General features: G+C 47.5%; 78 protein-coding genes. 35 read left to right on the top strand and 43 right to left on the bottom strand.

Annotated features, from left to right (window positions below; translation table 11 throughout):
- The first annotated feature begins 65 nt into the window (after window positions 1-65).
- The 11 genes from JKP77_RS05210 (at window position 66) to JKP77_RS05160 (ending at window position 12,355) form a co-directional block, all read left to right on the top strand.
- Window positions 66-761 carry a GNAT family N-acetyltransferase gene (locus JKP77_RS05210; protein ID WP_220100068.1) on the top strand — a complete coding sequence of 232 codons (696 nt, stop codon included), beginning with the start codon at window positions 66-68 and terminating at the stop codon, window positions 759-761.
- Window positions 762-779: 18 nt separating this feature from the next.
- Window positions 780-1,799, top strand: coding sequence for an acyltransferase family protein (locus tag JKP77_RS05205; protein WP_218310138.1), 1,020 nt, complete (start codon window positions 780-782; stop codon window positions 1,797-1,799).
- Window positions 1,799-3,700: an asparagine synthase (glutamine-hydrolyzing) gene (gene asnB, locus JKP77_RS05200; RefSeq protein WP_218310137.1), complete on the top strand. Its 1,902-nt coding sequence runs from the start codon at window positions 1,799-1,801 to the stop codon at window positions 3,698-3,700. The genes JKP77_RS05205 and asnB overlap by 1 nt, the downstream gene beginning before the upstream one ends.
- A gap of 72 nt (window positions 3,701-3,772) precedes the next feature.
- On the top strand, window positions 3,773-4,705 hold the full coding sequence (locus JKP77_RS05195) for a glycosyltransferase family 2 protein (protein WP_218310136.1): 933 nt from the start codon (window positions 3,773-3,775) through the stop codon (window positions 4,703-4,705).
- A gap of 1 nt (window position 4,706) precedes the next feature.
- Window positions 4,707-5,345, top strand: a complete 639-nt coding sequence (locus JKP77_RS05190; protein ID WP_218310135.1) for a sulfotransferase family 2 domain-containing protein — start codon at window positions 4,707-4,709, stop codon at window positions 5,343-5,345.
- Between the two features lie 102 nt (window positions 5,346-5,447).
- On the top strand, window positions 5,448-6,575 hold the full coding sequence (locus JKP77_RS05185; protein ID WP_218310134.1) for a glycosyltransferase: 1,128 nt from the start codon (window positions 5,448-5,450) through the stop codon (window positions 6,573-6,575).
- Complete coding sequence (locus JKP77_RS05180; protein WP_218310133.1) at window positions 6,572-7,612, top strand: sulfotransferase; 1,041 nt, start codon at window positions 6,572-6,574, stop codon at window positions 7,610-7,612. The genes JKP77_RS05185 and JKP77_RS05180 overlap by 4 nt, the downstream gene beginning before the upstream one ends.
- Entirely contained in the window at window positions 7,602-8,606 is a 1,005-nt protein-coding gene (locus JKP77_RS05175; RefSeq protein ID WP_218310132.1) for a glycosyltransferase family 2 protein, read from the top strand. Before JKP77_RS05180 ends, JKP77_RS05175 begins: the two co-directional genes overlap by 11 nt.
- 60 nt (window positions 8,607-8,666) lie before the next feature.
- Complete coding sequence (locus JKP77_RS05170; RefSeq protein WP_218310131.1) at window positions 8,667-10,148, top strand: lipopolysaccharide biosynthesis protein; 1,482 nt, start codon at window positions 8,667-8,669, stop codon at window positions 10,146-10,148.
- Window positions 10,149-11,021: a sulfotransferase family protein gene (locus JKP77_RS05165; RefSeq protein WP_218310130.1), complete on the top strand. Its 873-nt coding sequence runs from the start codon at window positions 10,149-10,151 to the stop codon at window positions 11,019-11,021.
- 14 nt (window positions 11,022-11,035) lie between these two features.
- Window positions 11,036-12,355, top strand: a complete 1,320-nt coding sequence (locus JKP77_RS05160) for an O-antigen ligase family protein (protein ID WP_218310129.1) — start codon at window positions 11,036-11,038, stop codon at window positions 12,353-12,355.
- Here JKP77_RS05160 and JKP77_RS05155 read toward each other — a convergent pair.
- A complete protein-coding gene (locus tag JKP77_RS05155) occupies window positions 12,352-13,818 on the bottom strand; it encodes a hypothetical protein (protein WP_218310128.1) in 1,467 nt (488 codons plus the stop codon). The genes JKP77_RS05160 and JKP77_RS05155 overlap by 4 nt on opposite strands.
- A gap of 73 nt (window positions 13,819-13,891) precedes the next feature.
- Window positions 13,892-14,902, bottom strand: a complete 1,011-nt coding sequence (locus tag JKP77_RS05150) for a right-handed parallel beta-helix repeat-containing protein (RefSeq protein ID WP_218310127.1) — start codon at window positions 14,900-14,902, stop codon at window positions 13,892-13,894.
- 129 nt (window positions 14,903-15,031) lie between these two features.
- On the opposite strand from JKP77_RS05150, the gene JKP77_RS05145 reads away from it, so the two are divergent.
- Together JKP77_RS05145 and JKP77_RS05140 are read left to right on the top strand one after the other, a co-directional pair.
- Entirely contained in the window at window positions 15,032-15,841 is an 810-nt protein-coding gene (locus JKP77_RS05145; RefSeq protein ID WP_218310126.1) for a hypothetical protein, read from the top strand.
- Window positions 15,842-15,844: 3 nt separating this feature from the next.
- Window positions 15,845-16,669 (top strand): sulfotransferase family protein, encoded by an 825-nt coding sequence (locus JKP77_RS05140; protein ID WP_218310125.1) that lies wholly within the window; start codon window positions 15,845-15,847, stop codon window positions 16,667-16,669.
- 85 nt (window positions 16,670-16,754) lie between these two features.
- Here the strand turns inward: JKP77_RS05140 and JKP77_RS05135 are convergent, their stop codons facing one another.
- Genes JKP77_RS05135 through JKP77_RS05115 form a run of 5 tightly spaced genes read right to left on the bottom strand, consistent with a single transcriptional unit; the run spans window position 16,755 to window position 23,149 of the window.
- Entirely contained in the window at window positions 16,755-18,248 is a 1,494-nt protein-coding gene (locus JKP77_RS05135) for an oligosaccharide flippase family protein (protein WP_218310124.1), read from the bottom strand.
- Window positions 18,245-19,393 (bottom strand): glycosyltransferase family 4 protein, encoded by a 1,149-nt coding sequence (locus JKP77_RS05130; protein ID WP_218310123.1) that lies wholly within the window; start codon window positions 19,391-19,393, stop codon window positions 18,245-18,247. Before JKP77_RS05130 ends, JKP77_RS05135 begins: the two co-directional genes overlap by 4 nt.
- 41 nt (window positions 19,394-19,434) lie before the next feature.
- Entirely contained in the window at window positions 19,435-20,865 is a 1,431-nt protein-coding gene (xrtA, locus tag JKP77_RS05125) for an exosortase A (protein WP_218310122.1), read from the bottom strand.
- A gap of 28 nt (window positions 20,866-20,893) precedes the next feature.
- Window positions 20,894-21,733: an XrtA system polysaccharide deacetylase gene (locus JKP77_RS05120; RefSeq protein WP_218310121.1), complete on the bottom strand. Its 840-nt coding sequence runs from the start codon at window positions 21,731-21,733 to the stop codon at window positions 20,894-20,896.
- Between the two features lie 3 nt (window positions 21,734-21,736).
- Window positions 21,737-23,149: a TIGR03013 family XrtA/PEP-CTERM system glycosyltransferase gene (locus JKP77_RS05115; protein WP_218310120.1), complete on the bottom strand. Its 1,413-nt coding sequence runs from the start codon at window positions 23,147-23,149 to the stop codon at window positions 21,737-21,739.
- Between the two features lie 152 nt (window positions 23,150-23,301).
- Between JKP77_RS05115 and JKP77_RS05110 the strand changes: the two genes are divergently transcribed.
- From JKP77_RS05110 to JKP77_RS05095, 4 genes are read left to right on the top strand one after another with little or no spacing between them, the layout of a single operon-like run.
- The gene (locus JKP77_RS05110; protein WP_218310119.1) at window positions 23,302-23,934 is read left to right on the top strand and encodes an XrtA/PEP-CTERM system exopolysaccharide export protein; all 633 of its coding nucleotides are present in this window, start codon (window positions 23,302-23,304) and stop codon (window positions 23,932-23,934) included.
- A 21-nt stretch (window positions 23,935-23,955) separates the two neighbouring features.
- Complete coding sequence (locus JKP77_RS05105) at window positions 23,956-25,524, top strand: XrtA system polysaccharide chain length determinant (RefSeq protein WP_218310118.1); 1,569 nt, start codon at window positions 23,956-23,958, stop codon at window positions 25,522-25,524.
- Entirely contained in the window at window positions 25,525-26,466 is a 942-nt protein-coding gene (locus tag JKP77_RS05100) for an XrtA-associated tyrosine autokinase (protein ID WP_218310117.1), read from the top strand. It abuts the gene before it with no gap.
- A 4-nt stretch (window positions 26,467-26,470) separates the two neighbouring features.
- Complete coding sequence (locus JKP77_RS05095) at window positions 26,471-28,120, top strand: porin family protein (protein WP_246601077.1); 1,650 nt, start codon at window positions 26,471-26,473, stop codon at window positions 28,118-28,120.
- A 112-nt stretch (window positions 28,121-28,232) separates the two neighbouring features.
- On the opposite strand, the gene JKP77_RS05090 is transcribed toward JKP77_RS05095, so the two are convergent.
- Window positions 28,233-29,333 (bottom strand): XrtA/PEP-CTERM system-associated ATPase, encoded by a 1,101-nt coding sequence (locus tag JKP77_RS05090; protein WP_218310116.1) that lies wholly within the window; start codon window positions 29,331-29,333, stop codon window positions 28,233-28,235.
- 132 nt (window positions 29,334-29,465) lie between these two features.
- Window positions 29,466-30,902, bottom strand: coding sequence for a bifunctional D-glycero-beta-D-manno-heptose-7-phosphate kinase/D-glycero-beta-D-manno-heptose 1-phosphate adenylyltransferase HldE (gene hldE / locus JKP77_RS05085; RefSeq protein ID WP_218310115.1), 1,437 nt, complete (start codon window positions 30,900-30,902; stop codon window positions 29,466-29,468).
- 31 nt (window positions 30,903-30,933) lie between these two features.
- Between hldE and JKP77_RS05080 the strand changes: the two genes are divergently transcribed.
- Entirely contained in the window at window positions 30,934-31,284 is a 351-nt protein-coding gene (locus JKP77_RS05080) for a GIY-YIG nuclease family protein (protein ID WP_218310114.1), read from the top strand.
- A 160-nt stretch (window positions 31,285-31,444) separates the two neighbouring features.
- Here JKP77_RS05080 and JKP77_RS05075 read toward each other — a convergent pair whose 3' ends face one another.
- Window positions 31,445-32,350, bottom strand: a complete 906-nt coding sequence (locus JKP77_RS05075; RefSeq protein ID WP_218310113.1) for a DUF350 domain-containing protein — start codon at window positions 32,348-32,350, stop codon at window positions 31,445-31,447.
- 98 nt (window positions 32,351-32,448) lie between these two features.
- On the opposite strand from JKP77_RS05075, the gene glnE reads away from it, so the two are divergent.
- The gene (glnE, locus tag JKP77_RS05070; RefSeq protein WP_218310112.1) at window positions 32,449-35,331 is read left to right on the top strand and encodes a bifunctional [glutamate--ammonia ligase]-adenylyl-L-tyrosine phosphorylase/[glutamate--ammonia-ligase] adenylyltransferase; all 2,883 of its coding nucleotides are present in this window, start codon (window positions 32,449-32,451) and stop codon (window positions 35,329-35,331) included.
- A gap of 293 nt (window positions 35,332-35,624) precedes the next feature.
- Here the strand turns inward: glnE and JKP77_RS05065 are convergent, their stop codons facing one another.
- The 7 genes from JKP77_RS05065 to JKP77_RS05035 all read right to left on the bottom strand — a co-directional run bounded on the left by JKP77_RS05065 (window position 35,625) and on the right by JKP77_RS05035 (window position 43,410).
- Window positions 35,625-36,245: a TcpQ domain-containing protein gene (locus JKP77_RS05065; protein ID WP_218310111.1), complete on the bottom strand. Its 621-nt coding sequence runs from the start codon at window positions 36,243-36,245 to the stop codon at window positions 35,625-35,627.
- 455 nt (window positions 36,246-36,700) lie between these two features.
- Window positions 36,701-37,630, bottom strand: a complete 930-nt coding sequence (lpxL, locus tag JKP77_RS05060; protein WP_218310110.1) for an LpxL/LpxP family Kdo(2)-lipid IV(A) lauroyl/palmitoleoyl acyltransferase — start codon at window positions 37,628-37,630, stop codon at window positions 36,701-36,703.
- Window positions 37,631-37,963: 333 nt separating this feature from the next.
- Window positions 37,964-38,221 (bottom strand): DUF3081 family protein, encoded by a 258-nt coding sequence (locus JKP77_RS05055; protein WP_218310109.1) that lies wholly within the window; start codon window positions 38,219-38,221, stop codon window positions 37,964-37,966.
- 279 nt (window positions 38,222-38,500) lie between these two features.
- Window positions 38,501-39,061 carry an outer membrane beta-barrel protein gene (locus tag JKP77_RS05050; protein WP_218310108.1) on the bottom strand — a complete coding sequence of 187 codons (561 nt, stop codon included), beginning with the start codon at window positions 39,059-39,061 and terminating at the stop codon, window positions 38,501-38,503.
- 46 nt (window positions 39,062-39,107) lie between these two features.
- Complete coding sequence (locus JKP77_RS05045) at window positions 39,108-40,301, bottom strand: hypothetical protein (protein ID WP_338024835.1); 1,194 nt, start codon at window positions 40,299-40,301, stop codon at window positions 39,108-39,110.
- 3 nt (window positions 40,302-40,304) lie between these two features.
- A complete protein-coding gene (locus tag JKP77_RS05040) occupies window positions 40,305-41,105 on the bottom strand; it encodes an outer membrane lipoprotein-sorting protein (RefSeq protein ID WP_218310107.1) in 801 nt (266 codons plus the stop codon).
- Window positions 41,098-43,410: an efflux RND transporter permease subunit gene (locus tag JKP77_RS05035; RefSeq protein WP_218310106.1), complete on the bottom strand. Its 2,313-nt coding sequence runs from the start codon at window positions 43,408-43,410 to the stop codon at window positions 41,098-41,100. Before JKP77_RS05035 ends, JKP77_RS05040 begins: the two co-directional genes overlap by 8 nt.
- A 237-nt stretch (window positions 43,411-43,647) precedes the next feature.
- Here JKP77_RS05035 and JKP77_RS05030 point away from each other — a divergent pair, with 237 nt between their 5' ends.
- The 9 genes from JKP77_RS05030 to JKP77_RS04990 all read left to right on the top strand — a co-directional run bounded on the left by JKP77_RS05030 (window position 43,648) and on the right by JKP77_RS04990 (window position 58,694).
- Window positions 43,648-45,900 carry an acyl-CoA dehydrogenase gene (locus tag JKP77_RS05030; RefSeq protein ID WP_218310105.1) on the top strand — a complete coding sequence of 751 codons (2,253 nt, stop codon included), beginning with the start codon at window positions 43,648-43,650 and terminating at the stop codon, window positions 45,898-45,900.
- A 420-nt stretch (window positions 45,901-46,320) separates the two neighbouring features.
- Window positions 46,321-48,354 carry a putative bifunctional diguanylate cyclase/phosphodiesterase gene (locus JKP77_RS05025; RefSeq protein ID WP_338024834.1) on the top strand — a complete coding sequence of 678 codons (2,034 nt, stop codon included), beginning with the start codon at window positions 46,321-46,323 and terminating at the stop codon, window positions 48,352-48,354.
- Window positions 48,355-48,360: 6 nt separating this feature from the next.
- Window positions 48,361-48,942, top strand: a complete 582-nt coding sequence (locus JKP77_RS05020) for a thymidine kinase (protein ID WP_218310104.1) — start codon at window positions 48,361-48,363, stop codon at window positions 48,940-48,942.
- Window positions 48,942-49,688 carry an SDR family oxidoreductase gene (locus JKP77_RS05015; RefSeq protein ID WP_218310148.1) on the top strand — a complete coding sequence of 249 codons (747 nt, stop codon included), beginning with the start codon at window positions 48,942-48,944 and terminating at the stop codon, window positions 49,686-49,688. The genes JKP77_RS05020 and JKP77_RS05015 overlap by 1 nt, the downstream gene beginning before the upstream one ends.
- A gap of 48 nt (window positions 49,689-49,736) precedes the next feature.
- The gene (locus tag JKP77_RS05010; protein ID WP_218310103.1) at window positions 49,737-51,383 is read left to right on the top strand and encodes a serine hydrolase; all 1,647 of its coding nucleotides are present in this window, start codon (window positions 49,737-49,739) and stop codon (window positions 51,381-51,383) included.
- A gap of 408 nt (window positions 51,384-51,791) precedes the next feature.
- Window positions 51,792-52,292 carry a GAF domain-containing protein gene (locus JKP77_RS05005; protein WP_218310102.1) on the top strand — a complete coding sequence of 167 codons (501 nt, stop codon included), beginning with the start codon at window positions 51,792-51,794 and terminating at the stop codon, window positions 52,290-52,292.
- A 319-nt stretch (window positions 52,293-52,611) separates the two neighbouring features.
- Entirely contained in the window at window positions 52,612-55,524 is a 2,913-nt protein-coding gene (locus tag JKP77_RS05000; protein ID WP_218310101.1) for a TonB-dependent receptor, read from the top strand.
- A 181-nt stretch (window positions 55,525-55,705) separates the two neighbouring features.
- Window positions 55,706-57,199, top strand: coding sequence for a tryptophan halogenase family protein (locus tag JKP77_RS04995; RefSeq protein ID WP_218310100.1), 1,494 nt, complete (start codon window positions 55,706-55,708; stop codon window positions 57,197-57,199).
- Between the two features lies 1 nt (window position 57,200).
- Entirely contained in the window at window positions 57,201-58,694 is a 1,494-nt protein-coding gene (locus JKP77_RS04990) for a tryptophan halogenase family protein (protein ID WP_218310099.1), read from the top strand.
- Between the two features lie 199 nt (window positions 58,695-58,893).
- On the opposite strand, the gene JKP77_RS04985 is transcribed toward JKP77_RS04990, so the two are convergent.
- The 3 genes from JKP77_RS04985 to JKP77_RS04975 form a co-directional block, all read right to left on the bottom strand.
- Window positions 58,894-59,919, bottom strand: a complete 1,026-nt coding sequence (locus JKP77_RS04985) for a LacI family DNA-binding transcriptional regulator (protein ID WP_218310098.1) — start codon at window positions 59,917-59,919, stop codon at window positions 58,894-58,896.
- A 336-nt stretch (window positions 59,920-60,255) separates the two neighbouring features.
- Window positions 60,256-60,885 carry a uracil phosphoribosyltransferase gene (upp, locus tag JKP77_RS04980; protein WP_218310097.1) on the bottom strand — a complete coding sequence of 210 codons (630 nt, stop codon included), beginning with the start codon at window positions 60,883-60,885 and terminating at the stop codon, window positions 60,256-60,258.
- A 151-nt stretch (window positions 60,886-61,036) separates the two neighbouring features.
- Complete coding sequence (locus tag JKP77_RS04975; RefSeq protein ID WP_218310096.1) at window positions 61,037-61,765, bottom strand: class I SAM-dependent methyltransferase; 729 nt, start codon at window positions 61,763-61,765, stop codon at window positions 61,037-61,039.
- 290 nt (window positions 61,766-62,055) lie between these two features.
- Between JKP77_RS04975 and JKP77_RS04970 the strand changes: the two genes are divergently transcribed.
- Window positions 62,056-63,345 (top strand): pectin acetylesterase-family hydrolase, encoded by a 1,290-nt coding sequence (locus tag JKP77_RS04970; RefSeq protein WP_218310095.1) that lies wholly within the window; start codon window positions 62,056-62,058, stop codon window positions 63,343-63,345.
- Between the two features lie 108 nt (window positions 63,346-63,453).
- Here JKP77_RS04970 and JKP77_RS04965 read toward each other — a convergent pair whose 3' ends face one another.
- The gene (locus JKP77_RS04965) at window positions 63,454-63,672 is read right to left on the bottom strand and encodes a helix-turn-helix domain-containing protein (RefSeq protein WP_218310094.1); all 219 of its coding nucleotides are present in this window, start codon (window positions 63,670-63,672) and stop codon (window positions 63,454-63,456) included.
- 297 nt (window positions 63,673-63,969) lie between these two features.
- Window positions 63,970-64,728 carry a substrate-binding periplasmic protein gene (locus tag JKP77_RS04960; RefSeq protein WP_218310093.1) on the bottom strand — a complete coding sequence of 253 codons (759 nt, stop codon included), beginning with the start codon at window positions 64,726-64,728 and terminating at the stop codon, window positions 63,970-63,972.
- Between the two features lie 527 nt (window positions 64,729-65,255).
- On the opposite strand from JKP77_RS04960, the gene JKP77_RS04955 reads away from it, so the two are divergent.
- Complete coding sequence (locus JKP77_RS04955) at window positions 65,256-66,845, top strand: phosphoethanolamine transferase (protein ID WP_246601076.1); 1,590 nt, start codon at window positions 65,256-65,258, stop codon at window positions 66,843-66,845.
- The gene (locus JKP77_RS04950; protein WP_218310091.1) at window positions 66,833-67,246 is read left to right on the top strand and encodes a diacylglycerol kinase; all 414 of its coding nucleotides are present in this window, start codon (window positions 66,833-66,835) and stop codon (window positions 67,244-67,246) included. Before JKP77_RS04955 ends, JKP77_RS04950 begins: the two co-directional genes overlap by 13 nt.
- Window positions 67,247-67,303: 57 nt before the next feature.
- Here JKP77_RS04950 and mobA read toward each other — a convergent pair whose 3' ends face one another.
- The 11 genes from mobA to JKP77_RS04895 form a co-directional block, all read right to left on the bottom strand.
- Window positions 67,304-67,864 (bottom strand): molybdenum cofactor guanylyltransferase, encoded by a 561-nt coding sequence (mobA, locus tag JKP77_RS04945; RefSeq protein WP_218310090.1) that lies wholly within the window; start codon window positions 67,862-67,864, stop codon window positions 67,304-67,306.
- Between the two features lie 20 nt (window positions 67,865-67,884).
- Window positions 67,885-69,099 (bottom strand): alginate export family protein, encoded by a 1,215-nt coding sequence (locus JKP77_RS04940; protein WP_218310089.1) that lies wholly within the window; start codon window positions 69,097-69,099, stop codon window positions 67,885-67,887.
- Between the two features lie 76 nt (window positions 69,100-69,175).
- Window positions 69,176-70,024, bottom strand: a complete 849-nt coding sequence (locus tag JKP77_RS04935) for an ABC transporter ATP-binding protein (RefSeq protein ID WP_218310088.1) — start codon at window positions 70,022-70,024, stop codon at window positions 69,176-69,178.
- A 26-nt stretch (window positions 70,025-70,050) separates the two neighbouring features.
- Window positions 70,051-71,013, bottom strand: a complete 963-nt coding sequence (locus JKP77_RS04930) for an ABC transporter permease (protein ID WP_420840046.1) — start codon at window positions 71,011-71,013, stop codon at window positions 70,051-70,053.
- A gap of 56 nt (window positions 71,014-71,069) precedes the next feature.
- Window positions 71,070-72,398 carry a CmpA/NrtA family ABC transporter substrate-binding protein gene (locus JKP77_RS04925; RefSeq protein ID WP_246601084.1) on the bottom strand — a complete coding sequence of 443 codons (1,329 nt, stop codon included), beginning with the start codon at window positions 72,396-72,398 and terminating at the stop codon, window positions 71,070-71,072.
- A gap of 377 nt (window positions 72,399-72,775) precedes the next feature.
- Window positions 72,776-73,681, bottom strand: a complete 906-nt coding sequence (gene cobA, locus JKP77_RS04920) for a uroporphyrinogen-III C-methyltransferase (protein WP_246601075.1) — start codon at window positions 73,679-73,681, stop codon at window positions 72,776-72,778.
- 11 nt (window positions 73,682-73,692) lie between these two features.
- Window positions 73,693-76,401 carry a nitrate reductase gene (locus tag JKP77_RS04915; protein WP_218310085.1) on the bottom strand — a complete coding sequence of 903 codons (2,709 nt, stop codon included), beginning with the start codon at window positions 76,399-76,401 and terminating at the stop codon, window positions 73,693-73,695.
- Between the two features lie 12 nt (window positions 76,402-76,413).
- Window positions 76,414-76,767 carry a nitrite reductase small subunit NirD gene (gene nirD, locus JKP77_RS04910; protein ID WP_218310084.1) on the bottom strand — a complete coding sequence of 118 codons (354 nt, stop codon included), beginning with the start codon at window positions 76,765-76,767 and terminating at the stop codon, window positions 76,414-76,416.
- 10 nt (window positions 76,768-76,777) lie between these two features.
- Window positions 76,778-79,321 (bottom strand): nitrite reductase large subunit NirB, encoded by a 2,544-nt coding sequence (nirB, locus tag JKP77_RS04905; protein ID WP_218310083.1) that lies wholly within the window; start codon window positions 79,319-79,321, stop codon window positions 76,778-76,780.
- Window positions 79,322-79,596: 275 nt separating this feature from the next.
- Window positions 79,597-81,312, bottom strand: a complete 1,716-nt coding sequence (locus tag JKP77_RS04900; protein ID WP_218310082.1) for a bifunctional protein-serine/threonine kinase/phosphatase — start codon at window positions 81,310-81,312, stop codon at window positions 79,597-79,599.
- Between the two features lie 6 nt (window positions 81,313-81,318).
- Entirely contained in the window at window positions 81,319-82,179 is an 861-nt protein-coding gene (locus JKP77_RS04895; RefSeq protein WP_218310081.1) for a formate/nitrite transporter family protein, read from the bottom strand.
- Between the two features lie 442 nt (window positions 82,180-82,621).
- Here JKP77_RS04895 and JKP77_RS04890 point away from each other — a divergent pair, with 442 nt between their 5' ends.
- Complete coding sequence (locus JKP77_RS04890) at window positions 82,622-83,908, top strand: nitrate regulatory protein (RefSeq protein ID WP_218310080.1); 1,287 nt, start codon at window positions 82,622-82,624, stop codon at window positions 83,906-83,908.
- A gap of 156 nt (window positions 83,909-84,064) precedes the next feature.
- On the opposite strand, the gene JKP77_RS04885 is transcribed toward JKP77_RS04890, so the two are convergent.
- The 7 genes from JKP77_RS04885 to JKP77_RS04855 all read right to left on the bottom strand — a co-directional run bounded on the left by JKP77_RS04885 (window position 84,065) and on the right by JKP77_RS04855 (window position 91,254).
- Window positions 84,065-84,259: a hypothetical protein gene (locus JKP77_RS04885; protein WP_218310079.1), complete on the bottom strand. Its 195-nt coding sequence runs from the start codon at window positions 84,257-84,259 to the stop codon at window positions 84,065-84,067.
- A gap of 87 nt (window positions 84,260-84,346) precedes the next feature.
- Window positions 84,347-84,517, bottom strand: coding sequence for a hypothetical protein (locus tag JKP77_RS04880; RefSeq protein WP_218310078.1), 171 nt, complete (start codon window positions 84,515-84,517; stop codon window positions 84,347-84,349).
- A 114-nt stretch (window positions 84,518-84,631) separates the two neighbouring features.
- Window positions 84,632-85,882: a hypothetical protein gene (locus JKP77_RS04875; RefSeq protein ID WP_218310077.1), complete on the bottom strand. Its 1,251-nt coding sequence runs from the start codon at window positions 85,880-85,882 to the stop codon at window positions 84,632-84,634.
- A 338-nt stretch (window positions 85,883-86,220) separates the two neighbouring features.
- Window positions 86,221-89,106, bottom strand: coding sequence for a prolyl oligopeptidase family serine peptidase (locus JKP77_RS04870; protein ID WP_218310076.1), 2,886 nt, complete (start codon window positions 89,104-89,106; stop codon window positions 86,221-86,223).
- Window positions 89,099-89,659 (bottom strand): hypothetical protein, encoded by a 561-nt coding sequence (locus tag JKP77_RS04865; RefSeq protein ID WP_218310075.1) that lies wholly within the window; start codon window positions 89,657-89,659, stop codon window positions 89,099-89,101. Before JKP77_RS04865 ends, JKP77_RS04870 begins: the two co-directional genes overlap by 8 nt.
- 320 nt (window positions 89,660-89,979) lie before the next feature.
- Entirely contained in the window at window positions 89,980-90,453 is a 474-nt protein-coding gene (locus tag JKP77_RS04860) for a hypothetical protein (RefSeq protein WP_218310074.1), read from the bottom strand.
- 249 nt (window positions 90,454-90,702) lie between these two features.
- Window positions 90,703-91,254 (bottom strand): hypothetical protein, encoded by a 552-nt coding sequence (locus JKP77_RS04855; RefSeq protein ID WP_218310073.1) that lies wholly within the window; start codon window positions 91,252-91,254, stop codon window positions 90,703-90,705.
- Window positions 91,255-91,955: 701 nt separating this feature from the next.
- Here JKP77_RS04855 and JKP77_RS04850 point away from each other — a divergent pair.
- Window positions 91,956-93,602, top strand: a complete 1,647-nt coding sequence (locus tag JKP77_RS04850; RefSeq protein WP_218310072.1) for an HAD family acid phosphatase — start codon at window positions 91,956-91,958, stop codon at window positions 93,600-93,602.
- Between the two features lie 227 nt (window positions 93,603-93,829).
- Here JKP77_RS04850 and JKP77_RS04845 read toward each other — a convergent pair whose 3' ends face one another.
- Window positions 93,830-95,368: a BamA/TamA family outer membrane protein gene (locus JKP77_RS04845; protein ID WP_218310071.1), complete on the bottom strand. Its 1,539-nt coding sequence runs from the start codon at window positions 95,366-95,368 to the stop codon at window positions 93,830-93,832.
- A 413-nt stretch (window positions 95,369-95,781) separates the two neighbouring features.
- Between JKP77_RS04845 and JKP77_RS04840 the strand changes: the two genes are divergently transcribed.
- Window positions 95,782-96,669, top strand: coding sequence for an alpha/beta fold hydrolase (locus JKP77_RS04840; protein WP_218310070.1), 888 nt, complete (start codon window positions 95,782-95,784; stop codon window positions 96,667-96,669).
- Window positions 96,670-96,671: 2 nt separating this feature from the next.
- The gene (locus JKP77_RS04835) at window positions 96,672-97,775 is read left to right on the top strand and encodes an RNA polymerase sigma factor (protein ID WP_218310069.1); all 1,104 of its coding nucleotides are present in this window, start codon (window positions 96,672-96,674) and stop codon (window positions 97,773-97,775) included.
- Window positions 97,776-97,931: 156 nt separating this feature from the next.
- On the opposite strand, the gene JKP77_RS04830 is transcribed toward JKP77_RS04835, so the two are convergent.
- Both JKP77_RS04830 and JKP77_RS04825 read right to left on the bottom strand, forming a co-directional pair.
- Window positions 97,932-101,051 carry an efflux RND transporter permease subunit gene (locus JKP77_RS04830; RefSeq protein WP_218310068.1) on the bottom strand — a complete coding sequence of 1,040 codons (3,120 nt, stop codon included), beginning with the start codon at window positions 101,049-101,051 and terminating at the stop codon, window positions 97,932-97,934.
- 3 nt (window positions 101,052-101,054) lie between these two features.
- The gene (locus JKP77_RS04825; RefSeq protein WP_218310067.1) at window positions 101,055-102,350 is read right to left on the bottom strand and encodes an efflux RND transporter periplasmic adaptor subunit; all 1,296 of its coding nucleotides are present in this window, start codon (window positions 102,348-102,350) and stop codon (window positions 101,055-101,057) included.
- Between the last annotated feature and the right edge of the window lie 252 nt (window positions 102,351-102,602).

Genomic DNA, 102,602 nt, shown 5'->3' with positions numbered 1-102,602 from the left:
GATATAGAACGCATCTCCTTAAACGAAGATAGCCTCAAACACTAAACGAATCACAACGGTCTATATTGATCGCTTACGACACATCCTCGCTGACGGGACAAAAAGTCAGAATGGTGTTGCCATTGCCTGAATCTGGTGAGCTTTTACTTAAGTCGTTTAAATCAAAGCTACGCAGTCAGATAAAAAAAGCGGAAAAAAATGGTCTGACTGTGCAACTGGGAGACACTCGGGAATTTATCAACGGTTTTTACGATGTGTACACTCAAAACATGCGCGACCTTGGGTCTCCTGTTCATGCAAAACGTTGGTTTGAAGACATCATCAGTGCCTACGGCAAGAATGCCGTAATTAGCGTTGTTTATCATGAAAACACGCCGATAGGCGCTGGTATTGTGATTAAAAACGCACAAACCGCAAGCATTCCGTGGGCATCAACGCTGCGCGAATTTAACCGGCTGGCACCCAATATGTTGCTTTACTGGTCACTATTAGAGCATTGTGCCGACAATGGCATTGAAACCTTTGATTTTGGCCGCTCGACATTCGAAGAAGGCACGTACCGCTTTAAGAAACAATGGGGCGCCGAGCCACAGTTGTTGTTCTGGCAGAAGTTTGGACAATCTGGTGAAGAACTGCCTCAGGTTCAGGGCGTGGGCTCGCAGAGCAAGCTTCGAAACACCATTGAAAATACCTGGCGAAAATTGCCGCTGGGACTAACTATAAAATTAGGGTCGACGATTCGGCCTTATATCAGCTTGTAGCTGCAGTTGGAGCAAGGAATGCTGGGTATATACCGATTTATATTAGCTCTGAACGTTGCAATCTTTCATTTATTGGGAGTTAACGCTATCGGCCCCTATGCAGTTTTCTCATTCTTTATTCTTAGCGGCTTTTTAATGACATTGATTATGCATGAGTCTTACGGATACAGCGTATCGGGTATAAAGAAATATGCATTAAACAGAGTATTGCGGCTATTTCCTGTTTACTGGGCGCTGCTCATTGTCACCCTGCTAATTATTTTGTGGGTAGGGGAGGATAAGAGTACTAACTTCCACGCCGCTATGGCAATACCAGATACAACACGAGAGTGGTTATCTAACATATTTCTTATGTTTATAGCTGAAAGGCCAATTGAAGTAACCCCGCGCTTAGCACCTGCAACTTGGGCACTTACGATAGAGTTATTCTTTTATTTCTTGATTGGATTAGGAATTTCCAGAACTAAAACAGTAACAATTATATGGTTATTGGTAAGTTTACTATATACAATTTACTTTAATGTAACGCATCATTTAGGAATCGGTTACGGCACAGTCATGTCAGCATCTCTGCCTTTTGCATTAGGTGCTTGTGCTTATCATTTTAAAGATGCCATTTTCAGATTTGTTGAAAACTACCGACTAGCGTTTCCACTCTTTGTTTGTTTTCTTTTGAACCTTATAGTTGCAGCTAGTTCGAAATTGATCCTACCTGAGGATATTGCATGGAAAGCTGGTGTTATTTGCGTTTTCTCAAACCTAGCTTTGAGCGTTTTTATGACGGTTGTACTATTTAAAAATGACAAAATTTTCAGAAATTCAACAACGAAAATGCTCGGCGATTTGTCCTATCCACTCTACATTTTTCACTGGTCCGGCGCTCTTCTAGCGGCATACTTGTTGAATGATATTTCGCGAGAAAACTCCCCTTTCACTGTCTTTCTAATTGGGCTAGTAATGACCTTAATACTTTCTGCGATCATTGAGCGTACACTAGCTTCCAAGGTTGAATTAATAAGAAGAAGGATTAAATTTTAATGTGCGGCATAGCAGGATTCAGCCAGTTTCATTACCAGGAAGGAACAGAAGCCAAACTGGAGGCTATGGGCCAGGCCATATTCCATCGCGGGCCCGACGCCGGTGGTACGTATCTGGATGAACATATTGGCCTGTGCCATCGCAGGCTCAGTATTCTCGACTTATCAGAAGCTGGTAATCAGCCCATGTTTTCCGCAGATGGGAATCTGGTTATCGTCTTTAACGGTGAAATCTATAACTTCCTAGAGTTAAGAGAAGATCTCGAAAAACAAGGCGTTACATTTAAAAGCCATACCGATACCGAAGTAATTCTGGAGCTTTATGCCCGCGAAGGAGTCAGTTGCCTTGAAAAACTAAACGGCATGTTTGCGTTTGCATTGTGGGACAAGAATAAACAAGAGTTGTTCATCGCCAGAGACCGTCTGGGGAAAAAACCACTTTACTATTATTCGCAAGACGGACGCTTCGCTTTCGGTTCTGAAATTAAAGCCATACTGGCACTAAACGACATTCCAAGAGAAATTCGTCTGGATGCCGTGTATGACTTCTTTGCTTACCAGTATATCCCTGATCCCAAAAGCATCTTTAAGCACATTCACAAGTTGCCGCCGGCGCACTACATGGTGCTGAATAACGATGGATTCAGTATTCATGAGTATTGGGACGTTAGCTTTAAAAATATCTCTTCAGAAAGTGAAGAGTCGCACAAAGCACAGTTAAAAGCCCTGCTGGAAAAAGTGACAAAGCAGCGCATGATAAGTGACGTTCCACTTGGCGCATTTTTAAGTGGTGGCGTAGACAGTTCCGGCGTGGTTGCCATGATGGCACAAGCCAGCGATACACCAGTGAAAACCTGCACTATCGGCTTTGATGATGAAAAGTTCAATGAAGCCGACTTTGCCAGGGAAATTGCTGAGAAGTATCAGACCGAGCATCATGAGTACACAGTGCATCAGAATGTGGCTGATCGTCTTGAGCATATCGCCAGCTTTTTTGACGAACCTTTTGCTGACCCCTCGTTAGTGCCAACGTTTTTTGTGTCTGAACTTGCCCGTAAAGCCGTGACTGTGGCACTAGCCGGAGACGGCGGCGACGAAATGTTTGCCGGTTACGAGAAGTACACGACTGATGACATCGAAAACAAGCTGCGCAATAAGTTTCCGGAAAGCGTCAGAAAGCATGTATTCCCAAGCCTGGCCAAAGCCGCAGGTATCGTTCCGGGCTCAGTAGGCAAAAAGGCAAAATCACTCCTTACCAGCCTGTCATGCGACCCGGCAATGGGTTTTTATATCACCAACAGCATGATGACCGATGAAACCTGGAATAAGCTGGCAAAGCCCGAAGTAAAAAAGCAGCTTGAAGGCTACCATCCCAGTCAGTACACGCTGGACATGTACAATAAAGCCGATGGTCCCGACCACCTCAGCAAAATTCTTTATACTGACATCAAAACCTACATGACAGGTGATATTCTGGTGAAAGTAGACAGAATGAGCATGGCCAACTCGCTGGAAGTACGTGCCCCTATTCTGGATTATCAGGTTGCAGAATTTGCCGCTACCCTACCAGCCAGAGAAAAGTACCGGGATGGTGAGAAAAAGTATTTGCTGAAAGAGGTGTTTAAGGCTTTTATTCCGGATTCTCTGTTGTACAGAAAGAAAATGGGATTTAGTACCCCTTTGGATGAATGGTTCAGAGGTGAGTTGAAAGATATGGGTGAAGAGTTGCTGCTTCGAGATAAAGAGGGTTTAGCCTCTGTTTTTGAGCCCGTAGAAATACAGAAAATATGGAGTGAGCATCAACGACGTGTCAAAGATCACGGGATTGAGTTGTGGAGTATGTTGATGTTTCAGATGTGGTACGAGCGGTTTGCCGCTAGAGACCAAACAAGCATGTCATGAAGTTGATAACAACACGCGTGATGTTCTCTTAGGCTGCACCTAGATTGAAATTACATTTATGAGTAACCTTTAATGATTAAAATCGACATTATCATTCCTCATTTTGGTGATGTGCTGCCTCTAAAAAACGCAATTAATGCACTCACCCAATTGCCATCAATTAGCTTTATCAACAAAATAATTGTAGTTGAAAATGGTCCTTTATCCGGTGCAAAGGAAGTATGTGAACACAACGACAAAGCAACTATTGAACATATTTACACCCCGGTACCTGGACTGAGTAATGCAAGAAATTTAGGTATAAAGCACTCAGATGCAGACTACTTAATTTTTTTCGATAATGACCTAGGATTTGCAGATAGTACATTGGAGGGTTACTTCAATGCGTTTTCCGATTGTGGACAAGAGTATTTCTATGGTGGACCGGTTGAGCCCGTTTATGAAACAGATCCGCCTGAGTGGAAATTAAAATTCGTTCCTCCTTCTGTTAAAGGTTTTTCACAAGGCGATACCAACTTCATATCGGATTCTGCTGAATTTTTGGGTGGAAATCATGCGCTTTCTCGCAAGTCTATTTGTGAATTACAAGAACACTTTGGGTCTGTATACGAAGGTGAGTCAGCCACAGGAAAAGATGGCGGCGGAGTCGGTGAGGAACATCGTTTACAAAGAAAATTACTCACACTTGGGTTTAAATCATGCTATGTAGCAGACGCTAAGGTCTACCATCCAGTTCCTCAATCATGCCTGACACACGAATGGATTTGTAATCGCCGCTTTAGGCGTGGAATTACCGATGCGTCTAATCAAAAAATGTTTGAATCTAGGTTTAAAATTAAAGGAATTCCTTTTTGGGTTTGGAGAAAGTTTATAGTGAGTCGGTTAATAGAAAAGGTACTTATAAAGGTTAATCCTCATATTGCTTTAAAATGGGGAGTTCAAAGAGCTTGGTCTGCTGGAGTAAAGGCTGCCCACGTTCCTAAAACCGAGAAAGGAAGTCAATAGCATGTTTTCAGCGCTTGAACTTTTCTGGCTAAAACGAAAGAAACCAAAAGGCTGGATTGACGGTTTTTCCGAGACAAATTCATTATTTATACATATTCCTAAGACGGCCGGAACCAGTATATCTAAGGTGCTTTACGGGGAAGATCCCTGGCATCACACACTTGATGAGTATAGCTATGTTTCTCATAAAACACTTAAAAAGCTATATAAATTTGCCATTGTACGGAACCCGTATGATCGATTAGCTTCAACATACAAATACAGTTTTGAGCAAGCAAAATCTCACCCGAATACCTCTGTAAAATTTATTACCCGCTATCCCACCTTTGAAGAATTTGTGACTGATTGGGTTAATGAAATAAACGTACGCTCTCACTACTTCCTATACCCGCAGTGTATGTATTTAGGCGAAGAGCGGGAAAAAATAAAGATTGATTTTATCGGGAAGTTCGAAGACTTAACCAATGCATATGAAGTTATAGCTAAAAAGTTGGACATCAAAAGCGAACTACCTGTAACTAATAAGAGCCAAAATACTATTGATGCCCGATATACAGATAAAACTGCAGAGATAGTTTACGATGCCTATCAGGAAGATTTTACAAAGCTAAGTTATAGTAAGGACTCATTCAGAAAATAATAAAAACACTCAGCTTTATACAGTAATAGTTTAATAAGCCAATTAACTTGCGGAATTTTGCATGCTTCATCCTTCTATGGTGCACTCAGGAATATAATAGGAATGGTATCTTCATCTAACGGGCCAATAAAAATACTACATCTCACCTACGATATGCGAATCGGTGGAACCGAAATGGTGATAAAGAATATTATTTACGGACTCCATTCCTCTGAATGTTCAATGTCTATCTATTGTATTGAGGCGCCGCTCGGCCCTTGGGGAGAGGCTCTGAAGCAAAGCGGTGTATCGATTGAAACAACCTCTCGTCTTGCCGGCTTTGATCGTAATCTGATTATGCAGGTTCGAAATCATATTAAGCAGCATCAAATCGATATTATTCATTGCCATCAATACACCCCGTGGGTTTACGGTACACTCGCGGCAGCAGGAACTCGGACTAAAGTGATTTTTACTGAGCATGGTCGGTTTTACCCTGACTCCTCATCTTGGAAGCGTCGTATCGTCAACCCGATTCTTCTGAAACTCACAGACTCTGTAACAACAATCTCTAAAGCAACTAAACACGCCTTGGAAGAGTTTGAATATATACCTGAATCCTCCACCAAGGTTATTTATAATGGCATCAACCCACTTCATGTTGACAATAAATCTGTTGAATCGCTGAAACAGGGATTGGTTGATAACACTGACACAAAAGTTATTGGCACAATAGCCAGGCTCGACCCCATAAAAAACCAAACAATGATGCTACACGCATTTTCCAGAGTGCTGAATCACCATTCAAATACAAAGCTGCTAATTGTCGGCGACGGTGAGGAAAGGGCGCGGCTTGAGTCAACTGTTAAAGAGTTGAAAATAAGCACCAATGTAATCTTCACCGGATACATTACCGATCCAAGTGAGTATCTCGCGATAATGGATATTTTTCTGTTGTCATCGTTAAGTGAAGGCACTTCAATGACTCTTCTGGAAGCCATGTCATTGTCTAAACCATGTGTTGTAACAGACGCCGGGGGTAATGCTGAAATCATCGAACACGGTGTAAACGGTCTGGTTACGCCAAACAATGATATAGAAGCATTTGCTAAGGCTATATCCTCATTTTTAAGTACAGACTTATCTGCGATGAAAAAAGCCGCAAAGGAGCGCTTTGAGCAGCTATTTACTGCGGATAAAATGGCTGATAGCTACCAAGCAATTTATAAACAAGTTCTGAGCCAAAAATGACATCTAAAATAAAAAGTGCAATGTTGTCTTTGTTTATAAAAGCACTCAACCACGAAAAAACACAAGAGCCTCTGTTTGATAAGATAAATCAGGTTAAACAAAAGCTTGCACCGATGGTCAATACGCCTTCTCCATACGATGCAGATAAAAAAGACGATGCAGTGACACCAACTGAGAAAAATATCGTTTTTGTCACCAGCAGATTTCGCTCAGGATCCAGTGTCTTCTGGAATGTATTCAGGAGCCAGAGCTCCTGCACTGCTTACTATGAACCATTTAATGAACGAAAATGGTTCAATCCTCAGACAAGAGGCGCGAATGTCGATGCGACACACCTTGGTATTAGCGATTACTGGAGCGAATATAACGGTTTACAAAAGCTGGAATCTTTTTATGAAGAGTCATGGATAAGAGAAAACCTTCATATGGACGAACACACATTCGCGCCTAAAATGAAAGCTTATATTGATACACTCATAGATAATTCAAAAAGTACTGCCGTACTACAATTCAACAGAATTGATTTCCGTTTAGGATGGTTAAAGAAAAATTATCCTCACGCCAGAATAGTGCATTTGTATCGTCATCCCAGGGATCAATGGTGCTCATTTCTTACGGATAAAAAATTAATGAATGCAAATGCGGTCTGCCACACTTACAGGGACGCGTTTTACCTGGACGTATGGTGCAGGGACCTCTGTAAACACTTTCCTTTTTTATCATTGAATGAATCCCCTCATCCATACATGCGATTTTATTACTTGTGGAAGCTCTCCTATCTATATGGAATAGAATATTCTGACATATCTTTGTCTTTTGAGGAGTTGACTCAGTCTCCGCAAGAGGTTCTAAACCAACTGTTTAATTCTCTTGAATGGGAATCTCCAGACTTTGATAAAGCCTTATCTGTATTGGAAAAACCTTCTCTTAATAAGTGGCAGTCTTACGCTGAAGACGAGTGGTTCAGCACTATTGAGACTCACTGTGAAAGGGTGCTGACCGATTTTCTGACGAGTAAGCAAAATAATGAATTCTAATCCGACTGTTAGTGTTGTTGTACCTTTATACAACAGAGAAAAGTTTCTTCCTCAGCTAGCACAAACAATGGAATCTCAAACGTTTAGAGATTTTGAGCTAATACTAATCAATGACGGCAGCAGCGACGGAACAGCCGAATGGATCCAGCAAAACAAGAACAAATTTTCTGTTCCGGTCATCTATCGCGAACAGGAAAATGCTGGCCCGTATGCAGCCAGAAATCACGGGCTGAAGCTGGCTTCAGGAAATTATATTGCATTTCAGGATAGTGATGATGAGTGGCCTGACTATCATCTTCAAGAATTCGTACAGACGTTAGAAGAAAATCCTGATATTGACTGGCTTTTTGGAAGTCTTACACGAATTGACCACGACACCCGTGAAGTTGTTGAAGCAACAAATTTTGTCAGAGAAGATAATTCTAAACATCCGTTTGTAATGCTTAGCTCTGACCCTGTGAAAGGTTCTGAAATGACAAAAATTGTTAACGACCCCAAAGCAGGTGAAACTGCCATTGTCCACAGTGTGCCCGGCAGCACACAGTGTGCTCTAATTCGAAGGGAAGTCTTTAAGTCACATTTATTCGATGAAAGTTTCAGAACCGCCTATGATCGCTTTTATGCGATTAAACTGGTCTTGCTAGGTTACAACTTCGCCTTTACAGAAAGGACACATCAAATTTATCACATTCACGATAGCCATATTTCGCTGGTTACAGCGGGGTCCACACAGAAACGGGAGCGCTCAGCACTCACCATGATCAAAGGCTATCAAGGACTTTCTGATTTTGTCTCTACACCTGCACAAAAAAAAGCAATATCTCAGCGTCTTGCAAAAGTCTATGCGTGGGAATTATCCATGGCTTGTCAGGAGATGGGCGAATACAAAAATGCAATGCGAGCAATGATGAAGGCAGTGTATTTATCACCTGGTACCTGGTTATACTGGCGCTCCCTATCTGCCAGCTTAATTAGATTTTTTCTTCGCAGGTAATGTAGAGACACAGGTAAAATATATAGAGCTATCAAGTAACGTAAAATTAAGGACTAAGTCTTGCCACCAACTAATTCATTAACGGCAAAAACAACAAAAACAGTGTCATTGTTTGGTGTTATGAAGGCCCTGGTCACAATGCTTTCCATGCTAAGCGTTTTCATTCTCGCTAAAATATTAACGCCAGAAGATTTTGGTCTTGTTGCAATGGCAAGCGTAATTGCAGTTGCGCTGCAAGCCGCATTACAAATTCCAGTCAACCAGGCTTTAATTGTAATGCAGACGCCAGTAAGAGATGACTTCAACACCGCATTTACTATCAATGTAATCCGTGGTGTGTTGATGTTCCTAGTACTCGCACTCTCCGCATACCCACTCTCAGTCTTTTATGGGGAATCAAGTGTCACACTAATAGCGCTTGCTTTTTCAGCGTCACTGCTGGTAAGTGGTTTTGAAAATCCAGCTTTGATTACGCTTGAGAAAGATTTAAACGTCAGTAAGATACTTTATCTCAATACGTTTTCTCAGCTTATCGGTGTTGTTATGGCGATAGGTCTGGCATGGATGACTAAATCCTATTGGGCAATGGTGGTCGGCCACATCGCAAACCAATGTTTCAGAATAGCTTTTTCTTATTACTTAAGACCTTATAAACCAAACTTCTCGCTTAAGAAGTGGCGGGCTTTAATCTCATTTTCTGTCTGGCTCACGCTGAGTAAAATCATACTGACATTGGCAGCGAAATTTGATCAGTTGCTGATAGGTAAGTTCCTGGGGGCTGGGGTATTAGGCCAGTTTAATATTGGCAATGAGCTGGCCCGAAAACCTACTCAAGAATTTTCAGCGGTGCTGAATCGGGGCCTATATCCCGCATTTAGTCAAATTAAAGCTGATAGCGAGCGTACTTCTTCGGCATTCAGATTGTCACTAGCAATTTCCACTTCAGTTATGTTACCCATTGGCGTTGGGCTTTCCCTGCTGGCTGAGCCAATTATTCTTCTTGTGCTGGGCAAGGAGTGGGAAGGCGCTATTATTGTCGTACAAATGCTGGCATCTATTACTGCGCTTTCTGCAATCAACGGCGTCACAAAAGCGGCATTAATGGCAAAGGGGGAAACTAAACTTTTGTTTCAAAGAGACCTCTTTTTCGCGTTTATCAAAATCGCGGCTGTATCCATAGGCTTGTACTTGGAGGGGCTAAGCGGTTTACTCCTTGGTGTCATTTCAAGTCAGCTATTACTGATAATTATTAATATTCAGCTTGTTTCCGCACAGATCCGCATTTCGGCTTTTTCTCAGATAGCATTAATGATTAGACCAATGTTAAGCGCTGTAGTGATGGCCTCAGGATTGTATTACTTCTATCCCACTATAGATGTATTAGATCACAGCTGGTATTACAGTATTCTGCTGATTGCCGGATATGCAATATCGGGGTTAATCCTGTATGTTATTAGCCATTCTAGCTTATGGTTTTTAATGTCTAAACCTTTGGGTATAGAGCAAAAGTTACTTAGTCTGATGAAAAGAGTGAAAGCATAAATGGATCCTACTGGTATTAGTCATCCACATGTAATTCTGTTGGGAACACAACGATCTGGTACAACATTACTCACCAGGATCCTTGATACACATAGTAAGCTTTTTATACAAAATGAAATCAGTGTTGCTGAGGTATTTAACTCAGAAAAAACCAATGAAATCATATCCAACTGTAATGACCAGGTTTTAAAGAGACATGGAAAATCTATTCCAGACCTTTTGACAGAGACAAACAAAACTTATTGGGGCTTTAAAGATCCTCAGTTAACTGAGCACCTGGATAAATTAAAGCCGTTTCTCAAAAAGACCAAGTTTATCACCATAATAAGAGACCCTCGTGGTGTAGTGAATAGTTATATCGACAACAAATGGGGACTGGGGACCACTGCCTATACCGGAGCCCTCCGTTGGAAAGAGGAAGTTGAACTGCAAAAAGCTTTCATGGCACTTGCTCCTGAAAACTGCCTTTACATCAGGTACGAAGACTTGGTTAGTGAACTAGAGCCTACTCTCAAACGCATTTGTACTCATTTGGACATAGAGTACGAGCCGGAAATGCTAGACTTTCACAATAAAAAAGCCAGATATAAACTGAATGCATCAAATATAAATACGATGAAAAAAACCACAACAAAGTTCAGTTCACGATGGAAAGCCTCGCTTTCTGCCAGACAAGTAGAAGATATAGAATACGTGTGCCATGCCCTGATGCAAGCCGACAACTACAAAACTGTTACAGAAGGTACACGCCCAAACTTAATGCGTCGTTTGTACTGCCAATTGCACCAGCTTATCGTTGGCGAAATGCAGATACAGTATCAATTAAAACGTGTATATCTGAAACGAAAATTTCCGAGGATTTTTAGTAACTAATGCTTAGTGTTCTTATGTTTTACGGAACCATGATAAGTGGTTTTTTGCTGTCATTCAGGCACTCATTAGCGCTTTCTTTTGTCGTTTATCAGGCAATTTATTTTTTTAACCCGGAAAAAAGATGGTGGGGGAATCTCGTACCAGACATCAGTTACTCTTTCTTTATTGTTTTTTTTATGTTTTCGCTGGTAGTGATAAACCACAGCAGAACGAAGCAAAACAGAATCTGGGCGGTCCCGCCTTTGAAGTGGGCTATTATGGTAATGGTTATTTACACAGCTGCATATTTCTATGCCATTTCACCAGACTTCCACTATATATTCATGGTGTACTTTATAAAGCTCATAATCATCATGTGTATCGCTTACAAACTGATAGGCTCGGTACGTGACTTCTCTTATGTGTTGTACGGTTATATTTTTTCAGCTTGGTATGTAAGTTTTTATGTCTACCAAATAGGCAGAAACTCGGGTAACCGGGTTGAAGGGGTTGGCCTGGTCGACTCGCCCGACGCAAATGGTCTCGCTGCGGCAATCGCTCCAGCCTTGGTGCTCTCGCTATATTACTATTGGATTTCAGCCAACAAGGTATTGAAGGTAGCCTTTGCAATTGCCGGTGTATTTATGGCTAACGCTATAGTTCTGATTAACAGCCGGGGGGCGTTCCTCGCTGTTGCTATTGGCGTCATGTTTTTCATGTATTACATGTACACTTCATCTTTTCAGCGCAAACATCAGAAGAAGATGGCGGTTTTTATCACAATCGCAGGGCTTAGCGGGGCACTCTACCTTGCTGACGATGACTTTATTGAACGAGTTACCGGAATCACATCGGAAGTAGAAGCAAAAGACGAAAAAGAAACGGGTGCTACACGTATGATTTTCTGGCAGGCGGCCTGGGATATGACCAAAGATCACCCCTTTGGCAACGGATACCGTGGCTTTAACTATTACTCTCCCTTTTATATTCCAGAAGACGTTGACACAGGCGGCAAGAGAAACAGAAGCGTACATTCTACATGGTTTGAAACGTTAACCGAAGTAGGCTACTTGGGCTTGGGAGCCTTTCTTATGATGTTATGGTCAGCCTGGAAGTACCTTAATAAAACTAAAGCCTATCTCAAGAAGAACAACCTGGTTGACGACTATTTTAAAATAGTTGCGCTTCAAGGGTCTTTACTCTCCTTCATGGTAGCGATGTCATTTTTAAACAGAATGCGCGCTGAAGTACTGTATTGGCTGATTATGTTCGCTGCCGCGGCCTACAATGTGTATGTATTGAAGAGCTATATGGGTGAAAGAAAACTAACCGACTTGGACAAAGAGAGCGCCTAAAACGGAATATAAGCCTTTATGGGGATTTCTTTTCTGTTTTTATCCGGAATAATTTTATAAGCTACCAAATACGTGTTTCGGATTGTCCCTACCGCTAACCAAAGAAGCTGCCTGCTGTCATCCCAGGTAACACTACCTAAAAGGGTCGGATCTCTGCTCCTTTCGGACCAGGGGAGATTTTCCCTAGGCCATTCATATTCTAAAAAAGTTAACGCCGTCGGAGCGAGTTCTTTGTTTGCAACATCGACCAAATCATCAGGAGAAAAAACCAGGAGTGTATTGGCGTGCATGCCTTTGTTATACGCCTGATTAAGTGTTTCACTTTGATGATCTCCCCGATTCCCACGTCCTTTATTACTGTAAAAAGTAGCGGGATCTTCCACAAGAAAGTACTTGCCCGAACCGCTATCTCCCTGAGCCCGATAATCCAAGACTCCTCTTGCAAAATTTTTGGTCGCGATTACCCCTTCGATTGCAGGACTGTTTATTATAGCCATTCCTCCTACATCTCCTGCTTGCCAGAATCCTCGGCTACCTTCAGCAGCCTTCCACATGGGAAGACGGACCTTGTCGTAGGTGTTTGGGTCTTTGTCGGGATAGGTATAATACGGGTCACGATGTGCTGGTGCATTTTTAGGGTAATAGATTAAAGAAGTAGCATCCGAACTTCCTGTCTCCCACTTTGCAAGTGCTGGTCCTAAAGGTGAGCCAAGCACATCATATCCCCCTCTGCCAATCAAAAACATAGAACGGGTACCTAGCTTTTCAGCAAATTGCTTGTCATGAATTCTGACGAAGCCAGCACCAAATGCCTGAAGCGTTTCGAAAGGACTAAGGGAGATGTTTGATACCGAAGTGATATTGTAAGGCTTAGTGATCTGGGTATTCAGATCAAAAGACAACAGCCAGTTTGCTTCGTAGCCGCTCCGGTAACTTTTTCTGCCAGAAACCAATAGTTGGTTTTCATCAACCCAATGAACTGCCGAAGGCGATATTTTTTCGTAGTCAGCCATTATAGTATAGTTCTGCTTGACTATAAGCTCTGCCTTCATGCTTTTAAAGCCATTTAAAGATACCTGCGGCTCTTCAAGAATGAAAACCTTATCTTTAGGGTGCCCAGATGCCCAAACCTTTGTCCCTGGAAGTAAGTCTAGATACCTGGAGTTGAAGCGATACTCGTCGACAATTAGAGAAGGAATTTTAAACCCACCGACAAACTCCAGAAACTTACCTTCCATGATGAGTTTTGTTTGCCCTGCGTGAATGTTCTTTGATTTATCTAGAGTCTCATCCCAAGCGAGTTCCGAAGATTGGAATGAACTTTCACTATTAAACCCAATTTCTTCGATCTCGGGCAGTAAATGATCGCTACCTTCAGTAAATAAAGCTAAAAATGCAACTGAAAAAAGAAAAGCACACCCTGCTACGAAAGCCAGTAATTTAACAGCGGAAATAAATTGCATAAATAACGCGTCCTTTCTTAAAGTCGAATTTTCTTATCGCTGTGAGGGTACATGGAAACGACAACCTTCAGACTTATCGTACAAGTTTTATATTACCTTTCAAAAGCGCAGCGCCTCCATTCCTTGCTGTTATTTTTTTGTTCACCTTATTTCCGGATATTTCAACACTATGAGTTCGTTCAAAGCGGTACTCTATGGCGTTTGGATAACGACCATAAAGAAAGACTCTGTTATTTGTAACTCTTGTATAGGGGCTACTTTCCAAAACGATGCCCACGTCAGCGAATGGATGGGCAGGGTTATCATGAACAATGAGATTTTCGGCAATAAGCCCTCCACTGTTTTGGTTTTCACGGTCTCGCATGCCAAAGCCAATTCCTCTGTCGCAATTGATAATTGTGTTTCCGACAATCTTGTTATTTGCTGAGTTATTCCAAAAGTGTATCGCGTGCTCAGCCACTTTATCTGCCGGGCTGGCTATATCTTTAAACAGGTTGTATTTAACTTTCCAGTTAACCGCCCTGTGAGCATCAATACCACCTATATAGTATTGCGGACCAATACCTTTTGAGTAGTAAAAAGTATTGTTGAGAACTGTGCCGCTATCAGAATAAAAACTCGTATTTCCAGCACTCACCTTCAGCAGTTGCTCGTAAGAGTCACGTAAAACGCTGTTTACCAATGTAAAATTATCGCTGTCTGTCTCTGCACGTAATTGAATCAGATGCCGGCGAGCATGTTGTAGAGTGACTCCTGCAATAGTTATGTCTGACCCCGAAACATCAATTAGCACATCAGCATCACTTTCCTCCAATGACGCCCCCCCTGAAATCACTGTGCTCTCGGGGTCAGAGGTTTCGCTTCGTAATGTGAAGCTATTTCTGGATAGTTTGAGCCGTTTAGAAATCGAGTATAAGCCAGGCGCAATAATTACTTCTTTGACGAGCTTTTGTTGATGAGCCTTTTTTATCGCAGAGAGCAATTCTTGCGAGTTCGTTACATAAAGAGATTCAGAAAAAGCATTGAAGCTCAGGCAGATACTGAAGACACACCAGACAGTTGTAGTAACGCTTTTCACTTTCATGTATGCCACCCAGCAGTAATAATATATGTAACGTTGTAATGAGCATCACGATAAAGATCGGTACATTCATACTAATATCTCTTGTACACTACCAGACTTTAAGATTGCAATCTCGGTGTACAAGCTTTCATGCGTTTACTATTTGGAACTCTTTCGCTTCTAGTTGGTATTAGCCTTCTGGCAATTAACCTGTATGGACTGACTCAATCATTAAGACCGGAAGGCCTGGCTCCAGATGTTCTTCGCTTTGAAGAAAACGACTTAAAGCTTTCCCACGACGATTTTCGTGAGCAGGTGAAAAAGCTACCTTCTGAAAGTAAAGAAGAATACGCAAACCGATTAACCAAGGTTATCGCTGACGGCATGGCACATGTACATTGGGAGTATTATGATCCTGACGTGTTCCACCAGCGTGTTCCTGTATGGGAAAATTATATTCTCTACCTGGCTGGAGCCCTCACCTCCATTTCAGAATTCGAGCGTTACCATTTTACGATACCGGAAAAAAGCATCGAAAGGGGTATCGGTCTCTGCGGCGATGCATCCATGTTACTTTCAGAACTGCTTAACCAGGAAGGAATAAATAATTCGATAATAAGTATTCCAGGCCACGTGATGGTTGAGGCTGATTATGGTAGCCAAAAACAACTTTTAGATCCTGACTTTGGGGTACCTTTAAAGAATGAGCTCATATTTTATGTTAATAACCCTGATACACTCGTACGCGAGTATGAGAACTTTGGCTACTTCAATAACGGCGAACTGGTCATCAAACGGGAGATGCGAGAAGGGAATTATCAGTACTGGAATGGGGCGAGCCACTTCGTAACAAAGAAATACTACTTTGAGAGAATATCTTACATCGTGAAGTGGGCATTACCTATTATACTGATTGTTATTGGACTTCTGTTGCGTAAATTTAAAAAAGGAGAGAAGTAGAAAATGGAAGGGTTATTACCTAAATTCGTTGTAATAGGGGCTCAAAGAGCTGGTACAACCTGGCTTTATGAATGCCTGAAAGAACACCCTGATGTTTTCCTGCCTGATACCAAAGAGCTTCACTTTTTTGATCATCATTTTGACAAAGGAGAGTCTTATTATCGACGTTTTTTCCCCGTTACAGTTAAAGAGAATTATGAAAGCTGGGGAGAGATCACACCGAACTATTATCAGGAACCGCAAGCTCTTGAAAGATTACAAAGCATGGTCCCAGATTGTAAGGTTATCTTTATTCTGAGAGAGCCAGTTTCCCGACTGATATCACAGTACGAGCTGTTTTCTCAATCTGACTACAAAGACTTAAGTTTTGAAGAGGTTATACAAAATAAACAGAGCGTTATCGATTTGAGTCTGCAGGGTAAACACCTCAACCGCGCGTTGAAGCTTTTCGGAAACGACAATGTTTATACCTGCTTTTACGATGATTTAAGTTCAACTCCCCTTACTTTCTTTCAGAGTATTTGCAAGTTCATCGGAGTAAACTCATCTTTCGAACCGTCTTTTATAAACAAAAGAGTGAATAGAGTAGTCCTTCCTCGAACACAGGCAGCGTTAAAAGCAATTGGCCTTGGAAAAGCTATTGATTTTGTTAAGAACTCAAGATATTCGGAGTCTATAAAAGAGATATTTCACAATCGTCCCTCTCCAAAAGGAAAGCGGTTCACGCTCCCGCAACACGTTTTAGATGAACTGGCTGAAGACGTTACTTTAATAGAATCGATAACACATAAGCGTCTTGATAACTGGAAAACGAAATACAAAAAATAAGCACTTAAAAGGGGTTCTAAAAGACTAAAGCCAGTTGCTGCGTCACAGCCTTACAACTTCATAATTCAGGACTGTACCTACAGAGCTACTGGCAATTTCTATTGTTCCTGCTGTTTCTAGCCAGGATAGGGCCTAAAATACTAAGCAATCGATTGAAATGATAATTGTTTGAAAGCTTACCCGTAAGAAGTAGCAAAATAGCGTAGGTTAAAAAGAATACCGTTCCCCATAACAAGGACTGCCAAATTTGAGCACCGCCTCCATAACCCAAGCCAATCACCTCTACTACACTGCCAGCCAGAAGGTAAGCAAGCGCACAACAAAAAAGTGATGTAACAGCGGCGAGGAAAACTTCACGAACGTAACATAAATTGGTTTTAAAGAAAAAGACTATCAACAATAAGGTCACAGAAAAACCGATTAGCACCCTCAACCATGCCAAGCCCTCAAGCGGAAACGAAAGAGTTACACCAACGGTTAACGCCACAGTAATGAGCAGTAAAGATATCACGTCTGACACAAAAATAAGCCTGACATTGCCATTTGCGATAAATGCCGTTTCGATTATCTGCATGAGCGTCCAGTAAAAGAAAAGCAACGACAATATCGGCAGAACTGTAGCGGCTATTCCCCAATTCTCCCCTAACAATATAAACACTATTGTCTCTGCGTAATTCCATATAAACACGCAAAGTGGAATGGATATGATCATGGCGACAATAAGCGAAAACGCTACGTTATTCATTAGCGCATTTTTGTCATCCTTATCATTTTTAAACGCACTCAGAAGCGGCTCTATAGCAGGCCCCAACAAGAAATGAGCGGGCATCATCGCTAACTCTCTGGCCATATGATAATTCCCCAACACACCACCGGAAAACGCCTTCGAGACGACGATGGTGTCAATTTGAGACCGCATATAGCCAACCACGCTTTTGGCCATCATCCATTTGGAGAATGTCCATTGAACCGCGACACCTGAAAGAGTGAATCTGGGTAACTTTCTCGCGATAAAATACGAGATCACCACAGCTAAAAGTTTTGCAGCGATATCAGTCAGAATAAAAGCCCAAAAGCTCTCCAGAGCGAAGGCCAGCGTAATAACAAGAGGAACTGCCAATAAACGTTCAGCTAAAGAGCTCCAGAATAAAGGCGCAAAGTTAAGCTGTCGTTTAAGTAGAATGTATATTGGCGATTTGAGTGCCTGTATTGGTAGTATTAATGCACTCAGACGGAACGCGTCAGTCAGCTCTGGTCGCTCGAAGAAAATAGCTATCCACGGGGCGAGTAAAACGATAACCAGCGCGATGGCTAATTTTAATAACAGGTTAGCCGTCCAGGCTGTATGCAGCTCCCGCCGGCTCACTGTCGTTTTCTGAATAATGTATTGCTCGCTGGCTGCGTGCGAAAGAATATCAAAGAAATAAAGCGCTATGCTGACGATAGCGATATAACCAAATTCTTCGGGGGCCAGTATACGTGCCAGTACCATTGTACTGATAACACCGAGAAGCTTACTGATCAGCTTCGCGGAAGCTGCAAACATCGCGCTATTTACAACTTTACTGGTAACGCTCACAACGCAAAGAGCTCTCGCGCTTTGTCAACATGTGCTTGCCAGTCAAGTTCCTGTTGCACATGACTCAGCCCGCTATCTCCATAGCTTTCAAAGTCTGGATTTATCAGCACTTTACTAAGTTCACTAGCAAGCTTCTGAGGTGATGAGCAATCGATAATTTCACCGGTTTTTCCGATAATCATGGTTTCCGCGGTTCCACCTGAATCGCCGGCAATAACCGGCTTCGCGCACGCCTGTGCCTCCACAAGCACCATGCCAAAGCCTTCAATATCATTGCCTATGGTCCGGTTTGGCAGAATAAAAACATCGCATTGCTGATAGCACTGAATTAGCGCCTCATCATCTAGATCGGTGTATATCCCCACGTGAGCTTCAAGCTTATTGTAGATAACCGACTGTTTTAGCTCTTGCTCGCACTCCCCTCTGCCTACCACTGCGTAGTACAGATCCGGGAACTGCGTAATTAACTCAGGCATGGCTTTAATTAAAAAGTCTTGTCCTTTTCTTCTTTGCAACCTTCCAACCGTGAGCAACACACGCTTACCACTCCAGCCCATATGTTGCCTGAAGTCATTATTGACCGGGGCGGGAACAAATCGCGTAGTATCTACGCCAGGGTGTAACACCACGCATTTATTGCTGTTAGAGAACCCCAGGTTCACAACCAGCTTCTCTGAGTTTTTGCTGTTACAAATCAGCATTTTTGAAGAGGCACACACGCGTTTGACTAATAACGCCTGTTCCCGGCTTGTGGCCGCAGTTTCAACGTCCTCACCATGCACGTAACACAAAAATGGTGTACCCGTTAATTTCTTAACCAGCCAGGCGATAACGCCTTCATGAATAACTCTTCCACAGTGAATTTCGTCAATGCCGTATTCTTTAACAATGTGGCGAACCTGTTTCACCATCCGCCAGTAAAACTTCAGGCCCGTCACACTTTTCAGCCCCCACTCGCTGGAGTTCATAGGTACTCTCAGGATCTGTAAATTGTGCGTCGAGTCAAACTCAGCACTACCTTTCACGTTGTGAGCCATTATCAACACGTTATCTTTGGATAGCCGGGAATACAGTTCCCAAAACCATCTTCCACTTCCCCCTTCTATGGGCGGAAAGTTCTCCGTCAGTAGTAGAATCTTTTTCATTGCTATATAAGGCTCTAAAGTAGCTATTAAATGATGTAACCTTACTGAAAATCCATAATAGCTTGGTCTATGTTTTCATGGACGGGCAGCGCTATGATAACCAGCTTTCCTGCTTCTCTGTGCCCCATCAGTGCATTCATTGTTTCGTATAGTTTTGCATCAACTTTTGAGCTAAATACGTGCTCACCTATCTCGTACCACAGTGTGTATTTGGCTTCTTTGCCATTGGGTGTAGTAACTGTGTAGACCGGTAGATTGCTATTTAAGCCTTCGCTGTAAACTGACTGAACTGAAGTTGAAACCAAGCTCCACTTTTGCTGATCGTAAGGTCTATTCAAGTCGCTGATAAGTTCATTATCAACACCAGAGAACCATGCTTCGTAAACGGTAACCATACAACCACCATTTAGTAGTCTGAATGACTTACGAGTTTCGCTTGGGTTATTAAATATTGGACCAAGTGCAATCTCTCCACTTTCACAGGACTCACCCGCTTTGTAGTAGGAGTAAGAAGCGCTTGCATGTGCTGGCGCTACATGGCGAATAGTATTCACCCACACTTTGCTAGCAACAAGCAAAGCGATAACACTTACGATAGGAAACAGGTTTACTTTCCAGACTGATGACGGTTGTTGAGGCGCAGACTCCCACTCAACCCCAGACTCTCTCATTAGTTCACCAATGCCGAGCAAAAAGAGAATAACCAGTGCGAAGAAGAACCACCCGTATATTAAATGATCGGCGCCGGCGGCATATTCCATATCGGTCCAATAAGCGATAAGAATGATGCCGTAAACTCTGATCACGTTCGCGACAATCGGAAATATCAGAGAAATAAAAACAAAAATAATCCGTCGCTTTGCAGACCGGAAATTCAGATAAGAATACAGCGACCCAATGACCACACTGGCGATAAAGAAACTCACGCCAGAGCAGGCTTCTGCAACCAAAAAGCGCCCTTGGGGTATTTCAATATAGAGGCCACTTCTGAATAATGGAACGCCAGTCAGCTTTAACAACCACACCGAGCCGTCGGCCGCAATTTCCTGCAGGTATGGAATTAGCTGCTCGCCAACCGGAACACTAAACAGCGTAAAACAAAGAGGAAAGAATATCGTTAATGCCGCCCTGGTACCGATAAGCATCCAAACCAGCAACGGGAACAATGCAAAGGTCGCAGCGTGCATGAATAGTTGCACGTCGCCTGCCACGCCGACAACATATAACAGTACTGTGGGGACAATAAAAAACAGGGACAGCCAAGACGTTTCAAACGGTTGTGCTAATAATGCTGACCGTTTGAGGTAAATCAGATAAATCACACCGGGAAGAATAAAGAATCCGTGGTTGAAGATTTCATTTCCCCACCACACATTCACGACAGTGACAAAACCCTGCCAGCAAAAAATAATCCAGAGCAAGAAAACGAAAGCACTCAGGACCAGTCTTTTATTGCTATTTTCCTTTACCACGTCGCGTTTCCCTGCCTGCTTGTTCTTATTATGAAATGTCGTATGCTTGCTGCATCGTGCCCCAGCGAAAATCTTTCAGTAAAGCAACGAGTTTCCCCTCCATTCTGGAGAGATTCACATAATGCCGGAATTTAGATTTCCAGGGCGCATTGTCAAACCTTGGCTGGTTAGCATCAATTTCCCATGGATGGAAATAAAAGCTGTAAGGTGCTGACTCCTCAGCCATAAAGCGGGTGATGCGCTTGCGGGAGAGCCAATAGGGATACAAACGGAAATAGCCGCCGCCCCCAATTCCAGTGTTCACGTTGTTTTTGCGCACCGTGGGAATAGGAATTTCGATGATGCCTTCTTCTCGTTCATATTTAAAACGCGGCCAGTGCGGCACGCCGTAAAGGTCGTGCTCAATCGGATATGTGCTTGAGGAATAAACAAAACCCAGCTCTTTAATAACATCGTATACCCAGGTGTTGTCATCATTAACTGAAAAGCTCGGCGCACGATAACCCTTGATAGCAACGCCACCAATATCTTCCAATATTGCTTTGCTTTGCGACACATCCGCTCTGAACTCATCCCGAGACATGGTAGTAGCGCGTTGATGCGCCAAGCCATGACTCGCCAGCTCATGCCCCTCATCTACAATACGTTTGATGACATCTGGGCAGCGTTTCGCCACCCAGCCAAGGGTAAAAAAAGTCGATTTCACATCGTTTTCTGCAAACAAGTCGAGTAAACGGTGCGTATTGTCGCCAACACGAAGACTCACCGAGTCCCAGTCTTTTTTGTCAATTACCCCTTCGAAAGCAGATACCTGAAAATAATCTTCCACGTCTACCGTCATCGCATTCAGGCGATTATCGAGTTTCATTAATTAACGCCCTTTGCCAAACAACACCACTTCCACGGTGCGGATAAGAATAAGGATATCCAGAAGCAAGCTCTGGTGTTTAACGTAGTAGAGGTCAAACTTGAGCTTTTCCATTGAGTCTTCAACGCTGGCGCCATACGGGTAATTTAACTGAGCCCAACCCGCAAGGCCCGGTTTCACGTTATGACGCTGATTGTAGTAAGGCACTTCGCGAACCAATTTTTCCACAAATTCAGGCCGCTCAGGGCGAGGGCCAATAAATGCCATTTCACCTTTAAATACATTGATAAGTTGTGGAAGTTCATCTACGCGGTATTTGCGGATAAAGTTACCAATACGAGTGACCCGGCTGTCATTCTTGCTGGCCCATTTTGCACCGTCTTTTTCTGCGTCAGGCCGCATACTGCGAAACTTAATTATTTTAAACAGTTTACCGTTGAGCCCTACCCTCTCCTGCTTGTAAAAAACAGAAGCGCCGGTTCTTCGGCCATCATCCAAGTAAATAATGGTGGCGGTGATGAGCATAATCGGCCAGACAAAAAAGAAGATGAAAAGCGCCAGAATAGTATTCAGGCTGTAGTCTAATGCATCTCTCAGGTAATTATTGCTATGGAATCCGTTGGAATAGATCACCCAGCTAGGGTACATCAGGTTTACAACAATCTGCCCCGTCTCCCGTTCCATAAAGTCAAGAAGGTCGGTAACTTCTATGCCGCGCAAACGACACTCAAACAATACATCGATTGGTAGTGTGCCACGACGCTGATCGCAGGCTATCACCACCTCTTCAATATCGTTTTCTGCAATAAACTGCTGAAAGTTCTCATCCACTTTCACATGAACGATTTTCTCTTTCTTGATACCTTCCTCACGGTTATCGCCCGGGATAGGAATAAAGCCGAGTAATTCAAAACCGATTCGGTCTACATCACGGCGCATGCGTTTTTCAATAATGGACGCACGCTCACCGGCACCTAAAACCACAATTCGAACCTTGCCCAAGCCTAAAAGGCCTAGGCGATTAGTAAAGTAGCGAAAGACAACCAGCGTGATGATAATTGAGCAGACTGCGGCAGGAAGAAAGTACGAGTGCATGACCAGGTTGTCAAAAAACGCCCGGCTTAGCACTTCTACCAGAAAATAGCTTAAGCCGACACTCACAAAAATGCGGCGGATAATACCCCGGAACGTCTCTCTTAACTTAGCCTCATAGAGCCCCACTGAAAGAGAGCACAGTAGTATGGATACGGTAAGTAAGCCGACATTAACCACTAGCTTTTCAATGCTAACAGAAGATGCCATTCCTAACTGGACTAAAATAAATTGGGTTATATACCCCATGTAAGCGATGAGTAACGCTTCTGTTACTACTAATATATTTGAGCGCTTATTTTGATTTCGCTTGTTTACCGCCACCCTTGGCCCCCTAAAACTACAGCGTATTTACCCATCATAAAGGTTATTATTGTAATAGACTACAGATGATGATGGCATTATAGTGGTATTTGCCGTAGGGTAAATTACATTAAGATAAAAATTAACCCATAATGAGTGTAGGACGATCTCTTATGAACCGCTCAACAAGCCTGATTTTGTTAGCAGTAGGGGCTTCTTTGTCGCTACTGAATGGGTGCAGTAGCACCTCCACATTGCCACAAGCGACCACACGTCCATCCCTTACTACGGATGTTAATGACTACCAGTATTTAATTGGTCCGGGAGATACTTTAACCATATTTGTATGGCGGAACCCTGAAATTTCAGGGCAATTCATTGTTCGTCCAGACGGAAAAGTAACTACATCTTTGGTAGAGGATATTGATGTAGCTGGCCGAACCCCCACCATGCTGGCCCGGGAAATCGAGGAAAAACTTTCAGTTTTTATTAATAACCCCAGGGTTACAGTAAGCGTGAATGGGTTCTCTGGTCCGCTAAGTGAACAGGTTCGGGTAATTGGTGAAGCCACAAACCCCAGCGCAGTAAACTACACTGAACACATGACGCTACTCGACCTGATGATCGCCGTTGGCGGTTTAACCGAATTTGCCGATGGCAATAACGCTAAATTAGTGCGGGTTGTAAATGGCGAACAGACCACCTTTGAGATTAATATTGACGATCTTATCCGTGAGGGCGAGATAACAGAAAACGTTGATATGCTTCCCGGTGATATCGTAATTATTCCAGAAGCCTGGTACTAGACGTAAACGGATTTTAATTACATGCAGGATTTACAACAAACGCTGAACCAGATACTGGATTATATTAAAGGTATCTGGATAAAAAAGCGTTACGTTATGATTTGTTCGTGGCTTATCTGTCCTATTGGATTTGCCTATGTTGCCACTCTTCCTGACCAATTTGCGTCAAAAGCCACTGTTTTTGTTGATACTCGCTCAGTACTGCAGCCATTATTGAGAGGGCTGGCTATTCAGACCGACGCCAACCAGGAAATTCAGATGATGGCGAAGACGTTACTGAGTCGTTCCAATGTCGAAACGATTGCCAGAGAAAGTGACCTGGATATCAGCGTAACGTCGGATGCAGCTTTCGATAATTTAGTGAGAAAACTGGCCGACCAAATCGAATTGTCCTCCACCGGACGCGATAACATCTTTAACATTACCTACAATAACAGTAACCCTGTAATGGCACAGCGCGTTGTGCAGGAAACACTGGATTTGTTCGTAGAGGGCGCCTTGGGTAATAACCGTCGCGATACTGACACCGCCGGACGCTTTCTGGATGAACAGATAGCGGAATACGAGGCCCGATTAAGCGAAGCAGAACAGCGTCTGGCTGACTTTAAGCGTCAGTACAGTGACATTCTGCCTTTATCTGGCTCTTTCTACAGCTCGCTTCAGGATTTAAACAGCCAGTTAGAATTAACTCAACTTGAAATCAAGCAAACCCAGCAACAGGCCGATTCGCTTCGCTCTCAGTTGTCAGGTAATCGAGGCACCGATGGTTTTGGTGTGAGTAATGCCGATGAACCTGTTCTTCGGACGCGTTATGACGAGCGTATCCGCGGGCTGGAAGAGGAACTCGATCGGCTAAAATTACGCTTTACCGAAATGCACCCAGACGTGATTGAAACCAAAGCACTGTTGGACAGTTTGGAAACCGCCAGACAGCGTGAGATTGATGCATTCATGAATCAGGAAGACGGTGAAAGCAGCCAGCCATTGAATGAGCTTAATCGCGAGCTGAAGCTGGAAGTAAGCCGTCTGGAAAGTAATATCGCTTCACTGCGAGTAAAAGAGCAAAACCTACAGGGCAAGATTGCAGAACTGGAGTCCAAGGTCGACTTAATCCCACAAATCGAAGCCGAGTCTACCGCGTTAAACCGGGACTATGGAATCACCAAGCGCAAATATGAAGAGCTGCTGTCTCGCCGCGAATCCGCTGACTTATCACGTCGTGCTGATGTTTCAGCAGAAGAAATGCAGTTCAGAATTATTGAGCCGCCATTGCTTCCCACATCGCCGTCAGGACCGAACCGGGCTATTATGTATACCGCTGTACTAATATTAGGCTTTGGTGCAGGTATCGGTATTGCTTTTCTGATCAGTCAGTTAGGGCCAGTGCTAGTTAGACCAAAACAACTGCTGCAATTAACGGATTACCCAATCTGGGGCACTGTAACTCACCTGGATATTGTGAAAATCAGGAAAAAGAACAGAACGCGCGTAGCGGTTTTCGCGCTGTCTTGTGGCGCGATACTCGCAATGTATGGTGTGCTGATGGGTGCGGATATAATGAACATTGACTTAGTTGGAGGGTTAATTTAAATGAGCACCATCGAAAAAGCCCTTCAACGTAAGCGCGAAGCAGAAGCGCGTGCTAAAGCAGAAAAAGCATCAGATACTGCACAAGAGCAAGATGCCGGAGAAGTCAGCGAGCCTGTAGCGTCTGCCGAAACCAGCGCTGAGAAACCAGTGAAGTCAAAAAAAGTGACTACAGCGTCTCATGCTGACGGCGCTGCATCTACGCTGGTTCCATTTAATATTGATTTAGATAGACTTGTGAACAACGGCCACATTTCTTTACTGGGTGACCGACGCCAGATAAATGAAGAGTACCGCGAAATAAAGCGTAAACTTCTTGCTAACGCCTTTGGTCCCCTGGCAAAAACCCTGCACAACTCGAATATTATTATGGTAAGTAGCAGCCGGCCTTCGGAGGGCAAAACATTTACCGCCACTAACCTGGCCATGAGTATTGCTGCCGAGCAGGACAAAACGGTGTTGTTAGTTGATGCCGACGTACTTAAACCCAACGTATTAAATACACTGGGACTGGAGCGGCGTAAAGGACTGATGGAATATCTTACCGGTGAAGTCGAAGATATTTCGGATGTACTCTACCCCACCAATATAGACAAGTTAAAGATTATTCCAGCAGGGAAATCACACCATTTGTCTACCGAAATGCTGGCGAGCCAGAAAATGCACGAAACGGTGGATGAGTTTGCTAACCGCTACCCCGATCGTATTGTTATCTTCGATACGCCACCGCTTATTGGTATTAACGAGTCAGCCGTGTTGGCTAATTTTGCTGGTCAGGCTGTTGTAGTGGTAGAAGAGGGTCGTGCAAAACTGGCAGATATAAAGCTGGCCGTAGAGCGTCTGAACCCGAATATGGCGATTGGATTTGTGGTTAACAAGTCTACGCATACTGACAGTGAAAATTCAGGGTATTACGGTTACTACTATGCAGAGAGAGAAGCATAGTGGCATGAAACTTCTCAGCACAATAAAAACAAAAAAAACGAAAGTCGCTCTGCTGGTAGGTTTAATAGTTTCGACATCTGCACATGCTTCGCCACTGGATTTTACCGCTTCAGCAGACGCTGAAGCCATCTATCAGGACATTGCCTCAGAATCTCTCGGTCGCAGATCGCTCACTACGTTGCAGTTAACGCCAAGGGTGAGTGCTCTCTATCAGAGCAGAACCTTTAACGGGCTCTGGTCTGGCGCACTTACCCATATAGAGCGTGACAACAGCGATGTTACCCAAACTGAAGACTATGCAGAGTACCAATACTCTGCGCAGTGGGCAGCCATCGACAGACTGCTGTCGTTTCAGGCGAACGGGGCACTAAACTATCGTAATGCCAGTGCAGCAAACTTTCTCGTTAGTGACTTTCTGACAAATGGTGGCGATCTCGCAAAAACCCGGTCAAATCAGTTTGCGTCAACCCTGACCCTGGACCAGGGTGACTGGATCCGCGCTCGTGGTCAGGCCGCGTATTCAATAGTCGAGTCTGAACGCTCCGAAAACCTAAGTGGTGTGGCCCTTGACAGTGAAACCTACCGCACGCAAGGAACCTTGTACCAAGGCGATGAAGCCCGTGTGGTTTTCTGGTCTATTAATGGTGCTTACTCGCAAACAGATCGTGAAAACCGGGGAAACGGCGATTTTGTGACGCGAAGTGGTGAGGCCAAAGCGGACATCATGTTGTTCAATAACTGGGGATTTCGTGTAAGTGCAGAGCACGAAGCGAATCAGCTCTCAGACAGAACCGATACGTTCAGTCAGACTCGTGAATTCAACTCATATGGAGCTGGAATTACCTACCGTAAAAGTGATAACCGTTACATATCTCTAACAGCAAATACCAGTGATTCAGATATCGGTGAGGATGATAACGAAACCTATATCGGGCTGGATATGAAATGGGCATTCAGCAGCCGTACATCCGTCGCGGCAAGCTATGGCCGGCGTTTTTATGGTGAATCTGGCAGTTTTAATTTCAGTTATAACACTAAAAAAGTACGAAGCTCGATTTCGTACTCTGAAGACGTGACGAGCACAAGCCGCCTTCTGGCAAGCCCGGAGAACCTTGGTGTGTTTGTGTGCCCTGTGGGCTCCACCAGCATCGCTACCTGTTTTCAGCCTAACAGCCTGAATTACACGCCGGATGCCGGCGAACAACTTGTACAGTTTACCTCTCAAAACCTTGAGTTAGACGACAATATTATTCTTCGCAAAAGTACCAACGCGCAAATTGGTTATGACTTCTCTCGCCTGGCGGTAGCGTTATCGTGGCGCTATTCAGAGAATGATTACCTGGAAGAAGATCGCCTGCGCCGTACTTATGGCGGAGGTATCAATGCCAGTTGGGAACTGGGAAGTTATACCAGCCTGACAGCTGACGTAAACTACGCCAACATTGAACAACGTTCTGTAGAGTTTAATAACGGTGAATCAGAAAACTGGCGCTATTCTGTTGGAGTCTCCAGGGAAATTGGCCAGCATCTGAATGCGACGCTTAATTTCGCACTTGTCGATAAAAGCGGTGATGCGGGATTCGGCGGTGGTCAGTTTGGCAATGACTACACAGACCGCCGTATTTCTGTTGGTGTAACCTATAGTTACGAGTAATGCTCTAGCGATTTACGTAACTAACGCCAGAGTTAATTCCCTGAAATAAGTCCAATTCACAAAAAATGCCGCATTAAGCGGCATTTCATAAATCAAATAATTAAAATCGGATTTAAGACTCCTCCCCCTCATCCGACTTTAATCTCACATACGTCCGGTACTTCTTCTTAAGCAGCTTATCAATATACTGCGTCAGCTTGACCTTATGCCCGATTGCATCATCCAGCGCATCCACCAGTTCGGCCAGCATCGCCTTATAATACTCTGCATCCTGAATTTCGTTGCCGTTTGGCGTGAGTACTTTCTGAGCTGGCTTATAAGAGCCTGGCTCTTGACCTTCCTGACCTGCAGATGCGTCCGCAGAGCTCTGGCTGGCCTCTTCTACCTGCACTTTCTCAGGCTCAAACATTTCTTCTTTTACTTCATCAATTACCGCGTCTACGGCTTCTTCGGTCAGCTTTTCCAGCTCTTCAAGGAATCCGTACAATAGAATGCGGTCCATCAACGTATTAATTTTACGCGGCACGCCTCGGGTGAACTGATGAATACGGGAGAAGGCTTCTTCAGAGAATAATGAAGTGCCGTTCCAGCCAGCGTGATGCATACGGTATTCGATGTACGACTTGGTTTCATCTTCGGTCAGCGGTGCTAAGTGACAGGATGCCACGATACGCTGTCTGAACTGCTCCATGTTAGGCGCGCGCAATATCGGCTGCAGCTCTTCCTGACCCAACAGGAAGCTCTGTAACAGGGGCTTGCCCGCTTGCTGGAAGTTAGACAGCATTCGCAGTTCTTCGATGGTTTCCAGTGGCAGGTTTTGCGCCTCGTCCACCAGCAGTAACGCCCGTTTCCCCTGTTTGCTCAGGTCGAACAGGAACGTTTCTAGATCTTTGAGAATATCCGCTTTCGATTTGCCTGTGACATCAAGCTCGAATTTCGAGGCCACCATTTTGACTAACTCATCAGGTGTTAGCTTGGGTGTCACGATTTGCGCGGCCATAATGTCATCTTCAATGTCATTAAGCAGGCTGTTAGCGATAGTGGTTTTTCCTGTACCGATATCCCCGGTAATGACGATAAACCCTTCCGCCTGCGACAAGCCATACTGCAAATACGACATAGCCCGCTTATGCCATTTACTGGCGAAGAAAAACGCCGGGTCTGGCGTCAGCTGGAACGGTTTGGAGTTAAGTCCGTAATAACTTTCGTACATGAATTTACCGCTAATGCTAAAACTACGACAACGAGTTTTCTAGCTTAACGTAAAGCCCCCTTTCCCGCCATGGAAAAGACACAAAAAAGGGCGCTCTGCTGACACCCTTTGCTGGTTATGAAAACCGAAATATCAGGCCTTTTTCACATCCCGGTTAACGATTTTATCAATGATCCCGGTTGTGCTTACCCCATCCTCAAACGAGAGTACTTTCACTTCGCCACCGTTATCCATGACTTCTTTAGCGCCAGCGATAGCTTCCAGCTTATAGTCGCCGCCTTTTACCAGTACATCGGGCAGCAGCTGTGAAATCAGGCGCCGCGGCGTATCCTCTGAGAACGGCACCACCCAGTCAACCGAGCTTAGCCCTGCCAGCACCGCCATACGGCGTGATACATTGTTTACCGGGCGACCCGGCCCTTTGAGTTTGGTTACCGACGCATCGGTGTTCACCGCCACGATTAATCGATCGCCCAGTGCTGCGGCTTCTTCCAGGTAAGACACATGGCCAGCATGCAGAATATCGAAGCAGCCATTGGTCATCACGACTTTCTCGCCGCGCTCACGGGCAGACTGCAATGCGATAACCAGTTGATCCTCAGTCATCACACCGCCGTCCAGGTGCACAGACTGTTCGCCCAGCGCCATTGCCAGTTCGGTATTCGTTACCGTAGACGTACCCAGCTTACCAACCACAACGCTTGCCGCGAGGTTGGCCAATACGCAAGCCGCCTGAGTCGGTAGCCCACATGACATTGCCACCGCCAGTGTAGAGACCACCGTATCGCCAGCACCGGTCACGTCATAGACTTCTTTGGCTTTCGCCGGAAGGTGGAACTCATCCTGCCCTTGCTCAAAAAGCGTCATGCCGGCTTCAGAGCGGGTTAACAGCAGCGCATTCAGGTTCAATGATTCACGCAATTCATGCGCGTGTTTTACCAGTTCGGCTTCGTCTTTTGCCTCGCCGGTAATAGCAGTCAGCTCTGACATATTTGGGGTGATCAGCGTCGCGCCTTTGTACTTACCGAAGTCTGACCCTTTCGGGTCGACAATTACCGCTTTGCCTGCTTTCTTAGCTTTTTCAATTAACGTCTGAGGCGCTGATAAACAGCCCTTGTTGTAATCAGACAGGATCACCAGATCGGCGCTTTCCACCGCCTGCTCAAACGCGCTTTCTAACTCCGTTTTACTTACTTCGGCAAAGCTTTTTTCGAAGTCCATTCTCAGCAACTGCTGATTACGGCTCATCACGCGAAGCTTGGTGATGGTGTCCATTCCCTCAACCGGGAAAAAGCGGCAGTTAATATCAAAAGACTCCAGTTTCTGACGGAGAATTTGTGCGTTGTCATCTTTTCCGCAAAGGCCTATCAGACTTACCTGCGCCCCCAGAGAGGCCGCGTTAATTGCCACGTTGGCAGCACCACCAGGACGGTCTTCTGTATCGCTGATATTCACTACCGGCACCGGTGCTTCGGGCGAAATTCGCCCTGTACCGCCAGTCCAGTAACGGTCGAGCATCAAATCGCCGACAATGAGAATTTTTGCTTTGCTAAAATCTGGTAAAATCATAAAGATATCGCTATTTCAGGGGCTCTGAATTTTGTCGGCAAGTATAGCAGCCAACACCGATAATGAGGAACCAAACTCCTCTCGTTGGTATATCTACATTATTGAAAATCGCTTGGGTCAGTTTTACACGGGAATTACTTGTGATCCAATTCGCAGAATCGCTCAGCACAGGGGCGAAAAACCCGGTGGCGCAAAAGCGTTAAAAGGAAAAAGCCCACTGGTATTTCGCGGTGTGTTTGAGGTGGCAAACAAAAGTCAGGCGTTAAAAGCCGAATACAGAGTGAAACAACTCTCCCGTTTACAGAAACAGAAACTGCTTAAAGCAAAAACCATCTCAGATACTGACGCCGTATGGGTAAGCGATAAGTTCGCAGAACGCTGATTCGGCGCCGCGTGTGCGACACACAGCGCGATAGGTCAGCGTGAACCTCTGTTTTCAGTGAGCATTACCGTTCCCCGGGATATCGGGAAGTACACGAGCCACTGAATGAAGCAGTTTCAGAGATCAGTGAAGATGCGACCCCTGCGTATTCGCCTCTCCCTTAATGCCCCAGCACCCCATTCACAATCAGTGCAATACCAATGCTTAATGTCAGACCCAGACAAGCGACTCCCACATTATGCTGCTGGTCGACTTCCTGACGATAGTTCATCCCGTACAGGATAATTCGCTTACTCAGCATCACCGTAAGATGCAGTGATATCGCCAGCACGACACTGACAATTAGCCAGCCGGTGACGTTCGACACATATCCGGCAGGATGATAGGTAAGTAATTTGTTCGCGGCAGATACCACCAAAGCCGTACCCAGCAGGTTACCGGAATGTTCGATTGCCAGCGCCATCTGGCCTTTGCGAAGTGCGCCCTGGAAGGAGTCGTTCTGATTGTCACGTGCAAACCGGGCTTCGTAGATACGGGTCATTACCAGCAGGATGGTGAGTACCACCGTAAAGCCGGTACTAATGGCGATAATCGCATTCATATTGCTGCCGTTTACCCACAACATCATGCTGCGCAAAATGATTGCGCTGGCAATCAGACTGGCGGCATCTACCAGCGCGATACTCACGCTGCGGTCAGATATCATGGCAACGGTATCGACACGGTTTAACACCAGTTTATCGTGAGCAAAGCGGCCAAATTTCACCAGTATGATGCCGATAACCCCGAAGGTCAGCATACCGATAGCCGCATCCTGATACCCCTGCCCGACATGGCGGCCCACAACAGAGCTCAATACGATACACAGCGACAACATGCCACCGGCAATACTGATCCCAAACGCAAAGTTGTCTTTTACACCCAACTCTTCGGTCACGGTGTTTTTACGAAAGAGTCCCGTCAGCCACTTCATCAACACAAGAAGCAATAACGCCAGTGCCACATCAATGGCCAGATAAATCCACAGGTCGTTAGATAGCGGTACCAGTTTTAACAGTGCATCCACCTACATCACTCCTTAATCAGGACAACTGCACGCTGGAGTGGAGAATTGAAGTATGCCAGACTCTGCATGTCAGTTTATTTCATACGCATGCCTGTATTATGCCTACACCTACGGGAAATAACAGTTTGATTGAAGAGTACGCCGAACAATTCTGGCAACGTTTGTCTGAGTCCGCTAATGGCCAGTCATTTTCCAGTGACCAGGAAGATCTTATCCGCACCGTACTGGGTCGCTCAGAATATGTGGCCGAGCAACTTATCCGTCATCCACAATGGGTGCAGGATCTGCTTGATCACAGCGGTACCCCACTATCCTGCGAATTGATACAAAAAGAGGTAGTCGATGCCTGTGCAAAGGCAGAAACTGAAGAGGCGTTACTAAGCGCATTGAGGCTGTGCCGTAACCACTGGATGGTCGCCATTGCGTGGCGTGATTTAACGAACTCGCAAGCTATTGCAGACTCTCTCACACTGGTCTCTGCGCTGGCGGACAGTTTGATAGAGGCAGCATATCAGTGGCAGTACCAGGCGCTTTGCAATAAGCACGGTACACCGATGGGCGAGCATGGCCCACAACCAATGTTTATTCTGGCCATGGGTAAACTGGGCGGAAAGGAGCTGAACTTTTCTTCAGATATTGACCTGATATTCGCCTATCCCAACAAAGGCGAAACCGAGGGCGGGCGCAAACCGCTGGAGAACCAGCAGTTTTTCACGCGTCTGGCTCAGCGGGTAATTAGCGCACTTAATAAGATAACCGTGGATGGTCAGGTATTCAGGGTAGACATGCGTTTGCGGCCTTTCGGAGAAAGCGGCCCTCTTGCCATGCATTTTGCCGCACTGGAAGATTACTATCAGGAGCAGGGACGACACTGGGAGCGCTTCGCGATGGTAAAAGCCCGTGTCGTTAATGATACGCAATCGCCCTATTTTAACGACCTGCAGGATATTCTCCGCCCTTTCACGTTCCGACGTTATCTGGATTTCACAACCATTGATGCGCTGCGCAACATGAAGCAGTTAATCGCGACCGAAATCCGGCGCAGACGGTTATCTGACAACATAAAGCTTGGGGCCGGCGGGATCCGTGAGGTGGAGTTTTTCGCTCAGAGTTTTCAACTTATTCATGGCGGACGTGAGCCGGCTTTACAACAAAAAGGCCTTCAGGTGACGCTGGATGCGTTAGCGGAACTGGAGTTAGTAGACGACGCCAGCGTGACTGAAATGAAGCAGGATTATCTGTTTCTGAGAAAAGTCGAGCACACACTCCAGCAATGGCAGGATGAGCAAACGCAGACCCTGCCTGATGATGAGTGGGGCCAGGAAATTGTGGCCACCGTGTGTGACTTTGAAGACTACCCGGCTTTTTTACGACACCTGGATGCCGTGATGGCGCGCATTCATCATCAGTTTAATCAACTGGTGGAAGAAACCCATGAGGCACACACCGGTGAAGATGAACGATTTGCAGTGTGTCGGGATGCATGGAATCTGGATTTAGGCGATGACGAGTTCAGAGATTTACTTTCACCTCATCTGAGTAGCGACGACGCAGGCATTATTTTTACTACGCTAAATGAATTTCGGCAGCAGCTTCGCAGTTACCGCATGGGCCAGCGCGGTGAAGACACACTGAACAAGCTGATGCCGGAATTACTGTATATTTTGCTGGACTGCCATGTGGACAATACCCGGCTGGTGTTGTCACGGGTGCTGGGCGTAATCAATGCCATCACCGGGCGCACCACGTATCTGGACTTGTTGCTGGAAAACCCGGATGTATTGCGTCAGCTTATCCGGTTATGCGAACGCAGCGAATGGATTGCCACCGAGATACAGCGTTTCCCTTTGCTGTTAGACGAGCTCTTAACGCCGGTATATTTAGAGCAACAAAATACCGATATTCTTCGCAGCAAACAGGAGTACGAGCAGGATTTGCGACAGGCATTACTGCGTATTGATCCTGACGACGTTGAGCTGATGATGGACTGCTGGCGTCAGTTCAAGTTGTGCCAGCAGTTGCGTATCGCAGCCAGCGATATCAGCGGCTCTCTTCCCATTCCCAATGTCAGTGACAAGTTAACGGTACTGGCGGAGGTGTTGCTGGAAAGCGTGGTTAATTCCGCCTGGCAGCAGGTGAGTGACCGGTTTGGCGTGCCGTCACACCTTGAAGCCGGAACCCGGGGATTTGGCGTAATTGGCTACGGAAAGCTTGGCGGGTTCGAGCTGGGCTATGGTTCCGATCTCGATCTGGTTTTTCTGCATAACGCGCCCCGTCATGTGACAACCAATGGCAAAAAGGAAATCGAGGCCCAGCAGTTCTACATTAAACTGGCGCAGCGCATCATGCATTTGTTAAATACCACGACACTGTTCGGACAATTGTATGAAACTGACTTGCGTCTTCGCCCCTCAGGAAACGCGGGCCTGCTCTGCTGTCATGTTGATGGCTTTGCTGTGTATCAGCGTGAAGAAGCCTGGACCTGGGAGCATCAGGCTCTGGTCCGCGCACGGGGGATTTTAGGCGACGCTGACCTGTTGGCATCATTTAATTCGATAAGAGAAGAAATCCTCTCACAGCAGCGTGATATTAATGAACTTCGCACGCAGGTCTCTGACATGCGTCATAAAATGCGCGAGCATCTTTTGTCATCCTCTGCTGACGGCGTTGACCTTAAGCAGTGTGAAGGCGGGATCACCGATATCGAGTTCATTGTGCAATTCTGGGTGTTAGCACATTCCTCTGCCACACCGGCACTGACCGAATACACTGACAATCTTCGCATCATAGAAGCAACAAAGCACGCAGGCATTATTGCCGACACCAAGGCTACAGAGTTGCAAAACGCCTATCTCGAGCTGCGAAACCAGTACCATCAACTGACACTGGCCGACAGCAAGTATGCGCAGGACAACGATGAATTAGACGAAATCAGGCAGGTAGTATCCGGGCATTGGAAAACGGTTTTTCACAGCGATTAGCTTTTTTGTCTGACGCCATTAGCTGACTTTACTCACCTGACTGCAAGGGTGAGTAAAAACTTACTTCTGCGTTTAAAGTCCATTCATGCTGGAGACATGGTGATACACAATGCACCGGCCAAATTGACTCGACCAGTCAAAAAGCGCGATTGTAGACAGAGATAGCAAGTGGGATGAGCTAACCCGCAGAAAAAGTAATCCCCTCCTCTGCGCTTAACACTGTTTATTCGTCAGGGTACGAGATTACCTTGCGACACCTTTTTGGTGTCGCAGCACATTGCGTTTAAGCGATATTAGCTGGCTTTTACCACCGAGCAGTTTTGTTTAATAAAGTCGGTTTCTTCTGCGGTAACGACAAGAGAGCGCTGGCGCGGACAGAGATAGGCCTTCACCTCACCTTCGAAATTGCTGTCGATAGCCGTGGCAATTTTCGCCAGTGAGCCGGCGATGGTATTGTCCATCTGAAACTGATCTTTAATCACAAAATCCTGGTCCAGATCCCAGATCACCTGCATTCCTTCCTGCTGCGCGTACGCCGATATTGCTTCGCGCAATGTGTTGCCTGCACTGAACGTGCGAAACTTGTGCTCGCCAGTCCAGCGTCGGGTGACAGGACGGGTCTGACTGGACATATTTTGCAGACGTTCATCCAGTGTCTCTTCGGTGTCTCCCACGCTTAACACGAAGTCGCCAATTTCCTCTAAAATAGGATCCGTTGAAGACATGCGAAACTCGCGATAAAACTCCGACAGGCCACTGGCGACTGACTTTTCCTTGGTTTCGCCCTCTGGCACAGGCTCTGTGGCATTATCCCGCTGAAGTACGATAACAATACCCGCAATCACGATCAGTGCCAGTGCAAGACCAATATGCTTTGCCCAAAACAGTGAGCTGGAAAAGCTTTTTTTTGCCATAGGATTTACTTCCGCTACTTCAACTACAAAACAATGTCGTTATCTCTGCATGAAGTATTTTATTTTTGGTAGTGAATAGCAAGTCAAGATCCCTCACAACGCATAAGAAATCGGTTGCATCTTGCTTAGGGTCTGTTGACCTTTGCTGTACATTTTTGCAGCGAATTGTTAGTGATTTAGGCAAGGCAGCGTTCACGCCGTGTAGACACTCTACATAAGTGGACGATAACACAGCATGAATCACTAACAAACGCTGCCCGCTGGGTTCGGCTAAACGCGTTTTGCTCTTTGTTCCGCCTCATTTGCCTAGATGACTAGGCTACAATCGGCGCGCCGCGATCAAAACGCGTTTACCCCAAACAAAATTCATACAGCAAAGATCAACAGACCCTCTGGAGGATACGAATAAGTTTATGATCGCCTCCTCCTATCTTATCGCCCGGCCAGCCCGAACCTTAATCGTACAATGATGGTGAATCTGGATCGGGGCGGGTTTTAAAGCGTTTATGCATCCACAGGTAGCTCTCAGGTTGTTCCTGAATGACGGTCGCGATATGCTCGTTTAACAGCGTCAGTGCGGCTTCATCGTCCATCTCAGCGAGGTTCTCCAGTGGCGGATAAAACTTCACGTTGTAGCCACGCTTGGTGTATTGCGACGTTATCAGTATCGGCACACAGTCGCTGCGGCGAATAAACATCAGCGTCGCGGTGGTAGTGGCAGTCTCTTTCACGCCGCCAAAGGGCACAAATATGCTCTGCGCGCGCCCGTAATCCTGGTCTGGCAAGTACAAACACAGCTCTTTTTCGTTCATCGCGGCTAATAATGCTTTGGCGTTGCGCTTATGGATCATGTACTTATTCGAGCGATTGCGGCCATGATACTGCAAATAGTCCATCAACGGATTATTGTGCTTACGGTAAAACGCAATACTGGGGTGGGTGTATCCCAGCCCACGACAGGCAAACTCCAGGTTCATATTATGAAGTGCCATTCCAAACACGCCTTTGCCCTTTGCCAGGGCAGCTTCTACGTGCTCATAGCCTTCCACCACGAAGTGGCGTTTTATCCGCCATGCCGGCCACCACCATCCCATGGCAGTTTCGAATAACGCCATGCCAGTTCGGGCAACATTCTCTTTTACCAGTTTATCTTTTTCAGCTTCGGTCAGGTGCGGGTAACACAATTCAATATTCCTGCGCGCGACTTTCGCCCGTTTAGGTGCCAGTAACGCAATCAGCTTTCCCGCTCCTCTTCCGATAAAGCGGATAACCGGAAGCGGAAGCAAAATAATAACATTAAGAAGAATGACACCTAACCAGATGCCCCAGTATGAGGGGCCAAGATAGGCAAGTTTAAACTCGGGCGCTTTAATTGCTGCTGCCAAAAGAATGTCCTGCATCAAACTAATGGCGCTATTGTAACGACAGAAGACGCCGGAGACTAGGGAGGGTGCGAATTAGTCTAGGGTCGCTGAGGCACTCAGCCAGCTGACTAATCATAACGATTTTTTAATGGCCTGACGGGTTAAGTCAAAAAGTCCAATGACGAAAAGGTGCTATGCTGTAAGCCCAGCAAGTCCAGCATGTGCGCGAGTACTTGCGTATCAGAATCGCGCTGAAGCAGAGGTTCATAATGTGGGAAGGAAAGCGCTTCAATGCCAAAAGCGCCAGAAACAAACAAGCCGGCATCAACGCCGGCTCGTTGTGTTGATATGAGATCAGTATTCTTTATCGATCTGTTTTAATTTTTTCTCAAACTTTTCGTAGTGCTCACGATCTTCATAATCAAAGTGATACTGGCTGTGAAAACCAAACGATAGTTTTACCTGCGAATCTTCAATAAACAGTGTGTAGCCGTCTAGGTCGGTAAACGCGGTAATACCGTTTAAGCGATATTTATCGCCCTCTTTCTCTCCGAACTGACGAATTTTGTCAAACACCTGTAACAGGAACTTGCTGTCTAACTCATTTTTCATGAATCACGGATCCTTGTTATTTACTTTCTACTTTGTACCAGTCTGCCTCTGATTTAGATTACTCACGTCGTTGTTTCCGCATGCCGGCAATACCATTTTACTGCTCAACGGATAAGCGATAGCGAGACAGAGCGAAGAAAATTACCGCACGTGCTATTCCAGCAGAAATACACCCCGTTCCGGTGATGCTGAAAAATGCTCTGCTGCGCCGCCAACGCTACAAATCACTGTTACATTGTCTATAGCAACCTAGTGGCGCGACATAAGGGTCTGTTAACCCTAGTTAAAGTTGTAACGAAAGCCAACATTAACGACATGCGCTTTCAGATCGTTTTCACCGGCAATATAGCTGTACTCGAGACGCAACATTGAACGCAAGCCGAGATGGTAATCATAGCCCAGTCCGATGAGGCCAGCGAGACTCCCCTCATCATAGCGACACTGTGCAGCTTCCGGTACGGCTTTGCCAACACGACACACACCATCGGCAGCGATATTCTCGACACCCGCCACGTCAACGTTCATTACACCAAGCTTATAAAAAAGTTCGCCATTATAGCTGCTGGCTTTGCCCAGAAGAGCAAGGTATAACGCATCAGCTTTCATGCTCTCGGCATTTTCCTGCTCGTCAATAAGTTGCTGGTAACCTAACTCTACATACCACTGGCTGGTAAACTGATGCCCAATAGCCAGGTTGTAGGTTATACCGTCTTTGCTCTGCTGACTGAATTCGGTGTCGGCATAGCCCACGCCAAACGTACCGTACATCCTCTCTGTGGCTGAGGCTGACAAACTCAGTGCGCCTAAACATAATCCTGTGGCGACGACTGCTTTTTTCATTATTGTCCCTTATTGCAGATAATCGATTGTTATTGCGAAAATGCACTCAGAAGAAATATTCCAGCGTAAACTGAATGTGATCATCACGCCTGATGAAATAGTAAGTATCGTCTATGTCATCTGACGAGAAAAAATACCCGTCGAGGCGCCAGCGCCAGTTATCTGTCATTCGGCTGGAAGCCTCAATAAACGCACTGTAAGTGGATGTATCGTCCAAATCCTGAATAATACCGGCCAGCACCTCGGTGCCATCTATGTCATTCAGCACCCAACGCAAGCCAGCCATCAAGTCGTTTTGTCCGGTCGCAAAGTAGTTGTTCTCGCGCTCGTCGTACTGATACTCAACTAATACACCGAGATCATACTGGGTGTCGAAGACGCCCACACTGGTGCGCTCAAAGCCTGCCACAAAGGCGCCGAAGTCTTCCGACTGACCGGTTCGGTAAATCCCCTCAAACTTCAGCAACCACGCGCCCTGCACTTTCAGCAAATCAACACCCAGCTGATTAATCTGCGCGTAATACGGCAAGACTACCGGGTTTTCAGAGGTCAAATCTGGCGCGACCAACTCCGGCTCGCGAGACGTACCGTCAAACCAGCTTAATCCGACTTCCCAGGTTCCTATCGACTTCTGCCACCGCAAGGCGTAATCGATATGCTGTTCTTCATCATCAGATTCATATACCGCTCCATCAGCATCAATGGGTAATGGCGGACGCATTCGGCCATCCTGGCCAGCAAATGTGCGCTCACGAAAATAGGGCAGGACAAAAGCGGAAACGGTGCCGAAGTCACCAAAGGTGCGGAAGTTAACCATGGGCTGGCCAAGTTTATCTTCGCCGTCCACGCCCTCGACCATGTCGGTCTGGTTGATAATGTCTACGAGATGCAGTGATTCGGTCTGCCCCCAGAACACTTTGCCAATACCGACACGAGTTTCCCAGGTATCCGCAAGGTGCAGCCACTGCAACTCACGAATATCAAAATGTGAACGCTCACTATCAACATTATCGACACGGGCAAAAGGCTTGAACAACAAGCTGTCGAGACCGTCGTTCCATTCGGTGTAGACTTCCGGCTCCAGAAACGCCGACAACTGCACACGCTCCTGTCCCGGATAAGCTGCATCCTGAAAGAAATAGCGGGTGTCCACACCCGCCATCCCACTGATATCCATTTCGGCAACCGCCGATGAACTGGCAAGCGCTGCGCCTGCCATACATAAATATAACGCTCTCACGATTTAGCGTGCTCTCCGTAAACTGTTTTTATCGAAGTCAGATTCATCCAGACCCACATCAAATGTGAGTTTATGGGTAATCATTTCGGTAGACTTTTGGGTCTGAACGTTATGCATATAACTGCGTAACGGTCTCCAGTATTTGTCTTTGTAGAGAGTATAATCTTCAAACTCCAGGGTTTTAAGCAAGTCGCCTTTTTTATCGTAAAACTCGACTTTTCTTACCCGGTAGTGTTTTTTGTCCACCCATACTCGCTGTTTTGAATATCCTGAAAATTCATCCTGGGGGAACTGCTCTATCACAAAAACGTCGTCACCTTCGAACTGCTCTTCACGAATAAAGTCGTATTTATACTTTTCTACCTCGAATGAGGACATATCTTCAAAAGCGAATTCGCTGCTCATGAACGGTCCCGACTTATTTCTCGATGCAATGCGCTTAACACGCTTCAGTGCGGGTAAGTAGATCCACTGCTCATCGGGATCAAGCGCGTGAGAGACACTTAGAAACGCTGTACCACTTACGTCCCGTGGCGAATCAAAAATAGTTAACGCTTTGTCGCCGTCGTCATCGACCTCCAGCGATTTCACTCGCATTTCTCTTTCAGCAGCCTGTCCCTGTGCATTGCGAAGCACCATCGTCATGTCCGCATGACTACTGTTCCATCCTTTGTCACGTTCTTTACGCTCTTTTGCTATTCGTAAGCCCTCTTCTTCTGAAGCACTGTCAGAATACGCAAATGGAACAACGAACAAGGAACAAAGCACGGTAATCAGTAACGTGCGGGATTGTAATTTAAACATACCCATTTTCCCTCTTTATCAGCCCCTTCTTATTCAGCCATAGCAATAGCGCAGGCAGGAATGTCATATCAACAACCAGGGCGGCAACTATAATAATGACGGTAAGCAAGCCCATATCAGCATTTAAAACAAAGTCTGAAAACGTTAACACCGCAAAGCCCGCGCCCAGAACCACAGTTGTGGTAACCAGTGCTACGCCAACATTGCTGAAAACATATTCTAGCGCACTTTCAGCTGACTCACCTTTTTCGATGGCATATTGATATTTCGCCAAAAAGTGAACGGTATCATCCACAATAATACCGAGCGTCATACTCAATACTACCGAAAGCGCCATGTTGATCTCACCTGAAAGCAAAGCCCATAATCCAAAGCCGACTCCTGCAGGAATGAGATTTGTTAACAGGCTGACTATACCCAGTCGCCATGACCGCAGGGCAAATACCAGAAGAAATGAAATTAGTACCAAAGCAAGCAGTGTTCCCCACACCATGTTATTCATATTTCGCTCACCGATGTGCGCGAACATGAGGGCAGGACTTGCCGAGGTTAGCGTAAGAGAGCCGTTCGTATTTTCTTCAAACCACTGGTGAGCTCTGTTTTCAAAATCAGTAAAATCTTTACTGCCCAGATTGTTAAGTACAGTGATGATTCTGACTGAAGATTTATCTAGGCTTACCTGATTATTGATATCCAGACCGAATGGCAGTGACATTTCATACAAAAGTAAATACTGAGAGGCCAGTTCCTGAGACTCAGGCAGGACGTAATATCCGTCCTCGTCATTATTCATATTCTTATTAAGACGCTTGATGGTATCTGAAAACGACAGAACATGCTGGATGTCAGACTGCGCTTTCAACCAACGCGTAAATTCATCGAGAACCTCCAGAACCTCAGGCTTGGTTACCCCATACTCTTCGCCGGTATAAACCACAAAATCAATAGTCGACATTCCCCCCATTTTTTCTTCATGGGTATCCACGGCGATTCTGAAATCATTCGACTTATCAAAATATTTTACTACCACATCGTTTAATTCATTATTTGAAGCCAGCACAACGGACCCTAATAACAATAAACTGCTGGTAATGAGAACCAACTTATACCGACGGTTGACACCACTGCCTAATTTTTCAAGCTTACGGCTTAGATAGCTTTCTCTTACTCCCGGATTAAAGGGAAGCAACGTGAGCAGTGCAGGTAGCAGTACAACGGAGAACAGGAACGCGAGCATAACGCCCAGCGCAGTCAGATTGCCCAGATGCGCAAGAATTGGGACTGCCGAAAAGTTCAACATGAGAAAACCAATCGCCGTAGTGACACTGGTGATTGTAATTGGCTTAAGATTTTGCCGCAGGCTTTCTGCCAGGGCTTCCTGCTTTGATAATCCCGTTACCATGAGGCGGTTAGCACTTACAATAATATGAATACAGTCTGCTACAGCCAGGGTTGTCACCATCGTTGGCACATTCACTGTGGCAGTACTAAGAAAAATTCCATACCAGCCAGCCGTGCCAATAGTCACCACAATGGTACTGACAATGACCAGCATCGTTGCCAGTGAGGCAGTTAACGAACGTGTTAATAGCCATATCATGACAGCGATAATAAAGAACATAGCGGGAATAAGCGTCGTCGCATCTTTCTGAGCCGCTTCGCTGAACGCATTGTTCAAGACAGCGACACCTATCAGATAAATGTCGTGTTCCGGATGCGTTTCAAGTAACGAGGATCTGAGTTCCCTGGCCTGGCTGACAATATCTTTAACATTTTGAGTTTGATCGCCATCAGGCAATTGAAGAGTGACGTTCACTACCGCCACATCGCCTGATGTACTGACTAAACGACCATTCAACTCAGGAGAAGACTCTGCCGCCGCTTTCACCCACTGTATATGCGCTTCGCCATACTGACCTTCTCTGATTAAGTCAGTCACCACCAGATCATCATATTCAGCATAGGTATGTTGGTAATTTGCAAGGGATTCTACCCGCGTAGATAAGGGTATTTGCCAGGACGCCTCGGTCAGTGTCTGGAGAAGCTCAAAGGTAGAAGGCTGATAAACCGTTCCTGATTTGGGAACCACCATAAAGGCGATATTCTCGCTTTTATTAAAAATGTTCTGCATTTTTTCAAAAGCAACACGTTGAGGATTATCAGGCTCAAAAAAAACTTTGTAATCTCCACGGAAGTAAAGATTTTTCGCACCAAAACCGACGCTGCCGACCAAAAGCAGCGTGATCACCAAAATCACCCAAGGATTGTGGGATCCCACATGAAGCCATTGAGAGTTTCTAGTCATTCGAAACACGTCTTCCCCATCGTTAAACACACTCCTTAGGGTATATGCAAATTGCCTAAATAGCATGAGCAAAATCGAAAATCCGTTGTTATTTAAAATGATTACAGTGTTTCTACCGGCATTGCAGACTGGACTGGCAGTGCCTTTTTAACCTTCTGATAACAGATCATTTGATCTTTTCTCAAAGTTAGGTAGTATACAAATACACAACTGGTCAGATGAGCGGATGAGTTTATTATGAGTATCAGAACTAGCTTAAAAAAAGTCTTACCCCCAATTTCAGTAACCGAACAGGAAGCGCTGGACGCCGGCGATGTTTGGATTGAATCTTCTATTTATCAGGGTAAGCCCGACATGCGCGCACTGCGCGACATCCCGAAGGCGAAATTAAGTGCCGACGAACAGGCGTTCATGGATGGACCAGTCACTGAATTGTTGAGCATGATTGACGATTTCGAACTGGGTAACGGCAAACATATCCCGCAGGAGATCCTGGATTTCCTGGGCAAGAACCGTTTCTTCTCTATGATCATTCCGAAGAAATTCGGTGGTCTGGAGTTCAGCCCGTATGCTAACTCGACTATTGTTGCGACTATCGCAGCGAAAAGTGGCGCGATTGCGGTAACGGTCATGGTGCCTAACTCACTCGGTCCGGGTGAGTTGTTAATGCACTACGGTACCACCGAGCAACAAGACTACTGGTTGCCACGCCTGTCTGACGGTCGTGACATTCCTTGTTTTGCGCTTACCAGCCCGGAAGCGGGTTCGGACGCAGGTGCGATCCCTGATGCGGCCATAGTGACTAAAGGCGAATGGAACGGAGAAGAAGTGGTAGGTCTGCGTGTAAGCTGGGACAAGCGTTACATTACGCTGGCTCCTATCGCTACGGTACTGGGCCTGGCATTTAAGGTATTTGACCCTGAGCACCTACTGGGCGATAAAACCGAGCTGGGTATTACCTGTGCGCTGTTACCAAAAACGCACCCAGGCGTAGAGCTGGGCAATCGCCACGACCCAATGGGCGTACGTTTCTACAACGGAACTACCCGTGGTCAGGACGTGTTTATCCCAATGGACTTTATCATTGGCGGTCAGAAAAATATTGGTCGCGGCTGGCAAATGCTGGTGAGCTGCCTTGGCGCAGGTCGCGGTATTTCTCTTCCTGCAATGGGTGTTGCTACGGCGCAGTCTGCATTAAAAGGGACTGCTGAGTATGCCTTTATCCGTGAGCAGTTTGGTCTGCCAATCGGCCGTTTCGAAGGTATTCAGAGCAAGCTGGCTGATATCGCTGGTAAGACATTCCTGCTAGAAGCCATGCGCGTGCTGACTACAGAAGGTCTGGGCCTTGGCGTGAAACCGTCAGTGGTTACTGCTATCGCTAAATATCACATGACCGAACTGGGTCGTGATGTTATGAACTCAGCGATGGACGTGCAGGCCGGGAAAGCCATCCAGCGTGGTCCACAGAACACACTGGCTAGTGGTTACTCTGCGCTGCCAATCGCGATTACGGTGGAAGGTGCTAACATTCTTACCCGTAACCTGATGATATTCGGTCAGGGCGCGATGCGCTGTCATCCATACCTTAAAGACATGGTTGACCTGATCCACAGTGATGATTCAAGCGCGGATAAAGAATTCAATAAAGTACTGAAGAAAACCGTTAGCTTCAGCGTGAAAAATGCGTTCCGCAGTTTAGGTCAGAGCTACCTGCCATTCCTGCGCGGCTCAGAGTCTGCTTTGCCAGAAGTGCGTAAGTACGAGAAGCGCATGAACAGTATGGCGGCCAAGCTTGCTCCGCTGGCAGATTTGTCGCTGGCAGTATTAGGTGGCGACCTGAAAAAGGCTGAGCTTTTAAGTGCACGTTTAGGCGATGTAATGAGCTACCTGTACGGCGCAATGGCGGCAGTTCGTTTTTACGAGCAGCGCATTGAAGATCGCCGTCTGGCACTGCCCTACTTTGAGTATGCAATGCAATGGTCACTGCAACAGGCTGAGAAGGCGATGGTGGATTTCATCAACAACTTCCCGAATACGCCGGCACGTGGTTTGATGCGTTTGCTAACGAATACCTATTCGAACAGCATTCCTGGCATCAGCGATGACCTGGTACGTGAGTTGTCACTGGCAGCCATGCAGGACAACAGTGTGAAAGCACAGCTTACACATCTGGTTCGCCCTGTTGCGGGTGACGGTAACGACATTAACGAGCAGGCGTTTAAAGCGAAACACGCCGTTGCTCACCTGCTGAAGAAAGTGCAGAAAGCATTACGTAAAGAGCCAGTTGTGCCTTTCGTATCGTTTGAAAATGCACTTAACAAGCTTCAAGAGAAAGGCGTTATCGATGCCAAAGAAGCGGAGCTGCTGCACGATTACAACGAGAAGCGTAAGCTGGCTGTTCGTGTAGACGAGTTCACCTTCGATATGGAACTGCTTCCGGCTTCAGAGACTATGCCGTCAATGTCTGACGACGAAAAGAACGCCGCGTAAGCAAAAGCGTACAAACGGTACTATGATAAAGATAAAGGGTAAGCATGCGTGCTTACCCTTTTTTATTAGTCTTCTAAATTCGTTTTTGAATCTGGCTTTCCCACAACTGCATAGGGTTTCAGGAAACCAGAATACATAGCCATCAACGCACGATGCCGCCGGTTTACGTTTTTTACAACAACGTCTGAGTAGACGCACGTTGCGAACTGGTCAGGAAAGTTCCTGCGATGAAATTAGGGAGTTTTGACCTTTGCTGCACAGATTTGTAGCAAAGGCCAACAGACCCGGGTAAAAACAAAGAGACAGAGATTTCGCAGAGACGACAATGCCCTGCCTGAACCGAATAAACGCACAGAGTTGTTTGTGCAATGGTCTGGTTTGCGTTATTTTCTGCACATCACTAACAAAAAGATAATAGCAGTGACAACAACGCAGCAACGAGCATCCACTACACTCACACCCGCTATGCAACGTGATCTTGTTGAGATGCTCTACGGCAACGTGTTTACCGGGCTGTTAATCACCTTTATTGCTATGTCAGGCCTTGCCTTCGGTTTTTCAGAACCTGGTGACCCGGCCGAAGTCCTTGCTACCAAAAAAACGATTTGGGCCTGTATGTGCGTTGTGCTCGTGCTGCGCTTTTTAGACGCCATTTACTGGCAGTTAAAGCAACGCGGCAAAGAGTACGATCCCCGCCTTGCCAGTATTCGCTTTTCCACCGGCGCGACCATCACAACAATAATCTGGAGCAGTTACAGCTTCCTGTTATTTGATTATATGAGCACTATAGAGCTGGCTTGCACTATGGTGATTTTGTCCGCTATGGCGGGCGGCGCAGCAACAATTCTGGCCCCCTCCCGTTTGTTGGTTATTATCTACTGTACCGGCCTGTTGCTGCCAATGTCACTGTTCGCCATTCTGATGGGCACAGCAAATTTTGCATTGCTTGGATATCTGGGGATTGGCTTCTGGCTGGCGATGCTGTCCACCTCATTAAAATCCAACACCTTTTTCCGTCAAGCGGTCACTCTCAAAGCGACAAATGCAGATTTACTTTCCCAGATGGCGCAGGAAAGAAGCGAAATTGCCCGTATTAATGAAGAGCTGCTGGCGTCAAATAACAAGCTGGATAACGCTAACGCCACGCTTGAAGAGGAAGTACTTAAACGCACCGACGACATTCATCGACTCTCGAACCGCGATCCGCTTACCTCATTGATGAACCGCAGTGGCTTTTTACGCCATTTGCAAAATATGTTGAAGAAAGCACAGCAGCTGGATAATAAGCTGGCAGTACTCTTTATCGATCTGGATGGGTTCAAGCAGGTCAACGACAGTCTTGGTCATCAGGTGGGAGACCGGGTTTTAGAAGAGGTATCAAAACGTCTTACCCGCTTCTGTGAGGCAGACCATCTGGCGCGCTGGGGTGGCGACGAGTTTGTATTGCTGCTTCCCTACGCTACTGAAAATACTGCCGTAGCAGTGGCGCAGGCCGCAAGAAGCGGGATCACGATTCCGATTTCGCTGGATGAAAATACTATTAACCTTGATGCCACCATCGGTATCGCGCTGTACCCGCAACACAGCAGTGATGCCAATGAACTTATTCAGGAAGCTGACCTGACAATGTACGAGCAAAAACGTAGGGCGCGCGGCTCGGTTGGCGTATTCAGCGAAGAGTTATATGTATCGTTGCGCGAGGAACAATCCTTGCGTGATGGGCTTCGCTACGCTATCGAAAAAAATCAGCTTACTTTGCATTATCAGCCCATCCTGTACGCGGGTGAGAAAAGGATGTGGGCGGTAGAAGCACTACTGAGATGGTCGTTTGATGGTATTAATATTCCGCCCGATAAGTTTATTCCACTGGCTGAACGTACCGGGCTTATCCATGAAATCGGTACCTGGGTGCTGCATCGCGCCTGTATCGATGCATCCCAATGGCACTTTCCTGAGCCCGTCGCGGTCTCGGTGAATGTGTCGGTTATCCAGTTAATGGACGATGGTTTTATCCGCGGCCTGGACCGCGTGCTAGATAGCACAGGCCTGGCACCAGAGCGCCTGCACCTGGAGATTACCGAAAGCGTATTTGCAGAAGATACTGCTCAGGTACTTAAGCAGGTTAATGCCATTAAAGCGCGTGGCGTACAGATATCGATTGATGACTTTGGCACCGGATTTTCGTCGTTAGGCCAATTGCACTCACTGCAGTTTGATCACATCAAAATAGATCGCGCTTTCGTGCAGAAACTCGAAGAAGGCAGTGATACTATCATCCGGGCAACCTTAATGATTGCCCGAGAATTTGATTGCCGTACCGTGGCAGAGGGTATTGAGACTGCAGAAGATGCCGACCGCCTGCGCGCAATGGGGGTAGACTGTCTGCAAGGATATTATTACGCCAGACCGATGCCTGTCAGGGACCTCATCGACTGGTATACAACAGATAACTAAAACAACATGGCTCAGCTTTATTTTTATTATTCGGCGATGAATGCCGGGAAGTCGACCTCATTATTACAGTCGGCATATAACTACCGCGAACGCGGCATGCATGCGGTAATCTATACCGCCGCCATTGACGACAGATACGGCAGCGGCAAAGTCACCTCCAGAATTGGTCTTCAGGCAGATGCCAGCCTTTATCGGCCTCAGGACAACCTGTTTGATGCCATTTCTATTCAGCAGCGCGAGAAGCCGCTGGATTGCGTGTTTATTGACGAGGCCCAGTTTTTAACGAAAGCGCAAGCTCGTCAGCTTATCGAAGTGGTAGACGAGTTAGATGTTCCCGTGCTTGCCTATGGGCTTAGAACCGACTTTTTAGGTGAAACCTTTGAGGGCAGTCACTACCTGCTGGCATGGGCGGACAAACTGTTTGAACTGAAAACCGTTTGTCACTGTGGCAGAAAAGCAAACTTTGTCGTGCGACTGGACGAAAACGGACAGGCTGTGACAACGGGTGATCAGGTAGAAATTGGCGGTAATGATCGTTACGAGTCTATGTGTCGCAAACACTTTAAACAGCTGGTATGGGTATCATGATGCGAAAAACCATTCTTATCACCGGTGCCAGTTCAGGCCTGGGCGAAGGCATGGCACGTGAATATGCAAAGCGCGGCCATAACCTCGCATTGTGCGCGCGTCGGCTGGAGAACCTTGAGCAACTCAAACTGGAATGCGAGTCGCTGCATGCTGACTGTCGTGTAGAAATTCGTGCACTGGATGTAAACGATCACGATGCGGTATTTTCCGTTTTTCGGGAGTTTGAAGCCACATTCACCAAGCTTGACCGTATTATTATTAACGCTGGCATGGGCAAAGGCGCTTCCGTCGGCACCGGCTATTTTGAAGCCAATAAACAAACCGCAATGACAAATTTCGTTGCTGCACTGGCGCAGTGTGAAGCGGCCATGGAAATCTTTCGTAAGCAAAACGACGGCCATCTGGTGACGATTTCCTCCATCAGCGCCCTTCGCGGTTTCCGCCGCGCTTTGACAGTCTATGCCGCCACAAAAGCAGGGTTAACTTCTCTGACTGAAGGGATCCGTATTGATGTGATGAATACGCCGATTAACGTCACCACGGTACATCCCGGCTTTATTCGCACTGACATCAATGCCAAGGTAAAAAATGTGCCCTTTATTGTCGATCTTGAAACCGGCTGCAAGGCGCTGGTCAGCGCTATCGATAAAGAGAAAAATAACTGCTATGTGCCCGCATGGCCCTGGGCATGGATGCAACTCGTGCTGCGGATTGCCCCATTGTCATGGCTAAAAAAAATGAGCTGAGTGGCGGCTCAGAAAGGCTTCACCTCATCCCTTTACAGAGGCAATGTTATGGCTTCAGTTGCTAATAAACCGTGCTCTCTTCTTACTTTTACCGGCGCTGTTGTCCGGGGAGCAGGTATTGCTGCGTTGGTGTTCGCCTCTGCGCTCGCCGCCAAGGAAATTGAAAAAGACACAAGTGCGCTGCCACCCGCTCTATCCTCATTGCCAGAAACCATTGAGCGCACTATAAGCACATTTAATACGCCGGGAGTCTCAGTAGGCATTTTACATGAAGGAAAAACCGTCTATCTGGCTGGTCATGGGCTAAGAGATGTTGAGAGCGACGCGCCTGTCACGCCGGACACGTACTTTTATCTGGCTTCCGTCAGTAAAGCGATTACCGCCGCGTCGCTCGGCGTGCTTGTACAAGACAGCAAGCTTAACTGGGACGATAAAGTTACCGATCATTTACCGGCATTTCAGCTTTCCGATCCATGGGTAACACGGGAATTTACTGTACGTGATCTGCTGACTCACCGCAGCGGGCTGGCCTCGGGAGCAGGAGACACCATGCTATGGCCGGCTCCCTCACGCTTCAGTCGCGATGAAATTATTCACAACCTGCGTTTTCTGACACCACAGAGTAGCTTTCGTAGTCAATTTGCTTATAACAATGTGATGTACATCACTGCCTCTGCCGTAGCAGACAATCTGGTTGACGGCCAATGGGCCGACCTTGTTGAACAGCGCCTGTTCCAGCCGCTTGGCATGTCCTGCTTTGCTGCAGGTTTGCCTGACAATGCTTCTGACAATGTGGCAAACGGGTACGGGTATAGCGAAGAGCAGGGTCTGTATGCCATACCCAGAAACAATGTATCTGAAGATGCAAGAGTCTGGAGTGCCGCAGGCGCGATAACCTGCAACACGCGAGACATGCTGAAATGGCTGTCCATGTGGCTGACAAAAGGCAAGACTCCCGATGGACAGACCTTGTTTGAGGAGTCGACCTTTGACACCCTCATTTCACCGGTTACGCCACTGTATGTGTCAGGTGTTGACAAGCAATGGTTTCAGACCGAATACAGTGGGTACGCTCTGGGATGGCGTGTGACGGATCAGTTCAGTCACAATGTTATCTCTCATACCGGCACCATTTCGGGCTATCAGACGTTTGTCGCTTTCGTTCCGTCAAAAAACCTGGGGGTAGTCGTGCTTAATAATGGTTCAGACTACGGCACCCGTGGCGCCATTATGCAAACCATACTTCAGGCTTATCTTGAGCCGGATAGTGAACAACGTGACTGGATAGCGGCATATTCAGAATTTCAGAAAGACCGTCAGGCACGGTTTCTTGCCAGCTATCAGCAGCCACACGGAAGCGGTTCAGTGTTGCTGGCCACCAGCGAATACCTTGGCCACTACGCCGATCGCTGGTTTGGCGCTATAACCATTGAAAAGCAACACGACAAAATGCGCATTCAGTCTGAAAAAATGCCTTCGTTAACCGGTACTCTGGAACCGTTTGAGGATCATACGTTTGTCATTCGATGGGACAACCCCGATGCCATGGAGGATGCGTTTATTCATTTTGAAGTATCAACGCAGCGTCGCGTTACCGGTTTTACGCTTTATCCCTATACAGTGAAAGAAAAACGCAACCATGCCTACCGCGACATGCATTTTACCCGATCATCAGAAATCAAATTAAACGATTAATTCAATTGCTTTTAGTCGCTTTATCAAATCAATACATCCATAGATAATCTCTTCATCAAAAAAGGAGAGACTCTATGGCTACTATGATATCAACACTTTTACAGCGAACCCGATATAACAGCACAACTGCGTTTGTGGTACCGCCGCGTATGAACTGCAATTATCCTGACAATTACTACGGCGACCAGATTTGCCTGCCCTGCCAGCAGTCATCGACTGTAAAAAGCAAAACGGAGTAGCCGTTCTCGAGCACACGATGGCAAATACCTGGTAATGCACCATGGTTACGCGTTTTTTCAAAGAGGTGCGATGCACCTCTTACCCTCTCTAACAAGTATTTAATCGTTGTTCTTCAGAATTACGCTATTATTAGAATAACCATGTAGGTTGGAAATTCGGAAGTTCGCTATGGTGGATATCGATCCGCTTACAGAGTTAACCATTAAGCTTTCAAGGCAGACGTTAACAGCTAAAGACAAATACGCAGCGATATGTCGCTGTGTGTTGCAATGTGTTCCGAAAACAAATCGCGTCAGTCTCTGGAAGTTCGATGATAGCCGCTGTGCAATTCACTGTCTGATGCTGCTTGACGAGTGCGGTAAACCAGAACAGCCTGAGATTGTCCTCACGCAAACACAATACCCCGATTATTTTTCTGCCATCATTCAGCGAGAGACCGTAAGTGCATCTGATGCCAGAAACCATCCTGACACCCGCTGCTTCGCAAAAGACTATTTCCCAAACAATGATATACATTCCATGTTGGATTTCATCTTTCATCAGGATTTTCGTCCGGTAGGGATCATCTGTTGTGAGTCGGTGGGCAAACAAGTTGAGTGGGACAGCAAAGATGAGTCCATGCTGCGTCGCACTGCCAGTATTGTTTCTATGTTTTTTGACGATAAGTGACCTTATATTTTTTTACAACTGATAAGACTTATATGTTGCTTTGATTCATTCTCTTGGCGAAAAAGCAACCACCCTACTACACTCCGACAACGCCATGTACAGACAGCAAAGCCAGTATCGCTTCTATCACCCCGCAAGTTAAAACAATTAAGCTAAAATTCATATAAATTTCAATACCCACCAAAACACGAGACCAACAGCAAGCTTAATCAATTAAGAAAATTTTCAAAATTTGCTTGATCATTCACCAATGTTTAACTATTGTTAACGCGATGTAACCCGGGTTACAAAGATAAAAGGTCGAATAAGGGCACACAAAATGAAGAGAAACCAACTATTTAAACCAGCACTGCTCTCGCTTGCGGTTTCTACCGCAATGTATTCAGGACAAGCACTGTCTCAGCAAAATGACACTGATGAGGCTCAGCAGGACGTTGAAGTTATCGCGGTTAAGGGTATTCGCGGTTCACTGATCCGGGCGCAAGCAGTAAAAATGGATAACTCGTCAATTGTTGAAGCTATTTCAGCAGAAGACATTGGTAAACTGCCAGACTCTTCTATCGCTGAGTCACTGGCTCGTTTGCCAGGTCTGGCCGGTGAGCGTGTAGGCGGTCGTACCTCAGGAATTTCGGTTCGCGGTTTCAAAGAAGATTTCACAGGCACCTCACTGAACGGTCGGGAACTGATTGGGATCGGTGACAACCGCGGCGTGGAATATGACCTCTACCCTGCGGAAATCATGACCGGTGCAACCATTTATAAAACCACTGACGCCACACTGCTGGTGCAGGGTATCGGTGGTACGGTGGATCTTCAGACAGTACGCCCTCTGGCAGCTCAGGAAACCCTGACCTTTACCGGTGTATATGAAAAAAGTGGCAACGATTCAGATAACCCGGAATTCGATAACACAGGTAAGCGTTTCGCACTGTCGTTCGTAGAAAAATTTGCTGATGATACCGTCGGTATCGCGGTGGCTTTAGCGACCACAGAATCTCCCCGTAACGAACGTAAGTACGGCGTGTGGGGTTATGCTGCTAATGATGACGGCCAGATTATGCCTACCGGCCTCGATACACAGGCAATCAGCCGCGTACTGGACCGGGATACCATTTCCGGTATTTTCCAGTGGCGTCCCACTGATAACCTGGACATCGTCGTTGACGTGCTGGACATTGATTACTCAGACTCAGGTGTGATCCGCGGTTTTATCGAACCGTTTGCGGCTGAGAACGTGACCGGCACAGGCATCAATGCGTCGGGCACACAGGTTAATGCGAACCCGGTATTACGTACTGACCCGGCTCAACGAGATGGCGAACTGCAAACCTTCGGCCTGAACGTGACTTACAACGTTAACGATAACTGGACCGTCGAAGTGGATGTCGCTGACAGCGAATCCAGCAAGCGCGATCTTCGTGGCGAATCGTATGCAGGTCTGGCCCGCTCTGGTGCGTTAAGCGCAGGTGAATTTGGTTCGCGTCAGTTCCAGATGAGCTCAGACGGCATTTTCTTTACCGGCAGCTCAGGCTTGGGCGCGTTTGCCGATCCAAACCTTCTGCAACTTACTGGTCCACAAGTCTGGGGTGGCGGTATGGCAAATATCGCAGACCAGTTCACGACCAACGTATTGCAAGCTAACGGCGACCCGTACAGCTATTTCAACGCGCAGGACGGCTTCCTGAACTACGCAGATTTCGACGAAGAGCTGACCACAGCCCGCGTGGAGGTTGTCGGGTTTGTAGACTGGAATGTATTCACCAAATTTACTGCTGGTGTGAACTACAGTGATCGTTATAAAGCAAAAGAAAACAAAGGCTTCTTTGCCACGGCATCGTCTTACCCTTACTCTGAATCCATTCCGACCGAGTACCTGTACAACGGCCTGGCTGATTTGACGTGGGCAGGTATGGGCATGGTCGTCGCCTACGACGGATTCGCTCCCTACCGTGACGGCGAATACACATTAAATGACGCGGGATTGCTCGAGCCTGATCGCCTGGGTGACACCTTCACCGTAGATGAAGAAATCATCACGCTGTATGCGATGCTGGACTTCGATACCGAGGTTGGTGGTTTTAATGTATCAGGTAACGTTGGCGCTCAATACGTACAGACTGACCAAAGCTCGTCAGGCTACATCGGCGTTGTAGGTGATAACTTTGCGGTTTGTGATGCCGACGGCAATGGTGTGGTCGACGCTGACTGTATCATTGAAGATGGCGATGATTATTCACACTTCCTGCCAAGCCTGAACGTGAATGTGGAACTTGCTGAAAACCGCTACTTACGTTTTGCAGCGAGCAAAACCATAAGCCGTGCCCGCATCGACCAGATGAAAGCCTCCGGTTTCGTGAAGTTCGACCAGAACATCGAGCTGATTGCGACGCCGAACTCTCAGGCAGCGGTTGAAGAGTATGGTTCGCCCTGGTCAAAAAATACAGGTAACCCGACACTGCGTCCGCTGGAAGCCAATAACTTTGACATCTCTTTTGAAAACTACTTTGACGATGAGGGCTATGTTTCAGCCGCGGTCTTCTACAAAGACCTGGTTAACTGGACCCGTGATGGTAACCAGCTAATCGACTTTACCAACGACCCGACAAACGACGGCGCAAACTACTTCATTCCGGGTTTCCACGACCGCATTATTGATGTGGACGGTAACTACGGCCCGGAAGATACCCCTTATCAGGCGGGTGATCTGGTTACGCCTCCGGACTTAGGCTACTACTCGTTCTTCGAAGATGGCCTGAAAGGCGAACTTAAAGGACTTGAGCTGACAGCAAACCTGCCACTGAGCATGGTTTCAGATATGCTGGAAGGTTTTGGTATCGCGGCTTCAGCCACGTTTATTGACGCTGAGCTGGATGACGGCACTGCCATCCCTGGTCAGTCTGACGAAGTATACTCAGTGACTGCGTACTACGAAATGAGTGGCTTTGAGTTCCGTGTTGCCGCAACTGACCGTTCTGAGTACCTGACGTATCAGCGTGGCGGTTCAAACAAAATAGAAGCTGCTACCCGTGATGCGGTTACTCAGGTCGATGCGCAAATCAGCTACGACTTTGAAGACAGCGGTATAGAGTATCTGGAAGGCCTTCGTATTTCTCTGCAGGGTACCAACCTGACAGACGAAAAAGAAGAAACTATCGATGGCAACGGTATCGTTACTCTGCGTCGCGAGTTTGGCCCTTCATACATGCTTAACCTGAACTACTCTTTCTATTAAGCAAAGAGCACAGGCAAAGCCCCTGCTTTTCGCAGGGGCTTTTTACTTTACGATAGCGACAGCTTTAACGCGATTACGTATTCCATACGTTTTCATAAAGGATTAATTTACCTTTTGGCTTTACTTTAGGTAGTGTCAAAAGCAAAGTTAACGCATTGAAGTCATATCCGGATAATTCTGCATGCAAAACCCCGTACGTAAACTGGTTATTGCAGGTGGCGGAACAGCTGGCTGGATGGCCGCCTCCCTGTTGCGCAAAACCTTACCCAAACATATTCATATCCGTCTGGTAGAGTCAGAAGAGATTGGTATTGTCGGTGTTGGCGAGGCAACCATCCCGCCAATTCAAACCTTTAACCAGTTTCTGGGCATTGATGAGAAGGCATTTCTGAAAGAAACGCACGCGACAATCAAGCTGGCAATCAGCTTTGAAAACTGGCGGGTGCCTGGCGAGAAATATCTGCATACCTTTGGCGCTCCCGGTGCACAACTGGGTTTCAGCGGCTTCCACCATTACTGGATGCGCGGCAAAAAAGAGGGCCTGACAGATGCCTCTTTATGGGATTACGACCTTAACGCGCTGTGCTGTGACTTGGGCAAATTCAATAAAATTAATACCCAGAATCCGATGTTTGATATGCAGTACGCCTATCATTTTGACTCGGCGCTGTATGGTAAATTTTTACGCAAGGTGGCAGAGCAACTTGGCGTAGTGCGCACTGAAGGGATGATAGAACACGTCCGGCAAGACACCGACACAGGTTTTATCACAGCGCTGCAGCTTAAAAGTGGCGAGGTCATCGAGGGTGATTTGTTTATCGACTGTACCGGTACCCGCGCGCTACTGAGCCAGAAAACACTGGGCGTAAACTATGAAGACTGGAGTCACTGGCTGCCCGCTGACTCTGCACTGGCTGTGCCATCCAAACGTTTCGAGAGCACGCTGCCCTACACGCGCAGTATCGCCCATAAGGTCGGCTGGCAGTGGCGAATTCCGCTTACGCATCGAAACGGCAACGGTATCGTCTACTCCAGTCAGTATATGAGTGATGATGAGGCTCACAATACCCTGATGGGTAACCTGGATTCTGAGGCACTGGATACGCCACGTAAAATCAGCTTCAGAACCGGTCGCACCGAGCAGCAGTGGCACAAAAATGTGGTTTCCATTGGTCTTTCCAGCGGATTTCTGGAGCCTCTCGAGTCCACCAGCATCCATCTTATTCAGTCAGGTATTGTGCGCCTGATGAAAATGTTTCCGAACCACGGCGTACAGCAGAGTATTGTCGATTTATACAATGCGGAATCAAAACACGAATTTGAGACTATCCGTGATTTCATCATCCTGCATTATCACGTTAATGAACGCGATGATTCCGATTTCTGGCGCGATATGCGTGCCATGTCGATACCAGAACGTCTTAAACAAAAGATCGAGGCATTTAGGACTACATCGGCAATTTTTAACGAAAACAACGATATCTTCCGCGATGCGTCCTGGGTACAGGTGATGATGGGACAAGGCATTACCCCCGTCGATTATCATCCCTCAGCTGACTTGCCCGATGCAGCAACGCTGAAACAGACACTGAGTAAAATTTATGATGCGAAGCGCCAGCCGCTCGAGAAAATGCTGGCTCATGATGAATTTTTAACGCGATACACAGGAGCCTGACGTGCCATCACCTTTTCATATTGTCATACTGGGTGGCGGCACCGCGGGCTGGATGGCGGCAAACCTGTTTGCCCATCGGTTACAGGATAAAGCGGTTAAGGTTTCACTCATCGAATCGCCCGACATCGGTATTGTTGGCGTTGGCGAAGGCTCTACACCAACGCTGAAACGTTTTTTCAGCGACCTTGATATACCGGAATCGGTCTGGATGGCCGAATGTAATGCCACCTATAAAGTCAGTATCCGTTTTTCCGGCTGGAGTCCTGGCATGGGGCCGGACAATTACAGCCACCCGTTTATCTCTCAGCTGGATACCTTTAGTGAACGACCTTTTCATGTAAACTGCCGCACGCGCCGGCTTGGCCTGGACGTTGAAACCTCTCCCGATAAATTTTTATTTAACGGTTATCTTGCCAATCAGCAGTTGGCACCGGTGACGCCGGAGAACTTTCCGTTTCGCATAGAATATGGCTACCACTTCGACTCAGGGAAGCTGGGTGAATTCCTGAAACACCGTGCAATAGCGCAAGGTGTAAACCACATTCAGACTCAGGTAGAAAGTGCGACAACGCATAACAATGGTGATATTGCCGAGCTGATAACCCACGATGGACAACACCTAGCCGGCGACTTTTTTGTCGATTGTTCGGGGTTTCGCGCCTTGCTGCTGCAAAATACGCTTGGCGTTAAATTTCGCTCTTTTAAAGAAAATTTATTTAATGACGCCGCCGTGGTATTGCCTACTGACGCCATCCCCCAGCCCCCCGTGGAAACCCGCGCTACTGCACTATCAACGGGTTGGTGCTGGCAAATACCTCTGACCAATCGTACCGGAAATGGCTATGTTTACAGTCAGGACTATCTCAGTGCTGACAACGCAGAAGCAGAACTTCGCCGACATTTAGGCTTACTGGAAGCAGATATTCCGGCCAGACACTTAACGATGCGGGTTGGTCAGACCGAGCAACACTGGAGCCATAATTGTCTGGGACTTGGGCTGTCGCAGGGGTTTATTGAGCCCCTTGAGGCTACTGCTCTTCACCTCGTTCAAATCGGAATTGAGACTTTCCTTGATGCCTTTATCGAAGGCGAAATGACGAACAAAAATCAGCGCTCTTACAATACAGCGATGTCTGAACGCTTTGAACGTGTACGTGATTATATTGTGGCCCACTACAAATTAAACACGCGGGATGATTCTGACTATTGGCGGGATAACCGCAACAACATGACGTTGTCAGAGCCGTTGCTTCAGTTGCTGGATGTATGGTATCGCAAGGGAGATCTGACTCAGGAAATTCAGCGACAGGACCTGGCTTCACACTTCGGGTCGACGTCGTGGCACTGCATGCTGGCGGGATATGGTATTTTTCCACCAGTCGCGCCTAATCAACCGGGTACCGGTGATTTGTTTGAGGAAAATGATCTCGCTGACTTCTTTACCCGCTGCGCACTTAACTTTGCGCCTCATGAGCAGCATCTGGCTGGCAGATAGGACCATCGTGCAAATAGCAGACGGAAACCGGCTCGCGATACATCGCATTAATTCGCAATATGGTGTTATCAGCGCAAAGCGCGCATACGATTGCGGATAAGTATCAGCCTGGTTATCCCCCCTTGTTACCGGCTGACTGATACCGCGTAAGCCGGAAGTCTCTCAACAGTGCGTGTCGACCAAACACCACCTGAAGCAGTCAGGTGGTTTCGCCCGTTTTTAACTCGAAGGATAGCTCAGAAGAATCGGCGTTGCCGCTAAGCAATGTGGTAGCTGCCAGCGCACCTTTTTCCAGGCTCGACTGACAGACTGTGGTGAGATACGGACGAGTACGAAGCGCCTCGTCTATGCCATCAAACCCGGTAATCTTTAACTCATCAGGCACCCTGATACCCATGGACATGGCACATTGCAGTAACTCCAGCGCAATGATGTCACTCATGCATAATATGGTATCTGGACGTGGAGAGCTTGAAAGCACCTCTTTCGCCGCCTGACGTGCGTAATTGCTGTCACTTTCCGGTATATGCCAGATCCAGTCTCCGCCAACGCTGTTTCCGGTTTCACTGATGGCTCGCATATATCCGTCCAGTCGCCGGTGAGAAATCGAACGTGCAGTTTCCACCAGTGGACTGTCATAGATTCGGCAAGTCGTGGGGGCGTCGATAAGTCGCAATCCTAAAATAGCAACCCTGTCGCCCTCTTTCAGGGCCAGTTTTGCCACCTGATAGGACGCTTCTTCGTTGTCAATATTAATGGCAGGACAACCTTCAATATTAAAATCTACCGCTACTGCTGGCTTATTCTGCTGGATAATTTCCTGCGTCAGTCCGGCGTTGCGCGGGGCACCGTAGCAAATAAAGCCATCAACAAAATCAACCACGTCCAGTATGCTTTTTGAGTCACCGGCATACAGGAGCAAATGTTTGTTTTGTTTCTGCAGCACGCTGGAGACGCCTTGTATGAATTTACTCGCGACGGGATCACTAACCACGTATTCAATGCTGTCTGCCAGCACCAGCGCAACAATGTTTGACTGACCTTTGCGCAGTATTTGCGCCGCTTTATTCGGGCCGTGATAGCCAATTTTTTTGCAGGCAGACAGGATTTCTTCCCGCTTAGCCGCAGAGAGCTGGTCAGGCCGGTTGAATGCGTTAGATATGGTTGCCGTTGAGACATCAAGTTTTGCGGCAACGTCTTTCAACGTGAGTTTCACTTTTTTCATACGGTTACTTCATTGTTTATGCCCGATGGGTGGTTAACACGTGAAAGGCATCGGCTTACCACGAAAGCTGTGCGATCGCTCTACACTACTCCCTACTTACATCCTAATCAATACAGTGTAATTAAATAGCACCAGCATAGCCTAGTATAAACGAGACTTAATCGATTAATACAACGTAAATTTATATTCCCGTTATGAAGTTTCCGAAGACATTGATAGCATGAAAATAAGAAGTGATGGCAACGTAGAAAAGAGCAGATTGTGGCATCAACCGCTCTCAATACGATGCAGTCAGCCAAGATAATTACCTCGGCATCGTCGTTTTTTGTTGCGCCGTTACCGAGTACCGAAGATTTTATCACCGGCATCGCCAAGGCCCGGAAGAATATATCCCTGGTCGTTAAGCTGGTCATCGATAGAGGCAGTGAAAATATCCACATCCGGGTGGGCGTCTGTTACGGCTTTGATACCCTCAGGTGCAGCCACTAAAAACAGCCCCATTATATGAGTACATCCCTTTTGCTTTAGCAAATCGATGGTGGCGATAAGCGTGCCGCCAGTGGCCAGCATAGGGTCAACGATAAGGGCTATGCGCTGCTCAATATCTTTTACAACCTTGTCAAAATAAGGCACGGGCTCCAGCGTTTCTTCATCACGATATAACCCTACCACACTGATCTTCGCGTTTGGAATTAGCTCCATTACGCCATTAAGCATCCCCAATCCGGCGCGCAGTATGGGCACAACGGTAATTTTTTTCCCTTTAATGCGCTTTACCGAAATATCTTCACCAGACCAGCCTTTAATCACAGCCGCTTCAGTAGGCAATGCACGGGTTGCTTCGTAAGTTAGCAAGTTGCCAACTTCACTGGATAACTCCCTGAAATCTTTACTACTGATATTTGCATCTCGCATTAGCCCAATTTTGTGTTGGATCAGCGGGTGGGTAATCTCATGAACGGCCATAACGCTCTCTGTTGATGGATAGTATTGATATGTTACGCCATATCAGCGCGACTGCGAACCCTCAACCACACGCCTTATCGTTTTTCCGACAGTAAAACAAGCCAGCACTCTGTGAAGTGGAATACAAGGGAAGGTACGAACAAGTCCATGGTCACTCTGGTTTCTGAAGAACCAGAATCAAATCGTTGTGCCGCCACTGAAGATATCCCAGCGCAGCCAGACTTAAGCACTGTGCCGCCATACGCACCAGCCAGGTTCGTATTGTTTTTTTGCGTAGATAATTATCCTTCCGATAGCCCTGACAGATGCGCAGTCCATGTTGTTGACAATATTGCTCCAGCCCTGCACATGAGAGCAACGGATCATAGGTAACAGGGTATGGGGCATGCCCGGGCAAACCGGCGGTTTTTATTCCTTTAACGTAGCGGTAATAACAGACATGGCTCCAGTGTGGTGTATAGCGAGCCAGGAAGCCGTAAACCGAATACCGGTCCGGTATTTTAAGAATCATCAGTCCACCAGGCTTCAGCCAGCGCGTGAAGTTTTCCAACACGGCATGGGCATCATGCACATGTTCAAGAACATAGGCATTGTAGATTACGTGGAAGCTGTTATCTGAAAACGATGCGGTTGTCAGATCACCAACAATGGCATTGTCCAGGTCATCATACTTTTGTTTTCTGAGCGATAACGCGGCTTCATCCAGGTCTATCCCTGTAAGCGAATAATCGATACCGTCAAGCGACAATGTCCACTTTTGACCGCAGCCTGCTTCCAGAATGTGTAAAGGTGTGTGGTATTGGTGAAGCGCTCTGATTCGGGACTCAAGCACACGCGTTTCGGCTGCAGTGCTCTCAAGCAATAAAAATTGGTTGGTCATGAAGGCCTTTCCCTGGCACGCCACGAACAACCTTTCGCGCAGCATTTAAAAGTCAGTTATGAATATTGGTAATCAGATTATTTACTATCTGATGTCAGTCGCAATTCATTTTACTCTAACAAAAAAGAACTAAGCTACCTTTTAAGGTGTATTTACTTTTTTTACACGTCCGCACATTCATTTTAGTCTTCATTTTTCTTTCCTTAGCGTGAAATGATGGCTATGGTTCAAAGTGCTTCAACATCCTGCAGTAAAGGATTTTATTAATCTCGTTTTCAAGGAATGACCTCATGTCCCTCAAAAAACTGCTTTCTTTTTCTATGCTCACTTTCTGCAGTAGTTTTACTATTCAGGCTGGTGAGTGGCAAACCATCCCTGTTCCGGACTCTATGGAAGTCACGCTGCCTGGTGGAGAGCAAAAAACAATCCAGCCATCCTGTGCGATGGATGAAATTCCCGTTCCCGGTCCAGATGGCATTCCGGTTATGCTCCCGAATGACTTCCGGTTTTATTTTCAGCCAGGGGACAGCGATAATTTACTCATCTTTTTACAAGGCGGTGGAGCTTGCTGGAATGATGCCACCTGCGTTGACTCTCTGGTACTTCAGCAAGACGGTAATCCGCAATCCCGACCAACCTACAACCCCTCTATTTATACAGAAAACGATCCCAGACAAGTGGGTGGAATCTTTAACGATGAGCGAGAAGACAACCCATTCCGGGACTGGAACAAAGTGTTCGTTCCCTACTGCAGTGGCGACCTCCATGTTGGATCCAGTGACAATGTTTATACTGACAGCACCGGAGCTATTACCGGGCAACCCGGCGCGCCTGTCCTCATAAAGCATCGCGGTCACGACAATGTCATGGCAGTAAGAGAGTGGCTAAAAACTAACTACCCTGGCAGAACACCAAGAAGCGTATTGGTGTCAGGAAGTAGCGCTGGCGGCTATGGTGCCACCCTGAACTACCCCTACTTTGAGTCTGTTTTTACACGTTCACGCACTGCGCTGTTATCAGATGGCGCAATGGGTGTAATGACACAAGGCTTTGTGGATGATGTACTGACAGAAGGTGGCCCCTGGAATCTGGAAGCGAGTCTTCCTCGCCAGTACAAAAGAATGCTGGGGCGGTTTTACGCATTTTCGCTAAATAATCAGTTAATGAAAACACTGACCTATCAGTATCCGTTTGACAGATTTGCGCAATACTCCACCGGGCTGGATGCCGTGCAAATACAGTTTTTCAAGATTGCAGACCAGATTGACAGAGGCAACCTGGACCCCGCTTCCTGGAAACTATCAGAATCAGAGTTTCTGTATTTCCTGACGTGGCACTTTCGAATGGCCACATCGATTAATACCATTTCAGCTTTCACGTGGAATTATCAGTATTACCTGGGTGAAGGTACCTGCCACACTGTGTTGACAGATTTCTGTGAGCAAACAGAACTACCGGTTAGCAGCCCCAGCCCGTTTTTCAATGAAAAAAGTGCCGAAGGGGTAGCATTCAAAGACTGGCTGTACGATTTTGCCACCAAACGGTATTTCCGGGAAAACAGCGTTAGCTATACAAACTAGCCGTATGCTTCGCTTGCATGAACACCAGGCTTAATACCGTGAAACCGTTTAATATTGACCGGTAAAAGTAATCAACTACAAAGACGTGCTTCAAAGCACGTCTTTTCATTACAGCGATAAACTTGCGCCATCGGGCAGCGTCAACTCGATTTTCATTTCACCGCCCACGGCTGCCAGATACGCGGCAGCGCGATGCAGAGGTACGTCCTGGATCCGCTTTGACTCTAACTTACTCACACCGGATGCGGTCACACACAACGCCATTGCGACAACTTCCTGCTTTACCCTGTTTTGCCTTCTTATCTGTCCTAACGTTAACTCTTTCATAGTTTTGTCTCTGCGGCGGGCATTAAAAAAGCCCAGATTGGATAACCATTCTGGGCTTTTGCAAAACGTTATACCTGCGATGCCCAGAAGCGAAACTTGCCCCTGAACACCAGCGTCAGGCGCAATCAGTAGGTAATATTATAAATGTACTGTTTAGTAACGATTTGCATGAGAATTCCTTGGTAAGAAAGATGGCAGCCGCGCTGCATTAACTTCATACTAACCATACCATGTTGAATAACAATCACAATCACTTTCCAATTGGTAAAGTTGTAGATGCCCTGCAAACCTTCATCTCTATTGCCATTGGTTCACACATTGCTGTATTTTTTTTGGGGCATTGAGCTGTTGAAATGCAATTTGGTATTCTGCAACCATCTGCTCATCGGCTGGCGCGCTGATAGCAAAATTGAGGTTGGTATCCAGTTCTTTTGCGCGATACACAACCTGAAGGCTTCGCTCAGGCATCCCGAGAGAAGCGATAGCATTTTGCATATGATCGCTGGAGGCAATCATAATGTCTGCCCGCCCTTTTAACAGCATTCTCACGCGGCTACTTTCATCGATGTTACTCTCAGTAGAGGACATCAGATAGAGGTTCTGAAAACCTTGATTCGAAAGGTATTGGTGGGTAGTTGCATCTTTTACAACGGCAATACGATAATCCCGGAACGCCAGGATATCTTCACCTTTTGCGATACCGCTGTTGCTCAGTGTCCAGAAGTAAAGATTCTCCCGGGCAATATTGCCAATCCAGTGAAATAAAGGCTCGCGCTGCTCATTTCTGCCAATGGAAAATATGAAAGTACCAGGAGTGGAAACAGCGTACTGATATGCCAGACTCCATGGCATCACATCAATGGTGAGGCTATCGCCTGTTTCCTGAACAAGCTGACGCACTAACTCTGTTGCACAGCCAGTAAGGCTTCCGCTGGCATCGTACATTTGAAACGGACTGAACAGCTCCGTTACCGCTCTGATATTTGCCGCAAACGCGTTACTCGTGCCCAGTATAAGTACCATCGCATAACCAAGCTTTTTGCATTTCGAAGCCACACGCATCCCCTGATTTTCATTGTAATTGTTAGGAATTTTCAGGCATTGCGATGCGTTTTGTAATCAAAGCAACACGTTTATCGCAAAGACAGAGCCTTTAAATCATCACTTTAGCTTATTCGAATTTTCTTCATGCACCAACGTAAACCGGTCAAATATCATACTACTACACATTCTGCGACGCCGCATCTGCCACACCAACTAATTAACAAGTCCGGTTCGTCGCAACGCAAGCACACAGCCGGTAAAGAGCACTTTCCCACACCGTTGGGATCATCGTTGTTATACCCTCAATTCCGGTTTGCCGCATTACTTCAGAAACGGAATGAGTCAGGTTGAAAGTATTAATTACGGCGTAGCTAAACACCGTAGAGAGCACAATGTTTCAGCCAATGCCCCCAACCTAACGTGCATTGCAACTCCTGTTTTACTATTAAATTTTCAGGCTTAAGGTCGGCTTAAGTTTTGTTTTCTACACTGCAGACAATCTGCTAATGATGCCTATTGCCATGCTAAGAGTTATAAATTTGCCTGTTCGGTTAACGTCAGCACAAGTGCTGTTCTGGTCTTCGCTTTTTATTGCGTTGGTTTGCAACTATCCCTTTATTCACGCGGTATTTCTGGCAACATCGCCTAACAGTCTGAGTGAATGGCTGTTTTTCCTGTCTGTGCCAGCTTTGCTTCTGAATATCACAATCTTGTTATTAAGCATGGCGGGCGCATTTTTATCGCCGCGCTTTACTGCCGCGATTACCATTGTCATCAGTGTGTTACTGCTTTATGCCACCGTATCTTATGGCGTGGTGTTCGATCGCAGCATGTTCCAGAATATCGCCGAGACGCACCCTGCAGAAGCAGCCTCATACCTGAACCTGTCGCTTTTTACTTTTATCATTTTCGTCGGCTTCCTGCCTGCAGTAATGCTGTTCCGCTCTAGTCGTCGAGAGAAAGCAAAGATCCGCGCCAAAAAGCTTCTCCGCCTGAATCTGTTCGCTGTTATTGGCATAGCTCTGATTGCCGGTTTCTTGTTTAAAGATTACGCAGCAGTGGGCAGAAACCACAAAGAGCTTACCCGATACCTGGTTCCTTACGCATTTTATAACGCCGCGTACAAGTATGTGCGGGATAGCTATCTGCGTCCCCCAATGAGCTTTCGCATTCTCGATAAGTCGCCTGGTATTGCCGCAAATAAGAAAGGACAACCCAAAACGGTAGTGGTGGTGGTCGGAGAGACGGCTCGTGCGGATAAATTCGGAATTAACGGTTATTACAAAAACACAACGCCGCATCTGTCATCCATCGGTGCGATAAGTTTTGATCAGGTGACATCCTGCGGCACTGCGACTGCGGTATCAGTCCCCTGCATGTTTTCCAGATTATCCAGGGAAAATTATGACAGCAGGCTTGCTGACAGTCAGGATAACGTTCTGGATATTATTCGCCGGGCTGGTGCAACCGTGTCCTGGATAGACAATAACAGCAGTTGCAAAGGGGTTTGTAAGCGGATTGACACTATTGCTTATGATCCTTCCCGGGACTCGTCGTTGTGCGATGGTGATTATTGTTACGATGAGGTGTTATTACCGCTGCTTGAAAAAAAACTCGCCGAACAAACCGGTTCGCAGCGCGTTATTGTGCTGCACATGATTGGCTCACACGGGCCAACGTACTACCGACGATACCCGCAAAGCTTCAGAAAATTTTTGCCGGACTGTCCCCGAAGTGACATTCAGAACTGCACAGAAGAGCAGTTGCAGAATACCTATGACAATACGATTGCGTATACCGATCACGTACTAAGCCGCATTATCCAATCATTACAGAATGTGCCTAACGCCTCTATGCTGTATATCTCTGATCACGGTGAGTCGCTGGGAGAAGCCGGTATGTACCTGCACGGTTTTCCTTATGCCTTTGCGCCGGAAGCGCAAACGCATGTGCCAATGATTTACTGGGACAGCAACCTTTCAGACCCAAATTTTCAGAACTGTGTCAGCGCACAAAGCCGCCAACCTCTTTCGCAGGATAACCTTTACGACACATTGCTGGGCCTTACCCATGTTCGCAGCAGTACCTACCAACCAGAAATGGACGTATTAAAGTCATGCAGAACCTAGAACACAAAGCTGCAACAGCTATTTTTGACGCGACAAACAAACCCCGCGGTCTGAAACGGCTTGTACTGGCTTTTGCTAATTCGCTTCGGGCACTAAAGTGGCTTATACGTCATGAAGCTGCTTTCAGGCAGGAGCTTGTTTTAATAACGGCGTCCCTGCCTTTACTCGCGTTATGGGATATTTCGGTATATGAAAAAGCCCTTTTGCTGATTTCACTGCTGTTTGTTCTGTTTGCTGAGATAGTGAACACTGCAATTGAAGCCGTTATCGACAGAATCAGTTATGACCTCCACCCGCTGTCTGGTCTGGCAAAAGACATGGGATCGCTTGGCGTGACGATGGCGTTACTTATCGCCGCAGTGTGTTGGTGTAGCGTACTGCTAACTGAGGTGTTGATATAGCCCCCTTTCCTGAATAGTGTTACCAGCTATTTTCTGACTCGAAGAGCAGGTCGTAGCCTAATTACAGGTACAGAGATCCTCAGGCCGGTTAATATTCGCAAATAGCAGATTATCACCCAGTATTTCCAGAGAGTGCGCACCGATGCACTGCAATACCAACTTAACCGAGGGTTCCGGAGAGTCGCTGAGCAATGCTTGCAGTTTGTCCGACAGCAAATACCGAGTCGGTATGGCTACTGGCAGATACTCTCGTTCAAAGTAGACGGGAGCTCTCTTTCTCTCACACTGCCTGATGAGATATTGAAGCAACGCTGGCGTGAGTCTTGGCATATCTATGGGTACAAATAAAGCGATTTGCTCCGACGCCGGCATCATCAGCAGCCGTTTCGCTATAGCATTGCCGGGCCCCAAAAAAGGGACGTGGTCTGCAATATCGGCATGTCTGCCGCCAACAACAACGACACGCGACGCTATTGAGGAAAGCGACATCTTCATGTGGTTGAGCAACGACATCCCTTGCCATTTAACATCGGCTTTATCCCTTCCCATTCGTGACGAGCGACCGCCCGCCAGGATGAAGCCAGTAACGGGCGTATTATTGTTTGTTTCAACTGACATGGTTGTAGTGTTCCCTAGTCTTAAAAAGCGGTGCTAACCCAGGCCCACAGTTTGTCTGTATCCACGTTGATATCACCAGCTGAGTAACGTGCATATTTAAGGCCCAGTGTGACATTGTCGAGAACCGCTTTGGTATAGACCAGGTCCACTTCGCTGCCCAGATCGCTCACCTCGACAGAGCTTTCATCGGCATCGAACTGATGATAAACAAGGCTGCCTTTGCCACCGGCCAGTGTGGATGAAAGCGAGATATAGGCGTCTTTCAGCCCCTGAGCTGGAGTTGAGAGAAACTGATCTGCCCAGCCGTTAAACTTGTGTAGCGTTGCCAGGGGTGTTGAAAATCCGTAAACACCTTCATCAGAGCCAAGGACTTCGTAGCCTGCCAACAGGGTCACGCCAGAAAACGTAGCGCTGCCCTCCAGCAGCCAGTAGCTGGCATCAACATCGAGTGTTGCAGTTTCACTGGATTGGGTGGCATATTCTGCGGTGTAACTGTACTTCACATCGTTGAGAGTAACGCCACCTGCATAACGCACACCAAAGGTGTCCAGGCTATTAGGTGTGGCATTGTCTATTTCAAGTAAATAGCTATAAGCCGTAAATTTTCCAACCGGCGATTGGTAGCTGATGTTGATAAGATGATCTTTCGAATCCAGATCCGCCGCTTGCGCAAATATACGATTTCGCTGGTTAACATAAGCGTAAAAAGCGCTGATATCTTTGCTTATCTGGTAGCTCAATGAAATCCCATCGAAGGTCTGACGATCCTGACGCCAGCCAACATGACCAACAAAACGATGAGCGTCCAGCGCAATAACCTGACGCCCCGCCCTGACGGTATAGGAATCAGACTGGTATTGCACAAATGCCTGATCCAGTTCGGTGGTTTCCGGATCGGCTATCACGGAATACTGACCAACGTTGTAGCCAGTAGGCCCCACACTGTAGTCCCCCTGCCCCAGCACAATTCGACTGTCCTCGACTTCTGCCGTGACGGAAAACCCTTTATAACTGCCACTTTTAAGCCCCAGAAAAGTGCGCAGGGTTAACGCATCGGCATCTGCCACTGCGTTGTCCTGAGAGACCGACTCATAACGTAAGTTCATACTGGCACTGGCAGAACCTTCGGCAAGGGCATCGACAAGCTCAGAGGCGTTGGATTGCCCGCAAAGCGCAGCGAGCACACAAATGGATACGACGGGAAATTTCAGAGTAAAACGTGTTGATGTTGACATAGTGGTTCCCAAATTAGGCGTGAGTTAACCCCGCCAGTGCCGCGAGGCACCAGCTAACCTTTTGATTTAATTTACGTTAAGCGACGTTAGATTTTTTTGAAGAGGCGCCCCCGGAAGCACGCTTACGGTTTGTCACGGTTTCTATTTTCTTCTGCTTTTCATAAAGGAAGGTGAGTACCTCATGGCGGTAATGGTTGTAAGCCGGATCGTCAGCCAGCGCGAGTCTGTCACGGGGTCTTTCCAGTTCGACATCCAACACTTCACCGATAGTGGCAGACGGTCCGTTAGTCATCATCACAATACGATCTGATAGCAACACAGCTTCATCTACATCGTGCGTTATCATAATGACCGTATTGCCGAGCTCAGCGTGAATATCCATCAGCGAATCCTGCAAATGTGCGCGAGTCAGCGCGTCCAGCGCGCCGAACGGCTCGTCCATCAGTAAAACCTTTGGTTCCATAGCGAGCGCCCGGGCTATACCTACCCGCTGTTTCATGCCGCCGGAAATTTCCGATGGCAGCTTATCCAGCGCATGGGTCATATGCACCAGTTCCAGGTTGTGAAGTACCCAGTCGCGAATTTGCTTTTTCGACTTTTGTCTTTGCGTTTGTTTCACCGCAAGTTCAACGTTCTTATAAACCGTTAGCCATGGCAGCAGAGAATGATTCTGAAATACCACCGCACGCTCTGGCCCCGGCTCTCTCACCTCACTGCCATCAAGGATAACGCCCCCCTGAGTAGCATGATGTAATCCGGCAACGATGTTCAGCACCGTGGACTTTCCACAGCCGGAGTGACCAATAAGTGAAATAAATTCACCTTTGTGTATTTTCAGATTCACATCTGTAAGTGCATTGAATGGCCCCTTCGGCGTGGGAAAATCAATACCGACCTGAGTAAGTTCTAAATGTTTCGTTTGCATAATGATGTCCTCAATCTGAATTCGTGTTAGCGCAATACCGCAGCTTTATCCCAGCTCACCCAGCGCTGGACGGATAACATCAGTCGATCAAGTAAAAAGCCGATTAAACCAATCGTCAGCACGGCCACCATGATCCTGGCCAGCGATTCTGAACTGCCATTCTGAAACTCATCCCAGACAAACTTGCCAAGGCCTGGATTTTGCGCCAGCATTTCAGCCGCTATCAACACCATCCAGCCAATCCCCAGCGATACTCGAAGACCAGTGAAAATCATCGGCACTGAGGCGGGCAACACGATCTTTCTGACATGGCTGAGCGGCTTAAGACGTAACACCTTGCTCACGTTCACCAGATCAGAATCAATATTCGACACCCCCACTGCGGTATTAATCAGTGTCGGCCACAAACAACACAGCGACACCGTGAACGCTGAGGTGATGAACGATTTTGAAAACATTGGATCGTCGCTGACATAAAGGGCACTGACTACCATCGTTACCAATGGCAGCCAGGCCAACGGAGACACGGGCTTAAATAACTGAATTAATGGGTTGAAAGCCGCATAAGCAGACCGGCTCAGGCCACAAAGGATCCCCAGCGGTACCGCGATCACGCTGGCAATCAGAAAGCCAATCATCACGGTGTACAAGCTGGTCCATATTTGATCGAAAAAAGTCGGTGCTCCGGTATACTCACGAACTTTAGCGTCATAGTCAGGATCCAGCGCGAGACGCTCTGCGTTACGCTCCTCCTGACGACTGTAGAACGCCTTTGCCTTCTCTCGCTGAGCCTGATGTTCATCGACCAGCGTAACCACCTGCTCCCATACCTGAGCAGGTCCCGGAAACTGTCCCAGTGACGTATCAATACTTTTTGCCACACCGTTCCACACCGCAAGGAACAGCAAGATCCCCACTATCGGCATAAGTAACTTAGGTACGCTAGACATGATCGTTCCCCAAAGTACACTGCTGCGAGTCGGACTCATCTGGCTAAGTGCCTGTACCGTCTTACTCATTGTCTTATCCTCTTTTGCGTTATCGCTTACAGTACCGTGTTACCTTTCAGGCCTATTGCGAATTTCTCCAGATAGGCATTTGGCTGCGTGCCATCAAAAACCACATCATCAATAAATTCCGACTGAGGCGGTTTAAAACCGGTCTCTGTGGCGAAATCAGGGAAGTCACTGGCTTTGGCTTTGCCCTCAGCGATAAGTGCTTTCGCTGCTTTTGCATAGATGTCAGGGCGATAAACTTTTTTTGCCGTTTCCATAAACCAGTCATCCGATCTGGGTTCTGCAATCTGTCCCCACCGACGCATCTGCGTCAGGTACCAAATCGCGTCGCTGTAGTAGGGATAGGTTGCGTTATAGCGAAAGAATACGTTGAAGTCGGGTACGTCACGCTTGTCCCCTTTTTCATATTCAAAGGTTCCGGTCATGCTGTTTGCAATCACTTCCGCGTCAGCTCCGACATAGCTGCTTTTTGCCAGTATTTTTACCGCTTCTGGACGATTGGCATTATTATTTTCGTCCAGCCACTTCGCGGCCCGGATCATCGCTTTCACCACACGAATATGCGTATTAGGGTTTTCTTCTGCCCAGGCTTGACTCACGCCAAATACTTTTTCAGGGTTGTTTTTCCAGATCTCGTAGTCGGTGATCACCGGTACGCCAATGCCTTTAAACACGGCCTGTTGATTCCATGGTTCACCCACGCAATAGCCATAGATGGTTCCCGCCTCCATGGTTGCAGGCATTTGCGGAGGAGGCGTGACTGATAACAATGCCTGCGCATCTATCTGGCCTGACGTATCGCCTTTATGTGGGGCATAGAACCCGGGATGAATATCGCCTGCAGCCAGCCAGTAGCGAAGCTCATAGTTGTGGGTGGAAACAGGAAATACCATTCCCATTTTGAAAGGTTTGCCCTCACTGCGATACCTCTCAACAACCGGTTTCAGGTAATCCGCTTTTATCGGGTGAACCGGCTTACCGTTTCGTTGTGGTATATGCGCTTCCATTTGCTGCCAGACGTCATTGGAAACGGTGATCCCGTTGCCATTCAGGTCCATACTGAATGCGGTAATAATATGAGACTGAGTGCCAAAACCAATGGTTGCTCCCAGAGGCTGTCCGGCGAGCATATGTGCCCCATCAAGCTGACCATCAATGACACGATCCAGCAGTACTTTCCAGTTCGCTTGCGCTTCTAACGTGACATACAGCCCTTCATCTTCAAAAAAACCTTTTTCGTAGGCAATCGCCAGCGGCGCCATGTCTGTCAGTTTGATAAATCCAAACTTCAACTCTTCTTTTTCCGGCCAGCCAAGTTCGTCAGCCACGAGACTGCCAGTCATTGCTGAGAACAACATCGTGCACAGGGATATAGCACCTGCTGCCTTTTTCATGATTGCTTTCATCTTCACTTTCCTTTAAGCCAAAAAAAACCCACCCGCCAGTGATAGCGCGATGCGATATCACTGGCGGGTGGGCTTCGTTGCCGATGGTTCTTACCTATAGCTGCAAACAGAACCTGATTGTTTGTGTCAGCCAATACGAAACAGACCGACAGAATTTCTTAAACTAAACCATTTTTAATGCCAGTTTTAATTTATTCTTTAAAATCTGCCACTTACCCTTATCTTACACCATCCCTTCTGACTATCCTGTATCATACCTGTGCAGCTGCTGCACTATGGTTGCGCGAAGCGGGTCAAACCAGCCAGCCTGACTTTCCTCTGCGTCGCGACTACCCGTTTGCTATTACTGGCTGCGCTTCTTGTAACAGCGAGAGGTTTACGTGTTGACGCGCCGACACTACCTTGCCAATGATCACCAGTGCAGGTCCTTGTACATCGGCTTCATCTACACGTTCAACTATGTCTGTTACTGTTGCGATAATCACTTTCTGATTGCGGCAACACGCGTTCTCAATAACAGCCACCGGCATATCGTTACTGATCCCATGCGCTAACAATCGTTGACTTAACTGCTCCAGGCGCTTCAACCCCATATAAACGACGGTGGTGTGATGGGATGCCTGTCGGGCAATGGCTCCCCAGTCAGCCTCTTTCGAAGGGTCCTGAAATTGCGCCGTCATCACTGTCAGCGCCTGTGCACTGCGTCGGTCCGTGAGGGGGATGCCAGTATATGCGGAGGCCCCGGAAGCGGCAGTAATCCCAGGGACAATAGCAAAGGGGATCGCGGCGGCTTCCAACGCCTGCGTTTCCTCACAGGTGCGCGCAAAGACGGCAGGATCCCCACCTTTTAAGCGGACGACACGCTTCCCTTCTTGTGCAAGTCGCACCAGGCGGGAACATATCTGGTCCTGAGGCACACTATGTTTCCCACATCGCTTACCTACAAACTCCTTTGAAACATGGCGCGGTATACAGGCAAGCACAGACTCATCCACCAGCCAGTCGAATAACACCACATCGGCTTCCTGCAATAACCGATACGCTTTGCGGGTAAGCAGCTCAGCATCTCCGGGGCCTGCACCCACGATAAACACCTCTCCCTGATGCTTACCGGCTCTGGTATTGGCACCAGTCGCCAACAAGTTTCCACCTCGCTGTTCACGTAGAGATGCCTGCAAACGCAGTAAATGTTGCGCAATAGCAGAAGTGACGGACTGTAATCGTAAAAGCATCATAGGATCCTCTTTTATGCCGTGGTCACGGCGCGTGTTTCCGCTTCAATAAGACGGGACAGTTCTGTTTTGCAAGAACCGCAATTGGTCCCGCATTTCAGTGAGCGGCCCAGCTTTGACACCGAGTCACAACCTTCGCGGATCGCGTTTTTTATAGGAAGCTCGCGAATGGAATAACAACTGCAAACTACAGGGCCAGAAAGAAATACATCGTCCGGCCGATGATGCAGCAGACCGTGTAACTGCTCTGCAGAGAGCGCGGTGGTGCCGGCAAACATCTCTTCCAGCCATGCCAGCGGCGCGTCAACGGGCGTAGCAGAGAGCAAAATGACAGCCTCAGGACTCCCGTCGCTCGTTAAGAGCAGCGTGCCTTGCTCATTACCTTGGTAAGTGGTGCACTGGAGATGCGAATCGATATTCCGAAGCAATGAGGCGGTCATCTCATCCGGTGACCGCACATCGGCTACATCCATCATGGCACCTTTTTCCCCCGGAATTTTCAGCCAGTAGTGCCAGTGTTCACTAAGCGCGCTTACCTGCGAAGCCTGGCCAAAAACAACACCGTAAGTAGCCATTCCGGCCGTTTCGATTTTCACCGCGCCATGCTTAAGTTCCGGTTGTCCGGAAAGCGGATCGTGCGCGCCATCTAGCAATAGTCCCACTTTGGCATGTGACCCCCAGGTTGCAGACCAGTGAATGGGGGCGAAGACTTCTCCCCGGCGCTGTGCGTCATCCACCTTTACCGGCAACAGCACGTTATCTTCACTGCAGCTGGCTTGCAGCGATACCAGTTCGCTGGCGCTTATCCCCAGTTTCTCTGCATCCGAAGGGTGCATGCTAAGCGCCGGGCGCTCGATGTGTCTGAGTAAGCGAGGCGCATTTCCGGTTCGGGTCATGGTATGCCACTGATCTCTGATCCGTCCTGTATTCAGAATGAAGGGATAGTCGGCAGACGTTTGTTGCGCCGGCAGTTCGGGGACAACAGCGATAAATTGTGCTTTAGCATCTGTGGTGTAAAAGCGCCCGTCTGAAAACACCCGTTGCTGACCACACCGGTGGTACTCAGCCAGCGGCCACTGAACTGGTCCCAGGTTATCGTATTGGCTTACAGAAAGATCAGCCAGCGGCGCCAGATTCAAAGCTCTGGTATGTTGGTTATCCCTTGCCGTGAGTTGGCAGTGTTCGAAAAATATCTGCGCCGGATGGGTATAAGAAAATGCGTTTTTAAACCCCATTTCACGTGCAACAGCACTGATGATTTCCCAGTCATGGCGAGCCTCACCAGTAGGTGGAAGCAACCCGCGCTGGCGCGAAATTCTGCGCTCTGAATTTGTTACCGTGCCGTTTTTTTCAGACCAGCCGGTGGCGGGCAACGCGATATCCGCAAATTTCATCGTATCGTTTTCTGCCACAGTATCTGACACGATCACCAGTTCACAGCGTTTAAGCGCAGCTTCTACCAGCGCCCGGTTTGGCATGCTTGCCACCGGATTCGTTGCCATGATCCACAGTATTTTGATTTTTCCTTCTGCGGCGGCTTTGAACATATCCACCGCTTTCAGACCGGGTTTCTCTGCCAGTGCAGGCGCTTCCCAGAATGATGCAACGATGTCGCGATGCTGAGGATTGTCGATATCCATATGCGCTGCCAGCATGTTGGAGAGTCCACCCACTTCCCTGCCCCCCATCGCGTTTGGCTGGCCGGTGATAGAAAACGGGCCGCAGCCTTCTCTACCGATTTTGCCTGACGCCAGATGGCAATTAATAATCGCGTTGCCTTTGTCCACGCCGCTGGTTGACTGATTGATGCCCATGGAAAAAAACGTCACCACACGGGGGGAACGGCAAAATAACGAATATAGTGAGGTGATCGATATAAGAGGTACATCACACATCGCCGCCACAGCATCAGGTGTCCACGCCTGTGAAACCGCCAGTGCCTCAGTAAAGCCTCGGGTGTGTTCGTTAACAAACGCGCAGTCAGCGGCATTCGTTTCAGCAATGAAGCGCAACAGCCCGCAGAAGAGCGCCGCGTCGGTGCCGGGTTTTAGCTTAATATGGATATCAGCCAGCGTAGCAGTATCGGTTTTTCTTGGGTCTACCAGCACAATTTGCATTGCTGGATTTTTGAGCTTTGCCCGCTCGATTCGCTGAAAAAGCACCGGGTGGGTCCATGCCGCGTTGCTACCGGTGATGATAAGAAGATCGGTACTCTCCAGATCGGTGTAGTCACACGGCACAATATCCTCTCCGAAGGCCCTTTTATAAGCCGCAACCGCTGAAGACATACACAGGCGTGAGTTCGTATCGATATTTGCGCTGCCTATGAACCCTTTCATAAATTTATTGGCAACGTAATAGTCTTCGGTCAGCAACTGGCCGGAGCCGTAAAGTCCGATGGCTTCAGGGCCATAGTCGACAAGTGTCTGCGTTAGTTTTTGTGCAATGGTCCCAATGGCGCTATCCCAGCTTGCCTTTTTGCCGAGAATGCGTGGTGCTAATAGTCGTTTTTCCGCTCCCAGAGTATCCAGAAGATGGGTGCCTTTGATACACAGCCGACCAAAGTTTGCCGGATGCTCTGGTGTCCCGCCTAGTTGAGACAAGGGCCTATTCCCATCGCCTTGCGTGACAACATCGACGCCACAACCTACACCACAATACGGACACGTGGTTTGCATCAGACGCGGTTTCTGGCTGGAACTCTCTGGCGGTAATGTCGTCATAACATTCACCGGCTATAACTGAACCAGCACGCGCTGGCTGTCTACTCGCACGGGAAATACTGCAACGCTGACGTCATTCCGTTCAACACATTTCCCTGTTTCAAGCACATAATGTTCTTTGTACAGGGGCGAAGCGACTACGATGTCAGTGCTTATTGTGCCTAAAATGCCTCGGTACAGCACGTTTGCCTGGCCAACCGGATCCCAGTTGCTGATGGCGAAGATCTGTTTACCCTCCTCGCCCCCTGTGAGAAAAAGCGCGACTTGCTGGTCTTCAACGAGAGCGCATACGCCGCTATTTGTTACCAGATCGTCAATATCACAAACGTCGTGCCACTTTGGGGTAAAACTTGCTTGTGCTTGCATGTGAATTCTCCTATACAATTTCAACCGGAATGGCTTTCTCTGTGCGTTTTTCTGCACGGGTGGCAGGTCTGATTTGGTCCCGTTCAGCGACAAACTGTATGTTGGAATCGGCAGCGTCGCTGTTGACGAACTGACGGAATCGTTTCAGCGCATCCGGCGATTCGATCGTCGTTTTCCATTCGCACTGATAGCTGTCGGTAATGCGCTGCATCTGTGCCTCCAGCTCTTCACCAATGCCAAGGCAATCATTGATTATCACGTCCTGAAGGTAACTCAGGCCCCCCTCCAGGTTCTCCATCCACACGGAAGTACGTTGTAATCGATCCGCCGTTTTGGCATAGAACATCAAAATGCGGTCGATGTATTTTTGCAGCGTAGTATCGTTAAGATCAGTGGCAAATAAGTCACCGTGACGGGGCTTCATTCCCCCGTTCCCGCACACGTATAAATTCCAACCTTTCTCGGTGGCAATGATGCCGATATCCTTACTTTGCGCTTCCGCACACTCACGGGTACAACCAGACACGGCGAACTTGATTTTGTGTGGTGCTCGCAGTCCCTTGTAGCGGTTCTCAAGGTCAATCGCTTTGGTCACCGAATCCTGCACGCCGTACCGGCACCACGTGCTTCCCACACAGGACTTCACGGTTCTGAGCGCCTTTGCGTATGCATGGCCGGTTTCAAAACCACCGGCTACCAGTTCTTCCCATATTGCCGGTAGCTGTTCCACCCTTGCGCCGAATAAATCAATGCGCTGGCCACCTGTAATTTTTGTGTAGAGGTGGTATCGCTTAGCAACATCGCCCAGAAGAATCAGCTTATCAGGCGTAATTTCTCCTCCGGCTACTCTTGGTACCACCGAATAGGTACCGTCTTTTTGCATATTTCCAAGGTAGGTATCATTGGTATCCTGCAGCGGCTGGTGCTCACGCGTAAGAATGTAGTCATTCCAGACCGAGGCAAATACGGAAGCTGCCGCCGGTTTACAGATATCGCACCCCATACCTGTGCCATGTTTAACCAGCAGCTCATCAAATGTATGGATCTCCTCTACCTGAATCAGATGGTAGAGTTCCTGGCGCGTGTAGTTAAAGTGCTCACAAATCGCTTTTGAGACTTCCACGCCACGCTTTTCAAGTTCGCTGTCGACCACATTTTTAAGCAGTGCTGTACAGCCTCCGCAGCCGGTGCTGGCTTTCGTAGAGGACTTTACCTTTCCCAGCGAGCAGCACCCGGCGTCAATCGCACCGACGATATCGCCTTTGGAAACGTTGTGGCATGAACAGATAGTGGCAGAGTCTCCTAACGCGTCGGCGCCCAATGATGGTGCTTCGCCTCCTGTAGGTAAAATAAGCGATTCGGGCATTTGCGGTAAAGCTATGCCGTTTAGTGCGTATTGCAACAAAACATCATAATCGCTGGTATCACCCACCAGCACGGCACCTATTACCTTTTCTCTGGCTGCATCAATGACCAGTTTTTTATACACGCCCTCAGGCTGATTGTGATACGTGTAAACCAATGCGCCTGGCGTCCTGGCATGAGCATCACCAATAGACCCGACTTCCACGCCCATGAGTTTCAGCTTGGTACTCATGTCGGCACCGGCGAATTCGCCCTGCTGTCCTGTGAGATGGGCAACCGCGGCCCTTGCCATCGCATAACCGGGCGCTACCAGACCAAAAATACGGTTTTGCCATAAGGCACATTCACCGATTGCGTAAATGTCCGGATCTGAAGTCTGGCATTGATTATTAATCACAATTCCACCGCGCTCTCCCAACGCGAGTCCGGTCAGACGGCCCAGTTGATCGCTGGGACGGATCCCCGCAGAGAACAGGATTAAATCCGTTTCCAGATAGGTATCATCACCAAAATTCATGCGATAGCGGCATTGCTCACCGTCAACAATTTCTGTCGTCGCTTTTTGCGTGTGAACCTGCACACCCAATGACTCAATTTTTCCACGCAGCATGTCCCCACCGGGCAGATCCAGCTGTACTGCCATTAGTTGGGGCGCAAATTCAACAACGTGCGTTTCCAGTCCGGCCTGCTTAAGTGCATTTGCTGCCTCAAGCCCGAGCAACCCGCCGCCAACCACCACGCCAACACGACTTTGTGCCGCGCTGGCGCTGATAGCTTCAAGATCATCGATGGTGCGATATACCAGGCAGTGCGGTTTGTCATTTCCGGGAATGGGCGGTACAAAAGGATAGGATCCCGTGGAGAGAACAAGCTTATCGTAGTGATAGACATCACCGGTTTTGGTAATAACCTGTTTGCCCTCAGGGTTGATTTCAGTTACCCACGCATCTGTAACAGCATTTACGCCCCAATCCTGGTAGGTTTTTGCGTCAGTCAGCGCCAGGTCCTGGGCTGTTTTACCTGAAAAATAGGACGATAAGTACACACGGTCATATGCCAGGCGGCTCTCACCACTTAACACCGTGATGTCGCAAGACTGGCCGCTATTAACCAGTTGCTCCACAAAGTGGTGGCCTACCATACCGTTACCAACGATAACGATGCGTTGAGCTTGTGAGGAAAGGGTCATTTCGTTCACCTTATAATTTGGCAAAAAAAAACCCACGACCGATTTCTCGGTCGTGGGCGTCGTTGCCTGGTTTAGCGATTTGCTATCAAATTGTTCAGAGCGGTCGGCGTGTCTATTACGCGATGCTTATGCTTATGTGTTTATAGTGCAATCAAGTATAGTGCCAAATATCACACCTTATATATTTCAATAACTTAGGTTAGCACCCGCTCTCCACGACACACTTTTCGCACCATGGTAGTGCAAGGATGCACTATGACTGACATCATCACGTCTCACCATCCGCCAAAATGCACTACCAGCATCGCAAAAAAAGCGAAAGTCGTTATAGCAGCGACCCCCTGCCATACGCGAAGCGGGTGTTTTTCCAGTAATGGTAGCGCTTCTGTAGCCGCTGGATTAGGATAAGAGAGATCATGTACGAATTCAGTCAGGGCTGCATATCGCTTGTGGGGCAGAAGATGACAGGCACGCTTCAGCGCAAAATCCACCCACACAGGAATAACGGCGTCCTGCGCACAGGCAGATTGATACCTGATTTTACGTAACCCGCTGATACTGGAGACCTGGGCAACGCGCGTACCATAGGGAAAATGGCCTGACAGTAAAAAATAAATCATGATGGCCAGCGCATATTGATCCGCCCGCGTATCAGGATGCAACCCTACAATATATTCAGGCGCGCAGTACTGCAAATCACCCGCAGCAACAGGCAGCTCCGGCGAAGAGGAGAAACGGTAATCGAAATAGCTGGCGCTGCCCAGATCAATAATTTTCAGAATACCGTTATTATCAAGCAATACGTTTTCCGGCCGGATGTCCTGATGCAGGATCCCTTTTCTGTGCAGCGCATTTAATCCCTCAACCAGTTGCGCGCCCCACAGTCTAAGCTGCGGCAACGTCATCATACCGTTATCATCGTGCCATTGGCGCAGCGATTGGCCGGGAATATAGTCGGATACTGCGTAGAACCAGGAACGCACCGACCCTAAAAAAGGGCATGTGACGACATACGGAGAACGTACCATCCGGGCAAGCCACTCCTCTTTTGCCAGGCTATCGAGGTATGACGGATTTTCTGCCATCTCTGTTGAGGGAAACTTAAGAACCGCCAGGGTTTCATGCTCCTTACAGCGCGCCAGAAAAACACGATTTCTCTCATTGCGAGAGAGTTCCTGTGTCAGGATCCAGTTATCGATACGCTTATCCACTGCCACATCATCGGCAGGCGGAAGAAAGCCTTCATGAGTATAGGCTAAAGCGTTATCGCTGCTTGTGTTCCCGACGTTAACTACTACAGCGGTGAGATTATCTTCACAGCCATTCTGTTTGGCCAGCGACGCAAGTCTTTGCGCAGTAATCTCCCCATCCCCTGCGTGCGATGTAAGCGTATTCGCTATCTGCACATTGGTGAGCGACTCTGCAATGCCGTCGGTCAACAACACGAAGCTGTCACCGGGTCGCATATCGACAGCAACACACTGTGCCGATAAGGCTGGTTTTAGTCCAAGCGCATTGCTCAATAACGCTTCGCCCCAATCAGACTCTGCGCGGTGATGCGTTGTAAGACAGGTGGCGATATGATTTCTGACATGATAAATCGCACTGTCTCCGCAATGCAGCAAAACCGCTTGGCTAGCGGTCATTATCACCGCACTGAAAGTGCACACGTAACCATGCTCTGGATTGTCCTGATAGGCGCTGGTTTGTGTTTTCACGTATAAACGGGTGTTAATTGCTTCAGCGACGTGACGCGCGGCCCGCTCAACTGACCACAGTTCGCTGGTAAAAGGAAAATCATGAACAAACTGATTCACAGCCAGGTCGCTGGCGTATTGGCTGACCTGACTGGAACTAATGCCATCAGCGACAACGGCAATTGCAGCGTGGCGTTCAGATGCAGAAAAATCAGGCACTGCTACCTTGTAGCAGTCCTGATTTACGGGTTTATTTCCAGCGTCAGAAAACGCTGAAAAAACAACATTAAACACCGGCAATCACACTTTATCGTTAACCTTCGCGGCTGGTACCGCTTTATTAAAACCGCCCGTCAGATCACGCTTCGGCGCCGTTTTAAAATGGGTTGAATAAAGCGTCAGTCCGGTGAATGCCAGGCCCCCTACCAAATTACCCAGCGCAGTGGGAATTTCGTTCCAGATGAAATAGTCAAGGACCGAGAAATCTCCTCCCATAATCAGACCGAATGGAAACAAAAACATGTTCACTACCGAGTGTTCAAAACCCATGAAGAAGAACAGCATGATAGGCATCCACATTGCCAGAACCTTGCCACTCACATGCGTGGAAATCATGGCGCCAACAACACCTAAAGACACCATCCAGTTACACAACATGCCGCGGATAAATATGGTAAACCAGCCAGCAATGCCATACTCTGCGTAACCAAGGGTTCGCGCTTCACCGATCCCGGCCACTTTCTGTGCAATAGCTCCGCCGTCGACGTTATATCCCATAGTAAAAATAAAAGACATCATAAATGCGACCGTCAGTGCGCCGGCAAAGTTACCCAGAAAAACCAGCCCCCAGTTACGTAAAATCTGTGGCCAGGTAACACCGGGACGTTTAGCCAGCCAGGCCAGCGGGCAAAGTACGAATACGCCCGTGAGCAGATCAAATCCCATCAGATACAACATACAAAAGCCTACCGGGAACAGCACGGCCCCCAGTAAAAAGCTGCCAGTTTGCACGGCGATGGTCACCGCAAACACAGCAGCCAGGGCCAGAATCGCTCCAGCCATAAATGCCCGTACGAGCGTGTCACGGGTCGACATGTAAATCTTGGACTCACCTGCGTCGACCATTTTTGTTACGAATTCAGAAGGAAGTAAATACGCCATTTTTTTCACCTGATTAAGTTGTGTGTCAGTCAGTTTGCGCAAACCAGATATCACTTTTCTGAAGACAAAAAAAAGCGCCCGCACCTCTCCTATTAAGAGAGTTGCAGACGCCTTTGTCTGAATTCAGGTTGTGATAGCGAAACTACGCTTGCTGGAAATAACCAAACAAGTTCAGTGCCATATTTGAAAGAAACTAAAAATAAAAGTTGAATCAAATAGTTAAATAGAAAACCATTGAGCGATTTGTTGATATTGATGCAACAGTTGTGCGCTATCACGATGCAGCCTCACCATTTTGGTGCTTTTTTATCAGGCTATTGTCATGACGCAGCTTAGCTCTCATTACTCGAAGGTATTGATTTTGCTGCATTGCAAAATTCAACACAATTGCGGGAACACATATTGCTATGTTTCCACTAAACGATTTTTTCCTGCATGACCCATGGCAAAGCACAGTGACATCACCAAACGCTTTTTACTGGCGGCAAAACGTCAGGAAATTGCAGCACTTCAGCAGTTGTCATCAAATTGCCGCACTGTAAAAGCGGTAAAGGACTTGATACATCAGCTTCAGCGTGAGCGCGGAATCAGTAACGTATTTCTGGGTTCCAAAGGCGAGTTGTTTGTAGAACAGCGTCAGCACCAGCTTCTGCAGAGCAAAGAATGCGAACAAACATTACGCAGTGTGCTGAAATCCCTATACCTGGGGAACCACGACCACAATCAGCCAATGCGACTCCTAAGCCGGATCACCTTTGCGCTGCAGGGCATTGACCACCTGCCGGTATTGCGCGAAAAAGTGGATAATTTAGCGCTGACTCCTCTGGAATCAACCAGTGCATACAGCCGGCTAATCGCAGGGTTACTGGAGGTTGTTTTCGAAGCGGCAGACGTTGCTAGCGATCCTCAAACCACAAGACTGCTTGTTGCCCTGTTTAATTTTATGCAAGGAAAGGAGTACGCGGGACAAGAGCGGGCATGGGGCGCGATTGGTTTTGCACAAGCCAATATCAGTGCTTCGATATGCGACAAAGTCCAGGCACTTACAGCCTCACAATCCCAGTGCTTCGATACCTTTGTCAGTTACGCCGATGATGAAGAAACCTCCCAGTGGGAAGGCTTACAACAAAGTGAAGTCACTCAGAACATTGAACGCTTGCGACGGATGATTTGTCAGATATCAGGCACAGAGACAGTGTCGTCAGAGCTGAGTGAAGTATGGTATGAAGTGGCAACACAACGAATTGATACTATGCAGCTTACCGAAGAGCACCTTACCGGGCGCCTCACCCATCTGGCGGAGAGCAAAATAGTACAGGCAGAAGAAGAGCTGAGAAACCACGAACTCTTAGTCGCTTCTCTTAACGATGCCGTTATGGCAACAGGATCTCCCTTCACTATGCTGTTTGATAAGTCAGTAAAAGGGCTGAGTGGGCTGGATGCTGAAGCCGACGATGCGCTGGAAGAACCCAGCGTGCTCTCTGCACATAAGTCTTTTTATGAACTTATACGGGATCAATCTCAGTATATTCACGATATGAAAGCCGAACTGGCAGAAGCAAAGCAGGCGCTGCACGAGCAAAAAAGCATCGACAGAGCCAAACTGTTACTGATGCAGCAAGGAAAACTCTCTGAACAGCAGGCTTACCGGAAAATGCAGACGAGTGCGATGGCGCAAAATATTCGTCTGGCTGACCTTGCAAAACGTATTGTCACGACAGCCGGCTAGGGAAGATAAGTGCACACTGAATTACACCGGTTTTTCTTCGCTCTTTGTCGACACCATGCTTATACCAAACAATCTGCTCTACTGCGGAACCGGTTGCTTGGTAGCTCGCAGCTGGTTTTTACAGTAATAGATTCATACTGGATAACCAGGCTACTTTTACTGATTGTTTTGTGGTTGTTTCAGCGTCTCAAGCTTTTCCAGGATCAGATACTGCAAAACAACTGAAAAACCAACCGTTAAAAAAAGCAGGATATCGAAAAACGACTCTCCATTTCCTTTCAGTAGATAGCCAACGAGTAACATTGCAACAAGCAATGCATACACCACTTTAACCATGACAAGTTTTGACATCAGACTTACCTTCCGGCTTTGCGCATTTTCCCTGGTAAAAGGCTCACTTTCAGGGCGCTATACCTCGCGAGCCTACATAAAAACTGATTATTCAGCGAAGTACCCGATAACCATCATTGCTCCACCAATAGTCAGCCCGAATATGCCCGTAGCTGGACCTCCACTCAAGCCTAATCCAATAACGGCCATGCCTCCCGCTGTCCAGTCGTTCATACCACCTGATACTTCTTCAACTTCCATTTCATTTAACGATGTCATTCGTTTTCCTTAACAAAAAAGTGTGTTGTTGCTGGCCAGCTACAATCACTTTACTCGCCGTGAGAGAAAAAGCACCTGTATTGAAGGTCTGATGACATGTTTTTTTGCGAAATGTTAATCGTCTTTCTTCTTCTGAGGAACTGGGCTACCGTGCAGTAAAACCCGCTTAGAAGATATTGTTATATTGGGGATATCGATTTTGGAACTTTTGATTATCCCTGCATCGTCGACTTGAAAAAAAGCACGCTGTCCATTGGTGTCCAGCACATAGTCAAAGTTGTCCGAGCCCTCATAGTCGCGGGCAATAGCATCAACCAGGCCATTGGCATTTCTGTCGACTGCCCACATTTTGTAGGTACGGTTTCCCATCCCCTTTTCAGTCATCGCCAAAGAGGCCAGGTGCGAGCCGTAATCTGACAATATCGTGTCATCATGCTTAAGGTTTCTATCAACCTCTTTGCCCTGGTAATCGCCAGACAAGTGCCATCCCTCTTCTGTCATCTCCAGAAATAACATGTAAGCCACAGCCCCATTTCCAACAGAATACTGACTCGCATTAATCAAAGAGCCGTCAGCGTAACTCCAGGACTGTGATACTGTATCTGAGCGCAACAGCGCTACCGGGCCCTTGGGGGCAAGGGCTGAGACTATGCCCTGCTTTTCAATGTCTCCGTCAGCATCAATGTAAAACGCTTCTCTGCTGAACCCTATTTGCTCCTGATTCATCTCCAGCGCCATGATGATTTCAAAAAATGGTTCACGCGTGATGCCCGTTTTCAACGCGTCGATCAAAGAGGTAAATACGGTAGAAAAAGTATCTCTGAAGCCAATTTCGTTGTGCATACAAATCAGCAGATTATCGCCAACCTGGGCGGACTTCGATTTTAACACGCCCGTTACCATCTCTTCGCCCTCACCGAGATTGTAAAGAGTATCCAAAGAATATACCGGAATATCCGTAAGTACCTCATGCTCGACAGAGAAGGTGCGCATTCCAGTCAGTGATTTGCCATTAAACTCAGCCGCATCCTGCAGTCCATAGTCCACCATGTTGTAGAGCGAGGTTGCCGGGCCGTCAAACTCGGTCAGTACATAACAGTCCAGTGGCGATGCAGTACCGATATCGTTAACAAAGTACCAGGCGCTGTCACCGACAGGCGCAATCTCCAGCTCGCCCATGATCTTTTTACTGATACCCAGATCCTGTATTTTCAGGTATGAACGCAGTGTGACGTTTTTCTCATCCTGTAACGACTCGGCAAACCATTCCGGTAGCTGTTCCGCGGATATAAGATCTTTTGCAAGCGCGGTGTGACAGAATACGAGTAAAACGAAAAGCGCGACGGTTTGGCAACGATACAACATGTTGCGAGTCTCCCTGAGGTGTAAAAGGTCCATGTAAAAAAGCGGCTGAAGAATACTGCGCCTTTGCATGAATTGCCAGTTTGATACAGGCGCTGGCTTATAATTTAATATTGGTGGTGAAAACGCAGTGCCAGCGATCTTGCCATTCTTGCAACCGGCGCCGCTTTTTATCAGGTTACCCCGTATCTCACACCGTTGTCTCCGATCAAAAAAGCGCTGGGTGTGCGTGGTACGCAATGCTAAGACGCCGGCAAGGCAGGCGAGGTACGCAGATGCTAGAACGCCGGGGAGACAGGCTCGCCGACACTAACACCTGCGTTTACCTGTGCGTTTATCTGTCAGTCACGCTGTATTATAAACCGCTGAGCGGCGAGCGGGTTTCGGTTGACATCAAACACCTGCAGTTCTACCGATGTCGCGTTTTCATCGACATCCTCATCGCTTAGTCTGGCAAACCAGTTTGATTTTTCATTGCCCCACAGCAGGTTTGTAAACTTGTCCTCAAATGTTTCATCGGCATAATGCATCCGCCAGCGAATGACGATCATGGTCATATCCCGCGAGCTTCTGAAGGCGTTGTCAGTCTGAATATCCAGCGCAGCACCGAATGTGCCTTCCTCCAGCAACCTGACAGTAGCACTGCCATCGTAGCTAAGCCCATCTTCCCCAAAGGTTGATCGCCCAAACGCATCAATGTCGGCCTTCACATCCAGCTTGTCCAGCTGATACCAGTTCATCATCTTCTGGTGCAACGCCCTGCGCCCAGACTCGGTTAAATCGTCTGACATCAACACCTCAGCCAGCACAGACCGGCGTCTGGCGTAACTTGAATCATTAACCGGTAGCCCTTCGCTGTCTTTCGCTTGTTGCTCCAGGTCCATGAGCTCGACACATTTTGCCTCGTCGCGCGTTACACCATGTCCAAGACAGTAACCTCTTGCCAGCATGACATTAACCATCGCATTATGCTTCTGGTCTCTTGCCAGCTCATACATTGTCATCGCCATGGCTTTGTCTTCGGTAACGTACTTGCCGCTATAATAATGGTTGCCAAGCACAAAGCTGCCTGAACTGTCACCCTGCTCTGACGCTTTACGGTACATTGTGAGCGCTTTTTCCGTGTCCTTGTCCACAATGTCCGAGTGCTCGTAATACCAGCCAACACCAAAATAGCCATCGGCACTGCCCATATCAGCAGCCAGTCGATAGAAATCCAGTGCCGTTTGCTTGTTGCCGTTTAGCCAGCGATCATTATCAAAGGTTGCGGCGACGCGCGTGTACTCTTTGCGGATCATTGGCTTGTCTTTTTCCCCGATGCTATCGATATTGAGTGCAGGTAATCCCAGCGTTTCCAGTAAAAACTGGTAACTCATGGTGTGCTGGTGCCAGTCACCGTACCAGTTTGAGTGACCATGACCGGCGTGCTTGTAATAGACTGCCTGGACATCCTTGTTGTGACGCTGTAATACGTACTCCATTCTGCGGGTATGTTCCACCGTAGTGATGTCATCTTTTACACCGCCGAACAGCAGTACCGGCACATTGATATCTTTGGCCAGATACACGGGCGATACGTCGAATAATGCATCGTCCAGCTCGCCAATGGTATTCGTCCAGCCTTCCCGGACTTCGTCTAACACGGCAAGATTGCTGGAGTTAAACATAAGCGGAAGGTCGTACACCCCGAATGCGCCAATCACACATTCAACATCCTCGGGATGTTTGAGAGCCAGCATCATGGAGGAATAGGCACCGTAACTTCCTCCAATCGCACAAATATGTTCGTAGTTGTGTTGCGCCATCGCGGCGTTAAGGGCAGCAGTAATATCTTCTTCAATCATTTTCCCCCACTGCCCGACACCCGCCTCCCGGAATTCGGTGCCGTAACCGGCAGAGCCCCGGTAATTTACTTTTAACACCGAGAAGCCGCGACTGACAAAATAATGCACGGTCGGATCAAACTCGACGGTGTCCATCACGCCTACCGGACCGCCGTGCGGCATGACCAGCAAGGTGTTGTGTGATGACGATGAGGGTATCGTAAGATAGGCATCAATGGGTGAGCCATCCTGGCTCTGCGTTTGAATTAACCGGGTTTTCTCAAAGCTATATCCCTGCAAATCTTCATACAACGGCAGCAACTTCTCAATTACGTCGCGCGTGCTGTCGTATAGGTAATAGGTGCCCGGATTGGCAGATGAGAAGACGTTTAATACCTGCTGACCGGTAACCTTATTTTCCGCCACAACCCGTGTCTGGTTTTCACCAAATTCCTGCTTAAGCCGGATTGAATTATCCTTTTCCTGTTCGTCCAGAAACTCACTGGTAAGCTTGCCGTGCTGATAATAACTGACGGATATAACCTTACCGGTTTTTGCTGACACGTCGGCGTCGACCAAATCAAACGTGCTATGAGAATACAGTAGCTTGCCGAATGTCTGCGTAGGCAAGTCAAATTCGAACAACGACATCGTGTCTGTATCCTTGTTCGTCAGTACGGCCATCGTTTGCTCTGATAGCTGCCCAACCGGGATAAAATCCCACTCCTCAAGCTTTAGCTGATAGCGGTTTGCATTCCCGAAATCGTCCAGCGCCCCAATGAAGAAGTACAACTGTTCATTGTCAGCATCGATTTCAAGCGCCACCAGGCGCGCCAGGTCATCACTGTAAGCAAACCAATCGTATTGCCTTGGCACGCCTGTAACTTCATATTGCCCCACCGCACTTCCCTGGCGCAGTGCCTCCACAGGAATGCGGTAAATGAGAGGAGTATCGCTGCTGCGATTTTTCAATGCCATCAACACATAGCCAGGCTCATCAGGCAAGGTCGTTAATAAATAGCCCTCTACATTCAGTAAGCGGTTATCCCACGTCCCATTTTCTGCAGCAGGATCGCTGAACACCACAAGCAATTTGCTGCTTCTGTCTATTTCTACATTCACCAGAATGGTATGGCTGTCCAGCCAGGCATAACCACGTACCCGCTCGTCATCATCCAGCACCAGCACGCCTTCCAGAGCTTTGGATGAAGTACTCTGCAACGCCAGATATGTGCCTTCATTAAATCGCGCCAGATATGAGACATAACGCCCGTCAGGAGACAAATCCGGAATATTAATATTGGGCGACTGAAACAGCTTCTCAGCAGGCACCGGCGCAGCGGACAGCACCGGACTCATCAGCCCGAATAAAACAACGGTGAGTAAGCCAAAGTACTTATTCATTACCGGCTACCTCCTGTTGCGCCTGCATGCGCTGCAGGAACGGATCGGTTCCGGGACCGTCATAACGTAGCTCACGGTTTTGCAGAATGGAGGGAAACTTCTCTTCCATGAACAACAGCGCCTCGGTGGAGCGGTTGGCCAGCTTCAGATCATCGGTTAATTGTGCCAGCCAGAAATTCGAGCGGGTTTGTACTTCCACATGGCCGACATAACTGATGCCACCGGGTCGGATCGTAAAATCCCAATGACCCTCTTCCAGCTCGATGTACCAGTATTGATTGAGCTTGATCTCTTCAATCCGGTAGTCACCGGCTGCCAAGTTGATAAGAATATACTGGGTTCCGGAGCGTAGATCCGCGCTGGTAAGGCGAATGTCTTTTGGCCCATCGATGTCGATACTTTGCAGGCCCTGATTCGTGTCCACCCCCAGCAGCAAATATCCGGCATCCACATCAAGGTTAATGTCTTTGTCTTCTTTGATAGATGACACGGTTGATGCACAACCTGTCAATAAGGCGGTGATAAGCCACAATCCATATGTACGCAATGTCATAGTCTTCCCTGTTATTATTTTTTCTTTACTTCGCGTGACAGGCCTTAATCAGCTAAAGCTGCATCTGCCGTGTCAGCCGTGCTTAAAGCACAGTCTTTGTCTGAGATTATCAGAGATTATTAAAAAGTGGAAAATTTGTGCAGGTCGCCTATTCCCGCCCGTAAATTACGTTTTAACACGTGCAGTTAAGTGGTCTGTATTGATTAGCCGGACAAAGTTGATAACGGATACTGGGGTGTCAGGCCGGCTATTTGAGACATGACATGGAGCAAAGGTTTTCATCCGCTCACCCAAAAGCTCCGTACACGTATTGTCGTGTATCAGTCGTCGTAGTCTTTCGCCAGCGGCCCTTCGACTCTTTGGTTTATTTTCTTGGAAAAAGACACTTCAGGTCTCACTGACTGAACGGCTTTATGAAGTTTTCCCAGACTTACTCCGTAATTCAGGCAAACATGGAAAAAGCGTCCATCATTAAGAACCACGCCATGTTGTGCTATACCACGGCCAGCGTGAGATAAACTTCTACGAGACTCAAATCGCTTGATATCGCTGACTGCAACATCAAAAGACCACATCTCGGAATCAGGATATTTCACTGTCATTCTGTCGGTAGTCACTATAGCTTCGTATGTGGCCGGATGCCGGTGGTGCCACCAGACAACATAAAGCAGGATCAGACTGGATACGGAAAATGACCAAAGCAGGATTTGTCTTAAGGGCTCTTCTACGCGGGTCTGCTGAACGTATTCATAGCCATATAACACGGCAATATAAAACCAACACATCAACGCCATATTGATAAATACCAAAGCACGTTGTTTTCTGGTTCTCTTAAAATGAAAAAGCGTCTGTTCTGGTTTCACAAGTGAAAATAGTTGCGCAAGTTAGAATACAGGATTGGTATTCACTATAGATGCTTTTTTGCCAGACACATATTGTCCGGTGCGATAAATACGGATTACGGAATATACTTAACCGCTACGCATGCTGTACCACATCCTTGATTGTCAGGGCTGAATAGCGGCCCTGACAGGATAGTGCGTTCACTTTCTGTATTTCATTTCCTGCAGCAATGAGGTACTCATAACCGTGCGGTATTCTGCTCTGTTTCCGCTTTCTTCCTGCATTTTTTCCATGCTTTTTTTTACCCATGCCATGTAGTTTTTCTGCCTTTTTTCATCTTCCGCTGCGTCAGGCAAGCTGTTAAATACACGGATTAAGTAAAGATCAGGTTCATCGGCCCGGGGATGCACATTACTCAGTATTTCATGTCGGGTTAACCATCCCTGAGATACGGCATAGTCCATATTTTTTCGCCATTCAGTAGCCAGCCAGTTAGCGTATTTAAGGCCGCCACCATCAGTAAGTTTAATACCGGTAACTTCCCAGTACACTCCACTTACCAAAGGAAACTCATGGTCATCTGCATATACATTTTGAATAGAAACTACGCTAAATACACAAAATATAACTCCTTTAATTACATTCTTAATCATCTTTTTATCTCCATAGGTCAAAGCACAACAATGCGCTTTGAGACGTAAAGATAGTGCTGAATCTGACACCCGTCCATTTTTAAGCGAAACTAAAAACACTGTTCTTTATTATTTTATAAACACAGGATGTAAACACAGACTGCCAAACCGACTTTAAACGTAAGGAAGATGCGAATAACTCTATGGTCGCTCAGGCTCGCAGCCAGGTGACTAATCAAGGCGGTCTTTTCAGGCCTAACGGGGTAAATAATAAAGACCAACGACGAGTAGGCGCTTGGCTGGAAACCCCGGAGGGCGAGCGCTGAAGCAAACATTTGCGACGTTAGGCTTCTTGGCAAGGGCGACCGCCATTCCCTGCGAGTCCTGCCTTGCAACTGCATGTTTCAGGACTCGCTGAGTGGCTATAGACTTATTCGCATCTTTCTTAACGTAACAACCGCGTAATTCATCTCAAATTACTGGATAAGAGAGCGAAAGCGGGCTTCTATATCGCTAATTAACCCTGCTGTATCATTTCTGCGTTCAATTTTTCGGCGTGGTATCAACGGCTATCAACCATTACCAATAAATCGATAAATTAGCATTGGCACACTTTCGCTTTTCCCTGAGGTAAGCGGAAACGGTTCTAGCGCGGCGTCATGCCATTTTCAGATGACCCCGTTACCGGAATGAGAGAAGATACCAGGCAAACATGCCCGCGTAGCTCGCCAGGCCATAGATTATAAATCAAGGTTAATCGCGAGCCCCCGGGCACTCAGACCAAACGGATCACGATTAAAGCATCACCTTTAAGGACTATCATGCACACACTACCCAGAACCCTTATCGCGGCCACCGTCGCACTCTTAAGCGCAGGATGTGCTACGCAGAATGCGTTGCCGGGCGATGTGGCATCAGCATCTTCTGCTATTGCACCTACGTCAGCGCCAGTGTCTTCTGAAAATAGCCATGCTCTTAAAATCGTGACGTGGAATACTGAACATCTTGCTTACCCTGCAGATACCGGGTGCCGCCCGCGAAGTCAGGACGACCTGGCAGCCATGTCCGCGTATGTTAACTCAGTTGATGCGGATATTTTTGCTCTGCAGGAAGTTGCTTCAGAGGACGCGTTAGCAATGTTGTTTCCGGAATCAGAATGGCAGTTGATTCTGTCGTCCCGTCCGGACAGTGAGTCTTATGAATGCCGCGGGAATGGTTTCACTTCTACTCAGCAAAAAGTGGCTTTTGCCGTTAAAAAAGCCATCAATGTGACCGGGGTGAATAATCTCGATGCGCTGGGTCTGGACAACCCTGGCTTACGGTTTGGTGTATCCATTACCGTCGACTCTTCTATCGGTCCGACAGACATTCTTGCGGTTCATCTGAAAAGCGGCTGCTTTGTAGATGACTATAAGCGTAGCGATTCCGACGCGTGTGAGACATTGGCGGATCAGGTTCCTGTGCTGGATAACTGGGTACAGCAGCGAGAGAATTCAGGCAAACCCTATGTGATTCTTGGCGACTTTAATCACCGCATATCCGCACCTTACAACCGGCTGTCACAGACGCTACTGCGCAATGACAGAACGACGTCAATTGCCACTCGCAACCTCATAGGCTGCCACCCGCGCTATCCTGCCCCCATCGATCATATTATCACCGGCGGAATGAACGGTGCTGCAATCACAAAAACCGCGCAGGTTTATCCTTTCAAAAACATGGATGAAGATGCCATGTTAAGCGACCATTGCGCGGTTTCAGTTACCCTGTTTGATGACGAAACTACGTTATCTAATGCCGTTATCTGGCAACGTACCAGTAAAGAATACGAATTGCTGACTGCTGGCATGTATCAGCAGGCGATAGAGTCTGTAGAAGCGATGTCAGATGCGCCGGAGAACTGGGTTGCCGTGATGGACGTGGATGAGACAGTGTTAGATAACTCTGCTTATCAGCAACAAACTGAAATGAACGGGAAAGGTTACTCGCCACAAACCTGGGATGCGTGGGTAGCCAGCGAGCGCGCTACGCTGGTTCCCGGGGCAAAAGCCTTTATTGAAGCGGTATTTGAGAAAGGTGGCAAAATCGCTCTCATAACGAATCGAAATAGATCACTGGACATGCATACCTGGCGTAACCTACAGGCTCTTGGCGTACCGGTAACGTCGAACAATACCTGTCTGATGGGACGCACTGACGCAGATAAAAAAGCCATGGGACAGCCAGGTATTACTAACGACAAAGACCTTCGTCGCCAGCAAATCTCATCCGGTTTGGCGCAGTGTTTCCAGCTTACCCGAGAGATAAATCTGACCTGGAAACAGCCTCACAATATTGCATTTCAGGTTGGTGATAATATTGAAGACTTCGCCGGTGTAACGCAGGAGGACGCAGACATCGAGAAGCTGCTGCCAGCGCTCGGAGACACTCTCTTCTTATTACCCAACCCTATGTATGGGTCCTGGTAAGCGCTTTTTCGCAGTTGCCGGCCGGTTATAGCGGATCCGGCTTGCGTGCGTTTCTCAGCAATTATCCGGCTACGACAGGCTTCCACGGGCAGGAGTAATGATTATTCTGTCACGAAACGTGGATGAACAGGGCGCAAACACTTTGAAAGACAACACAAGTTAAGGTATTTGCGCTTCTGCCCCCCTATTCCTTCTCACACTAAAGGTTTGGCGTATCAAAGCTGCGTCTAAAAGCTGGTTTTACTGGTAATAAGAAATGCCACATTATCCACGTTGTCGTCGCTAAGCGTTGGAAATGAAACATCAACATGAATAACCTGGGTATCAGAGGCATGGCGTGAGTAAAACCGTGCACCAACACCAAAGCTGGTGAGCCACTGAGAGTACTCGTTATCAAATCCCTTCGTACCATAAACTCTGCCGGCATCTACAAATGCCGCCGCTCCCACATCAAACAAATCATAAATACTGATATCGGGATAGTAACGTAACTCACCAGTAAAGGATGCTGCCGTTGTTCCTCGCTGAAATTCAAGCGGATACCCTCGGACACCCGTTTCTTCACCTATAACAACAGGCAGATCGGCGTACTGATTTTTTGTGTGTGACAGACGTTGTGCACCATACAGTCCAAACTTCGGTGACACCTTAAAGAAAAGCTCATTTTCCATAGTCAAAACCGAGCGCGGCACTGATGTACCACCGACGTCGTATTCGTAGGAAATACGCGACAACAGCATTGCTGACTCAGAAAGCTGTGTTCCTTTACTCGCTGCCAGGCTCATAAGATAACGCGCTTCGTCATTGTCCCTTGAGGCTACATTCATGCCCAGTTTACTCACAAAATGCCAACCAAAATTAAAATCCTCAATCTGATTGATTACATGGATATTGGTCAACGTTTTAAAATTATCTTCAGCGTATTCAAGCTGTATAAAAGGCACCAGATATTCCCGGTCCGGGGGGAGGTTGATATCGTAAACGGAAGAAATGGAATTAAATGTCCGCTGAGTATAGTCAACACCCAGTTTGTACCTGATCACTGAGTCTTCATCACGCCACCATTTTTTACCCCAGCTCAGTTGCAAATCCCTGTCGGAAAAATTCAGCTCGTAATAATCACTGCCATTTAGAAAGTATTGCTGAGAAAGGTCGCTGCGATAGATATTTGCTGACCAGGCTGTTGTGGTGTCAAAACTGATAAAGGGTTTGAGAATGCTGGCCGCTTGCATACTCCCGTCATCGGTGTCAGACAGTGTCAGGCTGCCGTAGACATTGTTACTCGTATACAACGGAAAGTGGCTGCTTAGCACATACCCGGAACGCTGTGCATCTTTGTAATACTCAATTTCAGCGTCAATACCATACCCCAACAAATTTCTGTCTTTCAGACCGACGGAATATTTGTTCACGCCCCCTTTTCGGCCAAAATCAGCCGTAGGCATTAACGTCCATTTGTCTGTGGTTTCAACGTTGATCTCACCGTCGTCATTTTGTGAGGCGACGGCTGACTTTATGTACTTAAGCTGCCTTAACGTGCGTTCAACTTCCTGAAGATCTTTTTCATTAATTCCGCACTTTTCATTCAGAAATGCCAGCTCGTTTTCGATGGTAAACTGCTTGGTAACAGTATGAAAGTTGTTTGCCAGGCGGTGAACCCAAAGGGTATCGGGATCATCCAGATCAAAGATATCATTGGTTGTTATATTCAGCGGCGGCGGTGGCGGGCAATCCTCGGCCTGTATCGGTGAGATAAAAACCATCAAAAAAAAACACGTAAGCGACCGGATTAACGACATAGCTCTCGTCTGCTCTTAACGAATTGCATCAGACTGTAACGTTATAAGCTTATGGCAGTCTTAAGGTCATCATTTTCTTGCGCAATACACTCTTTCAGGCATAAGTGCCTTACATTTACTGCAACGCATTAAGTACGGCTCCCCAATAACCTCGTCGGATGTTTTTCGCCGCCACAGCTCAATTGGTAAAAGCTAAGCATGAATATGTAGCGGATATTCAAATATGAAAGCTGGCTCTGCGCTAAGAGCATTTGGCATTTCGAGAATCTGTAAAAATACGGAATTCTCTTACTTTTTTAAAAAATAGTTGTTTTGTGTGTCACATTTTTCCACACGACCGTTTCTTTGTTCTGAACAGATAAATCAATAAGGAAACGGTAATGAAAACTTTTATAAAACACCTGATGACTTTCACTTTCATGATAACGGCTCTTTCAATGAGCCAGTCAACTTATGCAAATGATTCAACCCCGATAATCAAAGTCGATACTGTCGGCAGTGGCCAACCTGTCATTCTTATTCCGGGACTCATGTCTGATGGTTCAGTGTGGCAAAGCACGGCGAAAGCGTTGTCGAAAAACTATCAGGTACACATTGTTAATGTCGCAGGCTTTGGGGCAACACCCGAAACTGAAGGCACCACGGCACGAAACATAGAACAGGCAATCGTCGATTATATCCATCAGGAGAAGTTGCATTCTCCCGTCGTGATTGGTCATAGCTTCGGCGGCTTTATTGCTTTGGCGCTGACAGTCAATCCTCAGGTGGCCATCAAAAAAACCATATCGGTGGACGGACTCCCCTTTATAGGCCCGGTGTTTACCCGCACGAATGCTACTACGCCAGAAGATCTTCGTCCGCAGGCCTTACAAATCCGCAACCTTTACCGTCAGCTCAATCGTGAACAACTGCTGGCGCAAACACAATTAGGCATTGCCATTCAGGCGACTTCGAAAGAGGCACAACAAAACGTGCTGGATTTGGCAGCGCAGTCAGATCCTGCCACTGTGGGTCAGATCACCCATGATCTAATGGTCCGCGATTTACGTCCGTTACTAGCAGGAGATAACACGCCAATCCTGCTGCTCGGTGCCTCGGGTGCATTTACAAACCAAGCCGAACACGCTTATGCTAAGTCTTTGTATGAAGAGCAGCTTGCACAGGCGCCGCATGCCAGGGTAATCATGAATACGGAATCCCGTCATTTTATTATGTTTGATGACCCCACATGGTTAAATAATCACATTACTGCGTTTTTAGGAGAGTAGTCATGAGTACACACGTTATGGAAAATGATGTACTGCTGGCTATGAAGGGTGACAATGGTGCATTCACCCGTTTAATTGAAGCGACACGAAACACCATCAGCAGTATTGCATTGGCCGTGGTGAAAGATCTTGATGCCAGCGAGGAAGTTACGCAGCAGGTGTATATTCAGTGTTGGCAGAAGTTAGATACCCTGAAGAACCCGGCCAGCTTTTTACCCTGGCTGCGCCAGTCAACTCGCTATGCGGCCTTCAACTATTTAAGAGATAACAAAGTGTCGCAGCGCGCCAGCAGTGAAGAAGCTGATGTTTTGTTTGCGCAATTCTGTAACGACGATGACAGTGTGGAAACCGAATTCACACGCGACCAGCAGGCGAAAATTCTGACCCGCGTTGTCGATGAACTCCCCAAAGAAACCCGCGAAATTGTATTGTTGTATTATCGTGAAGAACAATCCAGCGCCCAGGTGGCGAGACTGCTGAACATCTCTGACGATACGGTTCGCCAGCAACTTCGCAGGGCGCGCTTGTCCCTGCGTGAGAAACTGCTGGACAAGTATGGTGCACTTATCCTGTCAACTTCACCGACAATGGCAATCAGTGCGACAGCACTTATTGGTGGCGGATTCAGCACGCCGGCGCAGGCTGCGACTGGAGCCGCTACCAGCGGCGGTTTCTGGGGTACGGTAAAGTGGCTGCTTAGCGGCGCTATGCTTGCCGCCGTCGTAGGTGCACTTACCGTGTATATCAGCGCCAGCATTCCGCTTCGGCATATGCAGGATGAAGAGCGCAAGGCGGCATTAAGAAAGGAACGTGATCGCACCGTCGTTGCCACTCTGATAACCGGCGCTCTGTGGGCTGCGGCCTATGAATTTACGTCAGGTTGGGTTGGCCCCGTCATCACTTATCAGTTAATGATGGGCGTTATTTTCGTGCAAACGATGAAGATGCAGAACATGATTACAGATGAACAACAGCAGCGTCAGGCGGCTCCGACGCGAAGTGTATTTGGGTTTAGCAGCGGCCGTTTCGGGCTTTATGCGGGATTTATCGTCGGCAATGCCGCGATGTTTGTTGGACTCTATGCCAGTGGCAGGCCGTTTTTTTAACGCCCCGATCGACACACTCACGCTCGCAATTGCCATCGTCCACGGTAGAAGCCGAACAAACCGTATGTTCGGCTTCGCCTCTAACGATTTTCACTGTAGCGCCGCAGAAGTGTAATGAAGATACTCAGCGAATGTCTCTTTCAACGGCTTTCCTACTTATGTTTGGTTTTCACTGGTTTTGGCGGTATGACCAAACACCCGGTTTACCCACAAGAAGAAGTAAGGCGCAAACAACACCACAAATAACGTGGTAGCGGTGATCCCGCCCAGCACACCAATACTGATTGCATTCTGCGCACCAGAGCCCGGCCCGGCGGCAAACGCCAGCGGCATAACACCCAGAATGAAGGTCAGTGAGGTCATCAGAATGGGACGTAAACGTTGTTTCGCCGCAGTCAGTGCCGCGTCAAAAGGTTCCATGCCCTCATTTACGTTATGCTGGGCAAACTCCACAATAAGAATGGCATTTTTTGCTGCCAGCCCAATTGTCATTAACAGGCCCACCTGAAAATACACATCATTGGCTTGTCCGGTAAGCCAGGTAGCAAGCACAGCCCCAAAAATACCAAACGGAACGGTAAGCATAATCGCCAGCGGGATTGCCCAGCTTTCATATAATGCCGCCAGGATCATAAACACAGCGATAATGGTAATGCTGTAAAGCAGCAGGGTTTGATTGCCACTTTGCTTTTCTTCATACGACAGCCCCGTCCAGGCGATATCGATACCGTCTGGTAATGAGTCTGCAATACGTTCCACTTCCTGCAGTGCTTCACCCGAACTTATCCCTGGCGTGGTCGAGCCCTGAATTTCACGGGAAGAGCTACCGTTAAAACGGGTAAGCTTGGGCGGACCGTACGTCCACTCACCAGAAGCAATTTCCTTAAGCTGAACCATGCCGCCCTGTTCATTACGTACATACCAGTCGTTAATATCTTCCGGCAGCATGCGGTATTTGTCTTCGGCCTGCACGTAAACACGTTTGATGCGTCCGTTTTCGATGAAATCATTCACATACGCGCCACCTAACGCTGCACTTAATGTCTGGTTAATCGTCGATATCGGAACCCCTAATGCTCGCGCTTTAATCGTGTCAACATCCAGACTGTATTGCGGGTTGTCAGATAATCCGTTGAAACGAACCGCCGTGAGCATCTGGCTCTGATTAGCCTGAGCCAGGAACTGATTACTCGCCTGCACCAACGCCTGATGCCCTAATCCGCCCTGGTCGATAAGCTGAAACTCAAAACCACTGGCATTTCCTAATGCACTGACCGGTGGCGGAATAAGCGGAATGATCATCGCGTCTGACACTCCCGATAACGCCTGCGTGGCTTTCTTCTGGATTTCGAAGACACTGCCACCCTCGCCGCGGTCTTCCCAGTCTTTCATTTTCACAAAGGCGATACCGACATTTTGCGCCTGCCCAGAAAAGCTGAACCCGGCAGCGGTAAACAACCCTTCCACCGCGTCGCCGGCGTCATTCAGGTAGAAATCCTCAACTTTTTCAATTTTGTCGCGGGTTTGTTGCAACGTGGTACTGGGTGGACCGGTAACCAGAGTAAACATCCGTCCCTGGTCTTCTTCAGGTAAAAATGAAGTAGGGATACGAAGGAATATCAACACGCTCACTACTATCACAGAAATAAACACGACAGGCAGGATAATGCGATTATTCAGGGTGCCGTTTAGCAGCCGTTCATGACCACCACGTAATTTGTTAAAGCCACGGTTAAACAAGCCAAAAAAGCCGCTGTGCTTTTCTTTTTTCCCCTGCTCCAAAAAGATGGCGCATAGTGTCGGTGACAGGGTCAGCGCCACGAACAACGACAAGCCCATTGCTGCTGAAATGGTAATAGCGAACTGGCGGTATATTACGCCCACAGAGCCATCAAATAGCGCCATCGGCAGAAATACCGCCCATATCACAACTGTTGTGCCTAACAACGCTGACGAAATCTCTTTCATTGCCTGTCTTGCCGCTTCTTTCGGAGTAAGAGAATCATCTTCTTCGAGTTTACGTTCGGCGTTTTCTGTTACCACGATGGCATCGTCTACCAGCATGCCGATAGCCAGCACCAGCGCGAATAGCGTCAGTACGTTTACGGAATAATCCATGATGGCGAGAAAGGCGAACGTGCCCAGCAAAACGATGGGGATGGCGGCCGCGGGAACAAAGGTTGCCCGCAGTGTTTGTAAGAAAATATAGATAACCAGCACCACCAGCACTACGGCAATGCCAAGGGTTTCCACTACGTTAAAAATCGAGGCTTCGATAAACGGTGAAATGTCTACCGGATACTGAATCTCAAGATCATCAGGAATAATATTGTCAAAATCGTCCACCCGCGCTTTAACAGCCTGGATGGTCTCCAGTGCGTTGGCTGAGGGCGATAATTCAATGGCGATACCAGAGGCTGGCTGGCCGTTCCAGCGCCCGATCACCCGATAGCTTTCGGCGCCAATTTCAATACGGGCCACATCGCCTAACGAGACATGAGAGCCATCTGAATTCACTGATAACAAGATCTGCTCGAATTCTTCGGGGCTGGTGAGCAGAGTCTGGGCTGTGATCGTCGCATTTAGCTGCTGTCCTTCAACCGACGGCGCGCCCCCAATTTCTCCCGACGCCAGCTGTACGTTCTGCTCTTCAATGGCACTGATCACATCCAGCGTTGTGATATTAAAGTTGTTCATGGCGTGGGGATCGAGCCAGATACGCATGGCGTGCTCGGGCCCGAACGTCTGGATTTGCCCCACCCCGTTTACGCGGCTTAATGGCTCTTCGAGGTTGGAAACCAGAAAATCAGAAATGTCATTGCGGTTCATGTTGCCGCTTTTTGAAGAAAAGCTCACGATAAGCGCGTAACTGCTACCGGCTTTCTCCACCGCTACCCCAAGCTGCTGCACCACCGGCGGCAGCGATGACTGGGCCTGCGACACTTTATTTTGCGTTTGCACCTGCGCGATATCCGGATCGGTACCGGGCTCAAATGTCAGCGTAATCGAGGCAGTTCCTGCTGAAGAGCTCTGCGACTGGATATATCTGAGGTTATCAATACCGGTCAGGTTCTTCTCAATAACCTGGGTTACCGTATTCTCCAGTGTTTGCGCAGACGCCCCCGGGTACGTTGCAGAAATAGATACCTTGGGCGGCGCAATGCTTGGGTATTGCTCAAGGGGCAAACTGGTTACCGAGAAAATACCGGCCCCAATGATCAGAAGCGCAATAACAATAGTGAAGATGGGGCGGGCAATGAAGAACTTTGAAAACATAAATTAACGCCCACCCTGTGATGATCCGGCCTTCTCTGTGTTCTCTTTATCGCTGCCTGACGAGCGCTGTTGCTGGCTTTGTTTATCACTGCTCTGATTAACGTTACTGGGTTTAACCGGCGCACCTTCCTGCAGGTTCATAGTGCCTTCAACTATCACCTTGTCGCCTTCGTTTAAGCCATCTTCTATTACCCAATTGTTCTGATACGCGACGCCGGTTGTGATCCGCCGTTTCACAGCCTTATTGTCACTACTGACGAGCCAGACATGCGTCTCACCGCCATCACCAATTTGCACACTTTTCTGTGGAACTACCAGCGCCTTAGACGAGGCCAGGTTTTCAATAGATGCGCGCACAAACAAGCCGGGCAACAGACGATTTTCAGGGTTGGGAAAGACAGAGCGCAGACGAATGGCACCGGTCTGTTCGTCAACCGCCAGATCGGTTGCATCCAGCTTGCCTTTATGAGGATAGGGCTCGTCGGAGTCGGACAAAAACAAACTTACCTCGAAGTTCTCATCTTCGCGTTCCTGCATTCGGGATTCTATCAGGCGGGCTTTGAGCTTTTGCGCATCACCAACAGACTGGGACAAATCCACATATACCGGATCCAGCTGGCGTATCACCGCTAATGGCTCTTGCTGTTGCTGTGTGACCAGCGCGCCTTTGGTTACCGTGGAAGGACCGATGAACCCGCTGATTGGGGCATACACTTTGGTGTAGGCCAGATTAATTTGTGCGCTTTTCACTTCCGCTTCAGCCTGGCTTACCGCCGCTCTGGCTTGCTGAAGTTCGGTTTTGGCGTTATCAAATTCCTGTTCGCTTAGTACCTTGCTGGCGGCCAGACTGTCATAGCGATTCACTACTGACTGTGTGTTGGCTACGGCAGCCTTTGCACTTTCCAGATTAGCCTGGGCCATCTCAAGGTCTGCCTGGTAGCGTTCAGGCGCAATCTGATAAAGCTGATCGCCTTCCTCCACCAGCGTCCCTTCTTCAAACAGACGCTCCTGAATGATCCCGCCAACCTGCGGCCGTATTTGCGCAACACGATAGGATACAACGCGCCCGGGTAGTTTTTCGGTATAGTCGATGCGCGCAGGGCTGATGCTGATAAAACCCACTGGCATTGCTTTCTGGCTAGCCCCCGGCGGGCCTGCGGCCTGACCATCCTGCTGCGAACCTGATTTATCATCGCTGCAGGCCGTTACCGTCAGTAAGGCAAACAGGCCAAAGATGAACGCGAACCCACGTGGTACAGAACCCAAAGAAAAAAAAGATTGATGGAGTTGTCGCGACATTGATAATCCCTGCTTGTCTCAGTCGATAAGGGCACCAGCAATCAGCCTGATGCAAATAATTGATTTATATTGCGAATCAGCTAATTGTTACGCTGGCGGCATAGCAGCCGATCAACAACACGAAGATGACAAATTTGTAAGGTTGCAGGATGACACCGGGACGCCTTTAATGGGCTACGCAAAAAGGCTATATCAGGAATAGAAAATCTTGTAGCGAGTAACCTCTTATGAGATACAGCGCCAGGCAATCGC

This window comes from Alteromonas antoniana (genome assembly GCF_019249295.1).
GTDB lineage: Bacteria > Pseudomonadota > Gammaproteobacteria > Enterobacterales > Alteromonadaceae > Alteromonas > Alteromonas antoniana.
Note: the sequence above shows the minus strand (reverse complement) of the source record. Positions and strands in the feature narration are given on the sequence as shown.

Excerpts from the sequence above, each read along its gene's own strand:
- JKP77_RS05205 (WP_218310138.1), top strand. The coding sequence starts at position 780 with ATGCTGGGTATATACCGATTTATATTAGCTCTGAACGTTGCAATCTTT.
- asnB (WP_218310137.1), top strand. The coding sequence starts at position 1,799 with ATGTGCGGCATAGCAGGATTCAGCCAGTTTCATTACCAGGAAGGAACA.
- JKP77_RS05195 (WP_218310136.1), top strand. The coding sequence starts at position 3,773 with ATGATTAAAATCGACATTATCATTCCTCATTTTGGTGATGTGCTGCCT.
- JKP77_RS05190 (WP_218310135.1), top strand. The coding sequence starts at position 4,707 with ATGTTTTCAGCGCTTGAACTTTTCTGGCTAAAACGAAAGAAACCAAAA.
- JKP77_RS05185 (WP_218310134.1), top strand. The coding sequence starts at position 5,448 with ATGGTATCTTCATCTAACGGGCCAATAAAAATACTACATCTCACCTAC.
- JKP77_RS05180 (WP_218310133.1), top strand. The coding sequence starts at position 6,572 with ATGACATCTAAAATAAAAAGTGCAATGTTGTCTTTGTTTATAAAAGCA.
- JKP77_RS05175 (WP_218310132.1), top strand. The coding sequence starts at position 7,602 with ATGAATTCTAATCCGACTGTTAGTGTTGTTGTACCTTTATACAACAGA.
- JKP77_RS05165 (WP_218310130.1), top strand. The coding sequence starts at position 10,149 with ATGGATCCTACTGGTATTAGTCATCCACATGTAATTCTGTTGGGAACA.
- JKP77_RS05160 (WP_218310129.1), top strand. The coding sequence starts at position 11,036 with ATGTTTTACGGAACCATGATAAGTGGTTTTTTGCTGTCATTCAGGCAC.
- JKP77_RS05155 (WP_218310128.1), bottom strand. The coding sequence starts at position 13,818 with ATGCAATTTATTTCCGCTGTTAAATTACTGGCTTTCGTAGCAGGGTGT.
- JKP77_RS05150 (WP_218310127.1), bottom strand. The coding sequence starts at position 14,902 with ATGAAAGTGAAAAGCGTTACTACAACTGTCTGGTGTGTCTTCAGTATC.
- JKP77_RS05145 (WP_218310126.1), top strand. The coding sequence starts at position 15,032 with ATGCGTTTACTATTTGGAACTCTTTCGCTTCTAGTTGGTATTAGCCTT.
- JKP77_RS05140 (WP_218310125.1), top strand. The coding sequence starts at position 15,845 with ATGGAAGGGTTATTACCTAAATTCGTTGTAATAGGGGCTCAAAGAGCT.
- JKP77_RS05130 (WP_218310123.1), bottom strand. The coding sequence starts at position 19,393 with ATGAAAAAGATTCTACTACTGACGGAGAACTTTCCGCCCATAGAAGGG.
- JKP77_RS05120 (WP_218310121.1), bottom strand. The coding sequence starts at position 21,733 with ATGAAACTCGATAATCGCCTGAATGCGATGACGGTAGACGTGGAAGAT.
- JKP77_RS05110 (WP_218310119.1), top strand. The coding sequence starts at position 23,302 with ATGAACCGCTCAACAAGCCTGATTTTGTTAGCAGTAGGGGCTTCTTTG.
- JKP77_RS05105 (WP_218310118.1), top strand. The coding sequence starts at position 23,956 with ATGCAGGATTTACAACAAACGCTGAACCAGATACTGGATTATATTAAA.
- JKP77_RS05100 (WP_218310117.1), top strand. The coding sequence starts at position 25,525 with ATGAGCACCATCGAAAAAGCCCTTCAACGTAAGCGCGAAGCAGAAGCG.
- JKP77_RS05095 (WP_246601077.1), top strand. The coding sequence starts at position 26,471 with ATGAAACTTCTCAGCACAATAAAAACAAAAAAAACGAAAGTCGCTCTG.
- JKP77_RS05090 (WP_218310116.1), bottom strand. The coding sequence starts at position 29,333 with ATGTACGAAAGTTATTACGGACTTAACTCCAAACCGTTCCAGCTGACG.
- hldE (WP_218310115.1), bottom strand. The coding sequence starts at position 30,902 with ATGATTTTACCAGATTTTAGCAAAGCAAAAATTCTCATTGTCGGCGAT.
- glnE (WP_218310112.1), top strand. The coding sequence starts at position 32,449 with ATGCCTACACCTACGGGAAATAACAGTTTGATTGAAGAGTACGCCGAA.
- JKP77_RS05065 (WP_218310111.1), bottom strand. The coding sequence starts at position 36,245 with ATGGCAAAAAAAAGCTTTTCCAGCTCACTGTTTTGGGCAAAGCATATT.
- JKP77_RS05055 (WP_218310109.1), bottom strand. The coding sequence starts at position 38,221 with ATGAAAAATGAGTTAGACAGCAAGTTCCTGTTACAGGTGTTTGACAAA.
- JKP77_RS05050 (WP_218310108.1), bottom strand. The coding sequence starts at position 39,061 with ATGAAAAAAGCAGTCGTCGCCACAGGATTATGTTTAGGCGCACTGAGT.
- JKP77_RS05040 (WP_218310107.1), bottom strand. The coding sequence starts at position 41,105 with ATGTTTAAATTACAATCCCGCACGTTACTGATTACCGTGCTTTGTTCC.
- JKP77_RS05035 (WP_218310106.1), bottom strand. The coding sequence starts at position 43,410 with ATGACTAGAAACTCTCAATGGCTTCATGTGGGATCCCACAATCCTTGG.
- JKP77_RS05030 (WP_218310105.1), top strand. The coding sequence starts at position 43,648 with ATGAGTATCAGAACTAGCTTAAAAAAAGTCTTACCCCCAATTTCAGTA.
- JKP77_RS05020 (WP_218310104.1), top strand. The coding sequence starts at position 48,361 with ATGGCTCAGCTTTATTTTTATTATTCGGCGATGAATGCCGGGAAGTCG.
- JKP77_RS05015 (WP_218310148.1), top strand. The coding sequence starts at position 48,942 with ATGCGAAAAACCATTCTTATCACCGGTGCCAGTTCAGGCCTGGGCGAA.
- JKP77_RS05010 (WP_218310103.1), top strand. The coding sequence starts at position 49,737 with ATGGCTTCAGTTGCTAATAAACCGTGCTCTCTTCTTACTTTTACCGGC.
- JKP77_RS05005 (WP_218310102.1), top strand. The coding sequence starts at position 51,792 with ATGGTGGATATCGATCCGCTTACAGAGTTAACCATTAAGCTTTCAAGG.
- JKP77_RS05000 (WP_218310101.1), top strand. The coding sequence starts at position 52,612 with ATGAAGAGAAACCAACTATTTAAACCAGCACTGCTCTCGCTTGCGGTT.
- JKP77_RS04995 (WP_218310100.1), top strand. The coding sequence starts at position 55,706 with ATGCAAAACCCCGTACGTAAACTGGTTATTGCAGGTGGCGGAACAGCT.
- JKP77_RS04985 (WP_218310098.1), bottom strand. The coding sequence starts at position 59,919 with ATGAAAAAAGTGAAACTCACGTTGAAAGACGTTGCCGCAAAACTTGAT.
- upp (WP_218310097.1), bottom strand. The coding sequence starts at position 60,885 with ATGGCCGTTCATGAGATTACCCACCCGCTGATCCAACACAAAATTGGG.
- JKP77_RS04975 (WP_218310096.1), bottom strand. The coding sequence starts at position 61,765 with ATGACCAACCAATTTTTATTGCTTGAGAGCACTGCAGCCGAAACGCGT.
- JKP77_RS04970 (WP_218310095.1), top strand. The coding sequence starts at position 62,056 with ATGTCCCTCAAAAAACTGCTTTCTTTTTCTATGCTCACTTTCTGCAGT.
- JKP77_RS04965 (WP_218310094.1), bottom strand. The coding sequence starts at position 63,672 with ATGAAAGAGTTAACGTTAGGACAGATAAGAAGGCAAAACAGGGTAAAG.
- JKP77_RS04950 (WP_218310091.1), top strand. The coding sequence starts at position 66,833 with ATGCAGAACCTAGAACACAAAGCTGCAACAGCTATTTTTGACGCGACA.
- mobA (WP_218310090.1), bottom strand. The coding sequence starts at position 67,864 with ATGTCAGTTGAAACAAACAATAATACGCCCGTTACTGGCTTCATCCTG.
- JKP77_RS04940 (WP_218310089.1), bottom strand. The coding sequence starts at position 69,099 with ATGTCAACATCAACACGTTTTACTCTGAAATTTCCCGTCGTATCCATT.
- JKP77_RS04935 (WP_218310088.1), bottom strand. The coding sequence starts at position 70,024 with ATGCAAACGAAACATTTAGAACTTACTCAGGTCGGTATTGATTTTCCC.
- JKP77_RS04930 (WP_420840046.1), bottom strand. The coding sequence starts at position 71,013 with ATGAGTCCGACTCGCAGCAGTGTACTTTGGGGAACGATCATGTCTAGC.
- JKP77_RS04925 (WP_246601084.1), bottom strand. The coding sequence starts at position 72,398 with ATGTTGTTCTCAGCAATGACTGGCAGTCTCGTGGCTGACGAACTTGGC.
- cobA (WP_246601075.1), bottom strand. The coding sequence starts at position 73,681 with ATGATGCTTTTACGATTACAGTCCGTCACTTCTGCTATTGCGCAACAT.
- JKP77_RS04915 (WP_218310085.1), bottom strand. The coding sequence starts at position 76,401 with ATGACGACATTACCGCCAGAGAGTTCCAGCCAGAAACCGCGTCTGATG.
- nirD (WP_218310084.1), bottom strand. The coding sequence starts at position 76,767 with ATGCAAGCACAAGCAAGTTTTACCCCAAAGTGGCACGACGTTTGTGAT.
- nirB (WP_218310083.1), bottom strand. The coding sequence starts at position 79,321 with ATGACCCTTTCCTCACAAGCTCAACGCATCGTTATCGTTGGTAACGGT.
- JKP77_RS04895 (WP_218310081.1), bottom strand. The coding sequence starts at position 82,179 with ATGGCGTATTTACTTCCTTCTGAATTCGTAACAAAAATGGTCGACGCA.
- JKP77_RS04890 (WP_218310080.1), top strand. The coding sequence starts at position 82,622 with ATGGCAAAGCACAGTGACATCACCAAACGCTTTTTACTGGCGGCAAAA.
- JKP77_RS04885 (WP_218310079.1), bottom strand. The coding sequence starts at position 84,259 with ATGTCAAAACTTGTCATGGTTAAAGTGGTGTATGCATTGCTTGTTGCA.
- JKP77_RS04880 (WP_218310078.1), bottom strand. The coding sequence starts at position 84,517 with ATGACATCGTTAAATGAAATGGAAGTTGAAGAAGTATCAGGTGGTATG.
- JKP77_RS04875 (WP_218310077.1), bottom strand. The coding sequence starts at position 85,882 with ATGTTGTATCGTTGCCAAACCGTCGCGCTTTTCGTTTTACTCGTATTC.
- JKP77_RS04870 (WP_218310076.1), bottom strand. The coding sequence starts at position 89,106 with ATGAATAAGTACTTTGGCTTACTCACCGTTGTTTTATTCGGGCTGATG.
- JKP77_RS04865 (WP_218310075.1), bottom strand. The coding sequence starts at position 89,659 with ATGACATTGCGTACATATGGATTGTGGCTTATCACCGCCTTATTGACA.
- JKP77_RS04860 (WP_218310074.1), bottom strand. The coding sequence starts at position 90,453 with ATGGCGTTGATGTGTTGGTTTTATATTGCCGTGTTATATGGCTATGAA.
- JKP77_RS04850 (WP_218310072.1), top strand. The coding sequence starts at position 91,956 with ATGCACACACTACCCAGAACCCTTATCGCGGCCACCGTCGCACTCTTA.
- JKP77_RS04840 (WP_218310070.1), top strand. The coding sequence starts at position 95,782 with ATGAAAACTTTTATAAAACACCTGATGACTTTCACTTTCATGATAACG.
- JKP77_RS04835 (WP_218310069.1), top strand. The coding sequence starts at position 96,672 with ATGAGTACACACGTTATGGAAAATGATGTACTGCTGGCTATGAAGGGT.
- JKP77_RS04830 (WP_218310068.1), bottom strand. The coding sequence starts at position 101,051 with ATGTTTTCAAAGTTCTTCATTGCCCGCCCCATCTTCACTATTGTTATT.
- JKP77_RS04825 (WP_218310067.1), bottom strand. The coding sequence starts at position 102,350 with ATGTCGCGACAACTCCATCAATCTTTTTTTTCTTTGGGTTCTGTACCA.